Source organism: Pseudomonas sp. CNPSo 3701 (assembly GCF_028674975.1).
Taxonomy (GTDB): Bacteria; Pseudomonadota; Gammaproteobacteria; order Pseudomonadales; family Pseudomonadaceae; genus Aquipseudomonas; species Aquipseudomonas straminea.
The window spans coordinates 280,127-395,469 of the sequence record NZ_JAQZSI010000004.1; the positions used below are offsets into that span (position 1 = coordinate 280,127).

Annotated in this window: 93 protein-coding genes and 6 pseudogenes (2 of these 99 running past the window's edge); 54 read left to right on the plus strand and 45 right to left on the minus strand. The window is 62.4% G+C overall.

The features are described 5' to 3' along the window. Positions 1 to 262: the end of a hypothetical protein gene (locus PVA39_RS13665; protein ID WP_274124509.1), read on the plus strand. The gene continues 1,055 nt to the left of window position 1, outside the view; only the last 262 of its 1,317 coding nucleotides appear in the window; its start codon lies beyond the left edge, outside the window; the stop codon is at positions 260 to 262. A 103-nt stretch (positions 263 to 365) separates the two neighbouring features. Here the strand turns inward: PVA39_RS13665 and PVA39_RS13670 are convergent, their stop codons facing one another. Next, positions 366 to 1,151 carry a sulfite exporter TauE/SafE family protein gene (locus PVA39_RS13670; RefSeq protein ID WP_147177101.1) on the minus strand — a complete coding sequence of 262 codons (786 nt, stop codon included), beginning with the start codon at positions 1,149 to 1,151 and terminating at the stop codon, positions 366 to 368. Positions 1,152 to 1,284: 133 nt separating this feature from the next. Beyond that, complete coding sequence (locus PVA39_RS13675; protein WP_093503065.1) at positions 1,285 to 1,731, minus strand: acetyltransferase; 447 nt, start codon at positions 1,729 to 1,731, stop codon at positions 1,285 to 1,287. A gap of 141 nt (positions 1,732 to 1,872) precedes the next feature. On the opposite strand from PVA39_RS13675, the gene zapE reads away from it, so the two are divergent. Then, positions 1,873 to 2,994 (plus strand): cell division protein ZapE, encoded by a 1,122-nt coding sequence (gene zapE / locus PVA39_RS13680; protein ID WP_274124510.1) that lies wholly within the window; start codon positions 1,873 to 1,875, stop codon positions 2,992 to 2,994. Between the two features lie 60 nt (positions 2,995 to 3,054). Here zapE and PVA39_RS13685 read toward each other — a convergent pair whose 3' ends face one another. The 3 genes from PVA39_RS13685 to PVA39_RS13695 form a co-directional block, all read right to left on the minus strand. Next, a complete protein-coding gene (locus PVA39_RS13685; RefSeq protein WP_274124511.1) occupies positions 3,055 to 4,239 on the minus strand; it encodes a patatin-like phospholipase family protein in 1,185 nt (394 codons plus the stop codon). Positions 4,240 to 4,262: 23 nt separating this feature from the next. Beyond that, entirely contained in the window at positions 4,263 to 5,183 is a 921-nt protein-coding gene (locus PVA39_RS13690; protein WP_274124512.1) for a lipid A biosynthesis lauroyl acyltransferase, read from the minus strand. Between the two features lie 78 nt (positions 5,184 to 5,261). Continuing rightward, positions 5,262 to 5,543 (minus strand): DUF2218 domain-containing protein, encoded by a 282-nt coding sequence (locus PVA39_RS13695; RefSeq protein WP_274124513.1) that lies wholly within the window; start codon positions 5,541 to 5,543, stop codon positions 5,262 to 5,264. Between the two features lie 176 nt (positions 5,544 to 5,719). On the opposite strand from PVA39_RS13695, the gene PVA39_RS13700 reads away from it, so the two are divergent. Together PVA39_RS13700 and PVA39_RS13705 are read left to right on the plus strand one after the other, a co-directional pair. Continuing rightward, positions 5,720 to 6,901, plus strand: coding sequence for an acetyl-CoA C-acetyltransferase (locus PVA39_RS13700; RefSeq protein ID WP_274124514.1), 1,182 nt, complete (start codon positions 5,720 to 5,722; stop codon positions 6,899 to 6,901). Between the two features lie 86 nt (positions 6,902 to 6,987). Continuing rightward, the gene (locus tag PVA39_RS13705; RefSeq protein ID WP_274124515.1) at positions 6,988 to 7,281 is read left to right on the plus strand and encodes a hypothetical protein; all 294 of its coding nucleotides are present in this window, start codon (positions 6,988 to 6,990) and stop codon (positions 7,279 to 7,281) included. Between the two features lie 32 nt (positions 7,282 to 7,313). Here PVA39_RS13705 and PVA39_RS13710 read toward each other — a convergent pair whose 3' ends face one another. The 14 genes from PVA39_RS13710 to PVA39_RS13775 form a co-directional block, all read right to left on the minus strand. Next, the gene (locus PVA39_RS13710; protein WP_274124516.1) at positions 7,314 to 7,745 is read right to left on the minus strand and encodes a YkvA family protein; all 432 of its coding nucleotides are present in this window, start codon (positions 7,743 to 7,745) and stop codon (positions 7,314 to 7,316) included. A gap of 345 nt (positions 7,746 to 8,090) precedes the next feature. After that, complete coding sequence (locus PVA39_RS13715) at positions 8,091 to 8,837, minus strand: FKBP-type peptidyl-prolyl cis-trans isomerase (protein ID WP_013790822.1); 747 nt, start codon at positions 8,835 to 8,837, stop codon at positions 8,091 to 8,093. Between the two features lie 252 nt (positions 8,838 to 9,089). Further along, on the minus strand, positions 9,090 to 9,992 hold the full coding sequence (locus PVA39_RS13720; RefSeq protein ID WP_274124517.1) for a hydroxymethylglutaryl-CoA lyase: 903 nt from the start codon (positions 9,990 to 9,992) through the stop codon (positions 9,090 to 9,092). Continuing rightward, positions 9,989 to 11,887, minus strand: coding sequence for an acetyl/propionyl/methylcrotonyl-CoA carboxylase subunit alpha (locus tag PVA39_RS13725; protein WP_274124518.1), 1,899 nt, complete (start codon positions 11,885 to 11,887; stop codon positions 9,989 to 9,991). Before PVA39_RS13725 ends, PVA39_RS13720 begins: the two co-directional genes overlap by 4 nt. Beyond that, entirely contained in the window at positions 11,884 to 12,681 is a 798-nt protein-coding gene (locus PVA39_RS13730; protein ID WP_274124519.1) for a gamma-carboxygeranoyl-CoA hydratase, read from the minus strand. Before PVA39_RS13730 ends, PVA39_RS13725 begins: the two co-directional genes overlap by 4 nt. Before the next feature lie 19 nt (positions 12,682 to 12,700). Then, positions 12,701 to 14,308 carry a carboxyl transferase domain-containing protein gene (locus PVA39_RS13735; protein WP_274124520.1) on the minus strand — a complete coding sequence of 536 codons (1,608 nt, stop codon included), beginning with the start codon at positions 14,306 to 14,308 and terminating at the stop codon, positions 12,701 to 12,703. 82 nt (positions 14,309 to 14,390) lie between these two features. Next, entirely contained in the window at positions 14,391 to 15,572 is a 1,182-nt protein-coding gene (locus PVA39_RS13740; RefSeq protein WP_274124521.1) for an isovaleryl-CoA dehydrogenase, read from the minus strand. A 49-nt stretch (positions 15,573 to 15,621) separates the two neighbouring features. Continuing rightward, positions 15,622 to 16,008 carry a MerR family transcriptional regulator gene (locus tag PVA39_RS13745; RefSeq protein WP_075931936.1) on the minus strand — a complete coding sequence of 129 codons (387 nt, stop codon included), beginning with the start codon at positions 16,006 to 16,008 and terminating at the stop codon, positions 15,622 to 15,624. Between the two features lie 129 nt (positions 16,009 to 16,137). After that, positions 16,138 to 16,575 (minus strand): phosphotransferase system, HPr-related protein, encoded by a 438-nt coding sequence (locus tag PVA39_RS13750; protein WP_274124522.1) that lies wholly within the window; start codon positions 16,573 to 16,575, stop codon positions 16,138 to 16,140. A 70-nt stretch (positions 16,576 to 16,645) separates the two neighbouring features. Next, entirely contained in the window at positions 16,646 to 16,972 is a 327-nt protein-coding gene (locus PVA39_RS13755) for a thioredoxin family protein (RefSeq protein WP_274124523.1), read from the minus strand. A 69-nt stretch (positions 16,973 to 17,041) separates the two neighbouring features. After that, positions 17,042 to 17,353 carry a YgaP-like transmembrane domain gene (locus tag PVA39_RS13760; RefSeq protein ID WP_274124524.1) on the minus strand — a complete coding sequence of 104 codons (312 nt, stop codon included), beginning with the start codon at positions 17,351 to 17,353 and terminating at the stop codon, positions 17,042 to 17,044. Positions 17,354 to 17,552: 199 nt separating this feature from the next. After that, complete coding sequence (locus tag PVA39_RS13765; RefSeq protein ID WP_274124525.1) at positions 17,553 to 18,869, minus strand: dicarboxylate/amino acid:cation symporter; 1,317 nt, start codon at positions 18,867 to 18,869, stop codon at positions 17,553 to 17,555. A 60-nt stretch (positions 18,870 to 18,929) separates the two neighbouring features. Then, positions 18,930 to 20,012: a 4-oxalomesaconate tautomerase gene (locus PVA39_RS13770; protein ID WP_274124526.1), complete on the minus strand. Its 1,083-nt coding sequence runs from the start codon at positions 20,010 to 20,012 to the stop codon at positions 18,930 to 18,932. A 424-nt stretch (positions 20,013 to 20,436) separates the two neighbouring features. Continuing rightward, positions 20,437 to 21,357, minus strand: coding sequence for a LysR family transcriptional regulator (locus tag PVA39_RS13775; RefSeq protein ID WP_013790809.1), 921 nt, complete (start codon positions 21,355 to 21,357; stop codon positions 20,437 to 20,439). Positions 21,358 to 21,569: 212 nt separating this feature from the next. Here PVA39_RS13775 and PVA39_RS13780 point away from each other — a divergent pair, with 212 nt between their 5' ends. The 22 genes from PVA39_RS13780 (at position 21,570) to PVA39_RS13885 (ending at position 46,108) form a co-directional block, all read left to right on the plus strand. Then, positions 21,570 to 22,655, plus strand: coding sequence for a 4-oxalomesaconate tautomerase (locus PVA39_RS13780; protein WP_274124527.1), 1,086 nt, complete (start codon positions 21,570 to 21,572; stop codon positions 22,653 to 22,655). Between the two features lie 35 nt (positions 22,656 to 22,690). Then, positions 22,691 to 23,956, plus strand: a complete 1,266-nt coding sequence (locus PVA39_RS13785) for an OprD family porin (protein ID WP_274124528.1) — start codon at positions 22,691 to 22,693, stop codon at positions 23,954 to 23,956. Positions 23,957 to 24,000: 44 nt separating this feature from the next. Next, positions 24,001 to 24,984: a Bug family tripartite tricarboxylate transporter substrate binding protein gene (locus tag PVA39_RS13790; protein ID WP_274124529.1), complete on the plus strand. Its 984-nt coding sequence runs from the start codon at positions 24,001 to 24,003 to the stop codon at positions 24,982 to 24,984. 43 nt (positions 24,985 to 25,027) lie between these two features. Further along, the gene (locus PVA39_RS13795) at positions 25,028 to 25,483 is read left to right on the plus strand and encodes a tripartite tricarboxylate transporter TctB family protein (RefSeq protein WP_274124530.1); all 456 of its coding nucleotides are present in this window, start codon (positions 25,028 to 25,030) and stop codon (positions 25,481 to 25,483) included. A gap of 3 nt (positions 25,484 to 25,486) precedes the next feature. Further along, entirely contained in the window at positions 25,487 to 26,998 is a 1,512-nt protein-coding gene (locus PVA39_RS13800; protein WP_274124531.1) for a tripartite tricarboxylate transporter permease, read from the plus strand. Between the two features lie 52 nt (positions 26,999 to 27,050). After that, on the plus strand, positions 27,051 to 28,022 hold the full coding sequence (locus tag PVA39_RS13805) for a D-2-hydroxyacid dehydrogenase family protein (protein WP_274124532.1): 972 nt from the start codon (positions 27,051 to 27,053) through the stop codon (positions 28,020 to 28,022). An 899-nt stretch (positions 28,023 to 28,921) separates the two neighbouring features. Then, complete coding sequence (locus tag PVA39_RS13810) at positions 28,922 to 30,079, plus strand: outer membrane beta-barrel protein (RefSeq protein ID WP_093503006.1); 1,158 nt, start codon at positions 28,922 to 28,924, stop codon at positions 30,077 to 30,079. Between the two features lie 133 nt (positions 30,080 to 30,212). Next, positions 30,213 to 30,752, plus strand: a complete 540-nt coding sequence (locus tag PVA39_RS13815) for a polysaccharide biosynthesis/export family protein (protein ID WP_027909509.1) — start codon at positions 30,213 to 30,215, stop codon at positions 30,750 to 30,752. A 2-nt stretch (positions 30,753 to 30,754) separates the two neighbouring features. Next, complete coding sequence (locus tag PVA39_RS13820) at positions 30,755 to 32,986, plus strand: GumC family protein (RefSeq protein WP_093503004.1); 2,232 nt, start codon at positions 30,755 to 30,757, stop codon at positions 32,984 to 32,986. Between the two features lie 42 nt (positions 32,987 to 33,028). Beyond that, positions 33,029 to 33,754, plus strand: a complete 726-nt coding sequence (locus tag PVA39_RS13825) for a tyrosine-protein phosphatase (RefSeq protein WP_274124533.1) — start codon at positions 33,029 to 33,031, stop codon at positions 33,752 to 33,754. A gap of 71 nt (positions 33,755 to 33,825) precedes the next feature. Then, entirely contained in the window at positions 33,826 to 33,993 is a 168-nt protein-coding gene (locus tag PVA39_RS13830; RefSeq protein ID WP_155953376.1) for a hypothetical protein, read from the plus strand. Beyond that, positions 33,990 to 35,381, plus strand: coding sequence for an undecaprenyl-phosphate glucose phosphotransferase (locus tag PVA39_RS13835; protein ID WP_093503000.1), 1,392 nt, complete (start codon positions 33,990 to 33,992; stop codon positions 35,379 to 35,381). Before PVA39_RS13830 ends, PVA39_RS13835 begins: the two co-directional genes overlap by 4 nt. A 52-nt stretch (positions 35,382 to 35,433) precedes the next feature. Next, a complete protein-coding gene (locus PVA39_RS13840) occupies positions 35,434 to 36,780 on the plus strand; it encodes a UDP-glucose dehydrogenase family protein (RefSeq protein ID WP_093502998.1) in 1,347 nt (448 codons plus the stop codon). A gap of 202 nt (positions 36,781 to 36,982) precedes the next feature. Next, the gene (locus tag PVA39_RS13845) at positions 36,983 to 38,131 is read left to right on the plus strand and encodes a hypothetical protein (protein WP_274124534.1); all 1,149 of its coding nucleotides are present in this window, start codon (positions 36,983 to 36,985) and stop codon (positions 38,129 to 38,131) included. Between the two features lie 66 nt (positions 38,132 to 38,197). Next, entirely contained in the window at positions 38,198 to 39,322 is a 1,125-nt protein-coding gene (gene gmd, locus PVA39_RS13850; protein WP_274124535.1) for a GDP-mannose 4,6-dehydratase, read from the plus strand. A 2-nt stretch (positions 39,323 to 39,324) separates the two neighbouring features. Then, on the plus strand, positions 39,325 to 40,299 hold the full coding sequence (fcl, locus tag PVA39_RS13855; protein WP_274124536.1) for a GDP-L-fucose synthase: 975 nt from the start codon (positions 39,325 to 39,327) through the stop codon (positions 40,297 to 40,299). A 1-nt stretch (position 40,300) separates the two neighbouring features. After that, positions 40,301 to 40,762: a GDP-mannose mannosyl hydrolase gene (locus PVA39_RS13860; RefSeq protein WP_274124537.1), complete on the plus strand. Its 462-nt coding sequence runs from the start codon at positions 40,301 to 40,303 to the stop codon at positions 40,760 to 40,762. 69 nt (positions 40,763 to 40,831) lie between these two features. Further along, a complete protein-coding gene (locus PVA39_RS13865) occupies positions 40,832 to 42,115 on the plus strand; it encodes a hypothetical protein (protein WP_274124538.1) in 1,284 nt (427 codons plus the stop codon). Next, complete coding sequence (locus PVA39_RS13870) at positions 42,078 to 42,842, plus strand: glycosyltransferase (protein WP_093502988.1); 765 nt, start codon at positions 42,078 to 42,080, stop codon at positions 42,840 to 42,842. The genes PVA39_RS13865 and PVA39_RS13870 overlap by 38 nt, the downstream gene beginning before the upstream one ends. A 62-nt stretch (positions 42,843 to 42,904) precedes the next feature. Further along, complete coding sequence (locus tag PVA39_RS13875) at positions 42,905 to 43,657, plus strand: WecB/TagA/CpsF family glycosyltransferase (RefSeq protein WP_274124539.1); 753 nt, start codon at positions 42,905 to 42,907, stop codon at positions 43,655 to 43,657. After that, positions 43,654 to 45,084, plus strand: a complete 1,431-nt coding sequence (locus tag PVA39_RS13880; RefSeq protein WP_274124540.1) for a mannose-1-phosphate guanylyltransferase/mannose-6-phosphate isomerase — start codon at positions 43,654 to 43,656, stop codon at positions 45,082 to 45,084. The genes PVA39_RS13875 and PVA39_RS13880 overlap by 4 nt, the downstream gene beginning before the upstream one ends. A gap of 229 nt (positions 45,085 to 45,313) precedes the next feature. Further along, positions 45,314 to 46,108 (plus strand): WecB/TagA/CpsF family glycosyltransferase, encoded by a 795-nt coding sequence (locus PVA39_RS13885; RefSeq protein WP_274124541.1) that lies wholly within the window; start codon positions 45,314 to 45,316, stop codon positions 46,106 to 46,108. 977 nt (positions 46,109 to 47,085) lie between these two features. Here PVA39_RS13885 and PVA39_RS13890 read toward each other — a convergent pair. The 7 genes from PVA39_RS13890 to PVA39_RS13920 all read right to left on the minus strand — a co-directional run bounded on the left by PVA39_RS13890 (position 47,086) and on the right by PVA39_RS13920 (position 56,038). After that, entirely contained in the window at positions 47,086 to 48,276 is a 1,191-nt protein-coding gene (locus tag PVA39_RS13890; protein WP_274124542.1) for a polysaccharide pyruvyl transferase family protein, read from the minus strand. 1 nt (position 48,277) lies between these two features. Continuing rightward, positions 48,278 to 49,594, minus strand: a complete 1,317-nt coding sequence (locus PVA39_RS13895; protein ID WP_274124543.1) for a flippase — start codon at positions 49,592 to 49,594, stop codon at positions 48,278 to 48,280. Further along, positions 49,591 to 50,700 (minus strand): nitroreductase family protein, encoded by a 1,110-nt coding sequence (locus PVA39_RS13900; protein WP_051415016.1) that lies wholly within the window; start codon positions 50,698 to 50,700, stop codon positions 49,591 to 49,593. Before PVA39_RS13900 ends, PVA39_RS13895 begins: the two co-directional genes overlap by 4 nt. Before the next feature lie 452 nt (positions 50,701 to 51,152). Next, positions 51,153 to 52,640, minus strand: a complete 1,488-nt coding sequence (locus PVA39_RS13905; RefSeq protein ID WP_274124544.1) for an ATP-binding protein — start codon at positions 52,638 to 52,640, stop codon at positions 51,153 to 51,155. 294 nt (positions 52,641 to 52,934) lie between these two features. Beyond that, entirely contained in the window at positions 52,935 to 53,297 is a 363-nt protein-coding gene (locus tag PVA39_RS13910; RefSeq protein ID WP_093502974.1) for a response regulator, read from the minus strand. A 30-nt stretch (positions 53,298 to 53,327) separates the two neighbouring features. Further along, the gene (locus tag PVA39_RS13915; RefSeq protein WP_337993287.1) at positions 53,328 to 54,770 is read right to left on the minus strand and encodes an ATPase domain-containing protein; all 1,443 of its coding nucleotides are present in this window, start codon (positions 54,768 to 54,770) and stop codon (positions 53,328 to 53,330) included. A gap of 107 nt (positions 54,771 to 54,877) precedes the next feature. Next, on the minus strand, positions 54,878 to 56,038 hold the full coding sequence (locus PVA39_RS13920) for a two-component system sensor histidine kinase NtrB (protein WP_274124545.1): 1,161 nt from the start codon (positions 56,036 to 56,038) through the stop codon (positions 54,878 to 54,880). A 149-nt stretch (positions 56,039 to 56,187) separates the two neighbouring features. Between PVA39_RS13920 and PVA39_RS13925 the strand changes: the two genes are divergently transcribed. The 3 genes from PVA39_RS13925 (at position 56,188) to PVA39_RS13935 (ending at position 60,882) form a co-directional block, all read left to right on the plus strand. Next, on the plus strand, positions 56,188 to 57,828 hold the full coding sequence (locus PVA39_RS13925; protein ID WP_274124546.1) for a VRR-NUC domain-containing protein: 1,641 nt from the start codon (positions 56,188 to 56,190) through the stop codon (positions 57,826 to 57,828). Then, positions 57,825 to 60,200: an ATP-dependent DNA helicase gene (locus tag PVA39_RS13930; protein WP_274124547.1), complete on the plus strand. Its 2,376-nt coding sequence runs from the start codon at positions 57,825 to 57,827 to the stop codon at positions 60,198 to 60,200. The genes PVA39_RS13925 and PVA39_RS13930 overlap by 4 nt, the downstream gene beginning before the upstream one ends. Positions 60,201 to 60,354: 154 nt before the next feature. Then, complete coding sequence (locus tag PVA39_RS13935) at positions 60,355 to 60,882, plus strand: hypothetical protein (protein ID WP_274124548.1); 528 nt, start codon at positions 60,355 to 60,357, stop codon at positions 60,880 to 60,882. On the opposite strand, the gene PVA39_RS13940 is transcribed toward PVA39_RS13935, so the two are convergent. Continuing rightward, a complete protein-coding gene (locus PVA39_RS13940; RefSeq protein ID WP_274124549.1) occupies positions 60,883 to 62,013 on the minus strand; it encodes a M14 family metallopeptidase in 1,131 nt (376 codons plus the stop codon). A gap of 138 nt (positions 62,014 to 62,151) precedes the next feature. Between PVA39_RS13940 and PVA39_RS13945 the strand changes: the two genes are divergently transcribed. After that, entirely contained in the window at positions 62,152 to 62,547 is a 396-nt protein-coding gene (locus PVA39_RS13945; protein ID WP_274124550.1) for a hypothetical protein, read from the plus strand. An 859-nt stretch (positions 62,548 to 63,406) separates the two neighbouring features. Here the strand turns inward: PVA39_RS13945 and ahpF are convergent. Continuing rightward, positions 63,407 to 64,960, minus strand: a complete 1,554-nt coding sequence (ahpF, locus tag PVA39_RS13950; protein ID WP_274124551.1) for an alkyl hydroperoxide reductase subunit F — start codon at positions 64,958 to 64,960, stop codon at positions 63,407 to 63,409. A gap of 237 nt (positions 64,961 to 65,197) precedes the next feature. Then, entirely contained in the window at positions 65,198 to 65,761 is a 564-nt protein-coding gene (gene ahpC / locus PVA39_RS13955) for an alkyl hydroperoxide reductase subunit C (RefSeq protein ID WP_013790773.1), read from the minus strand. A 255-nt stretch (positions 65,762 to 66,016) separates the two neighbouring features. On the opposite strand from ahpC, the gene PVA39_RS13960 reads away from it, so the two are divergent. Together PVA39_RS13960 and PVA39_RS13965 are read left to right on the plus strand one after the other, a co-directional pair. Next, positions 66,017 to 66,742, plus strand: a complete 726-nt coding sequence (locus tag PVA39_RS13960; protein WP_274124552.1) for a substrate-binding periplasmic protein — start codon at positions 66,017 to 66,019, stop codon at positions 66,740 to 66,742. Positions 66,743 to 66,828: 86 nt separating this feature from the next. After that, complete coding sequence (locus PVA39_RS13965) at positions 66,829 to 68,025, plus strand: MFS transporter (protein WP_093502958.1); 1,197 nt, start codon at positions 66,829 to 66,831, stop codon at positions 68,023 to 68,025. Here PVA39_RS13965 and PVA39_RS13970 read toward each other — a convergent pair. Together PVA39_RS13970 and PVA39_RS13975 are read right to left on the minus strand one after the other, a co-directional pair. Further along, on the minus strand, positions 68,022 to 69,323 hold the full coding sequence (locus tag PVA39_RS13970; RefSeq protein WP_274124553.1) for an FAD-dependent oxidoreductase: 1,302 nt from the start codon (positions 69,321 to 69,323) through the stop codon (positions 68,022 to 68,024). The genes PVA39_RS13965 and PVA39_RS13970 overlap by 4 nt on opposite strands. 36 nt (positions 69,324 to 69,359) lie before the next feature. Beyond that, positions 69,360 to 69,788 carry a 3-isopropylmalate dehydratase gene (locus PVA39_RS13975; RefSeq protein ID WP_274124554.1) on the minus strand — a complete coding sequence of 143 codons (429 nt, stop codon included), beginning with the start codon at positions 69,786 to 69,788 and terminating at the stop codon, positions 69,360 to 69,362. A 148-nt stretch (positions 69,789 to 69,936) separates the two neighbouring features. On the opposite strand from PVA39_RS13975, the gene PVA39_RS13980 reads away from it, so the two are divergent. Next, the gene (locus PVA39_RS13980; RefSeq protein WP_274124555.1) at positions 69,937 to 70,866 is read left to right on the plus strand and encodes a DMT family transporter; all 930 of its coding nucleotides are present in this window, start codon (positions 69,937 to 69,939) and stop codon (positions 70,864 to 70,866) included. 225 nt (positions 70,867 to 71,091) lie between these two features. Here PVA39_RS13980 and PVA39_RS13985 read toward each other — a convergent pair. After that, a pseudogene (locus tag PVA39_RS13985) lies at positions 71,092 to 71,526 on the minus strand (HIT family protein); the annotation flags it as partial. A 73-nt stretch (positions 71,527 to 71,599) separates the two neighbouring features. After that, entirely contained in the window at positions 71,600 to 72,883 is a 1,284-nt protein-coding gene (locus PVA39_RS13990; RefSeq protein ID WP_274124556.1) for an MFS transporter, read from the minus strand. Between the two features lie 231 nt (positions 72,884 to 73,114). Between PVA39_RS13990 and PVA39_RS13995 the strand changes: the two genes are divergently transcribed. The 11 genes and pseudogenes from PVA39_RS13995 to PVA39_RS14035 all read left to right on the plus strand — a co-directional run bounded on the left by PVA39_RS13995 (position 73,115) and on the right by PVA39_RS14035 (position 85,437). Then, positions 73,115 to 73,912 (plus strand): undecaprenyl-diphosphate phosphatase, encoded by a 798-nt coding sequence (locus PVA39_RS13995; protein ID WP_274124557.1) that lies wholly within the window; start codon positions 73,115 to 73,117, stop codon positions 73,910 to 73,912. A 189-nt stretch (positions 73,913 to 74,101) separates the two neighbouring features. Further along, on the plus strand, positions 74,102 to 75,106 hold the full coding sequence (locus tag PVA39_RS14000) for an AraC family transcriptional regulator (protein WP_274124558.1): 1,005 nt from the start codon (positions 74,102 to 74,104) through the stop codon (positions 75,104 to 75,106). A gap of 186 nt (positions 75,107 to 75,292) precedes the next feature. Continuing rightward, positions 75,293 to 76,321 carry a histone deacetylase family protein gene (locus PVA39_RS14005; RefSeq protein ID WP_274124559.1) on the plus strand — a complete coding sequence of 343 codons (1,029 nt, stop codon included), beginning with the start codon at positions 75,293 to 75,295 and terminating at the stop codon, positions 76,319 to 76,321. Between the two features lie 44 nt (positions 76,322 to 76,365). After that, entirely contained in the window at positions 76,366 to 77,466 is a 1,101-nt protein-coding gene (locus tag PVA39_RS14010) for a polyamine ABC transporter substrate-binding protein (RefSeq protein ID WP_274124560.1), read from the plus strand. A 542-nt stretch (positions 77,467 to 78,008) separates the two neighbouring features. Next, a pseudogene (locus PVA39_RS23435) lies at positions 78,009 to 79,022 on the plus strand (cache domain-containing protein); the annotation flags it as partial. 90 nt (positions 79,023 to 79,112) lie between these two features. After that, positions 79,113 to 79,880: a methyl-accepting chemotaxis protein gene (locus tag PVA39_RS23440; protein ID WP_443200971.1), complete on the plus strand. Its 768-nt coding sequence runs from the start codon at positions 79,113 to 79,115 to the stop codon at positions 79,878 to 79,880. A 267-nt stretch (positions 79,881 to 80,147) separates the two neighbouring features. Beyond that, a pseudogene (locus PVA39_RS23445) lies at positions 80,148 to 81,155 on the plus strand (cache domain-containing protein); the annotation flags it as partial. A 90-nt stretch (positions 81,156 to 81,245) separates the two neighbouring features. Further along, on the plus strand, positions 81,246 to 82,013 hold the full coding sequence (locus PVA39_RS23450; RefSeq protein WP_371257905.1) for a methyl-accepting chemotaxis protein: 768 nt from the start codon (positions 81,246 to 81,248) through the stop codon (positions 82,011 to 82,013). A 490-nt stretch (positions 82,014 to 82,503) separates the two neighbouring features. Next, positions 82,504 to 83,643, plus strand: a complete 1,140-nt coding sequence (locus tag PVA39_RS14025; RefSeq protein ID WP_147177060.1) for a tyramine oxidase subunit B — start codon at positions 82,504 to 82,506, stop codon at positions 83,641 to 83,643. A 29-nt stretch (positions 83,644 to 83,672) separates the two neighbouring features. Beyond that, positions 83,673 to 84,095, plus strand: coding sequence for a RidA family protein (locus tag PVA39_RS14030; RefSeq protein WP_027909544.1), 423 nt, complete (start codon positions 83,673 to 83,675; stop codon positions 84,093 to 84,095). A 46-nt stretch (positions 84,096 to 84,141) separates the two neighbouring features. Further along, a complete protein-coding gene (locus tag PVA39_RS14035; protein WP_274124563.1) occupies positions 84,142 to 85,437 on the plus strand; it encodes an NAD(P)/FAD-dependent oxidoreductase in 1,296 nt (431 codons plus the stop codon). Positions 85,438 to 86,170: 733 nt separating this feature from the next. Here the strand turns inward: PVA39_RS14035 and PVA39_RS14040 are convergent. From PVA39_RS14040 to PVA39_RS14050, 3 genes are all read right to left on the minus strand, one after another. Then, positions 86,171 to 87,373: an MFS transporter gene (locus PVA39_RS14040; RefSeq protein ID WP_337993288.1), complete on the minus strand. Its 1,203-nt coding sequence runs from the start codon at positions 87,371 to 87,373 to the stop codon at positions 86,171 to 86,173. 304 nt (positions 87,374 to 87,677) lie between these two features. Beyond that, entirely contained in the window at positions 87,678 to 88,625 is a 948-nt protein-coding gene (locus tag PVA39_RS14045; protein ID WP_274124565.1) for a helix-turn-helix domain-containing protein, read from the minus strand. A gap of 630 nt (positions 88,626 to 89,255) precedes the next feature. Then, positions 89,256 to 89,633, minus strand: coding sequence for a DUF1090 domain-containing protein (locus tag PVA39_RS14050; protein ID WP_274124566.1), 378 nt, complete (start codon positions 89,631 to 89,633; stop codon positions 89,256 to 89,258). Positions 89,634 to 89,838: 205 nt separating this feature from the next. Here PVA39_RS14050 and PVA39_RS14055 point away from each other — a divergent pair, with 205 nt between their 5' ends. Continuing rightward, a complete protein-coding gene (locus PVA39_RS14055; RefSeq protein WP_274124567.1) occupies positions 89,839 to 90,945 on the plus strand; it encodes a Gfo/Idh/MocA family protein in 1,107 nt (368 codons plus the stop codon). A 69-nt stretch (positions 90,946 to 91,014) separates the two neighbouring features. Here the strand turns inward: PVA39_RS14055 and fabV are convergent, their stop codons facing one another. Further along, complete coding sequence (fabV, locus tag PVA39_RS14060) at positions 91,015 to 92,223, minus strand: enoyl-ACP reductase FabV (RefSeq protein ID WP_274124568.1); 1,209 nt, start codon at positions 92,221 to 92,223, stop codon at positions 91,015 to 91,017. 354 nt (positions 92,224 to 92,577) lie between these two features. On the opposite strand from fabV, the gene PVA39_RS14065 reads away from it, so the two are divergent. Then, entirely contained in the window at positions 92,578 to 94,023 is a 1,446-nt protein-coding gene (locus PVA39_RS14065; protein ID WP_274124569.1) for a SulP family inorganic anion transporter, read from the plus strand. A gap of 30 nt (positions 94,024 to 94,053) precedes the next feature. Here the strand turns inward: PVA39_RS14065 and PVA39_RS14070 are convergent, their stop codons facing one another. Then, entirely contained in the window at positions 94,054 to 94,950 is an 897-nt protein-coding gene (locus PVA39_RS14070; protein WP_274124570.1) for a hypothetical protein, read from the minus strand. Positions 94,951 to 95,267: 317 nt separating this feature from the next. Here PVA39_RS14070 and PVA39_RS14075 point away from each other — a divergent pair, with 317 nt between their 5' ends. Next, entirely contained in the window at positions 95,268 to 98,459 is a 3,192-nt protein-coding gene (locus PVA39_RS14075; protein ID WP_274124571.1) for a hypothetical protein, read from the plus strand. Positions 98,460 to 98,670: 211 nt separating this feature from the next. Here the strand turns inward: PVA39_RS14075 and PVA39_RS14080 are convergent, their stop codons facing one another. Next, positions 98,671 to 99,051: a winged helix-turn-helix transcriptional regulator gene (locus PVA39_RS14080; RefSeq protein WP_274124572.1), complete on the minus strand. Its 381-nt coding sequence runs from the start codon at positions 99,049 to 99,051 to the stop codon at positions 98,671 to 98,673. An 87-nt stretch (positions 99,052 to 99,138) separates the two neighbouring features. Between PVA39_RS14080 and PVA39_RS14085 the strand changes: the two genes are divergently transcribed. Together PVA39_RS14085 and PVA39_RS14090 are read left to right on the plus strand one after the other, a co-directional pair. Beyond that, positions 99,139 to 100,200 carry an SDR family oxidoreductase gene (locus tag PVA39_RS14085; protein WP_274124573.1) on the plus strand — a complete coding sequence of 354 codons (1,062 nt, stop codon included), beginning with the start codon at positions 99,139 to 99,141 and terminating at the stop codon, positions 100,198 to 100,200. A gap of 268 nt (positions 100,201 to 100,468) precedes the next feature. Further along, positions 100,469 to 101,935 (plus strand): alanine/glycine:cation symporter family protein, encoded by a 1,467-nt coding sequence (locus tag PVA39_RS14090; protein WP_274124574.1) that lies wholly within the window; start codon positions 100,469 to 100,471, stop codon positions 101,933 to 101,935. Positions 101,936 to 102,004: 69 nt separating this feature from the next. Here PVA39_RS14090 and PVA39_RS14095 read toward each other — a convergent pair whose 3' ends face one another. Both PVA39_RS14095 and PVA39_RS14100 read right to left on the minus strand, forming a co-directional pair. Then, on the minus strand, positions 102,005 to 102,640 hold the full coding sequence (locus PVA39_RS14095; RefSeq protein WP_274124575.1) for a LysE family translocator: 636 nt from the start codon (positions 102,638 to 102,640) through the stop codon (positions 102,005 to 102,007). Positions 102,641 to 102,721: 81 nt separating this feature from the next. Beyond that, on the minus strand, positions 102,722 to 104,518 hold the full coding sequence (locus tag PVA39_RS14100) for a sensor domain-containing phosphodiesterase (RefSeq protein ID WP_274124576.1): 1,797 nt from the start codon (positions 104,516 to 104,518) through the stop codon (positions 102,722 to 102,724). A 278-nt stretch (positions 104,519 to 104,796) separates the two neighbouring features. Here PVA39_RS14100 and PVA39_RS14105 point away from each other — a divergent pair, with 278 nt between their 5' ends. Next, positions 104,797 to 107,325: a PAS domain-containing protein gene (locus PVA39_RS14105; protein ID WP_274124577.1), complete on the plus strand. Its 2,529-nt coding sequence runs from the start codon at positions 104,797 to 104,799 to the stop codon at positions 107,323 to 107,325. Between the two features lie 288 nt (positions 107,326 to 107,613). Here the strand turns inward: PVA39_RS14105 and PVA39_RS14110 are convergent, their stop codons facing one another. Beyond that, positions 107,614 to 107,883, minus strand: a complete 270-nt coding sequence (locus tag PVA39_RS14110) for a DUF1652 domain-containing protein (RefSeq protein ID WP_274124578.1) — start codon at positions 107,881 to 107,883, stop codon at positions 107,614 to 107,616. A gap of 380 nt (positions 107,884 to 108,263) precedes the next feature. Between PVA39_RS14110 and PVA39_RS14115 the strand changes: the two are divergent. From PVA39_RS14115 to PVA39_RS14125, 3 genes and pseudogenes are all read left to right on the plus strand, one after another. Then, positions 108,264 to 108,428 (plus strand): annotated as a pseudogene (locus tag PVA39_RS14115) (general stress protein); the annotation flags it as partial. A 324-nt stretch (positions 108,429 to 108,752) separates the two neighbouring features. Then, a complete protein-coding gene (locus PVA39_RS14120) occupies positions 108,753 to 109,157 on the plus strand; it encodes a DoxX family protein (protein ID WP_274124579.1) in 405 nt (134 codons plus the stop codon). A 219-nt stretch (positions 109,158 to 109,376) separates the two neighbouring features. After that, positions 109,377 to 109,763: an NUDIX hydrolase gene (locus PVA39_RS14125; protein WP_093502893.1), complete on the plus strand. Its 387-nt coding sequence runs from the start codon at positions 109,377 to 109,379 to the stop codon at positions 109,761 to 109,763. Positions 109,764 to 109,781: 18 nt separating this feature from the next. Here the strand turns inward: PVA39_RS14125 and PVA39_RS14130 are convergent, their stop codons facing one another. The 3 genes and pseudogenes from PVA39_RS14130 to PVA39_RS23460 all read right to left on the minus strand — a co-directional run. After that, on the minus strand, positions 109,782 to 112,241 hold the full coding sequence (locus PVA39_RS14130; RefSeq protein WP_274124580.1) for a PAS domain-containing hybrid sensor histidine kinase/response regulator: 2,460 nt from the start codon (positions 112,239 to 112,241) through the stop codon (positions 109,782 to 109,784). A 154-nt stretch (positions 112,242 to 112,395) separates the two neighbouring features. After that, complete coding sequence (locus PVA39_RS23455) at positions 112,396 to 113,280, minus strand: methyl-accepting chemotaxis protein (RefSeq protein ID WP_443200972.1); 885 nt, start codon at positions 113,278 to 113,280, stop codon at positions 112,396 to 112,398. After that, a pseudogene (locus PVA39_RS23460) lies at positions 113,254 to 114,354 on the minus strand (HAMP domain-containing protein); the annotation flags it as partial. The pseudogene PVA39_RS23460 and the gene PVA39_RS23455, both read right to left, overlap by 27 nt. A gap of 699 nt (positions 114,355 to 115,053) precedes the next feature. Between PVA39_RS23460 and PVA39_RS23465 the strand changes: the two are divergent. Continuing rightward, a pseudogene (locus tag PVA39_RS23465) lies at positions 115,054 to 115,343 on the plus strand (MCP four helix bundle domain-containing protein) (its annotated part continues 271 nt past the right edge of the window); the annotation flags it as partial.

Sequence of the window (115,343 nt, forward strand, 5' to 3'; positions counted from 1 at the left end):
CATCGTCGGTGATGCTTACGGCTATCTACGCGCCTTCGACGACCAAGGCAACGAACGTTGGCAGCACTTCATTGGCTCGACCATCTGCGCCATGGACCTGTCGGCCGATGGCAACACCCTGGCGGTGTCGAGTTATGCGGGCTTCGTCTGCGTGATCGATCTGGACGCCGGTCGCCCGGCCTGGCAGATCGGCACCGGCGAACACCATGAACGGCAACGCTGGCTGTTCTGGAAAGGCCAAAGCAAACCGCTGCGTTGGTGAGAGCACGCGGTATCGAACGTGAACCTCGGCCAGCGACGTGGCGCTGCGTTGCGCACAAAAGCACGCGGCACAGCGCCCTTGTGCACCAGTATGCCTGAGGTGATCAAAACGCCAGCTTGTAACCGATCACCATCAGCATGATCGCCAGGAACGGGCGCAGCACGTTGTCCGACACGCGACCGGACAGGTGGCTGCCGAAGAAGATGCCCGGCAACGAGCCCAGCAGCAGGTAGCCCAGCACACCCCAGTCCAGATTGCCGAGCCCGGCATGGCCAAGACCGGCCACCAAGGTAAGCGGCACGGCATGAGCGATCTCAGTGCCCACCAGGCGGCGCGTGGCCATCAGGGGATAGAGCAGAAACAGCGCCACGGTGCCTAGAGCGCCGGCGCCGATGGAGGTGAGGGTGACCATGAAACCGAGAACCGCCCCCACCAACACGGTCAGCGCGTTGAGGCGGGCCGGGCTGAAGTGGAAGCCGTCACCGGCATGGCGGCTGGCGAAGGCGAACAGTTGCTTCTTGAACAGAATCGCGGTGGCGGTCAGCAGCAGCACGATACCCAGGGCGTTCTTGATCAACGCATTGGTGGCGTGCTGGTCGCCTGGCATCAAGGTCAGCGCCAGCAAGGTGAGCAACGACGCCGGCACACTGCCGGCCGCCAACCAGCCGGTCACCGTCCAGTCGATATTGCGGTTGCGCTGGTGAACGAACACGCCCCCCGCCTTGGTGATCGCCGCGTACAGCAGGTCGGTTCCCACGGCCGCCGCCGGATTGATGCCGAACCACAGCAGGATTGGCGTCATCAGCGAACCGCCGCCCACGCCCGTCATCCCCACGATAAAGCCTACTACCAGCCCCGCGATGACGAAGCCCAAGCCACCAAAATCCATACCTGCCCCAATTGCCGTCGTCGGCTCATTTGTCAGGCGCGCAGGATAACCACTTGAACATAAAGGACATATACCGAGTAAGCATTTGCTTATAACAGTTATATAGATTGAGCTTTCCGCTGCCCGGCGCTACTCAATCTGCGGCGCGTCGATAGGCCATATGGATCAGCGGAAACGGCCGCCCTTCTCCATCGGTATCACTACGCCCGGTGTCCTGAAAACCGTAACGGCGGTAGAAGCCATGAGCTGCCGGGTTCTGTTCGTTAACGTCTACGGTCAGCGGGCCGAGACGACACCGGGCATAGTCCAACAGCCGTGAACCCACACCCTGGCCGTGGCAATCGGGATCGACAAACAGCATTTCCACATGGCTTTCGTTGAGGCCGATAAAGCCCAGTATCCGCTGGTTTTCATTTACACAGACATGCAAGGCCACCGCATGCAGGTACAGCTCGCCCACCTGACGGTGCAGCAGGTCGATATCCACCGCACTGAGAAAGTCGTGGGTGGCCAGCACCGCACGGTGCCAGATGGCCAGCAACTCGTCGTGGTCAGCCGCCAGGGCAGGACGGATCAGCATGCTCAGCTCCAGTAAGCTCGAAAAGGCGATGCAGCCTAGCCAGTGCGGTCGTTACGGGCAAACCCAGGTTTTCATAACGTGTCCAGGCCACACGCCTGTTAGCATGGCCCGCCGCTCTTCGCCCGGCACCTGAGGACGCCCATGTCGCCACCGCCACACGCCCCCCTGCAACGCTATCGGCATGCCGTCGAGGAATTGGGCTTCGTTGCCGATGATGCTCAACTGGCCGCCGCCCAGGTGCTGCAGCGCTGCCATGACGAGCTGCACGCCGCGGCTGCCCATTCCGTTCAGGGCGTCTATCTCTGGGGCCCGGTCGGGCGTGGCAAGACCTGGCTGATGGACAGTTTCCATGGGGCGCTGCAGGTGCCCGCCCGGCGTCAGCACTTTCATCACTTCATGGGCTGGGTGCACCGCCGCCTGTTCGAGCTGACCGGCACCGCCGAGCCCCTGCAGGTGCTGGCCCGGGAACTGGCGGCGGAGATCCGCGTGCTGTGCTTCGACGAACTGTTCGTCAGCGACATCGGCGACGCCATGCTGCTGGGGCGGCTGTTTCGTTGCCTGTTCGACGAGGGCGTGGTGCTGGTCGCCACTTCCAACCAGCCGCCGGAGCAGCTGTACGCTGGAGGCCATAACCGCGAGCGCTTCCTGCCGGCCATCGACGCCCTGATGCAGCACATGCAGGTGGTGGCGGTGGACGGCAGCCAGGATCATCGCCAGCACCCCGGCCAGCGACACCAGCGCTATTGGGTTCGCCAAGCCGGCCAGCCGAGCGCCCTCCCCGCGCTATTGGCGGCACTGCGCCAGGGCGAGCCGGTCAGCCACGAGCCGCTGCAGGTCGGCCATCGTCGGATCACCGTGCACGACCACAGCGAACGGGTGCTGCACGGCAGCTTCGGCCAGCTTTGCGAGCAACCGCTGGCGACCGGGGACTTCATCCTGCTCTGTGATCGTTTCAAGGCCATCGTGCTGGGCGAGGTACCGGCCCTCAGCGCCCAGCAGCGCCCGGCGAAGATCGCGCGCGGCACCGAAGACGCCGCCGAACGGGTGGAGGCCGGCGACCGCCAACTGCCGGCGCTGTCGATTCATGACAATGCCGTGCGCCGCTTCATCGCCCTGGTGGACGAGTGCTACGACCGTCGCGTGCCGCTGTACGTGGAAGCCGCCGTGCCGCTGGATGCTCTGTATACCGAGGGCTACCTGGCCTTCGCCTTCCGCCGCACCCTGAGCCGCCTGCAGGAAATGCAGCTGGAGCGGTTTGGCTGACGGCGCGCGCAATCCAATAGGTAGCCTGGGTTGAGCACAGCGATACCCAGGGTCGACGACTCAGCTTGCAGTTGCAGGCACCAGCCCGAGAAACGCCTGGATCTGCGCCTTCTTGGCGATGGCGTCCTGATAGCCCAGCTCGATCAGTTCGCTGCAGTAACCCGGCTCGAACAGCAGGTAGCTGAGCACACCGCCGCCACCGTCGCGGGTCGCCCCAGGGCCGCGCAGGAACAGGCGCAGCGCCGCCGGCATCTCGCGGCGGTGGCGTGCGGCAATTACATCCAGCGGTTGGCTCGGCGAAATCACCAGCACTTCCACCGGGGTCAGCCCGTAGGTGCGGCTGCGCTGTTCTTCAGGCACCAGGCGGCCGAGTTGGTTGAGGCGCTCGAGCAGCTCGATATCGCTTTCCACATTATCGATGAAAGTGCTGTTGAGCATATGACCGGCAATCTGCGCCAGGCTCGGCTGCACACCGCCCGGTACCGGCGCTGGTGCGCCGCCGGCCTGATTGCCGACCGGGTTGCCACTGACGCCCACCACCAGCACCTTGGTCGCCCCCAGGTGCAAGGCAGGGCTGATCGGCGCCATCTGCCGCACGGCGCCGTCGCCAAAGTATTCGCGGTTGATCTTCACCGGTTCGAAGATCAGCGGAATCGCCGTGCTGGCTAAGAGGTGCGGCAACGCCAGACGCGTTGGCACGCCGACCCGACGATGACGGAACCAGGGATCGATGGCCGCGCGGCCTTGGTAGAAGGTCACCGCCTGGGCCGACTCGTAACCGAACGCAGTCACCGCCACGGCGCGCAGCTGGCGATGGCGAACCGCCGCGGCGATGCCGGAGAAATCCAGTTCCCGCTCGAGCAGCTTGGCGAGCGGCGAGCTGTCGAGCAGCGCCACCGGCACCTGCTTGCCGAGGCCGAGCATGCTGTGGCCGATGAAGCGGCTGGCCTGACGCAGCACGCCGGGCCAATCGCTGCGGTACACCTGATCAGTATGAAAACTGCGCCATACGCTGCTCAGGCGCTTGACCGCCTCGCGAAAATGCAGCGCCCCGCAGGCCAGGCTGACGGCGTTGATGGCCCCCGCCGAGGTGCCGACGATGACCGGAAAGGGATTATGCGACGACTCCTCGGGCAACAGCTCGGCGATCGCCGACAGCACACCGACCTGATACGCAGCCCGTGCGCCACCGCCGGAAAGGATGAGCCCAGTGGTGGCCGGGTTGCCGCTAGCGTCCTGCTTCATTGCGTCGATTCCCGTTCGGGTGGTCAGTAGAGCTTGGGCTCGCCTTCTGGACGGGTCTTGAAGCGCCGATGCGCCCACAGGTACTGCTCGGGGCACGTGACGATGGCCTGCTCGACCCACTGGTTGACACGCAGGCAATCGGCCTCTTCATTCTCACCGGGAAAATCGCTCAGCGGTGGGTGGATGGTCAAACGATAGCCGCCGCCATCGGGCAGGCGCATCTGGGTGAACGGCAACACGATAGCGCGGCCGAGGCGCGCGAACTTGGTGGTGGCCGTAACGGTCGCCGCCTGGATGCCGAACAGCGGCGCGAACAGGCTCTGCTTGCGGCCATAGTCCTGATCCGGTGCGTACCAGATCGCCCGACCGGCACGCAGCACCTTGATCATCGCCCGCACGTCCTCGCGCTCGATAGCGGTGGCGTCCAGGTTATGGCGTTCGCGGCCACGACGCTGCACGAAATCGAACACCGGGTTGCCATGTTCACGGTACATGCCGTCGATGGTGTGCACCTGGCCGAGCAAGGCGGCGCCGATTTCCAGGGTGGTGAAGTGCACGGCCATGAGAATCACGCCCTGCCCTTGCGCCTGGGCCTGCTGCAGGTGCTCGATGCCCTCGATGTGGGCCAGGCGCGCCAGCTTGTGGCGCGGCCACCACCAGCTCATGGCCATCTCGAAGAAGGCGATGCCGGTGGAGGCGAAATTCTCCTTGAGCAGACGCTCGCGCTTGTCTGCCGGCATGTGCGGGAAGCACAGTTCCAGGTTGCGCGTGGCAATACGCCGACGCGAGCCGGCCGTGTGATACATCAACCAGCCCAGGCCACGGCCCAGACGCAGCAACGCGCCGTAGGGCAGCTGCACGGTCAGCCACAGCAGGCCGAGCCCGGCCCACAGCGGCCAGAACCGCGGGTGAAGGAAGGTGCGACGAAAGACGGGACGATCCATTGACGATCCAGGATGGCGTTCAAAGCCGCCTAGTCTACCAGCACGTTCGCCGCTCTCGGGAGTGAGGCGTCAGGGCGCTCAGCGCTGCCAGTCGATCTGCAGGGTTTCGTCGGCCACCATGCGTTGCATGTGGTCGGCCACCACCGGTTCGAGGCGATCAAGCGTGTCGGTATCCGGTGCCTCGATGACCGCCACCAGGCCACCCTCGAAACGGGTCAGGGTGAGGCGAGCCGGGTCGAAGACGATCTCGCCGAGCTGCTCGTCGAAGCTCACCTGGAATTTGTGGCTCCAGTGCCGGCACAGCCGGGTCAGACAGCGCTGGCCCTGTTCGGTGGTGACCGTTGCACGGGATTCAGGCATGGGAATGCTCCTGGTGGGATTGAAGACGCCCGGAATCTAGCACGCAGCCTGGCTGCCCGGCATACGCCATTATCGATGCAATCAATCGAAAACCCCGGACTTGCACGGCAGCCGAGGCGGCGTCAGGATCGTGCCCAGCCAATAGCAACATCCGCCCACCTGGCCTGGAGAATGTCATGCAAGAAGTCGTCATCGTCGCCGCTACCCGTACCGCCATCGGCAGCTTCCAGGGAGCGTTGGCCGATGTGCCGGCCACCGAACTCGGCGCCGCGGTGATCCGCCGCCTGCTCGAGCACACCGGCCTGGACGGCGCGCAGGTCGACGAAGTGATTCTTGGCCACGTGCTGACCGCCGGCGCCGGGCAGAACACCGCCCGCCAGGCCGCGATCAAGGCCGGCCTGCCCCACGCCGTGCCGGCACTGACCCTCAACAAGGTCTGTGGCTCGGGCCTCAAGGCCCTGCACCTGGGCGCCCAGGCGATCCGCTGTGGCGACGCCGAGGTGATCATCGCCGGTGGCATGGAGAACATGAGCCTGGCGCCCTATGTGCTGCCCAAGGCGCGCACCGGGCTGCGCATGGGCCACGGGCAACTGGTCGACACCATGATCAGCGATGGCCTGTGGGACGCCTTCAACGACTACCACATGGGCATCACTGCCGAGAACCTGGTGGACAAATACGCCATCAGCCGCGAGGAGCAGGACGCCTTCGCCGCCGCGTCACAACAGAAGGCCATTGCCGCCATAGAGGCCGGGCGCTTCGCAGATGAGATCACCCCGGTCCTGATTGCGCAGCGCAAGGGCGAGCCCCTGGCCTTCGCTACCGATGAACAGCCACGCGCCGGCACCACGGCCGAAACCCTGGGCAAGCTCAAGCCCGCATTCAAGAAGGACGGCAGCGTGACCGCCGGCAACGCCTCGAGCCTCAATGACGGCGCCGCGGCGGTGCTGCTGATGAGCGCGAACAAGGCCGAGGCGCTCGGCCTGCCGGTGCTGGCAAAGATCAAGGCGTATGCAAACGCCGGCGTCGACCCGGCGATCATGGGCATCGGCCCGGTATCAGCCACCCGCCGCAGCCTGGAGAAAGCCGGCTGGACGCTGGATCAGCTGGACCTGATCGAAGCCAACGAAGCCTTCGCCGCCCAGGCCCTGTCGGTCGGCAAGGAGCTGGGCTGGGACGCCGGCAAGGTCAACGTCAACGGCGGCGCCATCGCCCTCGGCCACCCGATTGGCGCATCCGGCTGCCGAGTGCTGGTCACCCTGCTCCACGAGATGCTCAAGCGCGACGCCAAGAAGGGCCTGGCGACCCTGTGCATCGGTGGCGGCCAGGGCGTGGCGCTACTGCTCGAGCGCGACTGAAAACAGTGCGGCCCAGCTATTAGCTGGGCCTGCCCTTTCAGGCCCGGTTCGCGATACGATCAGGTCCCCACCCGATGAAGCTGCCCATGAGCGACCTCCCAACGCTGCACTACCTGTTCGCCGAATGCCGCAAACCCTGCCCCGAGCGCCCCGACGTCACGGCCATCGTGCTGTTCGCGCTGCTTAGCGAAGACGACGAAGTGGTCTACCTGGAACTGCGCTACACCGACTTCGCCAGCGGTCAGTTTGAAGGCGACCACCTGTGGCTGTCGCTCGAAGACGCGCTCGACGGCACACATGAGGATTACGGCATCAGCGAAGATGACTGGCGGCCGCTTACCGTCCGGGAAATAGCCCGTATCGACCGCAGTATCGAATGACGGCAGGCTCAGCGCCTGCCACACTACGCCGTTCAGCTCACCCGCTCGGCCACTGGCAGTTTGGCGATGGCCTCGCGGGTTTCCCGATCCTGGGCATCGCGCCAGGTGCGAAACGCGTCCAGCTCGCCGCCCCAGGTCTTCATCACCCAGGCCAGCACCGCCAGGTCGTCGACCAGGCCCAGGCCGGGAATGAAGTCGGGAATGGCATCCACGGGCAAGACGAAATAGATCAGCCCCGCCACGATGGCTACCAGCGCCTGCGGGTTGATCGCCCGGTAACTGCCGCGCCACCAGGCCACGCACAGCTCCTGCAAGAGGCTCAGGTCGCCCCTGATCGACGTCAGGCTGCGGGCGCCACCACCACTTTTGCGGGTGACCGCCAGCAACAATGCCGGCAACCGACCGCGCTTGAGAAAGCGCTGGGCGATAGGCAGATAGCGGGCGAAATTCCACGGCGCTTTCATGGTTACTCCTCGTCAGCCCGCATCGCTGCTGGGCTGTCTGTGGTTATCCACCATAGCTGTGGATAACCTTGTGAACAGTTATGGGATTAGCTTACCAAACCCCCCTGTCATGCGGCCTCGCCACAGATCGGACATTTTTTATCCAGCCGATAAAACCTTGCTAAATCAATCAGTTAAAAAAATCAAAAGATTTCGTTAAAAACCTGACCAACTGAATAAGAAGCCTTGTCGTGATGTGCATAACCCGGCATGTCAAGACTTGCATTGGCGCACATTTTGCGATTGGCAGACTGCAGAAACGACAACGCCCCGACAGGCGGGGCGTTGTTTTCAAGCAGCTGACCCTTACTTGGCCGGAGCGGCCTCAGGTGCTTGCGGAGCGGCTTGCTCCTGAGCGTTCTGGTCCTTGATGCCGAGCAGCTCGAGGTCGAACACCAGTACCGAGTTGGCCGGAATGGCCGGGCTCGGGCTCTGGGCGCCGTAGGCCAGTTCGGCCGGGATGTACAGCTTGATCTTCTCGCCTACGTGCATCAGTTGCAGGCCTTCGACCCAACCCGGGATCACGCCGCCAACCGGCAGGTCGATCGGGGTGCCACGCTCGATGGAGCTGTCGAATACGGTGCCGTCGGTGAGCTTGCCTTCATAGTGAACGGTAACCACGTCGTCAGCCTTGGGCTGCGGGCCGTCGGCCTTCTTGACGATTTCGTACTGCAGGCCCGAAGCGGTAGTGGTGACGCCGTCACGCTTGCCGTTCTCTTCGAGGAATTTCTTGCCGGCGGCAGCGGCTTCTTCGTTCATCTTGGTCATGCGCTCTTCGGCACGCTTCTGCAGAGAGGCGAAGGCCTCGATCAGCTCGTCGTCCTTCAGGCGCTGCTCTTTCTTGCCGATGGCGTCTTCGATGCCTTGAGCAACGGCTTTCGAATCCAGGTCGTCCATACCTTCCTGAGCCAGGCTCTTGCCCATGTTCAGACCGATACCGTAGGACGCTTTCTGCGCCGGAGTTTCCAGTTTTACGTCGCTGGTTTGCGAATCACAACCGGCGAGCACCAGGCCCACCAGGGCGATCGCTGCTGCCAAACGATGCTGTTTCATGCTGATTCCTTGTCCGCTGCGCCCTAGGGCTATCGAGTGAAGGCGCGAGCTTAGGGTGTGTGAGTGTATCAACGCAAGCCGCGGCGCCCGGATTTATCCGGGCAGGTCACACGCGCTGTGCGAGAAGTGGCGAGCGGCGGCACGAAAGCCAACCTGATCGTTCAGCACGCCGCGTCGATCTGCAGAAACTGCGACGTAACTGACTAGCCGGTAAGAGTTTTTCTGCAGGCAGAAGTTCAGTGGTGGCCGGCCTCATTCGAGCTGCGCGCGCGCCCGCGCCACCCTGGAAGCGGACTCACGCCCCAGCACCCGACTGATGCGTTGCCCCGCCTCGATCAGACGCGGCAGATCCACTCCGGTTTCGATGCCCAGCCCGTGCAGCAGGTAGAGCACGTCCTCGCTGGCGACGTTGCCGGTAGCGCCCTTGGCGTAGGGGCAACCACCGAGGCCGGCGACCGAGCTGTCGAATACCGCGATACCTTCGAGCAGGCTCGCGTAGATATTCGCCAGCGCCTGGCCGTAGGTATCGTGAAAATGCCCGGCCAGGCGCTCACGGGGCACGTGCCGACCGACTACCTCGAACAGATTGCGCACACCGCCTGCGGTGCCCACGCCGATGGTGTCACCCAGGGACACCTCGTAACAGCCCATGGCCTGCAGCTCGCCGGCCACCGCAGCCACCTGCTCGGCAGCCACCTCGCCCTCGTATGGGCAACCGAGCACGCAAGACACATAACCGCGCACCCGCACGCCGTGCTGGCGCGCCGTATCCATCAGCGGCTCGAAACGTTTGAGGCTTTCGGCAATGGAGCAATTGATATTGCGCTGCGAGAACGCCTCGGAGGCCGCGGCGAACACCGCCACCTCTTTCACACCGGCCGCCAGAGCCGCTTCAAGGCCCTGCAGATTGGGCGTCAGCGCCGCATAGGTAACGCCGGGCCGCTGCTCGATACCGGCAAACACCTCGGCACTGCCGGCCATCTGTGGCACCCATTTGGGCGACACGAAACTGCCGACTTCTATATAGCCCAACCCGACAGCGCTCAGGTCGTCGACCAGACGTACCTTGTCGGCCACGCTGATCGGCTGCTTCTCGTTCTGCAGGCCATCACGGGGGCCGACTTCTACCAGACGAACGTGCCTTGGCAGGCTCATGACTGCGCCTCCAGTTCGACCAACACCGATCCCTCGGCGATCAGCTCGCCCTCGGCGCAGTAAACGGCTTTGACGGTGCCAGCCTGGGGCGCGCGAATACTGTGCTCCATCTTCATGGCTTCCAGCACCACCAGCGCGGCGCCCGCCTCGACCTGCTGCCCCGGTGCGACCAGCACCCGGACGATGCTGCCGTTCATGGGCGCGGTGAGCCCGCCATGGTGCGCAGTGCTGGCCGCGGCGGCGACAAGCGGATCGAAACGACGCACCGTCAGCCACTCCACGCCCCAGCGCAGGTAAAGCCTATCGCCTTCACGCACCGCGTTTTTCGGCGCGGCGGTTGTCGGCTCGACCTGCACGCGGCGGGTGACCTCGCCACATGTCAGCGTCATCGGCGTGGTAGCTGGCGAGGCGCTGCGCCAGGCATTACGTGCTGCCCAGGGCGAGAACGGATCATCGCCTCGCTGGCGGTCGACATCGGTGGCCAGCATGGCCGCGCCCGCCTGCTGCCAGAAGGCATCCGGCAGCTCCTGCGCAGGCGGCAGCAACTGCGCCTGATGCCGCTCGATAAAGCCGGTGTCCAGCTCGGCAGCGGCGAACGCCGGATGAGCGAGAATTCGTTGCAGAAACGCCAGATTGGTCTTGAAGCCCCCCACCAGCGTCTCGGCCAACATGGCCAGCAAGCGTTGGCGCGCCTCCTCACGGTTCTCGCCCCAGGCGATCAACTTGGCCAGCATCGGGTCGTAGAACGGCGACACCTCGTCCCCCTGCTCCACGCCGCTGTCGACCCGCCGCCCCGGCCCCGCCGCGGGCTCACGGTACAGGTCGAGATGTCCGCTGGCCGGCAGGAAGCCGCCTTCCGGGTCCTCGGCATACAGGCGCACTTCGATGGCGTGCCCGAGCAGCGGTACCTGTTCCTGACGGATCGGCAGCGGCTCGCCACGGGCCACGCGGATCTGCCAGGCCACCAGGTCAAGGCCGGTGATCGCCTCGGTCACCGGGTGCTCGACCTGCAGGCGGGTATTCATCTCCATGAAGAAGAAATCACCACGGGCATCGAGCAAAAACTCCACGGTGCCGGCGCCCACGTAGCCGATGGCCTGGGCGGCCCGTACCGCTGCCTCGCCCATGGCCCGGCGCAGTTCGGGCGACAGCCCGGGCGCCGGGGCCTCTTCGACCACCTTCTGGTGGCGACGCTGGATCGAGCAATCGCGCTCGTTCAGGTACAGGCAGTTGCCATGTTGGTCGGCGAATACCTGAATCTCCACGTGACGCGGTTGCAGCACATATTTCTCCACCAGCATGCGCCCGTCACCGAACGCCGACTGCGCTTCGCGCTGCGCCGAGGCCAGGGCGTCGGCCAGGTCGGCCTCCCGTTCGACGATCTTCATGCCCTTGCCGCCGCCGCCAGCCGTAGCTTTGAGCAGCACCGGGTAGCCGATCTGCTCGGCAGCCTGGCGGAAGGTTTCCACATCCTGATCATCGCCGTGGTAGCCGGGCACCAGCGGCACGCCGGCCTCTTCCATCAGTGCCTTGGCTGCCGACTTGCTGCCCATGGCGTCAATGGCGCTGGCCGGCGGGCCGAGAAAGATCAGCCCGGCGGCTTCGAGCTTGCGGGCGAAGGTGGCGTTCTCGGACAGGAAGCCGTAGCCGGGATGGATGGCCTCGGCACCACTGGCCCGGGCAGCTTCGATGACCTTGTCCATCAGCAGGTAGCTGTCGCCGGGCTTGGCGCCGCCCAGGTCGATGGCGATGTCCGCTTCGCGCACGTGGCGGGCGCTGCGGTCGACGGCGCTGTGCACCGCCACGGTGGTAAGCCCCAACGCCTTGGCGGTGCGCATGACCCGGCAGGCGATTTCGCCACGATTGGCGATCAGCAGTGTAGTGATGGTTTTCATGACTGAGCCTGCCAGGCAGGAGTGCGTTTTTGCAGAAAGGCGCTGAGGCCCTCCTGCCCTTCTTCGCTGATGCGGATGCCGGCAATCACGCTTTCCGTGCGCTGGCGCAGGGCGTCGCTCAGCACACCGCTGCCGACGCCGTGCAGCAGGGCTTTGGTTTCGCGCATGGCCTGCGGGCTGTTGAGCAGCAGTGTGGCGATCCACTGCTCCAACTCGCCCTCCAGTTCGGCCGGCGGATAGCACTCGGCGAGCAGGCCCAGCTCTCGGGCGCGTTCACCGCTGAAGCGCTCGGCACTCAGGGCATAACGGCGCGCCGCCCGCTCGCCGATGGCCTGTACCACGTAAGGGCTGATCACCGCGGGCGCCAGGCCGATGCGCACTTCGGAGAGGCTGAACAGCGCGTCACTGACGCCGATGGCGATGTCGCAACAGGCGGTCAGGCCAACCGCACCGCCGAACGCCGCGCCCTGCACCACGGCAAGGGTCGGGCACGGCAGGTGGTAGAGCAGATTCATCAATTCGCCCAGCTCGTGAGCGTCATGCAGGTTGGCGGCGTAATCCAACTTGGCCGAGGCCTGCATCCAGGCCAGATCCGCGCCGGCAGAAAAGTGCTTGCCGCGACCGCGCAGAATCACGAAACGCAGGCCGTCATCGGCGGACAATTGGCGCAGCGCCTGGATAAGTTCCGCGATCATCTCGGCATTGAAGGCGTTGTGCTTGTCCGGGCGGTTCAGCCACAGGGTGGCGACGCCGCGCGGGTCGATGTGCAGTTCGAGGGTATTGAAGTCAGTCATTGCTCGATCCTCGGCCGGGCTACATGCGGAACACGCCGAAGCGTGTCGGCTCGATGGGCGCGTTGAGGCTGGCGGAAATCGCCAGGGCCAGTACATCGCGGGTTTGCGCCGGGTCGATCACCCCGTCGTCCCAGAGCCGCGCGCTGGAATAGAAGGCATGGGCCTGGCGTTCGTACTGTTCGACGATGGGCTGTTTGAGGCGCTGCTCGTCTTCGGCGGAAAACACCTGGCCGGCGCGCTGCGCCTGCTCGTGCTTGACCTGCACCAGCACGCCAGCGGCCTGCTGGGCGCCCATCACGCCGATCCGCGCGTTGGGCCACATCCACAGGAAGCGTGGGTCGTAGGCACGGCCGCACATGCCGTAGTTACCGGCACCGAAGCTGCCGCCGATGATCACCGTGAACTTCGGCACCCGGGCGCAGGCCACCGCGGTGACCAGTTTGGCGCCGTGCTTGGCGATGCCGCCCTCCTCGTATTTCCTGCCGACCATGAAGCCGGTGATGTTCTGCAGGAACAGCAACGGAATGCCGCGCTGGCAAGCCAGTTCGATGAAGTGCGCGCCCTTCTGCGCGGCCTCGGCGAACAGGATGCCGTTGTTGGCCAGGATGGCGATCGGGTAGCCGTGCAGATGGGCGAAGCCGCACACCAGGGTGGTGCCGAACAGCGCCTTGAATTCGTCTAACTGCGAGTCGTCGACGATCCGCGCGATCACTTCGCGCACGTCGAACGGCTGCTTGGCGTCGGCGGGAATCACCCCGTACAACTCATCAGCGGCATGACGCGGCGCTACCGGCGCTTGCACCTGCAACTGGCCGAGCTTGTGCCAGTTGAGGTTGGCCACGCAGCGCCGCGCCAGGGCCAGCGCGTGTTCGTCGTTCTCGGCGTAATGGTCGGCCACGCCGCTGGTCTTGCAATGCACATCGGCGCCGCCCAGTTCCTCGGCGCTGACCACCTCACCGGTGGCGGCCTTAACCAGCGGCGGGCCGGCGAGAAAGATGGTCGCCTGCTCGCGCACCATGATGGTTTCGTCGCTCATCGCCGGCACGTAAGCGCCGCCGGCGGTGCACGAGCCCATCACCACGGCGATCTGGGCGATACCCTGGGCGCTCATGTTGGCCTGGTTGAAGAAGATCCGCCCGAAGTGCTCGCGATCAGGGAACACCTCGTCCTGGCGCGGCAGGTTGGCGCCACCGGAATCCACCAGATAGATGCACGGCAGGCGGTTTTCCAGGGCGATGGCCTGGGCACGCAGGTGCTTCTTGACGGTCAGCGGGTAATAGCTGCCGCCCTTCACCGTGGCGTCGTTGGCGATGACCATGCACTCGACGCCCTCGACCCGGCCGATGCCGGCAATCACCCCGGCGGCGGCGACCTCTTCGTCATACACCTGATAAGCGGCCAGCGCGCCGATTTCCAGAAACGGCGAACCGGGGTCGAGCAGCCGATCGATGCGCTCGCGCGGCAGCAGCTTGCCCTTACCGGTGTGTCGCTCCTGAGCCTTTGCACCACCGCCCTCGCGGGTGTGGGCCAACAAGGCGCGTAGCTCATCGACCTGGGCGAGCATCGCCTCGCGGTTGGCGGCGTACTCAGGGGAACGCGTATTCAATTGCGTGTGCAGGGTTGCCATGGTGCGGCTCCGACTGACAGACACCTTAAAAACTACCCGCGTTTTTAAAGGTGTCCGGTAACAGGAAAACGTGGGGCTGCGATCAAGCCGTTTCGTTGAACAGCTCGCGGCCGATCAGCATGCGGCGGATCTCGCTGGTGCCGGCGCCGATCTCATAGAGCTTGGCGTCACGCCACAGGCGGCCGACCGGAAACTCGTTGATGTAGCCGTTGCCGCCGAGAATCTGGATCGCCTCGCCGGCCAGCCAGGTGGCCTTTTCAGCGGCGTAGAGAATCACCCCGGCGCAGTCCTTGCGCACCTGGCGCACGTGCTCGCTACCGAGCGCATCGAGCTGCTTGCCGACGGCGTACAGATAAGCGCGACAAGCCTGCTGAGTGGTGTACATATCGGCCAGCTTGCCCTGGATGAGCTGGAACTCGCCGATGCTCTGGCCGAACTGCTTGCGGTCGTGAACGTAGGGCACCACCACATCCATGGCGGCCTGCATCAACCCCAGCGGCCCGCCGGAGAGCACGGCGCGTTCGTAATCGAGGCCACTCATCAGCACCCGCGCGCCCTCGCCGACGCCGCCCAGCACGTTCTCGGCCGGCACCTCGACATCCTGGAACACTAGCTCGCCGGTGTGCGACCCGCGCATGCCGAGCTTGTCGAGTTTCTGGGCTACCGAAAAACCCTGGCTGCCCTTCTCCACGATGAAGGCGGTCATGCCCTTGGCGCCGGCGGCCGGATCGGTCTTGGCGTAGACCACCAGCACGTCGCAGTCCGGGCCATTGGTGATCCACATCTTGCTGCCGTTGAGCACGTAATGATCGCCCTTGCGGTCAGCGCGCAGCTTCATCGACACCACGTCGGAGCCGGCGTTGGGCTCGCTCATGGCCAGTGCGCCGATATGGTCGCCGCTGATCAGTTTGGGCAGGAAGCGGCGCTTCTGCTCGTCGCTGCCGTTGCGGTTGATCTGGTTCACGCAGAGATTGGAATGGGCCCCGTAGGAGAGACCGATGCCACCGGCAGCGCGAGAGATTTCCTCCATGGCGACCATGTGCGCGAGATACCCCATGCCGGCGCCGCCGTATTGCTCGCTGACGGTCAGGCCGAGCAGGCCCATGTCGCCGAACTTGCGCCACAGGTCCATGGGGAACTGGTCGGTGCGGTCGGCTTCGGCGGCGCGCGGGGCGATTTCCTTGGCGGCGAAACCGGCGACCGCATCGCGCAGCATGTCGATTTCCTCACCGAGGAAGAAATTCAGGCCTGGCAGGGTGTTCATCTCACGACGCTCCATTGTTGTAGTTGTTGGATGGGTCAAAGGGTGGCGATCAGGCGGTGACGGGAATCTCCTTCAACGCCGTCAGGCAGCGCTGCTCGGCGGTATCGAGCTCGCGCTGCATCTGTTGGATATCCAGCAGCTGGCGAGCCAGGTGCTCGCGCCGCTCGGCGATCTTTTCCAGAAAGTGGTCGAGCTGCTTGCGGTTGCCGCCGGCCGGATCGTAGAGGTCGATCAGTTCCTTGCACTCGGCCAGGGAGAAACCGATGCGCTTGCCACGCAGAATCAGCATCAGCGTCACTCGGTCACGGGCGCTATAGATGCGCTCCTGGCCACGCCGCTCGGGCGCGAGCATGCCCTGCTCCTCGTAAAAACGAATGGTGCGGGTGGTGACGCCCAGCTCCTGGGCAAGATCGGAAATGCTGTGGGAAACGCTCATGGTGGGAAGCCAACCGAAGATTACCTTTACGTAAACGTAAGCCTGCAAATACAGGGCTGTCAAATCAATCGGTAACCGCCTGGCTGAAATAAAAAAGGCATGGCCTTCACGGCCATGCCTTCGATTGATTCAGGGCTGCGGCTTGCCGTCCCACGGCACGCCATCGAGGGGGCGACGACGCGCCATCTCTTCTTCGTCGAGGCCTTCGCCGGCGCCGATATCGCCTTCGCTGACGATGCTCAGGTCACGATCAGCCGGTTTGTCGTCACCGCGCTCATGTGGCGAACGGGCACCGGAATCGTCGATCAGGGTTTCCGGGCTCAGGTCATCCATGCTCACGCCGTCTTCGTGGCGGCCTTCGCGGAGCGTTTCGCCGCCGCTCTGCCCCGCTTCGCGGACGCGCTCGTCAGGGTATTCGTGTTGCACCTCGTCGGCTGAGCGACGATCGCCGATGCGCCCTTCGCGATCATCCTGGCGGTCGCTGAAGTCGAGCTGCTCGATCGACCCCATGCGATCCTCCATGTCGTCGATCTCCTGGGGCGTGGGCGATTGCTTGGATGTGCTCATGATGGTCTCCGCTGTAGGTCTATCTGGTGGACTCACCCCACAGCGGGAAAATTCAGGGAAAGTGACGAGCTCACCCCTCGCCGACCAGCTGCTCCAGCGCCTCCTCGATCACGCTGACGTTGGTCGGTCTTACCAGGCGGGTGACCTCCACGCCGTCGCGCAGCAGCACAAGGGTCGGCCACAGCTTGACGCGAAACGAACGGCCTAGCGGGCGCCCGCTGCCGTCCTCGATTTTCAGGTGGCGCACTTCGGGGTAATCCGCCAGCACCTTGGCCAGCAGTGGCTGGGCGGCCTGACAATGGCCGCACCAGTCGGTGCCGAACTCGATCAGGGTCATGCCGGGCATCGCCTGCACCTCGGCGGGCGTCGGGGCGGTGGCGCTGTAGGAATTGCTCATGGAATCTCCTCGCCGATGGCAGAAACGAAACCGCCCCGTTGAGGCGGGGCGGTCAAGAGTTGCAGCGTATCAGACGCCGTCGCCGAGCTTCTTGACGACTGGTTTGACCTTGTCAGCGATCTCGCCTTCCAGACGGCTAACGGTATCGGTGATGCGGTCCACTTCGGGGCGCATCGAACGGGCGTCTTCCAGGATGCTCTTGAGCCGGCAATGGCCACTCAGGCCGCGGGCCACCAGCATGCCGCCGAACGCCGCGCGCATCAGGCCGAGCACGCCGCCGCGCTTCAGGCCGCCACGGGCCATGGCAATGCCGCTGCCGATGGAAAGCGCACGTTCCCAGCCCTGTACGTTACTGCCGCTTTGCTTATCGAATGTGGACATAGCCTTCGCTCCGGTCGGTGATTGATTCACTACCGACTGGCCGCGAGCACACGGCGTTCGGTGATACCGACAGGCGGACTGATAAGGGGCTTTGTTGCGTTGCGGCAAGCACACGTAGACGCGAGTACGACGCGACTGAAAACGACCGAGCCCTGCCGCACCCGAACGAAGTCAGATGCTGCAGGGCTCGGTGCTGCCTTTACTTCAGCGGCGAATCGACCGGCGCCGGGGCAACCCAAGAAGCTTGCGCAGTGCTTTGTGGCGGCTCCGGGCGCTCGTCGAGCACCGCGTGCAACGTTCTGCGGTCGCAAGCGCCTTCAGACAGCGAGACCACCACGGTGGCCACCGCGTTACTCGCCAGGCTGGTCAGCGCACGGGCCTCGGACATGAAACGGTCTATACCGATCAGCAGCGCCAGGCCAGCTAGCGGCAGGTCGTGCATCACCGACAAGGTCGAAGCCAGTGCCACGAAGCCGCTGCCAGTCACGCCAGCGGCACCCTTCGAGGAGAGCAGCATGACGGCCAGCATGGTGACGACCTGGGTCAGCGACAGGTCGATGTTGCAGGCCTGGGCGATGAACACCGCGGCCAGGGACAGATAGATAGCCGTGCCATCGAGGTTGAACGAGTAACCGGTTGGCAGCACCAGACCGACCACCGATTTGCGGCAACCGAGCGCCTGGAGCTTTTCCAGCATGCGCGGCAGCACCGGCTCGGTCGACGAGGTGCCTAGCACCACCAGGAACTCTTCGCGGAAATAACGCAGCAGCTTCCACAGGCTGAAGCCGTACATCCGGCACAGGCCGCCAAGCACCACGAAGACGAAGAACGCGCAGGCGATGTACAGCGTCATGATCAGCTTGGCCAGGGAGCCCAGCGAAGTGATGCCGTACTGGCCGACAGTGAAGGCGATGGCGCCAAAGGCACCGATGGGCGCGAAGCGCATCAGGTACGAGAAGATCTTGAAGACCATCTTCGAGGCGGCTTCGAGCACGTCGAGCACCGGCTTGCCCGCTTCGCCGATCGACGACAGGGCGAAGCCCGACAGCACCGCGATGAACAGCACTGGCAGCACCTCACCCTCGGCAAAAGCGCCCATGAAGGTGTTGGGGATGATGTGCATGAAAAACTCGACCACGCCGAGCTTGGCGGCCGAAGCGGTGAACTGGGACAGGCCGTCGGTGCTCAGCTTGCTGGGATCGACGTTCATGCCTACGCCCGGCTGGAACAGGTAGACCGCACAGAGGCCGATCAGCAGGCTGACCACCGTCAGGACGAGGAACAGGCCCAGGGTCTTGCCCATCAGGCGACCCAGTGTGCTCTTCTCGGTCATGCCGGCAATGCCGGTGACGATGGTGCAGAACACCACCGGCGCAATCATCATCTTCACCAGCTTGATGAAGGCATCACCCAGCGGTTTGAGCGCAGTGGCTTGCTGCGCCCAGAAGTGGCCGACAATCACGCCCAGCAGCACGGCGCAGAGGATCTGGAAATACAAGGATCTGACGAGTTTCATCAGGCATCACCCATTTATAGAAATTGTTCGGATGCGCAAATTTTCGTTCGGACCGGCTACTCAGCTGGCCAGACGTTGCCCTTCCGGGGCGTGTACCTCTCCGGAAAACAGCCGGCGGGCGGTGCGTACCACGGAGGCACGAATCGTCTGGCCGTTTTCACCCACGTACGCCAACGCGACTTCGATCGACCCACTCGGGTGCTCGATGCGTACGTGATCCAGGCGCTCTGCGTTGTCTTCAAGCCCCAACAGGTCAGCGGCCACGGTTTTCGGGCTGACGCAGGCAGTCGCCAGACCGATCGAACCGGTGATCGCCAGGGCGCGATGACAGTTATGAGGCATGAAATAGCGGACCTGAATGGTACCGCCCGCCGAAGCAGGCGCCAGCAGGACCGGCTTGGGAATGACTTTTTCACTGACGTCGCCCAGGCCCATGGCCAGGCCAGCCTGCAGGCGGATCGACTCGAGACGGGCGAGGAAAGCGCTGTCGGCGTCCAGCTCGGCGGGCGACTCCTGGCCGGTCTTGCCCAGGCTCGCGGCATCGATCAGCACCATCGGCATGGCCATGTCGATGCAGGTGGTTTGCACACCATCGAACCGGTCACGGGTATTGCCGGTGGGAAACAGCTTGCCAGTCTTGCTGCCAGCCGCATCCAGAAAGGTCAGCTCGATGGGTGCGGCACCCCCCGGTACGCCGTCGATGCGGGTATTGCCGGCGTAGGTGACCACCCCTCCCGGAGTCTGCACTTTGGAGCAAACGAAGGTGCCGGTATTCAAATTACGGATACGTACTTCAGTGCTCGGGGAACCGGCCTTGACCAAGCCCTGTTCGATGGCGAAAGGGCCAACGGCACACAACATGTTGCCGCAGTTGGGCGCGGTATCAACGCGACGCTGGGACACCATGACCTGCACGAAGAGGTAATCGACATCGGCATCCGGGTGGCTGGATGGGCTGACGATAGCGACCTTGCTGGTCTGCGGGCTACCACCACCGATGCCATCGATCTCGAGTTCATGCCCTGCACCCATGACCGACAGCAGTACTTCGTTTCGCTCGTCAATCGACTCAGGCAAGTCGCTGGCAAGGAAAACCGGACCTTTGGAGGTGCCTCCGCGCATGAGCACACAGGGGATTCGCATGACGTTCTCTCTTGTACTGATCAATCAGTCCGATTGATGCCTCGAGCAAAAGAGTCACATGTCGTGACAATTCCATCAAATGCAAAGATTTTATATTTTGATGTGTATAGCGCATCAAAAACCACATGAGAAGATTGAGTGCAGAAGCCGCTACGCTCATAAAACATTGACGAATAAACAGGAAAATCAGCAGCAATATGTCGGTATAAGCTGATAACTGCCAGCACAGCCCTGAAAAAGATCAATGATGTTTTCAGACGAAAGATCAGAGCGGAAATAAGCCAAGCCGACGGTCGGCGAGCCGGTTTCGACCACAAAATCGGCAGGATTCCGCTCAAAAAAAACGCAGCTAGATGCGGCGTTTTGTTGAACCCAAGGCCATTTCGTCGCTGGGCGCGGCCGAAATGGCTTTATCCAAGCGCATTCAGGTGGGCTTGTCGGCTCCGAGCGCGGTATAGCCAGGCCATTGCTTGAGCAGGGTTTCGACGAACTGCTCGGCAGCTGGCGACAGCGAAGAACCATGGCGACGCACCAGACCCAGGGTGCGGCTGATCACCGGATCGACCAGCGGGCGCTGTACCAGGATTGGGTGGTCCTCGACCGGCATCGCCAGACTCGGCATGGCGGCAATGCCCAGCCCCGCCTCGACCATGCCCAAGGAGGTGGACAAGTGCTGGACCTCGTAGAACCAGCTGGGGCGCCAGTCCAGATGAGCCAGACCGTGATCGAGCAGCACGCGGTTGCCGCTCAGCCGGCCAACACCGATCAGCCGGTAATCGCTTAGCTCGCGCCAGGCCACTTGCGGCTGTTCGGCCAGCGGATGATCGCGCCGGCAGGCGAGCACGAACGGCTCGTTGACCAGCGGCGTGAAGTCGATCTCGGCGTGTTGGCCGCTGAGCATGTTGATGCCGAAATCCGCCTCGCCGCGCAGCACCGCTTCCAGGCCCTCATGGGCGCTGAGGTCAAGAATGCGGATGCGGATCTTTGGGTACTGGCGGTTGAACTCGCGGATCACCGTGGGCAGAAAGTAGAACGCCGCCGTCGGGATGCACGCCAGCGTCACCTGCCCGGACTGGCGCTCGGCCAGCTCGCGAATGCCGAGAATCGAACGCTCGAAATCGTCCAGCAGACGCCGCGCCTTGGGCAGGAAATCCCGCCCCACCGCAGTGAGGCTGACCCGCCGTGTGGTGCGATCGAGCAGTTGGGTGCCAAGCCCCTCCTCGAGCTTCTGCATGCGTCGGGTGAGGGCCGGTTGCGAAAGGTGGATGGCGTTGGCCGCTTCGTGAAAATTGCCGAACTCGGCGATCTTGACGAAAGCGCGCAGGTCCTGAAGTTCGTAATTCATGCAAAAAACCTATCAATCCATATTTTTATTTTTCAACGCAGATTAGTGCATTAAACAACATTCGGAGCCTCGCGCCCAATCCGAGCGTACTACAGACGCATTAATGCAAATAATAAATTAATATAAAAAATATATGCAATTTACAAAACAAACCCCGATCACCACCATTTAAGGAAAGCAACAATAATCAGCTTTATTGCACTGGAGACATCATGCAAGCCATCCCCTGCGTGCTGATGCGCGGCGGTACCTCTCGCGGCCCGGTTTTTCTGGCCAATCACCTGCCCACCGATATTGCCGCACGAGACGAGTTGCTCCTTAACGTCATGGGCTCCGGCCACGAGCTGGAAATCGACGGTATTGGCGGCGGCAGCCCGCAGACCAGCAAGGTCGCTATCGTCAGCACCTCCAGCCATCCTGACGCCGATGTCGATTACCTGTTCGTGCAGGTCATGGTCAACCAGCGCCGCGTCGACACTGCCCCCAACTGCGGCAACATGCTGTGCGCCGTCGGTCCTTTCGCCATCGAACACGGCCTGGTCAACGCCAGCGCGCCGGTCACCCGCGTGCGCATCCGCAACCTCAACACCAACACGCTCGTCGACTCCGAAGTACAGACGCCCAAGGGCAAGGTGCGCTACGAAGGCGACACCAGCATCGATGGCGTGCCCGGCAGCGCCGCGCCGATCAAACTGACCTTCCTCGACGCCGCGGGCGCCAAGACCGGCCAGTTGCTACCCACGGGCAAGGTGCGCGACCAGTTCGACGGCATCGACGCCACCTGCATCGACATGGCCATGCCGATGGTGCTGCTGCATGCCGAAGCCCTGGGCAAGACCGGCTACGAAACCCCGGCCGAACTGGATGCCGACAGCGAACTGCTCGAGCGCCTGGAGCGCATTCGCCTGCAGGCCGGTATAGCCATGGGCCTGGGCGACGTCAGCCAGATGGTGATTCCCAAGCCGGTGCTGCTCGCGGCGCCGCGCAAGGGCGGCACCCTGTCGGTCCGCTACTTCATGCCCCACAACTGCCACCGCTCGATCGCTGCCACCGGCGCCATCGGCCTGGCCAGCGCCTGCGCCCTGCCCGGCAGCGTGGCGTTCGACATCGCGCCGATCACCGGCGCCGCGCTGGTGCGCCTGGAACACCCGGGCGGCGAGATCGAAGTGTCGCTGGCCCCTGGTGCAGACGCTCAGCCGCAGAGCATGCAGGCCTCGCTGATTCGCACCGCGCGCCGCCTGTTCGCCGGTGACGTGTATGTGCCGCAGACCGGCAGAGGCACCCCTAACAAGAATTAACGCCAACGATCGCTTCACCCAACGAGTAAATAATAATGACAAGGAAGAATCTGTTTTACGTCTCGGTAGCCCCTGCTGCCGTTCTCGCCAGCCTGCCCCTGGCCGTCAGCGATGCGCTGGCCGAAGGCTTCTTCGAAGACAGCAAGGCCAACCTGGAGCTGCGCAACTTCTACCTCAACCGCGACTTCCGTGAGGGGCGCGGGCAGAACAAACGCGAAGAATGGGCCCAGGGTTTCATCCTCAACATGGAATCGGGTTACACCAGCGGCACCGTCGGCTTCGGCCTCGACGCCCTGGCCATGCTCGGCGTCAAGCTCGACTCCTCGCCTGACCGTACCGGCACTGCGCTGCTGCCAAGCGACAGCAAAGGGCGACCTGAAGACGACTACAGCAAGCTCGGCGTGACCGCCAAGGTACGCGTCGCCGACAGCGTGCTGAAGGCCGGCACCCTGCTGCCGAAAATGCCGACGCTACAGTTCAGCAACAGCCGCCTGCTGCCCCAGACCTTCGAAGGCTGGCAGGTGCAGAGCAAGGACATCGAGCGCCTGACCGCATCCTTCGGGCAGATCTCCCGCGTGGTGCAGCGCGACGTTTCGGGCTCCGCCGACCTGATGCTGAACAACAAGAATGGCCGTTTCGGCGGCAGCCCGAGCAGCGACCACCTGCGTTTCGTCGGCCTCGATTACGCACTGACACCCAACACTCAGCTGAGCTACCACCAGGGCCAGCTCACCGACATCTACCGCCAGCACTTCCTCGGCCTGCAGCACACCCTGGCGATTGGCCCGGGCAAGCTGAAAGCCGACCTGCGCTACTTCAACAACAGCGAAAGCGGCCAGGCGCGTGCCGGTGACATCGACAACCAGGTGTACAACGCCATGTTCACCTACAGCCTGGCCGGCCATGCGCTGGGCGTTGGTTATCAGCAGATGCGCGGTGACGACGGCTTCACCTACGTCAACGGCGCCACGCCGTATCTGACCAACTTCCTGCAGCTCAACGACTTCGCCGGGCCCGACGAACGCTCCTGGCAGGTACGCTACGACTACGACTTCAGCAAGGTGGGCATCCCCGGCCTGACCTTAATGACCCGCTACGTACGCGGCAGCGGTATCGACCTGACCGACGGCAGCAACGGCAAGGAGTGGGAGCGCAACACCGACCTGGCCTACGCGTTCAGCGAAGGCGCGCTGAAGAACCTCAAGATCACGTGGCGCAATGCGGTGTACCGCAACAATTTCGCCCCACGTGGAATGGATGAAAACCGCCTGATTCTGAGCTACGTCCTGCCGATCTGGTAATCCGTCGGCTCACCTGCAAATAACTCCAATACAGGTATAACCCAATGAAACTCATCAAGAACCGCTTTCTCCTGCCCCTCGCCGGCGCCCTGCTGCTGACTGGTATGCAAGCGGCTCACGCCGACCAGCCCAATCGCCCCGAGTGCATCGCACCGAGCAAGCCGGGCGGCGGCTTCGACCTGACCTGCAAGCTGGCTCAGGCCGGCCTTAAGGACAACAAGATTCTCAAGTCGCCGATGCGCGTGACCTACATGCCGGGCGGCATCGGCGCCGTAGCCTACAACGCCGTGGTCGCCAACCGCCGCAACGAACCCGGCACGCTGGTGGCCTTCTCCGGCGCCTCGCTGCTTAATCTGGCACTGGGCAAATACGGCCGCTTCGACGAAGACGCCGTACAGTGGCTGACCACCATCGGCACCGACTACGGCACTCTGGCGGTACGCGATGACTCGCCGTATAAGAATCTCGACGACGTCGTGAACGCCCTGAAGAAAGATCCGAAAAGCATCGTCGTTGGCGGCGGTGGCAGCATCGGTGGCCAAGGCTGGATGAAGATCGCCCTGCTCGCCAAGGCTGCCGGCATCAACCCCAGCGAGCTTCGCTATGCGGCGTTCGAAGGTGGCTCCGAACATTACATGGCGCTGATGGGCAAGCACGTCGATCTGGTCACCGGCAGCGCCAGCGAGATCGCTTCGCAGAAAGGCAACAACATCCGCACTCTGGCGGTATTCAGCGAAGAACGCCTGCCAGGCGATTTGGCCGAGATTCCGACCGCCCGCGAGCAGGGTTACGAGATTCAGTGGCCGCTGATCCGTGGCTACTTCGTCGGCCCGGACGTACCCAAGGAGCAGGTGCAATGGTGGCGCGACTCGTTCGCCAAGCTCGAAGCCTCGCCTGAATTCGAGCGCTACATGGTCGACCGTGACGTGCTGCCGATGTACGTGAGCGGCGACGAGCTGCAAGCCTTGGTGAAGAAGCAGGTCGCCGAGTACCGCGAGCTGGGCCGCGAGTTCGGGCTGGTCGAATAACCCTTCCGGGAGAGCCGTTCGGCTCTCCCCTCTGGAGCACCCCATGCAAGACCGTATCTTTGCCGGCGTCAGCCTGCTGCTGTGCATCGGCCTGGCGCTGACGGCCTGGAGCTACCACGCGCCCTTCTCATACGAACCGGTGGGGCCGCGCGCCTTTCCGCTGCTGCTCATCGTGCTGATCGCCTTGGGCGCCCTGTACCTGCTGATCAAGCCATCGCACGCCAGCCAGGAGGCCAGAGAGCCGGCACTGGATCGCCACGTAATACGCAAAATCGTGCTGTGCGTCATCGCCCTGCTGATCTACGCCGTGCTGTTCGAGTTGGTCGGCTTCATCATCAGCAGCGCCCTATTCGCCATCGCCATGGCGCGCCTGTACGAGGGCACCTGGAAGGCCAGCCTGACGTCCGGCGTGCTGCTGGCCCTCGGCCTGTACGTGTTGTTCGACAAAGCCCTCGATGTCCCGCTGCCACTCGGCCTGCTTTCCGGCCTGGAGTTCTGATTCATGGAAACCTTCGCTTACTTGGGCCAGGGCTTCGGCGTTGCCCTGAGCCCCTACAACCTGATCACCGCACTGTGCGGCACCCTGATCGGCACCGTCGTCGGCCTGCTGCCGGGCCTGGGCCCTATCAATGGCGTGGCCCTGCTGATTCCTATCGCCTTCGCCCTCGGCCTGCCACCGGAAACCGCGCTGATCCTGCTCGCGGCCGTGTATCTGGGCTGTGAGTACGGCGGCCGTATTTCCTCCATCCTGCTGAACATCCCGGGCGAAGCCTCGGCCGTGATGACCACCCTGGACGGCTACCCGCTGGCGCGTCAGGGCAAGGCTGGCGTGGCTCTGTCGATCTCGGCCTGGAGCTCTTTCGTCGGAGGTCTGATGGCAACCTGCGGCGTGGTCATCTTCGCCCCGCTGCTGGCCAAATGGGCGGTGGCCTTCGGCCCGGCTGAATACTTCGTGCTGATGGTGTTCGCCATCGTCTGCCTGGCGGGCATGGCCGGCAACAAACCCATGAAGACCGCCATCGCGGCCTGCATCGGCCTGCTGCTTTCGTGCGTGGGCGTGGACTCCAACAGCGGCGTATACCGTTTCACCTTCGGCAGCCTGGGCCTGGCCGACGGCATCCAGTTTGTGGTGCTGGTACTGGGTCTGTTCTCGGTGAGCGAAATCCTCGTGCTGCTCGAGCGCACCCACCACGGCCAGAAGGCCCTTGATACCAGCGGCCGCATGCTGTTCAACGTCAAGGAAGGCCTCTCGGTTCTCGCCACCAACCTGCGCAGCGGCGCCACTGGTTTCGTCATGGGTGTTCTGCCCGGCGCTGGTGCGACCCTGGCCAGTGCCGTGTCCTACATGGCCGAGAAGCGTCTGGCCGTGAAGGACAACAAGTTCGGCAATGGCGACCTGCGCGGCCTGGCCGCCCCGGAAACCGCCAACAGCGCCGCGGCCTGCGGCTCGATGGTACCGATGCTGACCCTGGGCGTGCCCGGCTCGGGCACCACCGCGGTAATGCTCGGCGCCCTGACGCTGTACAACATCACACCGGGCCCCCTGCTGTTCCAGCACCAGCCGGATATCGTCTGGGGCCTGATCGCCTCGCTGTTTGTGGCCAACCTGATGCTGATCATCATCAACGTACCGATGATCAAGGTATTCACCAAGATCCTCGCCGTGCCGTACTGGGCGCTAGTGCCGGCCATCGCCATCATCACCTCGATTGGCGTCTACGCGGTGCACGCCACCACCTTTGATCTATTCCTCATGATTGGCATCGGCGTGTTTGGCTACATTCTGCGCAAGATGGACTTCCCGCTATCGGCGATCCTGCTGGGCTTCATCCTCGGCGGCCTGATGGAACAGAACCTGCGCCGCGCGCTGTCGATTTCCAACGGCGAACTGAGCATCCTGTGGAGCAGCCCGATCACCCTCGCGGTATGGGCGCTCGTGGCATTGATGATAGCCTTGCCCTTCTGGCGTATCTGGCGCGCTCGCCGCAAGGCGGCGGCACCGAGTGCCAGCTGATACTTCACCGAATCAGGCTCCCCCGGGAGCCTGAACCGTTTTTGGAGCCGCCATGCATATCGTCATTCCCGATGACTACCAGAACGTCATTCGCACGCTCGACTGCTACGCCACCCTGAACGGCCACCAGGTCAGCCTCTACCACGATGCCGTAGACGATATAGAAGTGCTCGCCGAGCGCTTTGCCGACGCCGACGCCCTGGTGCTGACTCGTGAGCGCACCCGTATAGATGAAGCATTACTGGCGCGCCTGCCGAAGCTCAAGCTGATCAGCCAGACCGGCAAGATTTCCAACCATCTGAATCTGGACGCCTGCACCCGCCACGGCGTGGCGGTGATGGAGGGGCGTGGCTCGCCCATTGCGCCGGCAGAACTGACCTGGGCGCTGATCATCAACGCGCGGCGCCAGCTGTTCCCGGCCATGCAGGCGATGTACGCCGGCCATTGGCAAATCAACATGGGCCAGCGCCTGGCCGGGCAAACCCTGGGCATCTGGGGTTACGGCAAAATCGGCCAGCGTCTGGCTCGTTACGCCCAGGCTTTCGAAATGCCGGTACTGGTATGGGGCAGCGAAGCCTCGCGGCAAGCCGCTGTTGCAGACGGCCACCAAGCCGCCGCGTCGCGCGAAGCCTTTTTCGCCAGCGCAGATGTGATCAGCCTGCACCTGCGCCTGGCTGCGGCCACCCGCCATCTGGTTACAGCCGCCGACTTGGCGCTGATGAAACCCAGCGCGCTACTGGTCAACACCAGCCGGGCCGAGCTGATCGCACCAGGCGCGCTGCTCGAGGCCTTGAACAAGGGCCGGCCCGGTTTCGCCGCGCTGGATGTCTTCGAGCAGGAACCTCTGAACGACCCCGACCATCCCCTGCTGCGCCACCCTGGCGTGCTGTGCACACCGCATCTGGGCTATGTGGAACGTGAGGGTTATGAGCTGTACTTCGGCGATGCTTTCGCCAACGCCCGCGCCTTCTTCGCGGGTGAAGACTGCGCACTGGCCAACCCGCAAGTCCGTACGCGACGCTGACGCTGATGACAACGCGCCAGGCGGCGCGTTGTTTCCCCCGCCGGCAGGCTATTCATACCTGGCGGCCTGCCGATGACCTCCTTATATAAACGGCAACCAACAACTTGTGCTGTCGTATTGCCACATCGCTCAGCGGCAGATATGGCAGTGGGCCAGCAACTTGATACCCTTCTTTAATATACAGGTCGGGTAATGCACCAGTGAACCCACACGCAATATTGCAATGCCAGCAAGTAACATTAATTTGATATTGCTACTCCCCGCGCTTTCGAACTACTCGGCCAGCTTAGCGTTAGCCAAAATCATTCAGCTTGAGGGCACGAGGCTGCCGGCCCTGGCGGCCAGGCTTCTGTGTCTCTAGAGCGCCCCTTCACTGATACGCCAATACCGTATACACCGGAAACTCAGCGGCAAAATTGCCATGTCTCTTGGCGTTTCCCTTTCATATATAAGCTCGACACTTCAAATCAATATCGCGCCGGCACGAACATTGCTGGAAATATATATGCAGGCCACAATTTAATCTGACTGTCATGCAATGACTTTAATGTCCGGGCGTCAGTAACAGCAGGTTTACTGAAAAACCAAGTGCCTGAAAAGGAGCAACTTTCGCGCTCAATTATTGAATTATGGCTTGCCGGTCGCACTGCGATGCAGCGCATCTGCCTCGAGTGCGCCAAGAACACGCACGAAAAAGTTCAGGTTTTTTTTGTGAAGCCAAGGGCCAGGAGTTTGGGGGCCGCCGGGGAACTTCTTACGAGAGCCGACAACCAATGACTCATGAAAAATGGCCGCAAGTCAATGCGATAGGTGACTGAGACACACTTCTCAGAGCGCCTCACCGCGATGTCGACCGGCCTTCCCCATCAGCAACAGACCCCGGGAAGGGATTTGGCACCATGAAACTCACCAAGATACTGACGGCTTCACTTGCAGGTTCGCTGTCTACAGCCAGTTGGGCAACAGACCCACAACATATCGACCTGGCTGGGTTCGAGTTCACGCCAACCCTCAACGTCGGCGAAAGCTACGACAGCAACTACCGCGGCCTGAACAAGGCCCGATCCTCCTGGGTGACCAGCATCAACCCGAAATTCCTGCTCAGCGCCGAGACCCGCAACACCGGCTACCAGCTCGAATACGAAATCGACGACCAGAACTACCATTCCGACGACAAGGCCAGCCATACCGATCAGCACCTGCGTTTTCGCAGCATCATGGAATTCAACTCGCGCAACCGCTTGCGCTGGAACCTGGGCTATCACCGCGTCGAGGAAACCACTGACGTGCGAGACCCCGACAGGGACGAAAACGACAAGTACGACCGCGGAGTGGCCGGTGCCGTCTACACCTACGGTACCCAGACCGGGCTCAACCAGATCGACTTCGGCGTCAACTACGAGTCAATCCGCTATCGCAACAGCGGCGGTCTGAACGACGACCAGGACCGCGACAGCACCACCTTGAACTCCGTCTGGTACCACCGTCTGGGTGGCAGCACCCGCTCCCTGGTAGAGGTGCGCCATACCATCAACCAATACGTGCTCAGTGAGAGCGACCGCGACAGCACCGACGACGCCCTGCTGTTCGGCGCCACCTGGGATGCCACCGCCAAGACCTCCGGCACCGTGCGCCTGGGCGCCCAGCGCAAGAATTTCGACAGCAGCAGCCGTGAGGATTACACCAGCCCCATGTGGGAAGTTGGTCTGAAGTGGGAACCGCGCACCTACTCCATCGTCAAACTCGACACGCGTCGTTCTTTCGACGAAGGCGAAGATGGTGCCAGTACCGTTCAGGACACCACCACACGCCTGGGTTGGGAGCACGAATGGTCGGCCTTCATACGCTCGGATCTGTTCTATCGCTACTCCGTACGCGACTACAAGGCAACCGACCGCAAGGACGACCGTACTGGCTACGGCCTGGAGTTGACCTACTCCCCGCTGCGCTGGGCTGATGTATCGCTGGGTTACCGCCACACCGACAACGATTCGAGCGTGCGGGAGAAATCCTACGACCGGGACATCTATCAGCTGTCGTTGAGCTTGAGCCTCTAACACCCGGGCTCCTCAACAGGGTGACGCTGGCGTCACCACCCTTATCAACCCTTTCCCGTTTGTCCTTGCAGGCGAGCGGCGGGCGCTCTTTTTCCAGCGCCTGGTATTCAAGTAACCATCAAGGAGTATGCGGATGTCAGTCCACCATCTGTTCAAAGCCTTCTCGCTGCTGCTGATGCTCGCATTCGCAGCAGGCGCACAGGCAAACCCGCAGTATCGGCTGAGCTCTGGCGACGTGATCAAGATCAGCGTCTTCGGTGAACCGGATCTGTCGTTCGAGGAAATCCGCCTCAACGACGCCGGCAACTTCTCCTACCCCTTCCTGGGGACGGTCGATGCCAAGGACAAGACCGCGGCAGACATCGAACGCATCCTCACCGAACGCCTGAAGGCCGATGGCTATCTAGTCGATCCGCGCGTCTCGGTCGCCGTTACCACCTACCGCGAGTTTTACATCAGCGGCGAAGTGAAGTCGCCGGGCGGCTATCCCTATCAACCCGGCCTGACCCTGGACCGTGCCATCGCGCTGGCCGGCGGCCTGACCGAACGGGCATCGACCAAGCGCATCACCATCTCACGCGGTAACGGCGAAAGCCGCGCCGAAGAAAAAGCCACGCTCGACACCCTCGTCAAGCCGGGTGACACCATCACCATCGATCAAGGGTTCTTCTGAATATGAACAGTCCTGCACGAACGATCCGACAGTGGCAGCCTTCGCCCTCGGAAGCAGATAGCGATTACATCGACCTGCGACGCATCTGGAATGCCGTATGGTCGCGCAAGTGGGCCATCATCCTGTTCGTCGTGGTGGTCACCCTGATCACCGCCATCGCCGTGTCCCGCATGACGCCGATCTACCGCGCAGTGGCATCGGTGATGATCGAAACCAAAGGCACCCAGCTGGTTTCCTTCCAGCAAGTGACCGACACCACCGGTGCCGTCAACGAATACCTGCAGACCCAGCTGGGCCTGGTCAAGAGCCGCGTGGTTGCCGAGAAGGTGGTGCGTGAGCTCAACCTCACCGAGCACCCGGACTTCGACCCGCGCCAGCAGCCGCAACCGTTGATCAACTTCAGCGCCATCACCAATGGCATCCAGAGCGTGCTGTCGTACACCGGCCTGGTGGACGCGCCCGAGCCGTCCGAGCCGATGACCGAAGCCGAGCTGATGGACATCGTGGTCAAGAACCTGATGGACCGCACCAACGTGTGGGTCGAGGGCAAGAGCCAGCTGGTCAACATTTCCGTCGACCTGCCTGATCGCCTGACCTCCGCCGCCATCGCCAACTCCATCGCCAGCAACTACATCGACAGCCAGCTCGATGCGCAGATGGAAATGTCGCTGCAGGCCACCACCTGGATGAACACCCGCCTCAACGAGCTGCGCACCTCGCTGCAGGAAGCCGAGAACCGTCTGCAGGCCTTCCGCGAAGCCGAAGGCCTGGTCGACGTCAACGGCGTGCAGACCATCAGCAACAACGAACTGTCGCTGACCGGTGACCGCATGATCGACGCCCGTCGCCAGCGTGCCGAGGCCGAGAGCCAGTATCGTCAGGTGCAGTCCATGGGCAGCGGCGACTGGCGCCGCCTGGCCAGTGTGCCGGCCGTACTGGGCAACCCGCTGATCCAGCAGTTCAAGTCCGAAGAAGCCCGCGCCCGCGCCAAGGTCGAGGAGCTGTCGCGTCGCTACGGTGACCGTCACCCGGCCATGCTCGCCGCCAAGTCCGACCTCAGCGCCGCGACCGCCAGCCTGCGTGCTCAGGTTGAGCAGGTAGTGGCCAGCATCGAGCGCAACTACCAGTTGGCCGTGGCCAACGAGAACTCCCTGAATGCCTCGTTCGACAAGAACAAGGAGCAGATTCAGGACATCTCGCGCAAGGAATTCAAGGTGCGTGAGCTGACCCGCGATGTGGAAAGCAACCGCTCGTTGTATGAGACCTTCATGACCCGTCTGCGCGAAACCGCAGCGACTCAGGACGTCAACTCCAGCAATGCGCGCATCATCGACAAGGCCGTTGCCCCGCTGACCCCGGCAGCGCCGAACCAGAAACTGCTGATCGTACTGGCTGCAGGTCTGGCCCTGGTATTCGCTGTGGCCTTGGCCATCGTGCGCGACATCCTGAGCAACACCTTCAAGGGCGTCGAGGACGTGGAGAACAAGCTGAACCTGCCGGTACTGGGCATCGTTCCGCTGATTTCCAACAACGCCAAGTACACCGCCGCGCACCTGTTCGAGCACGGCGAGGATCCACGCTTCTGCGAGTCGATCCGCACCATTCGCACCAGCCTGATGCTCGCCGACAGCAACCGTTCGCAAAAGGTTCTGGTGGTCACCTCCTCGTCGCCGGGCGAAGGCAAGAGCACCCTGGTGGCCAACATGGCGTTCGCCCTCAGCCAGCTGCAACGCGTACTGCTGATCGACGCCGACCTGCGCCGTCCGACCCTGGCCAAGAGCTTCGACTTCCCGGTCGGTACCCCTGGCCTGGCCAACCTGATTACCGGCAGCGCCAAGGTCGAAGAGTGCATTCACAACATGGGCACCAACCTGGACATGCTGCCAGCTGGAGCCGTGCCGCCAAACCCGCTGGAGCTGCTGGCCTCGCCGCGCTTCGCCAAGTTCCTGGACATGATCAAGGAGCGTTACGACCACATCATCATCGATTCGCCGCCTAGCCAGGCCGTGAGCGATGCCGTGCTGCTGTCCACCTTCGCCGATGCGGTGATCTACGTGGTCAAGGCCGACGGCACGCCAATCCCGATGGCTCAGCGTGGTGTTGGTCACCTGCTGCAGAGCGGTGCCTCGGTGATGGGCGTGGTGCTCAACCAGGTGGACGTGGAAAAAGCCGCTCGCTCCGGCGAATACGGCGGCTACTACGACCAGTACGGCTACAGCGAAGGCAAGGCCTGATAACGCCATGAACAACCAGCGCATGACAGCAGGAGGTGCCCGATGATCGATCTGCACAATCACCTGCTGCCGGGCATCGACGACGGACCGGCAGACCTGCCGACCGCGCTGGACATGGCCCGCATGGCGGTCGCCAACGGCATCAGCCACGTGGTGTGCACGCCGCACATCCACATCGGCCGCTACGACAACGACAGCCGCAACATCGCCGAAACCTGCAGCCGCTTCAATGCGGCGCTGGAAAAGGCCGACATCGACCTCAAGGTCGGTGCCGCGGCTGAAGTGCGTTTCTGCGGCGAGCTGATGACCCGCGTGCTGGATGGCAGCATCCCGTTCCTCGGTCAGTGGGAAGGCAGGAAAGTGCTGCTGCTGGAGTTTCCTCACGGGGAAATGCCATTCGGCGCCGAACGCCTCACTCAATGGCTGCTGGACAAAGGTGTGGTACCGCTCATCGCCCACCCGGAGCGCAACAAGGCACTGATGAACATGCCGAGCAAGCTCAAGCCGTTTATCGAGCAGGGCTGCCTGTTGCAGGTGACGGCTGCCTCTGCCGCTGGTCGTTTTGGCGAACGTGCAATGCACCTGGCTCACGAACTGCTGAGCAATCGTGTGGTCAGCATTATGGCGACTGATGCCCACAACCTGGATCACCGCCCTCCCCTATTACAAGAAGGTCTCCTGCAAGCCGCCCGGATCCTGGGCGAGAGAGAGGCCGAACGTCTGGTCATCGACACGCCTTGGCGCATCGCACACCAGCATTTCGCTTAGTTGACTGCCTGATAAACGCGTGCCTGTCGGTTCAGGCCGCAGGATTCGTATTTGTTGGAGGTTGGAAAACCATGCGTCGAGAGATCAGTTTCAGGGCGCAACCCTTTCAGCAGGCGCTGATGCGCTGCGAGACCCTGGGCACGCCCACCACCGCTGCAACCAAGGACATGTCGCCTCTCGTGCGTTTTCCGGAGGCCACTTACTTCATCGAAGATTTGCACGAGGATCGCCGCAAATGATTTCCAAACGGATCAATCCTGCCGAGAACCGCAGGGGACTCACGTTCTGGGGTCAATGGACCTGCGCCATTACTCTGGTCAGCATGCTGCTCTGCTACCTGGTCGTTCAGCGCTACGGCGACGTGCCCACCGAATATCGCCTGCTGATCGTCCTCACCGTGCTGGGCTCGGTACCGGCGTACGGCATGCTGCGCGTCTACCACAAGCGCTTCGGCTACCTGACCGGCCTGGCTCACCTATTGGCTGGCTGGCTAACCCTACTGGCGGGCCTGTTGTTCATCGCCTACTTCAGCCAGAGCCTGGATCGCTTCTCCTTCGAGATCATGCGCGAGTGGGCGCTGCTGGGCTTCCTCGCTCAAGCCATCGCCTTCATTCCGCTGCGCTACTTCGCTCGCCTGCACTCGCAGAAGCTGCGCAACGAGCGCGTCTCGCTGATCATCGGCTCGGGCGAGAAAGCTCACGAGCTGGCCGAGCGCCTGACCGCCAATAACCGCGTGCCCCTGGTCGGTCTGATCGCCTCCAGCGACGACGCCCATACCCAGGACGGCCGCTTCCCGATTCTTGGCAAGCTCAAGGAGCTGCGTGACGTCACCGAGCAGCACGGCGTGCGCCGCGTGTACATCGCCCTGACCCTGGACGAGATCTCGCACATCGAGAAGCTCTACATCGACCTGCTGGACATGAGCGTCGACGTAGTCTGGGTACCGGACTTCGGCAGCATGCCGCTGCTCAACCAGTCGATCTCGCAGATCGAGCAGCTGCCGGCCATCTACCTCAACGAAAGCCCGATCAGCTCGCACCCGGCTGCGGTATTCAGCAAAGAGCTGATGGATCGCACCCTGGCCCTCCTGGCGCTGCTGGCCCTGAGCCCGGTGTTCATCATCGCGGCCATCGCCGTGAAGCTCTCCTCGCCTGGCCCGGTGTTCTTCCTGCAGCCCCGCCATGGCTGGAACGGCGGCGTGATTCTGGTGTGGAAATTCCGCTCCATGCGCATGCACGACGATAAGGCCGTCAAGCAGGCGACCCGCGAAGACCCGCGCATCACGCCCGTTGGCCGCTTCCTGCGCCGCACTTCCATCGACGAGCTACCGCAGCTGATCAACGTGCTGCGTGGTGAGATGTCCCTGGTTGGCCCGCGCCCCCATGCCGTGGCGCACAACAACTACTACAGCGACAAGATCCTCGCCTACATGGCCCGTCATCGCCTCAAGCCCGGCATCACCGGCCTGGCCCAGGTGACCGGTCACCGCGGCGAAACCGAAACCCTGGAAAAGATGCAGCAACGCGTTGAGAAGGACCTGGATTACATCAACAACTGGTCCCTGTGGCTGGACATCAAGATCCTGGTGAAGACGCCCTTCACCCTGTTCTCGCGCGACATTTACTAACGCGCCCGCTTGGCGCAGTAACGATTAACGTTAACTCAAGGAAAGTTTATCCATGAATATCACTGTCGTTGGAACCGGCTACGTCGGCCTCGTCACCGGCGCCTGTATCGCCGAGATGGGCAACACGGTTGTCTGCGTGGATGTCGATCCGAAAAAGATCGAGAACCTCAAGAAAGGCATCCTGCCGATTTACGAGCCGGGTCTGGAAACTGTGGTGGAAGAGAACTTTGCGGCCGGTCGCCTGCTGTTCACCACCCAGCTGACCGAAGCGATGGAGCAGTCGGACATCATCTTCATCGCTGTTGGCACCCCGCCAGGCGAAGACGGCTCGGCCGACCTGCGTTATGTCTTGGAAGTCGCCCGTCAGGTCGGCAGCCTGATGACCCGCCACACCACCGTGATCAACAAGTCCACCGTACCGGTGGGCACCGCCGACCTGGTTCGTGCCGAGATCCTCGAGCAGCTCGAACTGCGCGGCAAGACCATCAGCTTCGACGTGGTCTCCAACCCGGAATTTCTCAAGGAAGGCGCCGCGGTCGACGACTTCATGCACCCGGACCGCATCATCGTCGGCACCGACAGCGAGCGCGCTCGTCAGGTGATGAGCGAGCTTTACGCCCCCTTCATTCGTAACAACCCGCGCATCAAGTTCATGGGCGTGCGCGATGCGGAAATGACCAAGTACGCCGCCAACGCCATGCTGGCCACCAAGATCTCCTTCATGAACGAGATCGCCAGCCTCTGCGACCGCCTGGACGTGGACATCGAGAACGTGCGCCTGGGCATCGGCTCGGACCAGCGCATCGGCTATCACTTCATCTACGCCGGCTGCGGCTACGGCGGCTCGTGCTTCCCTAAAGACGTCAAGGCGCTGATCAGCATCGCTCACCAGAACGACTTCGAGCCCAAGCTGCTGCAGGCCGTCGAAGCGCGTAACGATCAGCAGAAGCAGTCGCTGTTCAACAAGCTGGCCGCCCACTTCGAAGGCGACCTCAAGGGCCGCACCTTCGCCGTCTGGGGCCTGGCGTTCAAGCCGGGTACCGACGACATGCGTGAAGCCCCCAGCGTGGTGCTGATCAACAGCCTGATCAACGCCGGCGCCAAGGTCAAAGCCTTCGACCCGATCGCCCGCGAAACCGCCGCCCGCGAGTTCCCGGAGCACTGGTTCAACGAAGGTCGCCTGCAGATCGTCGACGGTCAGTACGAAGCCGCCATCGATGCCGACGCCCTGGTGTTGGTCACCGAGTGGAAGCCGTTCCGCCGCCCAGACTTCAAGGCATTGAAGAAGCTGCTCAAGCAGCCGGTGATCATCGACGGTCGTAACCAGTACGACCTCGGCCAGGTGAACCGCGAAGGCTTCGACTATTACGGCATTGGCCGTAAACAAGTGAACGGCTGAGCCAACGCTGACATGGACGTCATCACCCACACCCCCTTGGCCCGACGCAACATGCGCAGGGCCATAGCGCTGCACTCCCCCTCTGCCACTGCCCGCCGCCTGGTTTTCGATCAGGCGTGCGAAGCGGTGCGCGCTAAGGAGCGCCGCGCGATGCCAGCCGTGATTGGCTCAACCCTTTTTTGAAGAGACCGGTTTCGATCCCATGACCGAACAATTACCCACTATCGTCGTCATCGGCTACAACCGCCCCAAGAGCCTCAGCCGCCTGCTGGGCTCGCTGATCCAGGCGCAGTACCCCGAAGGCAACGTGCGCCTGGTGATCAGCCTGGACAACTCCGGCAATCCGGCGCCGCGCCAGGTCGCCGAAGCGTTCGACTGGCCCCACGGCGAAAAGCTGATCATCGCCCACCCGCAGCGCCTCGGCCTGCGCCAGCACGTGCTCAGCTGTGGCGATCTGACCGAGCAGTACGGTGACGTGATCATCCTCGAGGACGATCTGTTCGTTTCACCGTTCTTCTACGACTACACCCACAAGGCCCTGCAGGCCTATGCGGAAGATACCGGCGTGGCCGGCATCAGCCTGTACAGCGTGCAGTTCAGCCAGACCGTCGACCTGCCCTTCATGCCGATCGACGATGGCGACTCCCACGTGCACTTCATCCAGATGGCCGCTTCCTGGGGCCAGGCCTGGTCGCGCCGGCACTGGCAGGGTTTCCGTCAGTGGCTGGAAAGCAACGGCACCGATATCAGTCACATCGACGGCATCCCGGCGGATATCCGCGGCTGGCCGGAGTCCTCGTGGCTCAAGCTGTACACCGCCTACATCATCGCCAAGGATCTGTACTTCGTGTACCCGTTCCGCTCGCTGACCACCAACTTCGGCGACCCGGGCCAGCACTTCAACATCGCCTCGTCGCGTTTCCAGGTGCCGATCCAGCAGAAAGCGGTGGACTACAAGTTCGCTCGCCGCGAGGACAGCCTGTCGATCTACGACGCCTACTGCGAGCTGCTGCCTGCGTGCATCAAGCGGCGCAATCCGGTGCTCGCCGACTACGACTTCACCACCAATCTGTACGGCAGCAAGACCTGCAAAGGCCTGCAATTGACCCGTACCAACGCCCGTGGGCTGCACAATTTCGCGCTTTCCATGAAGCCCATGGAACTGAGCATCCTGCACAACATCGAAGGTGAGGGCCTAGCCCTGATCGACTCCGCCGACCTCATCAGCGACAGCAAAACGCGGCAGAAGGCGGAGTACGACATCTACCGTTTCTTTTACAAGTTTCCGTCGGTACGGATCATTTTTCTCGGCGTCATCGAACGCCTGCAAATGCTGCTCAAACGCGCCTGATCCACCGACCGCGCGCAGCGATTTTGGCTACAGCTCTCTAATCAATTGGACATCGCAGGTATTGCAATGGAACAGAAAAAAGCACTCATCACCGGTATCACAGGTCAGGACGGTTCCTACCTCGCCGAGTTCCTGCTGGAAAAGGGTTACCAGGTGCATGGCATCAAACGCCGCGCGTCGTCCTTCAACACCCAGCGAGTGGATCACATCTATCAGGATCCGCATGTCGACAACCAGAACTTCATCCTGCATTACGGCGACCTGAACGACTCGTCGAACCTGACCCGCATCATCCAGGAAGTGCAGCCTGACGAGGTCTACAACCTCGGCGCACAATCCCACGTAGCGGTCAGCTTCGAAGCCCCGGAATACACCGCTGACGTCGATGCCATGGGTACCCTGCGCATCCTCGAAGCCATCCGCCTGCTGGGTCTGGAGAAGAAAACCCGTTTCTATCAGGCCTCCACCTCCGAGCTGTACGGCCTGGTGCAGGAAATTCCGCAGAAGGAAACCACCCCCTTCTACCCGCGCTCGCCTTACGCGGTCGCCAAGATGTACGCCTACTGGATCACCGTTAACTACCGCGAAGCCTATGGCATGTACGCGTGCAACGGCATCCTGTTCAACCACGAGTCGCCGCGCCGTGGCGAAACCTTCGTGACCCGCAAGATCACCCGCGGCCTGGCCAACATCGCCCAGGGTCTGGAACCTTGCCTGTACATGGGTAACATCGATTCGCTGCGCGACTGGGGCCATGCCAAGGACTACGTGCGCATGCAGTGGATGATGCTGCAACAGGAGCAACCGGACGACTTCGTGATCGCCACCGGCGTGCAGTACTCGGTGCGTGAGTTCATCACCTGGTCGGCTGCCGAGCTGGGCGTGCACCTGCGCTTCGAAGGCACCGGCGTGGACGAGCAAGGCATCGTCGAACGTATCGAAGGCGACAAGTCACCAGCGCTGAAAGTCGGCGACGTGATCGTACGCATCGACCCACGTTACTTCCGCCCTGCCGAAGTCGACACCCTGCTGGGCGACCCGACCAAGGCCAAGACCAAACTGGGCTGGACGCCGGAAATCACCGTGCAGCAGATGTGCGCCGAAATGGTTCGCGAAGACCTCAAGGTCGCTCAGCGTCACGCGCTGCTGCGCGAGCACGGCCACGAGCTGCCGGTCTCCGTGGAGAACTGAGCATGAGCGCGCTTCTCAACCAGCGCGTCTTCGTCGCCGGCCATCGTGGGATGGTCGGTTCGGCGATCGTGCGCCACCTGCAGAGCCTGGGTTACCAGAGCATCATCACCGCGCCACGCGAAAGCGTCGACCTGGTCGATGCGGCCAGCGTGAAGGGTTTCTTCGCCGAACAGCGCATCGACCAGGTCTACCTGGCCGCGGCGAAGGTCGGCGGCATTCACGCCAACAACCAGTACCCGGCCGACTTCATCTATCAGAACCTGATGATCGAGGCCAACGTCATCAACGCGGCCCACGAAGCCGGCGTCCAAAAGCTGCTGTCGCTGGGCAGCTCGTGCATCTACCCCAAGCATGCCGAGCAGCCGATGCGTGAAGAAGCCCTGCTGACCGGCGTGCTGGAGCCGACCAACGAGCCCTACGCCATCGCCAAGATCGCCGGAATCAAGCTGTGCGAGAGCTACAACCGCCAGCATGGTCGCGACTACCGCAGCGTGATGCCGACCAACCTGTACGGCCCGCACGACAACTACCACCCGGAAAACAGCCATGTCATCCCTGCCCTGCTGCGCCGCTTCCACGAAGCGACCCTGCGTGGCGACGATGAGGTGGTGATCTGGGGCAGCGGCACGCCGATGCGCGAGTTCCTGCACGTCGACGACATGGCCGCGGCCAGCGTCCACGTGATGAACCTGAATGAGGCGACCTACCAGGCGCACACCCAGCCGATGCTCTCGCACATCAACGTCGGTACCGGCCAGGACTGCACCATTCGCGAGCTGGCCGAAACCATCGCGCGGGTCACCGAGTTCCAGGGTCGCCTGAGCTTCGACTCGAGCAAGCCCGATGGCACGCCGCGCAAGCTGATGGACGTCTCGCGCCTGGCCAAGCTCGGCTGGACGGCGAGCATCGACCTGGAAACCGGTCTGCGTGATGCCTACCGCTGGTTCGTCGACAACATCGACGCGGTACGGAGCTGACATGTTCCTGCCGGCCGATACCTTCAAGACCGTGGTCGCCAGCACCCCGCTGGTGTCCATCGATCTGCTGGTACGCAACCCGCAGGGCGAACTGCTGCTGGGCGAGCGGCTCAACCGCCCCGCCCAGGGCAGCTGGTTCGCCCCTGGCGGGCGGATCCAGAAGAATGAAACGCTGGACGCGGCCTTTGCGCGCCTGACCCGGGAAGAACTGGGCCAGGCCTTCAGCCGCGAGCAGAGCAGGTTGCTCGGCGTGTACGAGCACTTTTATGACGACAGCGTGTTCGGCGAGTCGCCGGATACCCACTACGTGGTCATTGCCTACGCAATCGAGCTGAGCGCGCAGCAGAACCTGCAGCCGCCGAGCGTGCAACACGGTCGCTACCGCTGGTGGCCGATCGACGAGATGTGCGACGAGCCGCGCATCCACAGCAACACCCGCGATTACTTGCAGGCGCTGTACTAGATACCTCGCAAGCCACGCCTACGCGGCGTCGCCTGCGGGCCAAGAAAATTTCGATATGGGAAGGCGAGCTTGTTCAAGCAACTCCTGGCATACCGCAATCTGCTGCTGATCTTGTTTGTCCTGAACTCGGCCTGTTTCTTTCTGACCGACGACAAAAAGGCTGGCATCCCCTACCTGCGCGAGCTCTGGCTGCTCGGCATCCTGGCCGCCTCCGGGGCACTGCTCCTGGTCTGGAAGCGGATTTATCAGTCCAAGACCAGCCTGTGGATTATCTTCATGGGCCTGGTCCTGCCGGTCGTCTCGGCGATCATGGCCGAGCTCAACTTCGACCAGCCGTTCATCTATGGCCTGCTCGAGGAGCGCCGCAGCTTCGCCTACCTAGTGTTCTTCCCGGCGCTGTACCTGATGATCAAGACATCGCCGACCCAGAAGCACCTGGAGACCTTCTTCCTGTACTCGGGCCTGACCTGCGCCTTCGTCGGCTACTGCTACTTCTTCAAGATCATCCCGGAAAACGCCGGCGTGTCCTTCACCATGGACGCCAAGGACGCCGGTAGCGAGCTGCTGCGCCCCGATCGCTACCGCATCGGTTCCAGCTACGTGACCATCTGCGCCTTCATGCTGATGTACAGCATGAAGGAGCGCATCTCGGTGGCCAGGGTCTGCATCCTGCTGTTCTTCGCCTCCTACCTGTGGCTGGTGCTGCAGACCCGTCAGACCATGGTCATCTGGGCCCTGGCCGGTATCTGGATCTTCCGTGACCGTATCGACTCGCTGCTCAAGCTCGGGCTGCTGGCCGCCACCATTCTGGTCGCCTCGTTTGCCATCTTCCCCGAGTTCTATTACGCGCAGTTCGACAAGTTCCAGGCGCTGCTCGACGAGGCCACCACCGGCCCCGGCGTGCGCGACAACACCACGGCGATCATCCTCGGCGCGGTCGCGGACAACATGTACATCGGCATGGGCTCGCTGTCGCTGCAGTGGAAAGGCGGCTTCGGGGCGCTCTACAACGAGCACTTCTACCTCTCGGACGTGGGCATCGTCGGCGTCTACTACCGCTACGGTTTCCTCACTCCGCTGATCGCGCTGATCTTCTACTTCGGCTATCTGCGCATCATGAAGCGCTGCCCCGAAAAAGGCCCGTTGCTCAGCGCCTTCCAGCTGATCTTCTGGTTCCAGATGCTCAACATGTTCCTGTCCAACTCGATGATGTACGGCGGCGATGTGCTGGGCATCGGCGCCGCCTGCTTCCTTTACTTCTCCCGCGCCTACGTTGCGCAAGAATCCCCGACTCGTGAGATCAGAGGCACACGCCATGACCCAATTCAGTATCGTAACCATCAACTGGAATAACCTGGAGGGTCTCAAGCAGACCTACCAGAGTGTGGCGGCCCAGACTTACCGCAACTTCCGCTGGATAGTCGTCGATGGCGCCTCCACCGATGGCGGCGCCGAGTGGCTGGCGACCATCGACGAGCCCTACGCCGAGATCACCAGCGAGCGCGACAAGGGCCTCTACGACGCCATGAACAAGGGCCTGATCAAGGGCTCGGCGACCGAGGGCTACACGCTGTTCCTCAACAGCGGCGACTTCTTCTACGACGAGAACGTGCTGCAGAAGGTCGCCGATGCCATCGAGAAAGCACCCGGCAAGCCTCGCTACGTGTACGGCGACTACTACCTGCAGAACGCAGAGGGTCGACTCACCCCGCAGAAGGCGAAGAAGATCGAGCACCTGGTGCTGGGCATGCCGTCCAGCCACCAGGCCATGTACTTCGAGAACGAGCGTCTGCGCAACGTGCGCTTTCGCGAGGATTTCAAGCTCTCGGCGGACTACTGCATGATCGTCGAATTCCTGCAGGGCCAGGATCATCAGCGCGACGTGCTGAAGATCGAGTCGCCGCTGTGCATCTTCGACACCACCGGGGTTTCCACCAGCCGCCGCTTCGACGCGCTGAAAGAGGACATGCGCATTCGTCGGGAGGTCATGAAACTATCCCCGCTGCATAGCATCTCTTTGTATGTCCTGCATTACCTGCATACGCACAGCAAATTGCTGAAGGCGGCATTGGGCAAATGAATCGCGAGCAACAGGAATCGTTGCCCGTGCGTGATACGCGCCAGTGGCGCAAAGAGGTGTTGATGAAAGCCTTTGATATCGAGTTCTACGGTGGCACCAAGGATCGCCTGATCGAGGACTTGGTTGAGCACAGCACCGAGAAATACAGCTATATCGTGACGCCCAACGTGAATCACGTGGTGCAACTGGAAACCGACCGCGACCTCAAGCGCGCCTATGCCGTGGCCCGCCACCGCATCTGCGACAGCCGCGTGCTGCTGCCGCTGCTGCGCATGCTCAAGGTGCCGGTCGAGGACGCCATTCCGGGCAGCACCCTGACCGCGGAGCTGATGAATATCGCCGAAGAGCGCGCCTGGAGCGTGACCATCATTGGCTGCGAAGACGATGACGTCGCCCGCCTGCGTGAGCGCTTCCCGAACGTCACCTTCCACCACCACAACCCGCCGATGGGCTTTATCGACAATGATGAAGCGGTTCAGGCCTGCCTGTCGTTCGTGGTCGAGCACCCGTCCAATCTGGTGGTGCTGTCGGTGGGCTGCCCCCGCCAGGAGATTCTTGCCCACAAGATCTTCGAGACCGACCAGGCGGTCGGCATCGGCCTGTGCGTGGGCGCTTCGATCAACTTCCTGTCCGGCAAGCTGCAACGCGCCCCGATGTGGATGCAACGCTGCTCGCTGGAATGGCTGCACCGTGCTTATACCGAACCACGCCGTCTGGTGGGCCGCTACGTCCGCGACGCGTTTTTGATCATGCCGATTCTGGTCCGTGAATTCCGGCTTCGGCAATCACTCTTCATGGGAGGAGCTCCACGATGATTCCTGTCATTCTTTCCGGTGGTAACGGCTCTCGTCTGTGGCCACTATCGCGCCAACTGAACCCCAAGCAGTTCCTGCCGATCGCCGATGACTCGCTGTCCATGCTGCAGGCGACCATTCGCCGCCTGGACGGCCTGAACGCCAGCCAGCCGTGCCTGATCTGCAACGAGGAGCACCGCTTCCTCGCCGCCGAACAGCTGCGCACCTTAGGCATCGAGAACGCCAGCATCCTGCTCGAACCAGTAGGTCGCAACACCGCACCGGCGGTGGCCCTGGCCGCGATCAAAGCGCTGGAAAAGGAAAGCGATCCAGTACTGCTGATTCTCGCCGCCGACCACCTGATCAAGGATGTGGACGCGTTCCACCGCGCCGTGGAAACCGCCCTGCCCTTCGCCCAGGCCGGTAAGCTGGTGACCTTCGGCATCGTGCCGACCCACGCCGAAACCGGTTACGGCTACCTGCAGAAAGGCGCCGCGGCGGGTGAAGGCGGCTTCACCGTCGCCCAGTTCGTCGAGAAGCCCGACAGCGAAACCGCCGAGCGCTACCTGGCCTCCGGCGAACACTTCTGGAACAGCGGCATGTTCATGTTCCGCGCCAGCCGCTACCTGGAAGAGCTGCAGCGCTGGCAGCCTGAGATTCTCGAAGCCTGCCGCCGCGCCACTGCGCAAAGCGAAGAAGACATGCACTTCGTGCGTATCGGCAAGGAGGCGTTCGCCGCCTGCCCGGAAGACTCCATCGACTACGCGGTGATGGAAAAGACCGAAGACGCGGTGATGGTGCCGCTGGATGCCGGCTGGAGCGACATCGGTTCCTGGTCCGCGCTGTGGGACGTCAGCGACAAAGACGCCGACGGCAACGTGCACAAGGGCGACGTGCTCAGCCACGACAGCCAGAACAACTACGTGCACGCCGACTATCGCCTGGTGACTACCGTAGGCGTCGAGGACCTGATCATCGTCGAGACCAAGGACACCGTCATGGTCGCGCACAAGGACAAGGCCCAGGAGGTCAAGCGCATCGTCGAGCAGCTCAAGCGTGAAGAGCGCTGTGAGCATCTCAACAACCGCGAGGTGTATCGCCCATGGGGCATGTACGACTCCATCGACCAGGGCGCGCGCTATCAGGTCAAGCGCATCACCGTGAAGCCTGGTGCCAAGCTGTCGGTGCAAATGCACCACCACCGTGCAGAGCACTGGATCGTGGTCAGCGGTACCGCCCAGGTCACCAACGGTGATGAAACCTACATGGTCACGGAAAACCAGTCGACCTATATCCCGATTGGCCAGATTCATGCATTGGAAAACCCGGGCATGATTCCACTGGAACTGATCGAAGTGCAGTCCGGGACCTACCTGGGCGAAGACGATATCATCCGCTTCTCCGACAACTATGGCCGCGTCAAGGAACTCAAGGTTTCCGCGGCCTGAGGTCAGGCCAGCGCTCATGTGCGCCGGCGCCCTTCACCGGGGCCCTATGGGGCCCCTTCGCCGGGTGGTTCGCCACCTCCGTAATGGCTCTGCCAGTTCACATTCAATGAGGCACGGATTGCCTTCAATTTCGCCATCAAACGGACTTCTACAACAACAAGCAAAGCGCGAAGCCCTAGTGAACAGACTCCGGATGATTTTTTTTGCTTTCCGACAACGAGGCTCGCCCGTGAAAACTTCCAAACTCCTGTACGACCCAGTTATTCACAAACTGAAGTTGCTGGAAGAACATGATGTGACGCCCTTGCTCGAAGAACTGAGCACGCCGAAGAAACCGACCATCGTCGGCTTTCTCAACCAGCACGGCTACAACCTGATCCAGCAGGACAAACGCGCTCGCCGTCATTTCCTGCAGATCAACCACCTGCTGCGCGACGGCATCGGCATCAAGCTGGCGTGCCAGTTGAACGGCCTGGCGCCCGGCGCCAACCTCAACGGTACCGACTTCATTCCGGCGTTGATCGAGCACGCCCTGCAGGACGAGCGCAGTGAGCAGTACCAGCTGTTCGCCATGGGCACCTGCGAGCCGTGGACGGAAGAAGGTGCCAATGCCCTGTTCAACGGCCGTGAGTACCATGCCATCGATGGTTTCCAACCGGTGGAGCGCTACCTAGAGTTTGTTCAGGAGCACCTGCAGCCCGGCAAGATTCCGCTGATCGTGATGGGCATGGGCATGCCGCGTCAGGAAGAGGTGGCAGTCATCCTGCAGCGCCAGCTCAACCGCCCTGCCCTGATGATCTGCGGTGGCGCGATTCTGGATTTCGCCGCCCAGCGCTTCAACCGTGCACCTGAAGTGTTTCGCAAGGTCGGCATGGAGTGGGCCTATCGCCTGCTGATGGAGCCGCGTCGGCTGTTCGCCCGCTACGTGATCGGCATCCCGCAGTTCTTCTACTACATCGTGCGCAATGGCCGCGACAGCAAGGTCGCCGTCAGCGAGCAAGGTGCCTACGACCGCAAATCCTGAGGTCGGCTGCAGAAGCCAAAACGCCCGGACGAGTGATCGTTCGGGCGTTTTTTGTGCTTCGCGGAATCTCAAGAAATCAGTCTTGGCACCGGACTGGAAAGTTTGGGTGCGCATCACTTACTGGCCTGGCACTATCCATTACCGCGTCTGCTGAACGATTGTGTTGCGCCCCCTACGGGCGTCACACCTTAACTCGCTGCGCTCACCCTTCGGGCCAGCCTGCGGCTGTTACTGCGCTTCGCTACGTCTCTTTGCTTGCCCAAGAAAGGTGTGCCAAAGAAGGGCACCCCGACATCCGGGTTTCGCTGCGCGAAACTTGATTCGCCTTGCTCACCCTATGGGCCAGCCTTTCGGCTGTTACTCCGCTTCGCTGCGTTTCCTCGCCCCGACGACGCTCCGGGGGCCGGCTTACATGGGCCATCCCTGGTCCATTAAGCCTCTCGCCGCATCCATGCGGCTCGTCCCCCTACGCGACACCTCCACTCGGCCTCCTGACGGGACCGGAGCGCGAGCTTTCAAGATTCCCACGGGCTCAAGCTCGGCGGCGTCTGTTTTTGCTTTTGAGCTGCGATCGCTCAGGCGACGCCCAAGTCCCCTTCAGGAGGCCGAATGGAATCGCCACGTAGGGGGTTGAGCGACATGGATGTAGCGAGAGCTGCGATGGGCCAGGGATGGCCCTTCGCAGCGTGCCCCTGGAGTGGTGATGGAATGAGGGAACCCCGGCGCAGCCGGGGCCGGATGGTGGGGTGCCCTTCTCTTTGGTTACTTTCTCTTGGGCAAGCAAGAGAAAGTGACTCGCCCGTAAGGGGCGAAACCCATCAGGCCAGGCGGCATGCTAATGGAGAGTGCCAAGTCATCGGCAGCGCACACTGATTTGCCAGTCCAGTATCAACCAGGCGTTCCCCTACAGAACGAGGAACCTTGGTCTGGCATGCTGGACAAGGCGACACAGCGAATTCTGCGTCGCCCCTATCCATTTAACGAGTCGCCACGGCAACCGGCTTCTCGCTGCGTACGCTACGGCCCTGCTCGATCAGCGCAAACACTTCGTTCCACATGGCCTGGGTACGAGTCTTCAGCTCCGCCGAATGCGCATTGAGGCGCGCGGACAGTGCCTGCATCTGCACTGGATCGGTAAGGTTATCGAGGGCGCGGTTCAGCTCCTCGTCGCTCAGGTTGATGTCCAGCACGCCTTCGGAAAAACCGTAGTCGGCGAACAGCATCTGGTACTTGTGGCTCCAGCCGGTGGCCAGCGACGGCACGCCCTGGGACAGCGCACTGACCAGGCCGTGGAAGCGGCTGCCCAGGGTGCCGCGGCAGGCGCCGAGGATGCCCTTGATGGCCAGCGGATCGGTCTCGCGCAGGATCGGCAGGCCACCTACGGCCTTGGACACCTGCTCGGCCAGGCGCGCATCGCCCTCGCCTTCGTGAATCAGCAGGAACGGCTTGGCACCACGCTCGACAAGCGCCTTGGCCGCACGCTCGAGGAACGGTGCGTAGCCCTTGGCGACACTGTCATCGGTCTTGTCGAGCATGCGGCAGTTGGGCACCAGGCAGATCTGGTGAATCTCCGGATCGAAGTAATCCGGCACCGGCCCGGTGATCAGGTTGGTGAAGTCCGGGGCGATCTTGATGTTGTCGCGCTCGCCGACGATCTCGGTCAGGTAGTCGTAGGAAATCTGCTCGCGGGCGAAGATCAGGTCGCAGTTGTCGACGAACGCCTTCACCGCTTCACGGCTGCGCGGATCGCGGAACGGCCCGAAGGCCTGGGGCAGCAGGATGACCTTGGAGCCCTGCTTCTTCCAGCGCTTGCTGGAGCGGGCCAGCTCTTCGGACAGGTCCGGGCCCCACTGGTCGCTGTAGGCGAAACCGGCGGCATCCAGCACCACGTTGATGTCCTTGTCGAGCACGATGCCGTACTGCTCGCGGATACCGGCCGGCACCAGCGCGGCCAGATCGCCGAACGGAATGCCCTTACGCCAAAGCCAGGCTTTCTGGTACAGCCCCAGGGAGGCGCGATTGAAGTACGGATAAGGGCTCTTGGCGCGGCCCGGCTCCATCACTACCTTGGCAGCCGGCAGGTTCTTGCGTACTTGCTGCAGGGCGGCGTGCAGCATCAGCGCAGCGCCCTTGTTGACGAAACCGGCCTTGCGAATCTCGACGTACATATCACGTTCTCCTTAATTCACGAATCAATTGGGGCACGCTCAGGAACACGTGCAGACACATACTCTTGGTCATCATGACGAACAGCGGCCGCGTCTTGCGCGACAGCAACAGGCTCACGTAGCCGGCCACGCCGTAGGAAATCAGCGTCGCCCAAGCAGAGCCGACCACGCCGTGGCTTCTGATGAGGAAATAGTTGAGGACGATGTTGCTCAGCGCACCGAGGCCCTGGGTGACCAGGGAAAAGATGAAGGCCTCTTCGATGATGATCCACTTGCTGAACAGCGCGCGCATGAACACGAAGGTGGCCGCGAAGATATGCACGGCCAGCACCGGTCCGGCATCGGCGTACTGCTGGCCATACAGCAGATTGACGATCCAGTCGGAAAGGAAGAACACCACCACAGCCAGGGCGAAAGCCATGAAGAACAGCACGTCCAGCGACACCTGCATGAAGCGGTTGTAGCCGGCGGTATCGGTCTTGTGCAGGTCGATCATCTTCGGGAAGACCGAGGCCATGAGGATGGTCGGAATCAGGTACCAGGCCTCGGACAGGCGCGAGGCTGCCGAGTACACCCCCACGGCATACTCGCCGAGCATGTACTGCAGCATGATCTGGTCGACCTTCAGGTAGATCACCGCCGACAGCGAGCCCATGAAGATCAGGAAGCTCTTCTTCAGCAGGGTCTTGCCCAGCGACCAGGAAAAGTCGAAGCGGAAATCGCGCTTGAGCATCACCGCGTAGCAGACCAGGATCGCCGAGGTGATCATCACCACCACCACGTGGGCCAGGGCGATGTACACCAGGCCCGCACCGGCGACGGCGAGGATCATCTTCAGGCCGTTGCCACCCAGCTGACCCACGAACCCGGCCACCGCTGCGTACTTGGCCTGCACCCGCGCCTGGAACCAGTCGATGAGCATCTCGAACGGGGTGAAGAACAGCGCCAGGGCGGTGAACAGCAGTACCAGGAAGTTCTGGTCGTTGCCGAACAGGTAGGTGCTCATCATGATCACGAAGGCGATCACCGAGCAGCCCACCTTGATCAGGAACACCGTGGAGAGAATCTGGTCCTCGTTGTCCGGATTGCTGCGCAGCTCCTTGACCACCAGGCCGGTGAGCCCCAGGTGCACGACGATGCTGAGCAAGCCCAGCAGCGCCAACGCATAGTTGAGGTAACCGAAATCCTCGGGGCCCAGATACCGCGCCAGCACCACGGTGGTGGCCAGGCCGATGGCCAGCATCAGAAACTTCTCGGCCAGCATCCAGCCGGAATTGAGGAGGTACTTCATGCCCTCCTGGACACGCGAGGCACTCATCGAGCAGGCGACTCCAGGCGCATGTAGCTGCGGGCTTCCTCCAGCGAGAGTTTCTGCGAGTACGGCACCAGGCCAGTGTCGGCAGCGTAGCCCAGGGAAATGAACATCACGATGCGCTCATCCGGGTCGAGCTTGAGCAGCTTGGCCGCCGCCTCTTCACGCTCGGGGATGTCCGGCCAGTTGATCGAGCACGACGACACACCCTGGGTTTCCAGCGCGAACATGAAGGACATCGCCGCCAGGGCGCCGTCGATGTAGATCACGTGACGGTCACGCACATGGGGATAGGCGCGCAAGCGACCGACCACGGCGACGATAGCCGGGAAGTTGTGATCGAAACCGGCCACGCCCATTGGCAGGCGCGAAGCCTGGGCCACGGACGCCGGATCATCGAACACCACGAAACGGTACGGCTGGCGGTTACAGGCGCTCGGCGACTGCACGGCGACTTCTACGGCCTTGTCGATCACCTCGCGCGGCACCGGGCGGTCCTGCTGATACCAGCGCACCGAACGGCGCTTCATGGCCAGCTGACGCATGGCGGTGAAGTCCACGCTCGGCGTGCTCACGTCGGCGGCGAACGGCACGCGCTCGGCATCCGGGTTGCGCAGGGTTTCCGGCGAGCCGCTGGGGCGCTCCAGGCGGGCGAACTTCTCGCGGGCACGGTTGAGCACCGGGTGATCGCCCGTTACGGCGAAGTATTCGGCGAGTACGTCATGGGCCCAGCTGACTTCGTCGCGATCCACATTGCCCTTGAGCGAGGCGATGTAGCTGTCGACGGTGTCGTTGATGTAGTCCAGGGCGAACACCTGGCGCCGCGGCTGCATGATCAGGCCCTTCTCGATGCGGTGCACGGCGCGACGCAGGAAGTAGTTCACCGGCTCGGCACCGGAGAGGTTCTGCTCATGCTGCAAGTGGCCGACCACCACCGCGTAGGCTTCACGGTCGAAGGCCGAGGAGAAGAACGAGTAATGGAAACGGCGCAACATGGCCGAGCGCGACAGCGCGCGGATCCAGCCCATGGCAAGCCGCTTCTGCAATGCCTTGAGGTTATCGATACTGTCCCGCGGCAAAACCTTCTTGAGGGATTCTTTCAACATTTTCATAGGCTGTGATTACCGTTCAATGGTTAATATCTCCCCCACAATCGCCGTAACGGTACGGCGACACTCGATTGATGGACGCTGGCAGTTCTAAGCCGAACCACAGGCACCTGCACACCAGCCACTGCTCGTCGAGGCAATGCAGGCTGCAGCATCCCTTCCCTTTGCCAATCACCCGCCTGGCATCTACCTGCTCATGTTAGGCAGTGCAAAATCGGCATCAGGTGCTGCAACGGTTCGACATCCAACCCGATGTTTCGAGGGTGTTGGAGGCGGCGCTATGGGGCGCCGCTAATCGTTGTCAGGTTTTAGGACTACGCAGCAACGCTTTGATTCCACATCCACATGCTTTGCGTGAAAAAAGATGCCGAAAGTCCGTAAGGCCGCGCTTACAGGCGGGCTTGCAGGCCCTCTCAACGCCTGAACCCCACCTTTTTTCAGCACTCCCTTAGGCGTCAGCGCTCGGATAGCAAAGCGGCTAAGGTCTCGCTCAGCTCACGTTTTGAGAACGGTTTGGCAATACTACGCAGCGCCGGCGCTGCCGCCAGTTGCCCTACATCGGCAGCTGCGGCGACCACTAGTACGGCCAAGTGCGGACGTTCGGCCAGCGCCTTCTCGGCCAATTGCACACCGCTCATGCCGGGCAAGCTGACATCGCTGATCAGCAGGTCGAAAGACTCGCGCCCGAGCAGCTCGAGGGCCGCCTGCGGATCGGCGGCATTGACCAGTTGATGACCGCACTCGGCCGCCACTTCGCCGACCAGCAGACAGACCGACGAATCACTCTCCACCAGCAGGATGCGCGATTGCCCAGCCGGCGCCTCGTTCGCAGGCTGCCGTACCTGGGCCGCATCTTCGACCACTGGCAAGTAAAGACGCACCGTGGTGCCCACCTGCGGCTCGCTGTGAATGGTTACCTGTCCGCCACTCTGCCGAGCGAAGCCGTGCACCATGGACAGACCAAGACCACTGCCCTGGCCGACCAATTTGGTGGTGAAGAAGGGATCGAAAACCCGCTCCAGGGTTTCGTTGCTCATGCCGGTGCCGGTGTCCGACAGTGCAATCAACAGATAACGACCAGGCTGCAGGTCTGGCAAAGCCGCAAGGCTCTCCTGCTGCAGCTCGACGAGCGACGTATGCAGGCCGATCTCCCCACCACCCGGCATGGCGTCCCGGGCATTGACGGCGAGGTTGAGTATCGCGCTCTCCAGCTGCCGAGCATCGGCCAGCACCCGCACGCTGCCATGCTGGTAGTCGCCCTGCAGCACGATACCATCGCTGATAGAGCGCCGGATCAGCGCCTCGAGCGAGGCCATCAGGGGGCTCACCTCAATGGGCTGTGCCTCCAGCGGCTGGCGATGGGAAAGTGTAAGCAGACGCTGGGTCAGCGCGCTGGCGCGATCGGCAGAGATGCTCGCAGCCTCGATAAAGCGCGACAGGTCATCGAAACGCCCCGCGCCGACATGGCGCTTCATGATATCCAGCGCACCGATGATGCCGGTAAGCATGTTATTGAAATCATGGGCAACACCGTCGATCACCGACTCGACGGCGTCCATGCGCTGGCTCTGTTGCAAAGCCAGTTCCTCGTCAGGTGACAGCAACTGCTGGCTACCCTCTTTCAAGGCCTGCAAAGCGCTGCACAGCCCGCGGGAGGTGAATGGCTGCTCCACTATCAGACTGACGCCCTGCATACGCTGCACTGCCTGGAGCGTGCCATCAACCGAGCCCAGCAGCACCACGGGAATTCTCGAATCCGCGAACCTGGCCAGGGCTTCGGCATGGCTGTCGAGCAGTTGCTCAGCTAGCAGCACAGCATCGACGCTCTCATCAAGGGCGTCAAACATCTCGGAAAGGTTCGCGCAAGCAAGGCAATTGGCGCCAAGCGGCGCGAGCAGCGGCAGGAGTTGCTTGGCTTGATCACTACGGATCAGGATGCGCATGGATGAATTCCTCACGCGTCGATGCAGGCGCGACAGCGCAGTGCGCAGGCAGGCACTGTGAAGCCATCTGCGTGGGCAGTCAGACGTTCGCTGCAACCATCTTGGGCGCACGACTTCAACACACCAAGCATGGCACCAACCGATGCCCGCCTTATATCCTCATCCATGATTCTCGCGCCCTGGACACTTCACTGTGCTGGGGCACATCGACCTTCACCCCAGCTTGCGCAGCGTTCGACCGCCACGCCAACGAGGCGTTCCGCTTGTGCTTAATGAGGAGGAGATAGCGGCTGATCAGCTCGGGCCGATCAGTTCCTTGACCTTGGCGATGACCAGGTTGATGTCGAACGGCTTGTCGAACACCGCGGCGAACAATTCGGGGCTGGCGCGCCCGACGCTGCCCTGGGCGCCACTCATGAGGATGATCGGCAGCTCTGCCGATCCAGGCCTGGCACGGATGGCCCGGGCAAATTCGAGACCATCCATCACCGGCATCATGAAGTCGGTGATCACCAGCTCAGGGCGCTCACGATCGAGCACCTCGAGGCCGCGCCGGCCATTGCTGGCCTTCACCACCATGTAGCCTTCGTCTTCCATGGCATAGCCGAGAATATCCGCAATCAGGTATTCGTCGTCGACTATCAGGATGGTTGTCATAGTTTATCGGCTCGGTCAGGCACACATGGCTCAGGCGTCCTGCGCAGGGACGGCATTGCCTGACAGCGCACCAGCCGCATGTCTGAAGGCCTTGCTGAGTTCAATACCATGATCACTGATGACCACTTCCAGGAGCGAGGGATCGTAACGGCTGTCCCTCATCTTAAGTATGGAAAGAAGGCGCTTTAGTTCAGCGTCTTTTTCCACGAAACGCATGAGAATGAGATTGTCGACGATGCTCGACAGCTCCGGCGCCGGGGCGTTGATCTCGGCCGCGAACAGGTCGCGCATTTCCCAGGTGGCGAACACCGTCACACCCATGGCACGCAGCTGGCTCATCAGCGCGCTGAAGAACTCGATCAGCCGAGTGCTGCCAGTGGCGACGCGGGCCATGCCGCCGAGGCTGTCGATATGCAGGCGCTTGACGCCCTTCTCACGTACCGCCTTGATGACCCGCGCGCCCAGACCGTCGAGCAACCCTTCGGTGGTCGGCTGCCACATGATGTGCAGCGCGCCTTGTGCTTCCAACGCCTCCAGGTCGATGCCAAGGGCCTTGGACTTGAGGCGCAGGCGTTGCGGGGTTTCATAGAAACCAAAATGCAGACCTGGCTCCTCGACGGTGGATTGCGCCAGGAAGTTGAGCCCCAGGGTGGTCTTTCCGACGCCCGCAGGCCCCATGATCAGGGTGACCGACGAAGCCGACAGTCCGCCACCGATCAGCCCGTCCAGGCTCGGGATGCCACTGGAAACCAGCCCCAGGGTTTCGCTGTCCGGCTGACTCGGGTGGCTGTACAGACTCTCCAGGCGCGGGTGGATCACCAACCCGTCGTCGGTGATCTCGCACTCGTGCAGGCCGGACAAGGCGCCGCTGCCACGGGTCTTGCGCAGGTGGATGCGGCGCACCGAGCGAGCACCGAATAACTCCTCCCCCATCTCGATCACGCCATCGACCATGGTGTGTTCAGGGCTGCCATCGTCCAGCCGCGAGCTGGTCAGGAACAGCACCGTGCAGCCGGCGAAGGCCGCATGGCCCTGCAGCTCGGAGATGAATTTCTTGGTGTCGATCTGGTTCTCGGCCTTGGAACGGGCGTTGAGCAGGCCGTCGACGATCAACAAGGTGGCCTTCTGGCGACTGATCTCGCGGCGCAGCAGCTTGACGACTTCATCGAGCCCTTCGTTTTCCAGGGTGTCGAATGCGCTGACAAACTGAATCTCGGCGCCAACCTTGCTGGGGTCGAAAAAGCTCATCGTGGAAAGAAACTGAAAGAGCCTTTCATGGGACTCGGCCAGCAGGGTGGCGACCAGAACCCGGCCCCCGTCGCGTACGTGGTTGAACGCGACCTGGTTGGCGAGAATCGTCTTGCCAGAGCCGGGGCGCCCCTGAACGATATAGGATGCACCGGCCACCAGACCGCCCTTCAATAGAGCGTCAAGACCCTCGATCCCACTTTGCAGGCGTTGTAGCTGTTCCAAGATCTGGCGAGCCTCAGTCGAATGTGCGCCTGTCTGGCCTGGGTACTCAAGTACGTGTCCCAAGCGCCGCAGGGCTGGCTGAAAAAATGATTGGCGATACTAACATGTCATAACGGTTCATCTGCCAGACCGCCGACGATCGCCGGCAAGTAAAGCCTGATCAGAGTGCCCCGGCCAGCGGCGCTGTCGATCTGCACCCCGCCTTTTGCCTGACGGGCAAAACCATAGACCTGACTCAGGCCTAATCCGGTTCCCTTGTCGACATCCTTGGTGGTGAAAAATGGCTCGAACAAACGCGAGCGAATCGACGGATCGATCCCGCAGCCTTGATCAGCCACGATGATTTCCACGAATTCACCATGCAGCCCGCCCACCTCGCCGGCCAACTGCCGGTTGCAAGCCTGCAGCTGCACTTCGCCCACCCCACCCATGGCATCGCGTGCATTGAGCACCAGATTGAGCAGGGCCATTTCCAGCTCGCTGGGGTCGAGCTGTACGGGATGCAGTCCCTCATCGACCTGCATGCGCAACGTCATGGTTCGGGGCAGTGCCTGGTCGATAAAGGTGGCCGCAGCATCCAGTAACTCGTCGAGATCGACCTGCCGAGTGGCCTTGGGCTCGCAGCGAGCGAAGGTCAGCAGATTGCGGGTCATCTGCGCCCCCCGCTGACCCGCCGTCTGTATGCTGTCCAGCAGACTGGCCAGGCGTTCGGGATCGTCGGTACGGCTGGCCAGCTTGGCGGCGCTGAGGATGATGGTCAGCAGATTATTGAAGTCGTGGGCCATGCCGCCGCTCAACTGTCCGAGGGCTTCGAGCTTCTGAGCCTGGAACAACTGGGCGCGCAGCGCTTCGTAACGGCCTTCGGCTTCGCGGCGGTCGGTGATGTCGCGGGTGATCTTGGCCAGGCCGATGACCTCGCCCAGCTCGTTGCGGATCGCATCGATGACCACCAGCGCCCAGAAACGCGTACCGTCCTTGCGCACTCGCCAGCCCTCGTCCTGGGCGCGGCCTTCGCGGCGCGCCAGTTCGAGCAAGTAATCGGGCTTGCCTGCCTGGCGGTCTTCATCGGTGTAGAACAATGACAGGTGCTGACCGATGGCCTCGTTGGCGTCATAGCCCTTGATGCGAGCCGCGCCAGCGTTCCATGACACCACGACACCTGCCGGGTCGAGCATGAAGATGGCGTAGTCGACGACCGCCTGCACGAGCATCTCGTAATGGCGCTCGGTCAGGGTACCCGGTGAAAAAGGCGCAAACTGGCTATTCATGGGGCCCGTTCCAGACGGCGATGAAGGTGCAGTGTAGTCCGCGACCGCTGCCGAATGACAATGCGTTGTACCACCCGCCCATCCCGTAGCGATTGCCAGATGACGGGCGGCCTGATATCTGTATAAAAAAACAGTACCCCGCCGCCCCCATGTCTTCAACCCTTGATCCTCGTTTTTATTACCTGCACAACTTTCGCAAGGCCCTGGCCTGGATCGGCGATCGCCATGCCGACCTGCTCGACGCCCGCGAACAGGCTTTTCTACAGGTCTTCGATGCCCTCGACTGGTCGGCACAGGCCCTGCTGGTACGCATGATCATGCGCAAGGGTGTGCACTTTCGCGCCAGCAAGCTCAATTACGAGGAGATCGGTTGCTGCCGTCAGGCTGCTGCGGCGCTGATCGCCACTGGCTGGGTAGTCGATGATGCCGCGCTGAGCCTCGATGAACTGCTGGCCCTGCTGCGCAAGGACGAGATCGTCGCCAGCTTCGCCGCCCAGCTCAGCGACCGGCGCGCCCGTAAGGACGACCTGGCTCTGCAGCTCGCCGAGCACTTCGAGACCAGCCAGGCATTCGCCGCCTGGTGCCCGGCACTTGATGACATGCTCTACAGCCTGACCATCGACGATTTGAGCGAGCGCCTGCGGCTGATGTTCTTTGGCAACCTGCGCCAGGAGTGGTCGGAATTCGTGCTCGCCGACCTGGGCATCTTCCGTTACGAGCGGGTCGACTTCCCGGCTGACTCGCGGGCCCTACGCTGCCGCGAGGACGTCGATGACTACCTGCACCTGCAGCGCTGCCGCGAAGTTTTCGAAGCCGGTGAAGTCAGCGATGAACTGCTTGCCTGCATCGATGCGCGTCGCTACGACAACCCCTACATCGCCGAACGCCGCGCCAAGCTGCTGTTTCGCATCGGCCAGCATCTGGAACGCTGCGCAGAATTCGATCTGGCCCTGCAGGTTTACGCCAGCAGCGGTTATGGCGCGGCGCGGCAAAGGCGTATCCGCGTGCTGGAGCGCACCCTGCAGCACCGCGAGGCCTTCGAGCTGGCCAGCCAGGCGGTGGCCGAGCCGCTCAGCGACGGCGAGCTGCAACTGGCCGAACGGGCACTGGTGCGCCTGAGCCGCCACCTTGGCCTACCGACACAGAAGCGCAGCAAGGCGCAGGCGCCGGCACGCCTGGATCTGCAACTGCCGCGTGCGCCGCTGCTGGCGGTCGAGCAGATGGTGCAGCTGCACCTGCAACGTAGCGAGGCGCCGGTGCACTACGTCGAGAACACGCTGATCTGCAGCCTGTTCGGCCTGCTCTGCTGGCCGGCGATCTTCGCTGCGATTCCCGGTGCGTTCTTTCATCCGTTTCAGCACGGCCCGGCGGATCTGCTCACCGCCGAGTTCTATGCGCGGCGCCGCATGCTGTTCGCCGAATGCCTCGCCCAGCTCGAGGACGAGCGCTACCGCGACAGCATTCGCCAAACCTACCGCGACAAGTTCGGCATCCAGTCGCCCTTCGTGCACTGGGGCGTGCTCAACGAAACGTTGCTCGAACAGGCACTGGACTGCCTACCGGCGGCGCATCTGCAGGCGTGGTTTCGCCGCCTGCTCGGCGATATCCAGGCCAACCGCTCGGGCATGCCGGATCTGATCCAGTTCTGGCCCGAAGAGAAGCGCTACCGGATGATCGAGGTGAAAGGCCCGGGTGATCGCCTGCAGGACAATCAGCGTCGCTGGCTGGCGTTCTGTGCCGAGCATGACATGCCGGTGGACGTCTGCTACGTGCAGTGGGCCGACGCGTGAGTTACCGCGTGGCAGTGCGCGCCCTGTGTGAGTTCACCGCCAAATGCGGCGACCTCGACCTGCGCTTCACACCCTCGCCTACTGCACAGGAAGGAATGGCTGGCCACGCCACGGTGGTCGCTCGGCGCAGCGAGCACTACGAGTCCGAAGTGCCATTGGCCGGCGAGTTCGCTTCGCTGCAGGTGCGCGGCCGGGCCGACGGCTTCGATCCGCTGAGCAATCTGCTCGAGGAAATAAAAACCCACCGAGGCGACATCAGCCGCATTCCCGACAACCACCGGCAACTGCACTGGGCCCAGGCACGGGTGTACGGCTGGCTGCTCTGCCAGAGCCGCGACCTCGATCAGATCGACCTCGCCGTGGTGTACTTCAACGTGCTGACCCAGAAGGAGAGCGTGTTCCGCGAAACCCGCACGGCCGCCGAGCTGCAGGCGTTCTTCGAGACACTGTGCCAGCGCTTCATCACCTGGGCCGAGCAGGAGCAGGCACACCGCCTGAGCCGTGACGCCGCGCTGAGCGAGCTGCGCTTTCCCCACGCCGAATTTCGTCTCGGCCAGCGGCAACTGGCCGAATCTGTTTACCGCGCCGCGCGCGACGGCCACTGCCTGATGGCCCAGGCCACTACCGGTATCGGCAAAACCCTGGGCACGCTGTTCCCCCAGCTCAAGGCGTTCCCGGAAAAACAGCTCGACCGTTTGTTTTTCCTGACCGCCAAGACGCCGGGCCGGCAACTGGCGCTGCATGCCCTGGATATCCTGCGCGGCGAATCATTGCCGCTGCGGGTGCTGGAGCACGTGGCGCGGGACAAGGCCTGCGAACACCCGGACAAGGCCTGTCACGGTGAGTCCTGCCCGCTGGCCCGCGGCTTCTACGACCGCTTGCCGGCAGCTCGCCAGATGGCAGTGGAGCGCGTCTGGCTGGACCAGGCCGCGGTGCGCGAGATCGCCCTGCAGCATGACGTCTGCCCCTACTATCTGAGCCAGGAGCTGACACGCTGGGCCGACGTGGTGGTGTGCGACTACAACTACTACTTCGACCTCAGCGCCCTGCTCTACAGCCTCACGCTGATCAACGAATGGCGGGTGACGCTACTGGTCGACGAAGCCCACAACCTGATCGAACGCGCCCGGCGCATGTACAGCGCCGAACTCGACCAAGCACGCTTCGAGGCCATGCGCAGCAACGCACCCAAGGGCCTGAGCGCGGTACTGACGCGCATCAGCCGGCACTGGAAGCAGCTGCACAAGGAGCAGCAAGCTGATTACCAGACCTATCCGCAGCCACCGGACCTGCTGCTCCTATCCCTGCAGAAAGCGGTCAGCGCGCTCACCGACCACCTGACCGACCAGCCCACCGGCAACGACGGCGAGTTGCTGCAGTTCTACCTCGATGCCATGGCCTTCTGCCGGCTGGCCGAAGCCTTCGGCCCCCATTCGCTGTTCGATATCAGCCGCCAGTCGGATCTGCGTGGCCGCAGCCATTCGCTGCTGTGTCTGCGCAACGTGGTGCCGGCGCCCTTCCTGGCGCCGCGCTTCGAGGACAGCCACAGCACTACATTGTTTTCCGCCACCCTGAGCCCGGCCCGCTACTACGCCGACCTGCTCGGCCTGCCCGAGGCGACGCCGTGGGTGGATGTCGAATCACCGTTCCAGGCCGCGCAACTCGAGGTACAGGCGGTGAGCAACCTGTCGACCCGCTACCAGCACCGCGAGCGCTCCCTGGCGCCCATCGTGGCGCTGATGGCGCGGCAGTTCGCCGAGCGCCCGGGCAACTACCTGGCGTTCTTCAGCAGCTACGCCTATTTGCAGCAGGTACTGGAGCTGTTCGACCGTGAGCATCCGCAGCTCACCCGCTGGGTGCAGGCGCGGCAGATGGATGAAGGCGAACGCCAGCAGTTTCTCCAGCGCTTCGAGCCCGGCGGTCAAGGTATCGGCTTCGCGGTGCTCGGCGGGGTATTCGGTGAAGGCATCGACCTGCCGGGAGACCGGCTGATCGGCGCCTTCATCGCCACCCTGGGGCTGCCGCAGATCAACCCGATCAACGAGCAGATCAAGGCGCGTATGGCCGAGATGTTCGGCAGCGGCTATGACTACACCTACCTGTATCCCGGCCTGCAAAAGGTCGTGCAGGCTGCTGGGCGGGTAATCCGCACGCCCCAGGACAGCGGCGTGGTACACCTGATGGACGACCGCTTCACCCAGCCCGAGGTGCGTGCCCTGCTGCCGGGCTGGTGGCAGGTGCAACGCAGCCGGGTGCCGCAGACGCCAATGCCGGTGCCGCCTCTCGCTCGTCAATCATCTCGACCGCAACCGACGCCGGCGCCGCGCGTGCCGGCCCTCACCCAGCGCGGACTGTTCGATCCGCCCACCTGAAAGAAGCCGGCAGCTCCTTGCCAACAGTGGCAAAAACCTGCCGACCGGTCAGCCACTTCACAAAAAATACGCAGGAATATCAGTCCGTTATCGCTATAAAACGGCCTGGCACAGCCCTTGCTGAGTTAGACGCTCAGATCAGGGAGGCCTTGTCATGAGCATCATTGGTTCGCTCAACCACTACGGCATGAGCACAGCGCTGCAGCGCACCCGTGCCGACGAACTGGATTTCAAGAAAAGCAGCGATGCGGCACTGCTCGTCGAGCCCGGTAAACCGCGGGAAAACGAACGAGTCGCGCCAGCATTCAAGAGCGATGAGTCAAACGCCCACCAGCAGGCGTACGACGAAGCATTCGCGCGGATGCTCGTGACCCTCAACAGCTCAGCGCATAACGCGAACGACAACCTGCAGGAAACCGGTGCCCTGGCGGCCAGCGATGAGCAAAAGGTCCCGCCCAAACCGAGCGCCCGGGATGACTTCATGGCCTATATGGCCATGACCCCGGCGGAGAAGATGCGCGACAAAATCCTCAAGGAAGTCGGCATCACCGAGGAAGACCTGGAGAACATGCAGCCTGAGCAGCGTGCCGCCGCAGAGCGCGAAATTGCCGAGAAGATGAAGATGCTTCAGGAGTTGCAGGCCGCGCAGGATGAACCCGGCAGCCTGCACGAGCATGCCTGATCAGCGCAGGCGGTCGACCATCTGGCCGATCACGCCGAACATGTCGGCCGCCAGCTTCATCGAGCGTTCGCCGTTCCAACCGGTCGCTGGGTTCGGCGTATCGTCATGGTCCTTGAAGGGCATCTCCAGGGTGAACGACAGGCAATCGAATTCCTGTCCGACTGCATTGCAGGCCAGGTTCAGATTGGCCTGGCCCGGTGCGCTGCGCGGGTAGCCGAAGCGGGTCTGGAACTCGGCGCCACTATCCACCAGGCGCTGGCGAAACTCGTTTTCCAGCGCTTCCAGTCGCGGCGTGAAGCCCGGGTTGCCTTCGCAACCGGCGGTGAACACGTGGGGAATTTCCTCGTCGCCGTGGATATCCAGAAACAGGTCCACGCCGATCTCACGCATCGCCTGCTGGACGAAAAACACTTCCGGGCTGCGCTCCACATTTGCCGACTGCCACGCGCGGTTCAGGTCCTGCCCCGCCGCATTGGTGCGCAGATGGCCGCGGAAGGCGCCGTCCGGATTCATGTTCGGCACCAAGTACAGATCGGCCTGCTGCAGCAAGGCGTCCAGCTCACCATCGCCGGAATCGCTAAGGCGCCTGACGACGCCCTCCATGAACCATTCCGCCATGTGCTCGCCCGGATGCTGTTGGGCGATGATCCATACCTTGCGAGTCGCGCTCGCGTGGCGGTGCACGCGCAGCAATTCGATATCGCGGCCCTCGATGCTGCGCCCGCTGGCTTGAAGCTCGATACCTGGCAGGGCCAGCGCCTGCTCGATCAGCGCGGCATGTCGTGCGCGGCTGTAGGGCTCGAAATAGGCGAACCAGATCTGCGCCTGCTCGGGCTCCAGACCGAAGCTCAGCGCGCCATTCTCGAAGCGGCTCGTTACACGGAACCAGGTCTGCTGATCGTAGGAAGCAGCGGCGTTGTAGCCCGTCCAGGCATGGCTGTAGGCCGACTGCCCGGCATTGGTGATGCTGAAGTCGTGACGCGCGCCGGGAGTCAGGCCCTCGACGTGGAAATGAAACCACTGGAAATGGTCGCTGTTGAGGTCCTTGCGCATGGCCAGCAGCACCTTGTGCGGGTCGCTGGCGTCCTGCACGAGGATGTTGCCGCTGTCGAAATCCGAACTGATCTTCATGGCTCTGCTCGTTGCTGTGTTCACGGTGGCCGCAGCATCGCAGGTTCCCGGCGCCGAGGAAATGCACAGACGACGATTGCAGCAGGCGGTGCTGCGTCGCACACTGGCGCCTTCATTTACTGAATCAGCGGAGCTACCGTGTCCCTAGCCGATGACCCAAACCGCCAGCACGTGCTGGACGCCGCCGACGCCCTGGATTGCACGGTCTATCGCCCGGACGAGGACGACCTGGACGCCGAGGAAGAGGATCTGGGCGATGCCAAGGTGCTGTTCACCGGCCCCTTCGAGCCACCCCTGGAATGGGACGCCGCCGAGCGCAAGGATTACTTCGACGGCACCGATCCGGCACTGTTCGTCACCGCGCTGATCGCCTGCGAAGCCACGCCGGGTTCCAAGGCCTTTTTCACGCCCCAGGCCGGTGACCTGCTGGCGGCCATGAACGCGGGCAAGGTCGAGATGTACTTTGTTTGCGAGCGCCTGGACGACGAAACTGGCAGCAGTTACGTGCTGATCCGTGACGAAGAGATCGACTGAATCGCGCCGCCAACAGGCATAAAGAAGGTTCTTCGTTCTATAGGGAAGCGCCTAATTGATACCGGACTGGCAAATCAGTGTGCCTTCTCGTTAGGTGCTTGGACGCCGCTGCGTTGTGCGCAGAAATTCCTTGTTTCGCCCCCTCGGGCGACTCACTTTTCTTTGAAGTGCGCAAAGAAAAGTAAGCAAAAGAAAGCGCACCCCATCATACGGCCCCAGCTGCGCCGGGGTTCGTTCGCTCCATCGTCGCTCCGAGGGTCGGCTTACAAGGGCCATCCCTGGCCCTTTAAGCCTCTCGCGGCATCCATGCCGCTCGCCCCTCTACGCAACGATTCCACTCACCCTCCTGAAGGGGACATTCGCGCGCCTGCACGACCGGGCATACTTTTTGGTATGCACGGGATAGCACCCAGGTCAGCCTATGGCTGACCCCATTTTCAAGCACATAAGGCTCCGGTGAATTGCCGCCGATTCAATGGGGCGCGCAGAGCCCGTCCAGAAGGGCGAACGCAATCGTCGTGGAAGAGGTTGAGCGGCATGGATGCCGCGAGAGCCGCGATGGGCCATGGATGGCCCTTCGCGGCGGGCCTCTGGAATGACGATGGAGTGAGCGAACCCCGGCGCAGCCGGGGCCGGATGATCGGGCGGAGGGGTTTGGTTACTTTTGCCCGCAAAAGTGACTCGCCCGACAGGGCGAAACGGGAGACGTTAGTAGGACGTCGATAAGCCGATAGGCCGCTTGAGCGCCGAAAAAATCCGTAAAATCACACAAACTTGCCAGTCCGGTATTAACCCGCACGCTCCCAAACTCAGCAAAAAAACGGGCCCGCTGGGCCCGTTTTTCATACACAGCAGTTGATCAGCTCCGGATCAGGTGATCGAACGCGCTGAGCGAAGCCTTGGCGCCCTCGCCCACGGCGATGACGATCTGCTTGTACGGCACAGTGGTCACGTCGCCGGCCGCGAAGATGCCGGGCAGCGAGGTTTCGCCACGGGCGTCGACGATGATCTCGCCACGGTCCGACAGCTCCACCGAGCCCTTGAGCCACTCGGAGTTGGGCAGCAGGCCGATCTGCACGAAGATGCCTTCCAGCTCTACCGGGATGAACGCATCGGAGTTGCGATCCTTGTAGACCAGGCCGGTGACCTTCTGGCCGTCGCCTTTCACTTCACTGGTCAGGGCGCTGGTGATCACCTTAACGTTGGGCAGGCTGTAGAGCTTCTTCTGCAGCACGGCGTCGGCGCGCAGCTTGCTGTCGTACTCGAGCAGGGTTACCTCGGCGACGATACCGGCCAGGTCGATGGCCGCTTCCACGCCAGAGTTACCGCCACCGACCACCGCCACGCGCTTGCCCTTGAACAGCGGGCCGTCGCAGTGCGGGCAGTAGGCCACTCCCTTGTTACGGTATTCCTGCTCGCCCGGCACGTTCATCTCTCTCCAGCGGGCACCGGTGGAGAGAATCACGGTCTTGGCTTTCAGGCTCGCACCGCTCTCGAACTTCACTTCATGCAGGCCGCCTTCGCTGGAAGCCGGAATCAGCGCGCTGGCGCGCTGCAGGTTCATGATGTCGACTTCGTACTGCTTGACGTGCTCTTCCAGGGCGCGGGCCAGTTTCGGACCTTCGGTTTCCTGCACCGAGATGAAGTTCTCGATGGCCATGGTGTCGAGCACCTGGCCGCCGAAACGCTCGGCGGCAACGCCGGTGCGGATGCCTTTACGGGCGGCGTAGATGGCCGCCGCAGCGCCAGCCGGGCCGCCACCGATGACCAGCACGTCGAAGGCTTCCTTGGCGTTCAGCCTCTCGGCATCACGGGCGGAGGCGCCGATGTCGATCTTGGCGAGAATCTGCTCGGCGTCCATACGGCCCTGGCCGAACAGTTCGCCGTTCAGGTAGATGCTCGGTACCGACATGATCTGGCGGGACTCGACTTCATCCTGGAACAGCGCACCGTCGATGGCAACGTGGCGGATGTTCGGGTTGAGCACGGCCATCAGGTTCAGTGCCTGGACCACGTCCGGGCAGTTCTGGCAGGACAGCGAGAAATAGGTCTCGAAGTTGAATTCGCCTTCCAGGTTCTGGATCTGCTCGATCACCTCGGCCGCCAGCTTCGACGGGTGGCCACCAACTTGCAGCAGGGCCAGCACCAGCGAAGTGAATTCATGGCCCATCGGCAAACCGGCGAAACGCAGGCTAATGTTGCCATCCGGGCGATTCAGCGCGAACGATGGCTTGCGGGCATCGTTGCCATCGGTTTTCAGGGTGATCTTGTCGGTCAAGCTGACGATATCGTCGAGCAGGCCTTTGAGTTCCTGAGACTTGTCGCTGTCATCGAGGGACGCGACGATCTCGAACGGCTGGCTGACCTTTTCCAGGTACGCCTTCAACTGGGTTTTAAGGGTTGCGTCCAACATATACGAGTCCTCAATGACGAAATTCGGGCAATAAAACGCCCGGACGGGTTACGCCCGGGCGTTCGGGCACCTTTAAAGCCTGTTGGCTTGTAGGTGGAAAATGGGATGTAGCGCGTCGCGAGCGACGGCAGTGCGAGGCGAAATCAGGCGAGGGCGCGGAGTTTACGAGCTGTAAATGAGCAGCCCGAGCCTGATTTCAACGAAGCAATGCCTAGCGCAGTAGCGCTACGCCCATTTTTAGATCTTGCCGACCAGGTCCAGGGAAGGAGCCAGAGTCTGAGCACCTTCTTTCCACTTGGCTGGGCACACTTCGCCCGGGTGAGCAGCGGTGTACTGAGCGGCTTGCAGCTTGCGCAGGGTCTCGGCCACGTCACGAGCGATCTCGTTGGAGTGGATTTCGACGGTCTTGATCTGGCCTTCTGGGTTGATCACGAAGGTGCCACGCAGCGCCAGACCTTCTTCAGCGATGTGCACGCCGAAAGCGTTGGTCAGTTGGTGAGTCGGGTCGCCGATCAGCGGGAACTTGGCTTTGCCAACGGCCGGCGAGGTTTCGTGCCATACCTTGTGGGAGAAGTGGGTGTCGGTGGTCACGATGTAGACCTCGGCACCAGCCTTCTGGAAGGCTTCGTAGTTGTTGGCGGCGTCTTCGATCTCGGTCGGGCAGTTGAAGGTGAAGGCGGCCGGCATGAAGATCAGGACGGACCACTTGCCTTTCAGGCTTTCCTCGGTGACTTCGATGAATTTGCCATTGTGAAAGGCATTGACCTTGAACGGCTGGACTTGAGTGTTAATCAAAGACATCTGTGAACTCCTTCGAGGGTTAGAAAATTTACAGGAGGGATAGTAGCCCCATGTGGACCAAAGAGCCCATTGATTGAAAGCATCAAACCAATAAGCTGAGTCAATCGAACCACATAAAAAGCCTGTTAAAACAGTAATCTGAAAATTTCATGCTCTGCAACGGGCGACGCTTGAGCAATGCGCGGGTGACCGATGAACCATTTCCAGACTATCCCTGTTTGCGACACCGTTTGCTCGCTCGTGGTTCGCCCAGCATTGCGCTATCTAGCCGCCCTTGCACTTGGTCTGACGAGCGGCTACTGCCTGGCCACTGATGCGCCGCTGCGCTTCTCGATCATCGAAAGCGGCGTGATGCCCATGGTGATGATCCGCGACGGCAAAGCCGTTGACGGCATCCTGCGTGACCTTGCCGTGCAACTCGCCAGCAAGGTCAATCGCGAGGCCGAGCTGCTGGTGCTGCCACGTTTGCGCGTGCACCGCGCGTTGCAGGATCAGCAGGTCGACGTGCGCTGCTACGTCAACCCGAACTGGCTCAACGAGACCTATCCCGGCTATGCCTGGAGCGTGTCTTTCATGACGCAGCGCGATCTGCTGGTCAGCCGCAGCAATCAGGCGGTCGACCCCACGCGTTTACCCGGCCAAACCATCGGCACAGTGCTGGGCTTCAACTACCCGACGCTCAATGCCTTGTTCGAAAGAGGCCAGCTGCAGCGCGACGATGCCCGCACCCAGGGCCTGGTTCTGCGCAAGCTGGCAGCCGGACGTTACGATTATGCGATTAGCAACGAACTGGCGCTGCTGTGGTTCAATCGTGGTCGCGACGAAGCCGAGCAGCTTCACGAAGTCCATGAGCTGACCCGAGACGAAGTGGCCTGCCTGGTACGCGATGCGCCCGACATGCCGACCCAGGCACTGCTCGACGCCATGCGCCAGATGCAGGAAAACGGCGAGTTTACCGCCATTCTGCAGCGCTATCGCTGAAAGCTGCCCAAGTCACGATGGTTTTCTCGGCCTGCCAATGTGTGAATAATGCCCCGCCTGATTCGCCGCACCCCATGAGGTAAACCATGAGTGGCTCCGCCCACGCCGCCCCGCGCCTGAGTGCCGGGGCGATCCTGCTGATCGAACTGGCCCTGGCACTTGGCGGCTTCGCCATCGGCACCAGCGAATTCTCCATCATGGGCCTGATGCCCAACGTGGCTCAGGATCTGGGCGTCAGCGAACCCCAGGTCGGCCATGTGATCAGCGCCTATGCCTTGGGCGTGGTGGTGGGCGCGCCGATCCTCGCACTGCTCGGCGCGCGCCTGCTGCGCAAGCACCTGCTGTTGCTGCTGATGAGCGTATTCGCGGTCGGCAACCTGGCCAGTGCCCTGGCGCCCGATTACCTGACGCTGATGGTGTTTCGCTTCTTCGCCGGCCTGCCCCACGGCGCCTACTTCGGCGTGGCCATGCTGGTCGCCGCCTCCATGGCGCCGCCGCACAAGCGCGCCAAGGCCGTCAGCCGCGTGCTGATGGGGCTCAGCGTGGCGATTCTGATCGGCAACCCGCTGGCCACCTGGCTGGGACAGAGCGCCAGCTGGCGCTTCGCGTTCGCGCTGGTCAGCGTAATCGCCCTGGCCACGGTGGCGATGATCGCCCTGCTGCTGCCACTGGATCGCAGTGAAGTGCGCAGCAGCCCGATCAGCGAGCTGCGCGCCTTCAACCGCGCACCGATCTGGCTGGCCCTGGGCATCGGCTCGATCGGCTTCGCCGGCATGTTCTGCGTGTTCAGCTACATGGCGCCAACATTGCTGGAAGTCACCCGGGTCAGCCCGGGCATGATCCCGGTGGCCATGGCGGTGTTCGGCGTCGGCTGCATTCTCGGCAACATGGCCGGCGGCTGGCTGTTCGACCGACTGCGCTTCAAGTCAGTGGCCTGGATCCTGCTGTGGAGCGCCTTGGTACTGTTGCTCTTGCCAGCGGCCACACAGTCGATCTGGACGGTGCTGCCGGCGATTCTGGCCCTGGGCACTATCGCCGCACTGTCGCCGGCCTTGCAGACCCACCTGATGGACGTGGCCACCGGCGCCCAGACCCTGGCGGCAGCCTCCAACCACGCCGCCTTCAATATCGCCAACGCCTTGGGCCCGTGGCTCGGCGGTCTGGCGATCAGCGCCGGTTTCGGCTGGACCTCGACGGGCTATATCGGCGCGGCGACCGCGGTCGCCGGCCTCTTGGTGTTCCTCTGGGCCTGGCAGGTTCAAAAGGCCCGCGCCAGAGCCTAGGCCGAAGTTGCCTCCAGCACCGGTTCGGGCGCAGAAGGTTTGCGCCAGGCATGCAGCGGCGCGGCACCCCTGCCTGATAACAGCCAGCCGGTGCGCGCCCCCACCAGCGTGGTTACCGCATGCTGGCGGCCCATGGGCAGATGCCGCGCCACGAATAGCGCGCTGTCACGCAGCACTGCCAGTACAGAACTGTGTGACTGGAACAGTGGCGTCAGCAGACGGCTGGCTTGGCGGTAGTAGCGCAGATGGGCACGACGCGCCGCACCATAGGCAGCAAAGCAAGCTGCCGGGTCGACAGCCCGGCCAATAGCGCAAGCGCCCAGAGCATCAGCCAACGCCACGGCATCGACCAGCGCCATGTTGGCGCCTTGCCCCAGCTGCGGGCTCATGGCATGAGCGCAGTCGCCGATGGCCAGCACGCGGCCGTCATGCCACTGGTGCATGCGCACGTCGGCGTAGCTGGCCAGCATCAGTCGCTCAGGCGAGTCGATGGCGCTTAGGAATGCGTCGGCCGGCTCACCAGCCAGCTTGCGCACCGAGTCCTTCCAGGCGTCCAGCCCGGCCAGCTGCCAAGCGCCGTGACTGGCCACCGGCAGGCTCCAGAACAGGCTGCTAAGGCGCGTGTTGCGGTCAGTGTGAGTACATCCGGTCGGCATGATGCCGAACATCTGCGAACAGCCACGGTACCACTGACGCAGATCGGTGGAGTCGGCGCCTTCAGGGGTCGGCACGATGCTCCACAATGCGCCCCAGGGATAGGCCTTGACCGACTGGCGAATCTGCATCTGCGCGCGCAGTTGCGAGCGGGTGCCGTCAGCCAGGATCAGCGCCGCGTGCTCGCCCAACACAGCTTCGTTACCCTGGCCATCATCGGTGAGCAGGCGCACGTGGGTGGGCGACTGCACGAAGCGGGAGATGGAGACACCAGTGCGAATTGTTATCCCAGCTGCGCGGGCGGCAGCGAGCAAGGCGGCCATCAGCACGCCACGGTGGATGCCGAGGCCAAAGGAGTCGGCCTGCCAGTGGGCATAGCGGGTGTCGAGAATCACCCGCTGGGCGCAGGCCGAGGTGCCGAACAGGCGGCTGACCGGAGCGCCGAGGGCGGTGCATTCGTCGAGCAAACCGATATGGCGCAGCGCCGCCAAGCCCGAGGGCTGCAGCAGAATGCCAGCACCTACTGGCTGCAGGTCGGCGACTCGCTCATAGAGGGTGACCGGCCAGCCCTGGCGGGCCAGCAAAATGGCGCTGGCCAACCCTGCAGTACCAGCGCCGACGATTGCGATGGGTAGATCTTTCACGGGCACATCCTGTGCGGTATCGAGTGAAGGACGATTTTACCTCGCCTGCTCAGGAAGAATGTCGAAACCGCCACGGTTCTGGCTGACGATGCGCAGATTGGCCACGCCGCCGGCCTCGACCTTCACCAGCACCTCGCGGTTGAGGCGCCCCTTGCCGCAAAGGGTTTCGTCCTCACTGTCGGCGGCGATACCGACGATGCGATTGCCCGCCGGCACCTGGAAGCGGCCCCGCTCGCCGACGCCGATACGCGCCGCCACCTTGCGGTCGACCAGCACGGCCACGTAGCAGCCACCGCCCATTAGCCCCAGGTCACGGGTGACCACCACCTCGCCACCGCCCTGCACCGGCTCCTGCCAGGCGCGCAGGCGTTCGGTCGGGATGTCGGTAACCTTATCGGGGTCGGCCTGGTAGGACGAGCAACCGGCCAGGACGAGCAGAGGCAGTATGACGTAGATCAGACGCATGGGTTCTCTCCGGAGAATCTGGTTGGCGAGCGAAAGGCTCTGCTCACAGACAAGCACATTGCCATAAGCGTGCAATAAATCCATTGCGCTAGCCTGCCCCCGTTCACACCACCATAATGGCGCCCCACTCTTTTCACGAGCGACCGGCATGGACACGCGCAAGAACATCGACGGGCTGGCCGGTGGCATGATGGTTGGCCTGTGCATGATCTGGGGCATGCAGCAGGTAGTGCTCAAGGGCGCAGCCGAAGATGTGGCACCAATGCTCATGCTGGCTCTGCGCTCGGGCATCGCCGCTCTTCTGGTGGCGCTGCTGATGCTGTGGCGGCGCGATGGCCTGGGCGTGCGCGCCGGCAACTGGCGGCCAGGGCTGGTGGTCGGCTCGCTGTTCGCCCTGGAGTTCATGCTGGTCGGCGAAGGACTTCGCCACACCAGCGCTTCGCACATGGTGATCTTTCTTTATACGGCGCCGATATTCGCCGCCCTGGGCCTGCATTGGCGGTTGCCGGCCGAACGCCTGCGGCCCTTGCAGTGGCTGGGTATTGGCATCGCCTTCATGGGCATCGTGGTATCGTTCGCCGGGCGCTCCGGCGGCGCGGAAACAGCGGATGCCGGCCGCCAGTTGTATGGCGACATCCTCGGCATTCTCGGCGCCATGGCCTGGGGCGCGACCACCGTGGTAGTACGCAGCTCGCGGCTGTCCAACGCGCCGGTCACCCAGACGCTGTTCTATCAGTTGCTGGGCGGCTTCGTGCTGCTGATCCTGGCCTGCGCGGTGAGCGGCCAGCTGGGGTTCAATCCGACGCCAATCGCCGTTGGCGGACTGATCTTCCAGGCTGTACTAGTGTCGTTCGCCAGCTTCCTGGCCTGGTTCTGGCTGCTGCGCAACTACCTGGCGTCACGCCTGGGCGTGCTGTCGTTCATGACGCCGATGTTCGGCATCCTGTTCGGCGTGGTGCTGCTGGGCGAGCCGCTGGAAGCCAATTTTGTCCTCGGTTCCCTGCTGGTGCTGTGCGGCATCGTGCTGGTCAGCGGGTATGAGTGGGTGAGTCAGTGGCTCAAGCGGCGGGTGCGATAGTGGGAGCAGGCGGGAACGCCTCAGTAATGCGCAGATTTTTCGCGCGCCTGGCGCGCTCCCACACAACCTGCAGCGAATAGGCATCTTGTGTCAGCAGGGCTCAGCGTAGCGATGATGGGTATAGTCGCTGCGCTCCTCGACCTATGCGGCCCGCTTCATCCTATGAAAAGCGAGCAGTCCAGCCCATAGGCGAGTGTGGCGTGTGGGCGGGCACGCCCAATCCATGCCCGAGTGAGCGGTTACTAGCCTGGCCTGCAGCTTCTCCAGCTCAGCTGGGTCGGCCTTGCCGCTGGCATGGTTCTGCAGCCCCTGCTCGGTGAAGCGCGGAATCACGTGCATATGGATATGAAACACCGTCTGGCCAGCGGGCGCGCCATTGAACTGGGCGATCTGCACGCCATCGGGCTGCAGCTCGTCAGCCAATACGCGAGCGACCTTCTGCACGGCCAGGGTCAACTTGGTCAGATTGTCGGCGTCGATTTCCAGCAAATTGCGGGCTTCGGCGCGCTTGGGGATCACCAGGGTATGGCCGAACGACTGCGGAAACAGGTCGAGAAACACCAGCACGTCGTCGTCTTCATACAGCTTGTAGCAAGGCATCTCGCCGCGAATGATCTTGGCGAAGATGTTCTGCGAATCGTAATCGCCGTAAAGGCTCATGGGCTTCTCCATCGCGTTATGAACGTGCTCGCACCATACCGCCTCGGCCGGCAGGTGCGAAGCAGTCAGCTATTCAACGACCTTTGCGCAGCAGCGTCAGGCCGATGATCACGCCCACGCCGCACAGGGAAATCAGGTAGTACGCCGGGCCCAGCGGGCTCCATTTGACCAGCAGCGATACTGCCACCGGCGTCAGGCCGCCGAATACCGCGTAGGACATGTTGTAGGAGAACGACAGGCCGCTGAAACGCACCGGAGCCGGGAAGGCGTGGACCATCACAAAGGGCACTGCGCCGATGGTGCCGACGAACAGGCCGACCAGCGCATACAGCGGGAACAGCCACTGCGGATTGGTGTACAGGCCGCTGTAGAAGAACCAGGCGCAGATCGCCAGCGCGCTGCAACCGACCACCAGTACGCGGCCAGCGCCGATACGGTCGCACAGGGCGCCGCTGATGATGCAGCCGATGCTGAGCATGACGATGGCCAGGCTGTTGGCCTTCAGCGAAGTGACCGCGTTGAAGCCATAGAAGGTCTGCAGGAAGGTCGGCGTCATCAGGATCGCCACCACGATGCCGGCCGACAGCAGCCAGGTCAGCAGTGCGGAAATCGCCACGCTGCCGCGATGGTCGCGCACCACGGTTTTCAACGGCAACTCCGCGGCCAGCGCCTTGCGCTGCTGCATCTCGGTGAACACCGGGGTTTCGTGCAGCCACTGGCGCAGGTACATGGCGAACAGGCCGAACACGCCGCCGATCAGGAACGGCACACGCCAGGCCCAGTCGAGCACTTGCTCGGCGGTGAATACACTGTTGATCAGCGTGGCCATCAGCGAGCCGAGCAGGATGCCGGTGGTCAGGCCGCAGGTCAGGGTGCCGCAGGCGTAGCCGATATGGCGCGCCGGCACGTGCTCGGAAACGAATACCCAGGCGCCGGGCACTTCACCGCCAATCGCAGCACCTTGGATGATGCGCATCAGCAGCAGCATCAGCGGCGCGAGGATGCCGATCTGCGCGTAGGTCGGCAGCAGGCCCATGATAAGGGTGGGCACCGCCATCATCAGGATGCTCAGGGTGAACATGCGCTTGCGGCCGATCAAGTCGCCGAAGTGGGCCATGATGATGCCGCCCAGCGGGCGTGCCAGGTAGCCGGCGGCGAAGATGCCGAAGGTCTGCAGCATGCGCAGCCAATCGGGCATGTCCGGCGGGAAGAAGAGCTTGCCGACGATGGTGGCGAAGAATACGTAGATGATGAAATCGTAGAACTCCAGCGCGCCGCCAAGGGCGGACAGGGACAGGGTCTTGTAATCGCTACGCGTGAGGGGCCGACCGGATGCCGGCGATGCTGCAGCTTGCATGGGGAGATTTCTCGCAGGTCCACTGAACCGCGAACCTGGCACGGCTCGCGGGGCGCTCACGATAGCAAAATCCAAGCCCAGAGAGCAGCGTTACAAGCCCCGCAATGCCGCCTCCTCAACAAATTGTGTGCGCATATTTCAGCTTAGCGAGAGGTTGCGATGGAGAAAATGGCGCCCCGCTGGGTCATACCCCGCAATCCCCATTCGTTAGCTCCCTCATTAAGGAATCTCATGGACTGGCTACACCTGATCGTCCTTTCGCTCATCCAGGGCATCACCGAATTCCTTCCGGTCTCCTCCTCCGCTCACCTGATCCTGCCCTCGCAACTGCTGGGCTGGCCGGATCAGGGCCAGGCCTTCGATGTGGCCGTGCACATCGGCACGCTGCTGGCGGTGCTGCTGGCCTTCCGTCAGCAGGTCGCGGCGATTCTCAATGGCTGGTGCGCCCACGTGCTGCATCGCCGCGCCAGCCAGGAAAGCCGTATGGGCTGGATGATTATCCTGGCGACGATTCCCGCGGGCCTGGCCGGGTTGATCTTCGAATCGATGCTGGAGGAGTACACCCGCTCGATGCTGGTGATCGGCACCACTACCATCGTCTTCGGTCTACTGCTGTGGTGGGCAGATGCCACAGGCACCCGCGACGCCGACATGAGCCGTATGACCTGGCGCCAGGCGCTGCTGATCGGTCTGGCGCAGATGATCGCGCTGATCCCCGGCACCTCGCGCTCGGGCATCACCATGACGGCAGCGCTGATGCTCGGTTTCGACCGCAAGAGCGCAGCGAGCTTTTCCTTTCTGATGTCGATCCCGCTGATTCTCGCCGCCGGCGGCCTGAAAACCGTGCACCTGATCGCCGAGGGCGACGGCGCCCACTGGGGCGACATGGTCTGGGGCATCATTCTGTCGTTCGCATCGGCCTACCTGTGCATCAAGCTGTTCCTGGCCGCCATGGATCGCATCGGCATGCTGCCGTTCGTGATCTACCGGCTTCTGCTCGGCGCCGTGCTGTTCTTCGTAGCGCTGTAAAGACGCCTGCATCGTCCGTAACCCGGTAGCAGCGCTTGCCACCTGGTTACGGGCTGACGGGCGTTACCTTCGGTCACACCGGCCAGCCTGTCTGGAAGTGAGCCTCCTGCCCAAGCGCCCCGCTACAGGCTCCCTGCCAGGCACACTTATTGCCTGATTCTCGCACCTGTAACGAGAAGGCGTGCCGTGATGCAGCATTCCCAATTGACCACTCTCCATGCTGTTGCTTTGGTCTTGGACACCCTCTGCCAGGACAACATCCACCCTGACACGTTGCTGGCCGGCAGCGGCCTCAAGCCGGGGGACCTGCAGCGCTCCGACATGCGCATCAGCATCGCCCAAGAACGCCAGGTGTTTCGCAATGCCACACAGCTGCGCCAGGACCTGGGCCTGCTGCTCGGCCGGCGCCTGCACGTGTCGTCCTACGGGTTGCTGGGCTTCAGCCTGCTGTCGGCCGCGACTCTCGGCGAGGCCCTGGAAATCGCCTTCAGCTTTCCGGCACTTCTGGGCACGCTGTTCGAACTACGCCTGCGCCGTGATGGAGATTTCGCCTGCATCGAAGCCAGCCATTACCGCGATGCACCGGAGCTGCTGACCTTCAACGCCGAACTGTGCATCGCGTCCCTGAAGCTGATCTGCGACGACTTGCTTGGCCGCCCGCTACCGCTGCACGCTGCCCATTTCACCCACCGCGCGCCGCGCTACCAGCGCCAGTACGCACGGAATTTCGCCTGCCCGGTGCACTTCAACGCCGTCGACAACGCCATCGTCTTCGAGGCCCAGTGGCTGGACCGTCGGCTGCCTCTGGCCGACCCGGTGACGCACCGAGATACCCTGGAGCGCTGCCGGCAGTTGAACCATGAATTCATCTCGCACCAGGCGCTGATAAACCGCGTGCGCCAGCTGTTGACCAGCCATCTGCCCCAATCGCCAGGGCTCGACGGCCTGGCGCGTCAGCTGCGCTGCTCCTCGCGCACCCTACGCCGGCAATTGCAGGAAGTAGGCACCAGCTACCAGAGCCTGCTCGACGAGTTGCGCTTCGAGCAGGCGCGCCGCTTATTGGGCGAAGAACGTCTGCCCATTGCCCATATCGCCGAGGCACTGGGCTACAGCGAAACGGCCAGTTTTCGCCACGCTTTTCAGCGCTGGAGCGGCACCTCGCCGAGTCGCTACCGGCGCCCTGCCCTGGCCTGAAGACACCGCGGACCTGGCACAGCCGCGCCCATCGACTGGGCAGCCGACACGCCAAGCATACGCACCGATGCGGTTCGCCCGTGCGCCATTTGCTGGCCACATCTATCCCCTTTTGGCCGTTGCGCTCATTTCCTCCCCAACCGAATGCGGCCAAGAATGCTGTCATCAACAGCGGGAGAGCCGAACATGCAGACGATCTACAGCGATGACCACCACCTGCACCATGGACGCTGCGAAATCATCGACGGGGAACTCAAACCCTGCTTTGAAATGCCTTCGCGGGCCGACCATGTACTCGCCAGGGTGCGCAAGCAGGGGCTCGGCGACGTGCTCGAGCCGAGCGACTTCGGCCGTGCGCCGATCGAACGCATTCATGACCGCGATTACCTGAGTTTTTTCGAAACCGCTTGGCAACGCTGGACTGCCATGGGCCGCGATAGCGATATCCTGCCCTTCACCTGGCCTGCGCGCACGCTGCGCAGCGTGCTGCCGGACACCCTGCTCGGGCAGCTGGGTTACTACAGTTTCGATGGCGGCGCGCCAATCACGGCCGGCACCTGGCAAGCGGCCTGGAGCGCCGCGCAGGTCGCCCTCACTGGCCAGCAGTTGATCAGCGCTGGCGCCACTAGCGCCTTCGCCCTGTGCCGCCCACCAGGTCACCACGCCGCCGCCGACCTGATGGGCGGCTACTGCTATCTGAACAATGCCGCCATCGCCACCCAGGCGTTTCTCGACCAGGGCTGCAAGCGCGTGGCGATTCTCGACGTGGACTACCACCACGGTAACGGCACCCAGTCGATCTTCTACGAACGCAGCGACGTGCTGGTGACCTCGATACATGGCGACCCGAGCTTCGAATTCCCGTTTTTTCTCGGTTACCACGACGAAGTCGGCGAAGGCGCGGGCAAGGGCTTCAACCTCAACCTGCCGCTGGCTTCGGGCAGTGGCTGGGATCGCTGGAGTGCGGCGTTGGAGCAAGCCTGCGCCCGTATCACCGAGTACGCGCCCGATGTGATCGTGGTGTCGCTGGGGGTGGATACGTTCAAGGAAGACCCGATTTCCCAGTTCAAACTCGACAGCCCCGACTACCTGCGCATGGGCGAACGCATAGCGCGCCTCGGCAAACCCACCCTGTTCGTGATGGAGGGCGGTTACGCGGTGGAGGAGATCGGCATCAATGCGGTGAACGTACTGGAAGGTTTCGAGGGTGCTTGACCCTAAAGACTGCCGACAACACGCCTACAACGGAGCACATAACGATGAAAAATCTCCACCATCTGTTCAGCGCCACGCTTTGTGGAGCGGCGCTACTGGCCAGTAGCGCCATGGTCGAAGCACGGGAGTTGCGGGTCTACAACTGGGCGGACTACATGCTGCCGCAGACTCTCAAGGATTTTCAGCACAAGACCGACATCAAGCTGACCTGGGACACCTTCGAGACCAACGAGGCGCTGGAAGCCAAGCTGCTGACCGGCAACTCGGGCTACGACCTGGTGGTGCCGTCTAACATGTTCCTCGACACCCAGATCAAGGCTGGCGTGTTCCAGAAGCTCGACAAGAGCAAGCTGCCCAACTGGAAGCACCTCGATCCAGCGCTACTCAAGCTCTTGGAAACCAACGACCCCGGTAACCAGTACGGCGTGCCCTACATGTATGGCACCGTACTGATCGGCTACAACCCGGACAAGGTCAAGGCCGCGCTCGGCGAAAACGCGCCTGTGAATAGCTGGGACCTGGTGTTCAAACCCGAGAATATGGAAAAGCTCAAACAGTGCGGCGTGACCATGCTCGATGCGCCCAACGAGATTCTGCCCATCGCCCTGCACTACCTGGGCCTGCCGCCTAACAGCACCAACCCGCAGGATTACGAGAAGGCCACCGAGCTGCTCATGAAGGTGCGCCCCTACGTGACCTATTTCCACTCGGCCAAGTACATGACCGACATCGCCAACGGCGACATCTGCGTGGCCATCGGCTATTCAGGCAGTTTCTACCAGTTCGCCAACCGCGCCAAGGAAGCCGGTAACGGCGTGAAGGTCGAATGGCGCCTACCCAAGGAAGGCGCCCCGATCTGGTTCGATACCTTCGCCATCCCGAAAAGCGCCCAGAACGTCGAGGAAGCCCACGAGTTCCTCAACAACCTGCTCGATCCCAAGGTGATCGCACCGATCAGCGATTTCCTCGGTTACCCCAACCCGAACAAGGATTCCATGCCACTGGTGGACAAGGCGATCAGCGGCAACGCCGACCTGACACCGACGCCCGAGGCGCAGAAAACGCTGTACAGCGTCGAGCCGCTGCCACAGAAGATCGAACGCATCCGCACCCGCGCCTGGGTGAAGATCAAGACTGGCAGCTAACAACTGTCTTCACTCAACGATCCCGCGCCTGCCGCGGGATCGTACTTTTCGGGCTGACCTGCTGCGCTATAGCCTGCTGGCGAAGATAGTTTTGCCCGCAACGCTCTCTTATCTATTGCAGCCGACACACGCGCAGCAAAGCAGCAGCGCTGTAGAATCCGCCGCCCCTCCCAAGCCGACAAGGACTGTCATGCTCAAGCACTACCTCATCACGCCGACAGCTTACCTGCCTGCATCGCGCCGGCGATTCCCACTGCTTCACAATCAGCCGACAGCACTTCGTTAGGCTTGCCGCGCCGGTGCTCAAGCCCGCGTACCGACACAACAACGATCAATCGCTGACGCCAAATCACTGGCATACCACATACCAATGATTTACGCTTCCCTAGCATTAAGCCATCACCACGCAATGTCCGTTTTGGCTGCCCTTACCTAAAAAAACAACAGCCTTCGCTCAAGCAGGAATCATCGTGAACATCAAACAGAAGCTTACCTGGGGCTTTGCGGCCATCGCCTGTGTGCCTGTGGTACTGGTCGCCATCGTGGTCGTCATCAACCTGCGCGAGCAGGCCCAGGACGACTTTCTCGACAGCAGCAGCCGGGAGATTCGCCAGATCGACAATGCGATGAATCAGTTCTTCGACGCCATCGCCCAGAACGTCGAATACCTGGCCAAGAGCGATCTGCTGCGAAACACCCAGAACCTGAAGAACTACACCGCAGCCGATGCCGCCCAAATGCCGCTACCGGCCAGCAACCAGGCGCTGTTGTACGGCCTGAACCAGTTCGCCACCAGCCACCCGACCACTGCCTACCTGCAGGTGGGCCACCAGGATGGCGGCTACCTGGTCTGGCCGGACGACCCCAAGCTCAACAGCTACGACCCACGCCAGCGCCCTTGGTACAAAGCGGCCATGGCCACGCCAGGCAAGATCGTGCGCACCCCGGCCTACTACTGGGCCCCCGATGATGTGGTGCTGATGGGCACCGTGCACACCGTCGACAACGCCCAGGGCCAGCCCGTAGGCGCCATCGGCCTGGACGTGTCTCTCAAGCAGCTGACCGACCTGGTCAAGCAGATCAAGCTCGGCGAAAGCGGCTACCTGATGCTGCTGGAAAGCAGCGGCAACGTGCTGGTCGACCCGCGCGATGCGGCGCACAACTTCAAGCGCCTGGACGAACTGGGTGACGGCTTTCGCGAACTGGCCGGCGTGAAGAGCGGCTTCGCGGAGGTCGAGTTGGACGGCGTGACCTACATGGCCAACGTCTGGTCATCCGAGAAGCTGGGCTGGCGTTTCATCGGCCTGATCGAGCGCGGTGAAGTGATGGCCAAGGCCACCAGCCTGACCTGGCAGATCGGCGTGATCGCCGCGGTGCTGGCGGTGCTGTTCGCCATCGTCGGCGCCAGCTTTGCCGGGCTGATCGTCAAACCGATCCGTAGCGTGGCCGGTGGTCTGGAAGGCATCGCCCAGGGTGAAGGCGACCTGACCCGCAATCTGGATGTACGCGGCAACGACGAAACCGCCCTGCTGGCGCGCTGGTTCAACCAGTTCCTCGGCGCCATTCGCACCCTGGTGCAGCGTATCGGCAGCGCTTCGGCGGATCTGCAGACCGCCTCGGATGCCACCACCAGAGTGGCCCTGGACATGAACGATGCGGCCGTGCGCCAACGCGAAGCCGTGGAGCTGGTGTCCACCGCCTTCAACGAAATGGTCGCCACCGCCAACGAAGTGGCCCGCTCTTGCAGCCAGGCCGCCAGCTCCGCGGACTCCGGTCAGCGCCAGGTGCACGGCGGCCAGCTGCAGATCGACGAAGCCACCGGCAGCGTCACCCAGCTCAGCGAGAACCTGCAAAAGTCCGCCCAGGCCATGCAGGTGCTGGAGCAGGACAGCAAGAACATCAACGCCATCCTCGACACCATCCGCTCGATCGCCGAACAGACCAACCTGCTGGCCCTCAACGCCGCCATCGAGGCCGCCCGGGCCGGTGAACAGGGCCGCGGTTTCGCGGTAGTGGCCGACGAAGTCCGCGCCCTGGCCAAACGCACCGCGGACTCCACCGGGGAAATCGACGGTCTGCTTGGCGGCCTGGCCAAGCGCACCCAGGACGTGACCAAGCAGATGCAAAGCAGCCTGAGCATGTCGCAGCAGAGCGTCGAGCGCATCCAGCAGGCCCGCGACAGCTTCGAACAGATCCGCGCCTCGGTAGACGAAATCCGCGATCAGAACAGTCAGATCGCCACCGCCGCCGAAGAGCAGCATCAGGTCGCCGAGGACATCAACCGGCACATCGCGCAGATCCATACCGACGCCCAGCTCGTCGAGGAGCTGGCCCACTCGGCGCGCAGCGACTCACAGCGCCTGGAAAGCCTATCCGGCGAACTCAATGGCCTGGTTCGCCGCTTCAGAACCTGATACGTCCTCTCTTTCATCCCCGCCTCTACGCCTGCCAATCACAAAAAAACGTGAGGGGCGGGCGCTCAAGTTTGCGTCCGTCACGCCGACTCAGTGTTCACAACGACTACAAATTCGCCAGCCATCCTTTCTGCCTGCTTCAAAGCTTAAAAAACCCAAAAAACGCTTTACGACACTGCAGGAACCATCGTGAACATCAAACAGAAACTCACCTGGGCCTTCGCGGCCATTGCCTGTGTGCCCGTCGTGCTGGTCGCCGTCGTGGTGGTGGTCAATTTGCGCAGCCAGGCGCAGGACGACTTCCTGGACAGCAGCAGCCGCGAAATCCGGCAGATCGAAAACGCCATGAACCAGTTCTTCGACGCCATCGCGCAGAACGTCGAGTACCTGGCCAAGCTTCCGGTAGTGCGCAACGCCGGCGAGCTGAAGAACTACACGGGCGCCGATGCCGCGCAGATTCCGCAGACCGATGAAGGCAAGGCATTTCTGGAAATGTTCGGCCAGTTCGCTGCCAGCCACCCGAGCACTGCCTACCTGTCGCTTGGCAAGGCAGATGGGGGTTATGCCTCCTGGCCGGACGATGCCAAGCTGAGCAGCTATGACCCGCGCGTTCGCCCTTGGTACAAGGCCGCTGTGGCCGCGCCAGGCAAAACCGTACGCACCGCCGCTTACTACTGGGCGCCTGATGATGTGGTGCTGATGGGCACGGTGCACACCGTTGATGATGCCCAGGGCAAGACCGTCGGCGTGGTTGGTCTGGACGTGTCGCTCAAGCAGCTCACCGAGTTGGTCAAGCAGATCAAGCTCGGCGAAAGCGGCTATTTGATGCTGCTGGAAAGCAACGGCAACGTGCTGGTCGACCCGCGCACTCCGGAGCACAACTTCAAGCTGATCAGCGAGCTGGGCGACGGTTACGCAGAACTGGCCAAGGTCGAGCAAGGCCTGGTGGAAGTCGAACTGGGCGGGGTGTCCTATATGGCCAACGTGTGGTCGTCGAAAACCCTCGGCTGGCGCTTTATCGGTCTGATCGAGCGCAGCGAAGTGATGGCCAAGGCCACCAGCCTGACCTGGCAGATCGGCGTGATCGCCGCGGTGCTGGCGGTGCTGTTCGCCATCGTCGGCGCCAGTTTCGCCGGACTGATCGTCAAGCCGATCCGCAGCGTGGCAGGCGGTCTGGAAGGCATCGCCCAAGGCGAAGGCGACCTGACTCGCAGCCTGGATGTGCGCGGAAACGATGAAACCGCCCTGCTGGCGCGCTGGTTCAACCAGTTCCTGGGCGCCATCCGCACGCTGGTACAACGCATTGGCAGCGCTTCGGCGGACCTGCAGACCGCCTCGGACGCCAGCACCCGCGTGGCCCGCGACATGAACGATGCCGCCGGCCGCCAGCGTGAAGCCGTGGAGCTGGTGTCCACCGCCTTCAACGAAATGGTCGCCACCGCCAATGAAGTGGCCCGTTCGTGCAGCAACGCCGCCTCGTCCGCCGACTCCGGCCAGCGCCAGGTGCACGATGGCCAGCAACAAATCGACGAAGCCACCGGCAGCGTCACCCAGCTCAGCGAAAACCTGCAGAAATCTGCCCAGGCCATGCAGGTATTGGAGCAGGACAGCCAGAACATCAACGCCATCCTCGATACCATCCGCTCGATCGCCGAGCAGACCAACCTCCTGGCCCTCAACGCAGCCATCGAAGCAGCACGAGCCGGCGAACAGGGCCGCGGCTTCGCGGTAGTCGCCGACGAAGTTCGTGCCCTGGCCAAGCGCACCGCGGACTCCACCGGCGAGATCGACGGCCTGCTTGGCGGCCTGGCGCGGCGCACCCAGGAAGTCACCAAGCAGATGCAGAGCAGCCTGAGCATGTCGCTGCAGAGCGTGGAGCGCATCCAGCATGCCCGCGACAGCTTCGAGCAGATTCGCGCCTCGGTAGACGAGATCCGCGACCAGAACAACCAGATCGCCACCGCCGCCGAGGAGCAGCACCACGTGGCCGAAGACATCAACCGGCACATCGCGCAGATCCATACCGATGCCCAGCTGGTCGAGGAATTGGCCCATTCGGCACGCACCGACTCGCAGCGCCTGGAGGCACTATCGGGCGAGCTGAATGGCCTGGTCGGGCGCTTCCGCACCTAAGGGACCATTGCCCGGAGCGCAAGCGCAATGCTTGCGCTCCGGCAGTGATTCGTAACTTATCTCAAGCAAATTTCGCTAAATGACCGCGCTCGATAGCGTTCCGCTATCGACTTTTCGGGGCCATTGAACTGCCTCCCGACAGCTTATTTTCCAGCCCGTCGCGCTATTGATGAATCCCCGTCGATAAGCACATCAAGACTTATCAAACCGGCGCTTTATTCGACGCCCCAAAAGAGTGCGCCAGCCGAAGTTATTTGCCTGCAACAGTGACCAATATGGGATAGCCGGCATCGGGGCGACTTACCTACCATCAACTTGGCCCAACTGGTTTTCTGTTTCTTATTCACCCGTGAATAAAAAACCACTAATAACCAATTGCCCTGCGCGCACTGAGCGTTATGCAACTTCACCGATGCTTTTGTTTGCATAACGCGCGGCAGCGTCATCTTTCAAGTTGTGCCAGGCCTGCACTTCCGACCCCGAGAATGCCATGACTACTAATACAAGAATCGACTTCATCTACCTCTCCGAACAAGACATGATTCGCGCTGGCGTGACCGACATGCTCGGCTGCGTCAATACCATGGAAGAGGTATTCGAGCTGTTGTACAAAGGCGACTATCGGATGGCCGGCCCGAACAACGATTCCCACGGCGCCATGGTGTGTTTCCCGGAAGACTCTCCCTTCCCGAGCATGCCGCGCCACGCTGCCGACCGCCGCATGATGGCGATGCCGGCCTACCTGGGCGGCAGCTTCCGCACTGCCGGCGTAAAGTGGTACGGCTCCAACGTCGAGAACCGCGAGAAAGGCCTGCCGCGCTCGATCCTGATGTTCACCCTCACTGACGTCGACACCGGTGCTCCGCTGGCCCACATGTCGGCCAACCTGCTGTCGGCATATCGCACCGGTGCGATTCCGGGCGTTGGCGCACGCCACCTGGCCCGCAAGGACTCGCGCGTCGTCGGCCTGCTCGGTCCAGGCGTGATGGGCAAGACCACCCTCGCCGCCTTCATCGCCGTGTGCCCGCTGATCGACACCCTCAAGCTCAAGGGTCGCAGCCAGAAGAGCCTCGACGATTTCATTGGCTGGGTGAAGGAAACCTACCCGCAGATCACCACCATCGAAGTGGTCGACAGCATCGAAGACGTGGTGCGCGGCTCCGACCTGGTGACCTATTGCACTTCCGGCCGCACCGGTGACCCGACCGAATACCCGCTGGTCAAGCGCGAGTGGGTCAAACCTGGCGCCTTCCTGGCCATGCCGGCCGGCTGCAACATCGATGAAGGCATGGAACAGCACGACGTGCGCAAGGTGCTCGACAACATTGGCCTGTACCAGGCCTGGTTCGAAGAGCTGCCCAAGCCTGCCCACAACCACGTACCGGTGATCGGCGTGCGTTTCATGGACATGCTCGAGGAAGGCAAGCTGACCCTCGACCATCTCGAAGACATCGGCAAGATCATCGCCGGCGAAGCCCCGGGCCGTCGCAGCGAAGACGAAATCATCATCATGTCGGTCGGTGGCATGCCGGTCGAGGATGTGGCCTGGGGCACCGTGGTGTACCGCAAGGCGCTCGAACTGGGTATCGGCGTGAAGCTGAACCTCTGGGAAACCCCAGCCCTGCGCTAACCCTCTCACTCCCTCAAGGACGCTACGCCATGACCACCATCAGCAAAGTCAAAACCGGTTCCAAGTACGAAGAAATGGGCAGCTACTCGCGCGTGGTCGCGGTCGGCGACTGGATCTTCGTGTCCAACACCGCCGGCCGCAACCCGGACACCAAGGAGATCTCCGAGGACCTGGCCGAGCAGACCCACCAAGTGTTCGCCAACATCGAGTCGGCACTGGCTGCCGTAGATTCCAGCCTGGCCGACGTGGTGTGTTCGCGCGTGTTCATCCAGAACCCGCAGGACGTACCGGCGGTGATGACCATCGTCGGCGAGAAATTCCGCGGCATCGACCCGGCCTCGACAGTCACCTGCCCGCCTCTGGGCTCGACCGTCTACAAGGTCGAACTGGAGCTGACCGCTTTCCGTGGTGCCTCGCGCGCCGACGTGAAGAAAATCAACCTGGCTCAGTGAGCCAGGTTTTCGGTCACGTCATCACCCTTACTGTTGAGTGCTCTTTATGTCGCCTCGAATAGAGCCCGTACAAACCTCCACCGAGTTTCCCTCGAACAGTGCCGTGGTCATCATCGGTGGGGGCATCATCGGCCTCACCGCGGCCCTGACGCTGGCCGAGCGCAACATCCCGGTAGTGGTACTGGAGAAAGGCCGCATCGCGGCCGAGCAGTCTTCACGCAACCTCGGTTGGGTACGCAAGACCAACCGCCATATGCACGATATTCCCCTGGCCCTGGCCGCCGAGCGGCTATGGCTGCAGATGCCGGAACGCGTTGGCCAGGATGTGGGCTTTCGTCAGGCCGGCATCATGTTCGTCGCCCGTAACGACGCGCAGATGGCCATGCACGAGGGCTGGCTGAAATCGGTCGCCTCGCTAAACCTGGACTCGCGGCTGGTCAGCACCGCGGAAATCGCCAAGATGGCACCCGGGGGCCAAGGCCAGTGGGCGGGTGGTATCTACACGCCTTCCGATGCGCGCGCGGAGCCAACCCTGGCCTCCAGCGCCATCGCCAAAGCGGCGATGGCCAAGGGCGCGCTGATCATCGAGAACTGCGCAGTGCGGACCCTGGTGACCAGCGGTGGGCATGTCAGCGGCGTGCTGACCGAGCGTGGCGAGATTCGCTGCGAACAGGTGCTGCTCGCCGGTGGCATGTGGTCCCGGCGCTTTCTCGGCAACCACGGCATCAACCTGCCGACCCTGCCGCTGACCTGCTCGGTGATGCGCACAAAACCCATGGACGGGCCGACCGAAATAGCCCTGGGCGCACCGGACTTCTCGTTCCGTCGCCACAAGGATGGCGGTTTCATCGTCACCCAGCGCGGCGCCCTGGATGCGCACCTGACCCTCGACCACCTGCTGATCGGCATGCGCTATCTGCCGCAGCTCAAGGCCCAGCGTGATTTCCTGCGCGTATCCTTTGGCAAGGAGTTCTTCAAGGACCTGGCCCTGGCGCGCAGCTGGAAAGGCACTTCCGTCACGCCATTCGAGAAAGCCCGCACCCTCGACCCGGCGGCCAACCCGTCACTGAACGACGAGGCGATGCGCAACCTGGTCGCCGCCTGGCCAATGTTCGCCAACGCCCAGATCGAGCAAAGCTGGGCAGGCGTCATCGACATCACACCGGACTCCAACCCGGTCATCGGCCCGGTCGCGAAGATTCCCGGCCTGACCCTGGCAACCGGCTTCTCCGGTCACGGCTTCGGCACCTCGCCGGCTGCAGGCCAACTGGCCGCCGACCTGCTGTGCAGCACCACGCCGATTGTCGATCCGAGTCCGTATCGTTTCGAGCGCCTCAGCTAAGCGCTCACCTCTGCTCCGGCTTGTGCCCTGCATGAAAATGCGGGGCATTTTTTTGTCTGGGATTTAGCTGTTTCACCAACTCGTCTTAGAACCTGTTCACGATCTTTATGCGTATGAAGCGGCAGCTACAAGGTAGAAGCGGACACTCAGCGATTGCGTAGGAGCGGCTTTAGCCACGAGCTCTTTACGCGCCACATGTGATGCGTGAACTGTGGTTCCATCGTTATCGTGTTGCTCATACGTCCGGTTCCGCTCTGACGAGCGGGTTTCTTTTGGCATCGCCCCAAAAGAAACCAAAAGGTCTAGCCCCGACATACGGCCCCAGCTTCGCTGGGGTTCCCTCGCTCCATCATCGCTCCGAGGGCACGCCGCGAAGGGCCATCCCTGGCCCATCGCGGCTCTCGCGGCATCCATGCCGCTCAACCCTCTCCACAACGATTCCGCTCGGCCTCTTGAAGGGGCGATTGGTGTCGCCTGCCAATTTTGTGGCATGAGGAGCACCAAAAAAGCAAAGCGGCCGAACGGCTGCTCCCGCCGCTTAGTTACCGAATCGACGAACCTGGGCTGAAAGATCGGCCTGCCCTTACACAGTGCGCCCTTATAGCCAGCACTCCGACTGCAAAAAGCAGAGAAGGCACGAGCGTGAGCTACGTGCCTTCTCTGTCGGAGCGTTGGCGATCAAAGCCTGCTATGGGGCGGATCACCAGGCGCGAGGATTAACACTGAGTTGCCTTCAAGGCATCGGCACCAGGCGGCTTTGCGCGGCGCCCTGCTGCAGCGCCGTAGCGCGAATGGAGAGCCCGCCATGAATCGCCAGGGTCAGCACCGCGCAGACGCCGGAGAAGATCAGTGCTGCCGAGTAGTCATAACGCTCGATCAGGCTGCCGGCAATGGCCGGCCCGAAAGCGGCGCCCAGGGAGATGCATACGGTGCCCAGCGCCACCAGCTTGCCGGAGGTATCGAACTCGGCCATCAGGCCGAAGGTGTAGGCCAGCACGAAGTTGATCGAAAGCAGGAACAGCAACGTACCGACGGTGAAGGTGGTCATCGAGGTGAACTGGCCGATGATCACCAGGCCGACCAGCACCACCGCGACGATGGCCGCCACCGGCATAACGCGACCAAGCTTGAGACCAAGCGAGGAGGCAATGAAGCCACCGATGGCGTTGATCAGAAAGCCCACCGAAAGCACGGTGCCGATCTCGTTGGAGGACAAGCCGGTCTTCTTGCCGATCAGTTCCAGGAACGGCCACACGGCCATGACGCCGGTCATGAACACCAGGCTGGCGACCAGGCTCATCCACACGATGAACTGGTGCTTGCCAGCATCGGCATGGATGCTGGCGGCGATCAGGTCTTCACGCTTCACGGCGCGACTCGGCACACCAAAAAGCGCCAGGCCCATCAACAAGGCAGATGCTGCCAGGGCGATCAGAATACCGTCGAAGCCCCACTGCGGCGCAACCGCGACCGGCAGCAGAATCAACAGCGCCGCGCCGGGAATCGATTCCATGCCCAGCTTGAAGCCGAAGGCTCGCTCCGGTCGGTCGCTACCGCCGAAGATCACCATCGCCAAGGCGTAGAGCGCACCCGTCGCGCCGCCTGCCACGGCCATGATCACCAGCAACTCGCCATACGAGGGCTTGTTGAGAATGGCCACAATGCCCAGGGTGACGATCACAGTCGCCACGGCGGCAATCGTGCGCCAGCTGAATACACCCAGCCAGGCCAGGGAGATTACGCCAACCAGTGCGAACGCGAGGTTGCTGGCCAGAGCCAGTGTGCCGAGTTGCTGTTCGCCGTAACCCAGGGTCTCGCCGATAGCGCCGAACAGCACAGGCATGACATTGAGCAGCAGCGCGCCACAGGCCGATAACAAGCCGGCGCATATATAAACACGAACATTATCGATTGGATTTTTTCTTGGGCTGTTCATGACACATTCCTGATAGGTTGGACTTCTAACACTTCATCTGTATTGCAGTTGGAGCGGCGCGCGCTTCGGTTTAACAGCGCAGCAAGGATGCTGCGGAACAACTTTTCAGCTCACTGAAACTTGCACTTGAAACTTCACCGGACATGTCGCGCCCTACGATCTGCGCGCGCAGCAGAGCTACCCGGAAAAATTTTCCAGTAACGCTTAATGGACAAGTACTGTTATCGATTAAACGGGGCGGCTAATTAATTGGCAGCCCCTGATCGCTGCGAAACTTGATTGGTGCATTCATTACCCTGCGCTCTCAACGCGCACGCGGCGTTTGCGACGGCGTTTCACCAAACAGCGTTCGGTAGGCGCCGGAGAAATGCCCCAGGTGGCTGAAGCCCAGATCGCTGGCAACGCGGGCGACGGTCAGTTGCTCCGTTTCGGTGCTGCGCAGGCGGCGACGGGCGATATTGAGGCGCAGCGCCCGCAGGTATTCCACCGGCCGCAAACCGGTCACGCTGAGGAAGCTACGTTGCAAGGTGCTGCGGCTCACGTTCAGGTGCTTGCAAAGATCAAGCACCGAGGGCGGCTCGTCCTGATTGGCCAGCGCCAGTTCCTGGCTCTGCTTGACCAGGTAGGTGCTCACCGTGGAGTTGGCGCTGCGCCCTACCGACCACTCCAAGGCACTGTCGAGCAGCACCAGCATGAACTCCAGCACCTGCTCTTCCAGCTCAGCCTCGGACAATGCCTCGCCAACCAGTGCGTTGTCGATCAAGCGCTCCAGGTGCTTGCGCATGCGGTGGATCATCGCCGGCTCCAGATCGAGCCGAGTGATTCGCGACAGCTTGCACAGATCCGCGCTGGAGAACTCCCGGGAGGCGAAGGTTTCCAGGCTGGCGATGTCCACCGCGACGCACAGCAGATCGATGCCGCCTGGTGACTGAACGAAAAACTCCTGGCCGCCGTGGAGAACGGTGACACTTTCGCCGGTCAGCGGCTTGCCCTGAAACACACTCGGTTCGCTGCTGCATACCGGCATCGCCAAACACAGTCGCCCGGCCGGCGCCGCGCCGATTTGCACGATGCGCTTGTCGAAGGTCTCACGGAAAATCTGGAACCGCTCTGCGGTGAGGTGTTTGAGCGTGGTGTGGGCGTGACCAGCACCGAGCTGGTCATAGGTTTGCTGCCAACCGATTACCGAATTGGCATGTACATCTACATCGTCGAAGCAGTTGCATTGCACCAGCATGGTGGTCGTACCCATCTTTCCAGACGCTCGACCATTTGCAGCAAACTCTGCGCCACCCGCATTACCACTGGGCAGAATGCCACCATTGTGACGAGCGGTGGAGAGCACCGCTTTTTGGCATGACGATGCAGCGTAATGATTCTGAAAGTAGGACACAGTGCCCCTCCAGGCCCGATTTCGGGCATGTACCGACTAGCCAGGCTGGCCATCGCACGTTTGGCGTGATTTAACGACGTCGCAAGATCGCCAACCGGATGATTCCGGCCGCCACCAGGGTGGCGAGGCAGGCGTTGGCCAGCAGGGGAACGAACAGTCGTCGAACACGCACCGACACGGCTTCGTCGACAGACGCAGCAGCGTGAACCACGTGATCACGGTATTGGGGAGGATGCACGACACAAGGAGAGACGATCATTCTGCTAGACCTGTTGTAAGGGCAGTCTTTGCGAGAAATAAACCGCGCGGCAGTAGCCGCAGACGGCGAATAATTATTATGGGGCCAATCAAGTGAGGTCGATGCTAGCCCCCGGCATGGGCGGCGGCTATCCCGTTTTAGTCATGTCGACGGTTGGGCTCGGCTTTTGGGCGATTATCGGCGCATCCGGTCGTTCGGGCGTGTGGGGCCGCCGGCGCAGCCCCGAAAGGTCAGTGTTCGAACTCGGCCTCTGCTTCCTTGAGGTCCTGTAGCGCTTCATCGAGCTTGGCCTGGCGCTTGGCGATCTTTTGCGGGTCGCCGCTCAGTTCGGCCTCACGCAGGTCGGCCTCGCGCTCGCGTATCTCGTCGCGAGCCTTGTTGACCTTGGCCTCCAGCTCGCGCATCAGCTCCTTGTCCGAGCAATTCTCACGCACGCCGTCCAATGCTGCACTGAGGCCCTTGGCCTTTTCCGCGTGGCCTTCGGCCCAGGCCGCCTGCAGCTGCTTCTCGATGTTTGCGGCCTTCGCATCGCACAAGGGGTTGGCCGATTGCTCGGCCAGGGCCGGCAAGGCGGCGACCAACAACAGGCTTGGGATCAGGGCTTTCATCAACGCGCTCCATTAACGGCAGACAGCTGCGCCGGATGGCGTGCCGCGCATACAGACCACGGATTGCCGCGATGATTTCACGGCCTCCGCAAACAGCGCGCAAACGCCGACCGGGAGGCACTTTGCAGGAACTTCGTCTAGCCTCACCTGCCGATCTAATAAGAAGTCGAACAATGCAGTTCGGCGATGCAGAGGAGTCGATGAAATGCCCGATGTTCAAGGCAAGGTTCGTTACGCAGTGGTCGGTGGTGGCTGGATTTCCCAGGGGGCTTTCATGCCCGGCGTGGGCCAGACCGACAACTCGGTGATCACCGCACTGGTCACCGGCGATCCGATCAAGGCCGACAAGCTGGCCAAGCTCTATAACATCAAGAGCTACCGCTACGAAGAATTCTCCGCCCTGCTCGCCTCCGGCGAGATCGACGCCATCTACCTGGCCACACCGAACTTCCGCCACCGCGAATTCGCCGAGCCGGCGCTGGATGCCGGCATCCATGTGCTGCTGGAAAAACCCATGGACACCAGCCAGGAAGACTGCCTGGCCATCACCGCGGCAGCCGAGCGCTCGGGCGCCAAGCTGATGATCGCCTATCGCCTGCACTTCGAGCCCGGCACCGTGGAGATGATTCACCGCGTTCGCGCCGGCGATATCGGCGACCCACGGCTGTTCAGCGCGACCTTCACGCAGACCGTCGACCCGGCCAACCACCGCATGCAGAGCGGCTACTGGGCCGGCCCGGTGACCGACATGGGCCCGTATCCGATCAACGCCGTGCGCAACCTGTTCGATGACGAGCCGCTGGAAGTGCGCGCCGTGGCCGTGCAGACCCCTGGCCGGGAAATCAATACGCCGGATACCGTGGCAGTGACGATGCGTTTTGCCGAAGAGCGCATGGCCACATTCACCGTCAGTTACAGCCTGCCCTACACCGAGCGATTCCAGATACTGGGTACCAAAGGCGAGTTCGAGGCCTCCCCCTGTTTCGGCTTCGGCGAAGACTCGGCGATCAGCTACCGCGCCACCATCGGCGGCAAGACCACCGAGCACGAGCATCCGGTGGTCGACCAGTTCGCCGGGGAAACCCAGTACTTCTCCGACTGCATCCTGCAGAACCGCGAGCCGGAGCCTGACGGCGACGAAGGCTGGCGCGACGTGCGTGTACTGGAGGCGATCGAGCGTGCTCTGCAAACCGGCCAGCCGCAGCGCCTCGACCCGCTGCCCAAGCGCCCGGGCATCAGTGTCGAGCAGGCGCGTCGCCTTCCGCTGGCCGAGGTGCCGGAATACGTCAACACCACCGAGCCGGTGAGCTGAAACGCAGCAAGCAGGTAATAAAAAGGGACGCCGAGGCGTCCCTTTTTACATGCCGTCGAAACGACTCGATTACAGCTGCACCACATCGAACTGCACGTCGGTGGCCACATCGGCGTCATAGTCCACGTCGCTGCGCTCGAAGCCGAACAGGTTGAGGAACTGCTTCTTGTAACCGGCATAGTCGGTCATTTCGAACAGGTTCTCGGTGGTCACCTGTGGCCACATGGCTTTGCAGGCGTCCTGTACGTCGTCGCGCAATTCCCAGTCGTCCAGGCGCAGGCGGGCTTTCTCGTCGACTGCAGCCGGGGCACCGTCGGCGCGGTACAGGCGGTCACGGAACATGCGGTCGAGCTGGTCCTGGGTGCCTTCATGAACGCCCTTTTCCTGCATGATCTTGAACACCATCGACAGGTACAGCGGCATCACCGGGATGGCCGAGCTGGCCTGGGTGACCACCGACTTGAGCACCGCAACGTTGGCGCCGCCTTTGACTTCAGCGGCCAGTTTCTTGTCCAGGCGCAGGGCGGTTTCGTCCAGATCCTGCTTGGCCTTGCCCAGCGCACCGTGCCAGTAGATCGGCCAGGTGATTTCCGTACCGATGTAGCTGAACGCCACGGTACGCGCGCCTTCGGCCAGCACGTCGGCGCCAGTCAGGGCATCGATCCACAGCTGCCAGTCCTGGCCGCCCATGACGGTCACGGTGTCGGCAATTTCCTGCTCGGTGGCCGGCTCGATGGACGCTTCGATGATCACGTCCTTGTTGGTGTCGATGGCGGTCGACTTATACGGCTGGCCGATGGGCTTGAGCGCCGAACGCACCACTTCACCGCTCTGCGGCAGCTTGCGCACCGGCGAAGCCAGCGAATAGACGATCAGGTCGACCTTGCCGCCCATCTCGTTCTTGATCAGTTCGATGACCTTGGCGCGGGCTTCATCGGAGAAGGCGTCGCCGTTGATCGACTTGCTGTACAGGCCCTGGGCCTTGGCGAACTTGTCGAATGCTGCCGAGTTGTACCAGCCAGCGGTGCCGGCCTTGGTTTCGGTGCCCGGCTTCTCGAAGAACACGCCCAGGGTATCGGCGCCAAAGCCGAAGGCGGCAGTGATGCGCGCCGCCAGGCCGTAGCCGCTGGAAGCACCGATTACCAGCACCTTTTTCGGACCGTCATTACGCACGCCCAGTTTGCGTGTCGCCTCGATCTGCTCGGCCACGTTGCGCTCGCAACCCAGCGGGTGGGTGGTGGTACAGATGAAGCCACGAACTTTAGGGTGAATAATCAACGTGTTTACCTCGTCATCGTTTTTTGGGCAGGCGAGAGTTTACTGCCGATTTCTCGCCCGAGAAAAAGGGTAATTAGACCTATTGGTCGCTCCAAAAGCCAGCCAGGCCACATTTTGCCGGCCAGCTGTGTTGTCGCAGGCGTGCCATCCTCAGTCCGAGCTCAGACCACAGAGCACTCGCCTAGCGTGGATAGCCTGTGGCGAAACCCAACAAGCCAATGCCGGTCAGATCCCTGGCACTGGCCTTCGCGATGGCGATTCCTTACCATCGCACGCCTTCCAATTCCAAGGCCTTACAGGCCCTATCACGCCCCGCATCTGCCGGGTGTCCGTCTTGTTCGATTCAGGTAACCCATGAAAATCGCCCGTCTGCGCGCCGACATCCTGGCCGGTCTCACGTCTTCGTTCGCGCTGGTGCCCGAATGCATCGCCTTCGCCCTAGTAGCTCAGGTCAACCCGCTGATGGGCCTGTACGGCGCCTTCTTCATCTGCCTGATCACTGCGCTGTTCGGAGGCCGCCCCGGCATGATCTCCGGTGCGGCGGGCTCCATGGCCGTGGTCATCGTCGCCCTGGTGGTGCAGCACGGCGTCGAGTACCTGCTGGCCACCGTACTGCTCGGCGGCCTGATCATGACGGCCTTTGGTTTGCTGCGCCTGGGTAAGCTGGTACGCATGGTGCCGCACCCGGTGATGCTCGGTTTCGTCAACGGCCTGGCCATTGTCATCGCAACGGCGCAGCTGGAACACTTCCAGCACGACGGCCGCTGGATCGAGGGCAACGCCCTTTACCTGATGATTGGCCTGGTGGCGCTGACCATGTCCATCGTCTATATCCTGCCGCGCCTGACCAAGGCGATTCCGCCGGCCTTGGCGGCGATCCTCAGCGTCGGCCTGCTAACCTACTTTCTGCAGCTACCCACGCACACCCTGGGCGACATGGCCAAGATCGCCGGCGGCCTGCCGATACCAGCGCTGCCGCAGATTCCTTGGACACTGGAAACCCTGAAGATCATCCTGCCCTACGCTGTGCTGATGGCCATGGTGGGCCTGCTGGAAACCCTGCTAACCCTCAACCTCACCGACGAGATTACCGAAAGCCGCGGCCACCCGGACCGCGAATGCGTGGCCCTGGGCGCGGCCAACATCGCCTCGGGCATGTGCGGCGGCATGGGCGGCTGCGCGATGATCGGCCAGACCATGATCAACCTGAGCTCCGGCGGTCGCGGCCGGCTGTCCGGCATCGTTGCCGGGGTGATGATCCTGCTCTATATCCTGTTCCTGTCACCGCTGATCGAGCTGATCCCGCTCGCCGCCTTGGTCGGCGTAATGTTCGTGGTCGCCCAGCAGACCTTCGCCTGGGCCTCGCTGCGGGTGCTTGGCAAGGTGCCGATGAACGACGTGCTGGTGATCGTCGCAGTGACCATCATCACCGTGCTAACCGACCTGGCTACGGCGGTGCTGTGCGGCATCGTCATCGCCGCACTGAATTTCGCCTGGCAGCACGCCCGCGAACTGTATGCCGAAACTCGTCTCGAAGCCGATGGCAGCAAGCTCTACCTGCCCCGCGGCACGCTGTTCTTCGCCTCGACCACGCAGTTTCTCAACCAGTTCGACACCGCCAACGACCCCGAGCACGTCACCGTGGACTGCCGCCACCTGAGCTTCGTCGACTACTCGGCCATCGCTGCCCTGATGACCCTGCGCGAGCGCTACACCAAGGCCGGCAAGCACCTGCGCGTGGTGCACCTGTCCGAGCGTTGCAAGCAGCTGCTCAAGCGCTCGGGCATGCATCCGGCCTGAGGCCCAGGGGGGCTGCGTTGCGGCGCAGGCTCAGGCCACGCGCACGGTCAGGCTGTTGGAGCCGGTGCCCAGGGTGCTGATGTCATCCTTGGGCACTACGTAACCTTCTCCTTCGCCCACGGCGTCGCGGTAGTAGTCGATCACCGGGTCATCGAAGACCTCCGAGGTGGTGGTCTTCTTCAGGCCGTAGACATTGCCCTGCTCATCCCGCGCCTTGATGGCATCCGGCGCGTCGCTGACGATATCGTCCAGGGTGCCGGACTTGGCACCACCGTCACTTGGCTCGATGGTCATGCGCGCGTTGTTGCCCTCGATATAACTGACGTCATAGAAGGTCTGATTGCCGTCAACCCCGCCGTTGAAGGCCACTTCGCCCAGCGTCACATGGGCACCGTCGCCGGCCGTGCTGCGGAAGTTGCCGGACCAGCCCGTGGGGAAACCCTGCGCCAGCGTTTCGCCGGGCTGCAGGGTGATGGACGGGATACCGGCCTGCCCCGCATTGGCGGTGAATTCGATGGTCAGCGGCGTATCGCCTTCGTTGACGAAGGTCAGGCTGTTGCCCTCGGGCATCGCGGCTTCGTGGGCGACGTTGTCGGTGAGCGTGACGGGCGGCGAGTGTTGGTCAACCACGGGGTCATGGTCGACCAGCGCCTGCTGCTGCGGCGGCAATTGCCCCAGGTTGGCGGGCGCCGGCGGCGGCGGTGCCTCGCCCGGCATGACCCCCGGCATCATCAACTGCAGCACATCCAGCTCGTTCTGGTAATGCTGCGCCAGGGCCTCGTTGCCGGCGGCCTTTGCCTGATCGCGGGCCTGTTCGCGGCGGGTCCACTCGCCCTGCCAGGCGCCAGTCAGCGCGGCATCGAATTCAGGGCCCGGATCACCCTGCCCCGGCACCGTGTTCAATTGCCCGACATTCTCGACGCTCATGCTGGCTCCTCCGCTCAAGCCCTGTTGTGCAAGAAACACTAGCGACAAGCCGAGCCGGTGCGCTGTGAAAAACTGTTAAACACGACGAGCTTCATCCGCCCGCCAGTCGCGCTGCTGGCCGCAGCCACGCTGGCTATCGCTGCAGCGCTTCCTCGTTCACGCATTTTCCCCGGCCGCGATTGCAATCAATCTGTCATCCGCGCCTCGCACAGTCCCGGTTGCCGCGGCGCAACCGCGGCCATCGTGCTTGTAGCGGCTCCATGCTGGAGTCGTGGTTGTCAGGCAACCCTCATACCTCTGGTCGAATGGAGCCCACCATGAGCAGCATCCCGCGTCTGTCGAAAACGCCGCCGTCCTCCTCCGAAAAAACCTTCGATGCCAACCTGGCCCTTGCCCAGACCAAGCCGCGCCAGGACTACAAACCTGCTGCGCCGGACGCCAAGGCGCCGGCCCTCGGCGACTACAAGCACATCGGCCCGGCCAATGAGGTGGCCAACGACACCATCCGCTACGAGACCCACAGCGGCGACAAGATCATCGTGCTGCGCTCCACCTCCCCGGCACTGTTCGAGCAGGTGAAAAAGGATTTCGAGACCCTCAAGGCGCTCAACCAGGCCACCGCCGAGGGTGACCGCCGCGCCGGCAAGGACGACAAGGCGTCGGACAGCGTGCGCGACTACCAGACCATCGAAAGCCTCTCCCCGGAGGTGATCCGCTACCGCAACAGGGACGGTGAAGGCGTGGTGCTCGCCAGGGCCGACAACCCGGACCTGTTCGACAAGCTCAGCGGCCTCAAGGAGTCCCTCGATGGCATCGCGGCCAGCGAGGAGGACGGCTACCGCCGCGCCAGCGACAACGAGACCTGGCCGCCCTACAGTGGCCTGGGCGTTGGCAAGGTCGATGAAATGGGCCCCGGGGTGATCCGCTATCACAACGGCGACGACAAGGTGGTGCTGCACAAGGACGACAACCCGGGCCTGTTCGACTACCTGAGCAAGATGGAAAAACTCATCAGCAACCCGGACTCCCGCGGCGCCATGGACCGCGCCCAGGCAGATGGCCACGGCCTGCTCGAGCGCGACGGCGAGGCCCCGCCCTACCCCGACTACAAGGCCATCCGCTGGGAAGGCAACCTGGGCGACAACGGCCTCATCACCTACGAAACCTGGGAAGGTGACAAGGTGGCGGTCGCCGAGGCGGTCAGCCCGGAACTGTTTGCCCAACTCAAGAAGAACGCCGAAATCATGCTCAAGGCCAACGAGCAGGAGAAGGAAGGCTACGCCATGCTGCACCCGGACGATTACCTGACCAGCGAGGAGATCGCCGGCGCTACCATCGGCCCTGAAGGCGAAGTGGGCGATGGTTACGTGCGCGCCGAAATCTTCGATGGCGACAAGAGCCGCAAGATCATCGTCTCCCGCGAACTGAGCCCACAGATGTACGAGCGCCTGGTCGCCGAAGACCAGGGCCGACGCAACAACCTCGAGATGGTCGATGACGCGCGCGGCGACAGCAAGCTGCCGAGCACCGGCGAGCTGGATATCGGCAATATGGAGACCCGGGAAAAAGACCCCAAGGACAACAAGCGCACCCTCACGGTCAGCGAACTGACCTGGCAGAAGGTCATCGACGGCTGGAAAAAGGGCATCGAAGACGGCGCGATCAAGGATGACGACGACCGCGCCAAGATGTTCCGCGCCCTGCGCGCCCAGGGCGCCCTCGACGGCGGGCTCGACATGGTCACCCTCGACATCAGCAAGGGCCAGGGCACCGCAGGCACCAAAGGCGATGACTTCGAAACCATCATCGACGGTCGCAAGGTCGACGAGCAGCTGACCACGCTGTTTTCCAGCGAAGCCGTGCAAAAGGATTTCCTCGAAGCCCAGAAAAGCGCCCTCGACGCCCTGCCCAACAAGGACGAGGTCACCAAGAAACTCGAAGACATGGCCTTCAGCGAGGACTACGTCAAGCACATCCGCGACCTGCAGGCCGACGAGAAAAACGACCTGGCCGCCGCCGACATCCGCGAAACCTATGCGCAACTGGCCATCGCCAACCCGGAGAAGGCCGCCGAGTTCGCCCAGAAGCTGCAGCTCGACGCCACCATCGTCGACCTCGACAAGCTCATGGCCAATCCCGAGTTGATCAACGACGGCAACCTGGCCCTGGCCACCCAGGACGTGGTCAAGACCGTACTCACTGCCCTGAAAAAAACCGGTGTCGACTTGCCACGGCGTACCGCCGAAAGCCTCGACAAGTTCATCAACGAATTCCTCGGCGACAAGCAGACCGCCAAGGATTTCGGCAAGGCATTGCAGGAGCTGGGCGACCGTTTCATTAAGAACGGCGAAATCACCCAGGGCGATATCGACGACCTGATGAAAAAGGACGTTTACCAGGCGCTCAACGAGAAGACCGGCGGCGGCATGCTCTCGGCCATCAGCGTACTCAACAGCAACGGCGCCCTGGGCTCTGCCGGCGGCCTGATATCCCTGGCCTCTGGCATCTACCAGATGGCCGGCGGCAAGCTCGGCGGTACCCCCGAAGAGCGGCTGGCCATCGCCAAGGACATGGTGGCGTTCTTCGGCGCCAGCCAGCACTTCGTCAACCTGGGCACCAACATCATCGACAAGATCAATGGCAGCCACGTCAATGCCATGCTCGGGCTGGACAAATCGCTACCGGAAATCTTCGGCAAGGACCTGCCGGAGAACCGCCCGTTCACCTCCGAGATCGGTGCACGCTTCCAGACCAACCTCGACGAACTGCTCGCCAGCGTGCCCCTGGCTGACGACGCGAAAATGGCGGACAAGCTCAACCTCTCCAAGGACGATTACAAGGCCGTCATCAAGGGCATGAAGGAAGGCTTCAGCGGCACGCCGGTACTGGCCGACGCCAACGCCTTCAGCCGCGGCGCCGGTGCCTTCCTGCGCGTACTCGACGCCGGTGCCAATACTTTCGTCGGCGTGGCCGATACCGTGCTTGGCGGCTTGATGATCAAGAAAGGCGCGGACAGCGGCGACAAGGCAATGATCGCCCAGGGCGCCATCACGGTGGCCGCCGGGGCCTTTGGCGTAGGCGGTGGTGCAGCCTCGGCCGGCGCCCTGGCCAAGCTCAGCTTTGCCCGCGCCGCAGTCGGCCCGCTGTTCTGGATATCCGCCGCGCTGACCATCGCTACCCTGCCCTTCACCATCATCGAGGACATCAAGTACAACAACAAACTCGATGACTACCGCGACAGCCTCAAGGACCTGTTCACGGATCTGGAAGGCGACGACCTGCTCACCGACGACGGCCTGCAGCGCTTCGAATTCCTCGACGAATACATGCACAGCTACGGCCAGCGCGACGCGCCGGACGACGAAAGCATCTTCGAGTACCGCAGCGACGAGTGGGATTACTTCGTCGACAGGGGCCACACCTACTGGGACGGCCAGCACGAGGACTACAAGGGCGACGGAGATAACCTGGATACCGTCATGGATCGAGGGTCAACTGTGGCCTCGTGAAGCAAGGTCGGGATGGGATAAGCGGCAAAGCCCCAGGCGCTCCCACGTCCTTCATGGGAACGCCTGGTTAGTGGGCACTACTCGCCGGAAAGGCATATAGGGCAGACCGGACGCGCAGTCAACGCGAAGCGTGGCCAACACATTTGGCATCGTGAGATCGGCAGGATCGTCCCGAAACCCTGGCTTCTGCAGACGAGCCGGGTATTGACGCTCAGCGCCTGCGCGACGTCTGCCGCGGCTGCAGCGCATCGAGCGCCGGAGCATTGTCGCGGGCCCAGCCGTAGATCATCTCGATGGGCTCGATCAAACGCTGGCCGAGTTCGGTCAGCGAGTAGTCGACCGTGGGCGGTACGCTGTCGTGCACCTGGCGGTCGATCAAGCCGCTGGCCTCCAGCTCGCGCAAAGTCTGCACCAGCATCTTCTTTGAGATACCGGGCAGGCTACGCTGCAGCACGCCGGTACGGGCAGTGCCGCCGTGGCGGGCATGCAGGGTGTGCAGAATCATGCTCGTCCACTTGGTGGCGAACAGTTCGAGTACGCGTCGCGGCGCGCAGTCTTCGCGCCATTGTTCATCGGGAGTGCCGGGTTGCATCGGGGTGGTTACCTTTTGGTGCCGTCTTGGTTTGAGTCTCTAGCGTCGCTATGGTGCCAATACTCGTTCTTGTGGAGGAATAGATTCATGGCACATCACGCACTGGTCGTCGGCGCCAGCGGCATCGTTGGCAGCGCCACATCGCGCCTGTTGGCTGAACAGGGCTGGCAGGTCACCGGCCTGGCTCGCAAGCCGGGCACGGCCGAGAACGTCACGCCACTGGCGGCCGACCTGCTCGACCCCGCCTCGCTGGCCAGCGCCCTCGAAAGCCTGAAGCCGACCCATGTGTTCCTGACCACCTGGGCGCGGCAGGCCACCGAGGCGGAAAACATCCGCGTCAACGCGGTGATGGTCCGCAACCTGCTCGACGCCCTGCGCCCGGCGGGCAGCGTCAAGCACGTGGCTCTGGTCACCGGACTCAAACACTACCTCGGCCCATTCGAAGCCTATGGCAAAGGCGTGCTGCCGCAAACGCCATTTCGCGAAGAACAGGGCCGCCTGGACGTGGAGAACTTCTATTACGCCCAGGAAGACGAAGTGTTCGCCGCCGCCAAGCGTGACGGCTTCACCTGGAGCGTACACCGCCCGCACACCGTCACCGGCGTGGCGGTCGGCAATGCCATGAACATGGCGACCACCCTCGCCGTCTACGCCTCAATCTGCCGGGAAACCGGTCGCCCGTTCCGCTTCCCTGGCTCAGCCGTGCAGTGGAACAGCCTGACCGACATGACCGATGCCCGCCAATTGGCCAAACAACTGCACTGGGCCTCGACCACTCCGGCGGCGGCCAACCAGGCATTCAACATCGTCAACGGTGACGTATTTCGCTGGAAGTGGATGTGGCAACGCATCGCCGAGTGGTTCGGTATCGAAGCTGCGCCCTTCGATGGCGAGCCTGCACCGCTGGAAGAGCAGATGGCCGGTGACGCCGCAACCTGGCTGGAACTGGTCGCCAAGCACGACCTGGCCGAAGCCGACATCACCCGCCTGATCTCCCCGTGGCACACCGATGCCGATCTGGGTCGCCCTATCGAGGTGGTCACCGACATGTCGAAAAGCCGCAAGCTGGGGTTTGTCGATTACCAGGCCACCGACGATGCGTTCTTTGCGGTATTCGAACAGCTGCGTGCGGCCAAGCTGATTCCCTGACCAGAACGTCATTACAATAAGGGAGCTCACTCGGGCTCCCTTTCCAGACGCTTCGCGGCGCATCGACCTGTCATTCGACGCTTGTAAAAGCCACCCCAGCGCTTCGTTAACCTGAACCAACCCGCCCTTTTTCGCCCTAAGCAGAACCGCTGCAGGGAAAGGGAATCGGGCTGTCGTGGCCGGTTGGCAGCGCAATCGGGTTTGGGAATTTGGGCGCTTTGCCCTATCCTCGCGCCCCTTCGAAAAAGACGACCACAGGAAGACGCCCGTGTCTGCATTGCTTGACGCCTTCTCCGGCCTGCTCTGGACCTACCTTGCCATCCCCATGCTGCTGCTCAGCGGGGCTTACCTGACCTGGGTCTGCCGCGGCGTACAGGTGCGCATGATCCCGGAGATGTTCCGGGTGATCACCGAGCGCAATCACGGTGACCAGAAAGCCATTTCCTCTTTCAAGGCCTTCACCATTTCCGCCGCCTCGCGCGTTGGCACCGGCAATATCGCCGGCGTGGCCACGGCCATTGCCCTGGGCGGACCCGGTGCGGTGTTCTGGATGTGGGTCGTGGCCCTGCTCGGCGGCGCCACCGCCTTCGTGGAGTCGACTCTGGGCCAGTTGTACAAGTCCGACAAACACTACCGCTACCACGGCGGGCCGGCCTATTACATTCAGCGTGCCCTGGGCTGGCGCTGGCTGGCGATCACCTTCGCGGTGATGATCAGCATAACCTACGGCCTGGTGTTCAACTCGGTGCAGGCCAATTCGATCATCGACGTGATGCAGACCTCGTTCGGTGGCGAAGACGGCAACCAGAACCTGAACTGGATACTGGGCGGCGTGCTGACCCTGATGACCGGTGCGATCATCTTCGGCGGCGTGCAGATCATCTCCAAGGTCTCGGTGACCGTGGTGCCGGTGATGGCGGTGATGTATCTGTCGCTCGGCGCCCTGGTGATCGTGCTGAATATCGGCCAGGTGCCGGCGATGATCGGCGAGATCTTCGCCCATGCCTTCGGCCTGCGCGAAATCGCCAGCGGCGGCGTCGGTGCGGCGATCATGATGGGCATGCGCCGCGGCCTGTTCTCCAACGAAGCAGGCATGGGCTCGGTGCCCAACGCCAGCGCAACGGCCTCGGTGTCGCACCCGGTCAAGCAGGGCCTGGTGCAAACCCTGGGCGTGTATTTCGACACCATGGTGATCTGCACCATGACCGCGATCATCGTGCTGCTGGCCGACCCCAGCCACGCTTACGGTGACGCCACCATGGGCGCCAGCCTGACTCAATGGGCGCTGGCCGAGCAGTTAGGCAACTGGGCGCTGCACTTCCTGACCCTCGCCATTCTGCTGTTCGCCTTCACCTCGGTGATCGGCAATTACTACTACGGAGAATCCAACATCCAGTACATGTTCGGCAGCAAGCTGTTGCTCAACCTGTTCCGCTTGGCAGTGATGGCCTTCGTGATGATCGGCTCGGTGGTGCAGATGTCCGTGGTGTGGTCCATGGCGGACGTGTTCATGCCGCTGCTGGCCCTGACCAACCTGATCGCCATCGTGCCGCTGGCCGGCACCGTCGCGCGGCTGCTCAAGCATTACCGCGAGCAGCGCCAGCGCGGTGTGGAGCCGGTGTTCCACCGCGATGACATGCCAGACCTGAAGAACGTCGAGTGCTGGGACGGCAGCGACCATGTCACCTGCGCAGAGACCTATAGCGAATCAGCCAGCAAGGCGCCTGCGAACTGACGACGTACGGCGGCACCAACGAACGCCGACCAGCACAGGTCGGCGTTCTGTTTTCTGAACCGCTTACCGCTAGGTGGCCCGCACGCTAAGCAGGCGCACACCCAGGCCGATGAACAGTGCGCCAGTCAGACGCTTGATTGTCGCTACCCAGCGCTGCGCGCTGAGGCGCTTGCTGAAGCGAAAGGCGGCGAAGCAGTAAAGCGAGTGCACCACCACCACGATGGCAGCGATGGTCACGTACATGACCGTGAACTGCAGCACTAGCGAGCGCTCGGCCTGCAGAAACTGCGGCAGGAAGGCGCACAGAAAGATCATCGTCTTGGGGTTGCTAGCCGACACCAAAAACGCCTCGCCGGCAATACGCCAACCGGCTACCACAACGGCAGCGGATGGCTCTACTGAAGCTTTCCCGGCGGCTGCCTGACGGGCGAACAGCTGGCGAAGCCCGAGATAGATCAGGTAGCCGGCGCCGATGATCTTCAAGGCAAGAAAGGCCGTGGGCATGGCGATCAGCAGCGCGCCTACGCCCAATGCAACGCCGGAGGTAACCAGCAGTTGCGCCGTGAGGTTGCCGAGCAATGTGGCGCCCATGGCGTTTGGGCCGTGGCGCAAGGCATTGCGCACCACCAGCAGCACATTCGGCCCAGGCGACAGCGTGGCGGCCAGGTAAGCCAGGAAAAAGGTGAACCAGAGATACAAGGCCATGGCGGTGGCTCGTGAGGGCGAACGGGCCTGATCCTAACAGTAGCCAGATATGTCAGGTAGCACGGATTTTCAGCCGGCGGGTTACGCCAGCCCCAAGCTGCTCCCAGCCTGCTGCTCCAGCCAGGTGAGCAAATTGCCTGCCTCCAGCGGCCGCGAGATGTAGAAGCCCTGAGCCTCCTGGCAGCCCCAGTCGCGGATCACCTTGAGGGTGTCTTCGGTCTCGATGCCTTCGGCGACCACGCGCTGGCCTAATTCCCTGGCCAGGCTGATCAACGCGCGCACGATGTTCCAATCCTTTCCACCTGGCTGCAGGTCATCCATGAACGAGCGGTCGAGCTTGACGATGTTGGCTGGAATGTCGCGCAGGTAAGACCAATTGCTGTAACCGCTGCCGAAATCGTCGATGGCGATTTCCACGCCTATGGCCTTGAGCCGTTCTATCTGGGTGATCACCACCGAGAAATCGCCGATCAGCGCGCTTTCGGTGAACTCCACTTCCAAGCAGGAGCCGTCTAGCTCATTGCGCGCCAGCAGGCGGACGATCTCGTCGGTAAGGTGATCATTGTTCAGGTCTTCGGCAGACACATTGATCGCCACCTTGAGATCGACGCCCTCGCGACGCCAGGCGTTGATCTGGCTGATCGCCTGGTTGATCACCCAGAAGCTCACCGCGTGAATCAGCGGGGTTTTCTCGGCCAGCGGAATGAATTCGGCTGGGCTGACTTCGCCCAAGGTTGGGTGCGTCCAGCGCAGCAGTGCCTCGACGGAGAGGCACTCGCCGCTGTGCAGATCGACGCGCGGCTGGAACACCAGACGCAGTTGGTCATGGGCGCGTACCGCATCGGCCAGGTCGTTGAGCAAGCGGGTACTGCGCTGCTGCGCGGCGTCCATCTGCTCGTCGTAATAGGCCCAGCCCTTTCCCGCCTTGCGCGCCTCATCGGCTGCGCAAACGATCAGGCGCAACCAGTCGCTGGGGACTTGATCCGGCTCCAGGCGCAGCACACCGATGCCGATCTGTGGCAGCACCGGCAATTCCTGACAATGAATCGGCTTGCTGAACGCCTCGGCCAGGGTAGCGAACACGGCGGGGGCCTGCTCTATCTGATCGCCTGGCACCACGCAGGCGAAACGCAGCGTGCTGATCTTGTAGAGCTCCCAACTGGCCGGAAGCAGACTTCGCAGAGTGTTCTTCACCGAGAGGGTGAAATCGGTCAGGAATTGAAAACCCAAAGACTTGAGCATGTCGTTGCGCTGCGCTGGCGACACCAGCTCGATCGCCAAGGCCAGCGCAGTTTCGCCGCGCTCAAGGGCATCACTGATGTCTTCGTCCAGCTTGGCATGATTGAACAACCCGGTAGTGCCATCAACAAAGGCAGCAGTACGCATTTCGTCGAGCCGGGCGATAGCCAGGCGGGCAATCTGCTGCAGCATCGCCATATCGGCGGCGGACATCGGCGAGCGTGGCTGGGTATCGATTACACACAGGTTGCCGAGCACCAGACCGCCCTCAAGTACCAGCGGCACACCGGCGTAGTAGCGGATGCCGGGCTCACCGGTGACCAGGTTGTTGTAACGAAAGCGATCGTCCTGCAGCGCATCGCACACCTCGACGCTTTCGCCGGTGGCCACGCTGTAAGCGCAGAAGGAATCAGCGCGCGGGGTTTCCGGGCGGTCGACGCCGAAGCGTGCACGGAACCACTGGCGATTGCGCTCGACAATGGTGATCAGGCAGATGGGCGTGTTGAAGTACAGGGCGGCGATCTTCACCACTTCGTCGAGAAACGCATCAGTGTTGCTCTCGACGAAACACGGGTGCGCGTCTATCAGCCGCTGGCGGCTCAGCTCGTTCAACGGCAGGGGGGGATATGGCGCCCGCATCTTTGCTCTCTCGGTTGTTGCACGCAAAAGACGGGTGCCGGAGTCCTTTTCGTAGACCGTTCACCCGATGATAACCAAATGACATCACGCCTAATACGGAGTTGCCTAAATAATTGCGACCGTCCAGCTGTTGAGAAATCGACGCATCGCCGAAGAGGCCCTTGGGCAGCGCACAGATCATCAGAAACTGCGAAAATATGGCTGAACGCGGTGCGGCTTAGGTGTCTCTTACCTAGCAGACAAGATCGTCCTGCCACGACTGCGCCCGCCTTGATGATATGGATTCATTGACCAAGCCCGCACCCGCCCCCTGCTCCACCGAGCGCCTGGGTTTTCTCGCCAACGGCGGGGAAATTGGCCAACTGCTGCATACACTCGATGCGGGCAACTCACCGCTGGGCGCCCCCCGCGATTGGTCACCGATACTCAAAGCGCTGATGAGCACCGTGCTGCCGGTCAAGGCGCAGATCGTGATTTTCTGGGGCCCGCAGTACATCGCCCTGTACAACGACGCCTACGCGCCGAGTATCGGCAACAAGCACCCGCGCGCGCTCGGCCGCCCGGCCGTGGAAAACTGGGCCGAGCTGTGGGACGACCTCGAGCCGCTGCTGCGCGGCGTGCGCGAAACCGGCGAAACCTTCGCCGCCAAGGACCGCCCCTTTTACATCGAACGCCATGGCCGCGGCGAAGCGGTGTATTTCGATGTGTCCTACTCGGCAGTGCCCGAGGCCGACGGCTTGGTGGGCGGCGTGCTGTGCGTGGTCAATGAAACCACACAGCGCGTGCAGTTCGAGCGGCGCCAAGCGTTTCTGCTCGAGCTGGGCCAGGCGCTGCCTTCGATCAGCGAACCGGATCAGGTCGAAGCCCTGGTGCTGCGCCGGCTGGCCGAGGAGCTGAGTGCCGAAAAGGTATTCTTCGCCGAGAACCTGCAGGCCGAGGCCGCACTGAGCATCCGCCAGAGCACTGCGCACACCTGCGCCGGGCATCCACTGCAGCCCTACGACGCCGGGCAAAACGAGGTGCTACTCAGCGGCCGTACGCTGGTACAACCGGCGACGGACGACGCTCCGACAGCCCTGCACATTCCCGTGGTGCGTAACGGCGTGTTGGATGCGGTGCTGGTGCTCGAGCAACAGGGTCTGTACGAATTCTCCGACTACGAGATCCACCTGGCCGAAGAGACGGCCAAGCTGGCCTGGGCGTGGATCACCCATGCCCGCGCCGAAGTGGCGCTGCGTCTGAGCTCCACCCAGCTGTCAGCGATGTTCGACCAGGCCGGCGCCGGCATCGCCGTGTGCGATGCCGGCATGACCCTGATCCGGGTCAACGATCATTACTGCGAGATCGTTGGCCGCAGCCGCGAACAGCTGCTCGGCCAGAGCCTCTACGAGCTGGCCGAAGCCGGCGAATGTGCCTCGGTCGCTTCGCCCTGCGAATACAGCCTGCGCCATGGTCGCCCATTCGAAAACACACGCTGCCACAGCCGCGCCGATGGCAGCGTGGTATGGGTGCAGAACCACGTAACGCCGCTGCTCGATGACCAGCAGAGGATCGCTGGCACCCTCTGCGTGTGCGTCAATATCAGCGAGCGGGTGCGCGCAGAGGCCGGGCTGCGCGAGCTTAACGAGTCCCTCGAGGACCGTGTGGCGACCATGGTGGCGCAGCGCGAAGCGGCCGTCGCGCAATTGCACGAAGCCCACAAGATGGAAATGGTTGGCCAGCTCACCGGCGGCATCGCCCACGACTTCAACAACCTGCTGACGCCCATCATGGCCTCGCTGGAGCTGATCCGCCGGCGCCTGCCGGACGAGCGCTGCACCAAGCTGGCCGATGGCGCGCTACAGGCTGCCGACCGCGCACGCATTCTTGTCGGCAGGCTGCTGACCTTCGCACGCCGACAAACCCTCAAGCCGCAGCCGGTGGCGTTGAGCACGCTGATCCGCAATATGCGCGACCTGATCCAGAGATCCCTTGGGCCGATGATCGAGCTGCGCATCGATATCCCCGAGCGCCTGCCAACGGTGTTTATCGACCCGCACCAGTTGGAGCTGGCAGTGCTCAACCTGGCGGTCAACGCCCGCGATGCCATGGGCGAAAGCGGCCGGCTCAGCATAGCCGCCGAGCTGAGCGAGGTATCGAGCGACACCATCAGCGGCCTCAGCGGCGGCCAGTACGCGCGCCTGACCCTCATTGACTGCGGCTGCGGCATGGACGATGAAACCTTGCGCCGTTGCACCGAGCCGTTCTACTCCACCAAGGGCGTTGGCAAGGGCACGGGACTGGGGCTGTCGATGGTGCAAGGCTTGCTGGTGCAGTCCGGCGGCGGCTTTGCCATCGACTCGTTACGCGGGCAAGGCACCCGGGTCAGCCTGTGGCTGCCAACCACCGATGCACCGGTGGAGAGCGACAAGCCCGAACGCGATGAGGAAGTACCGCGAGCGGCGCGGCCGACCCATATCTTGCTGGTCGACGATGAGGCGCTGGTACGCGACACAACCGCCCTTCAGCTACACGATCTGGGTTATGAGGTGACCGAAGTGGATAGCGCTGCGGCGGCGCTCAAGCTGATCGACGAGGGCCTGCGCCCTGATGCGCTGGTGACCGATCACATCATGGAGAACAAGACCGGCGCCCAGCTGGCCCAGGAACTGCGCCAGCGTTTCCCCGATCTGCCGGTGCTGATCATCACTGGCTATGCCAACCTGACACCGACTCAGATCAGCAGCTTCGAAGTGCTGGCAAAGCCTTTCCGCCGCCGCGACCTGGCCGATCGCCTTGCGCAGTTGTTGAGCGGCAGTACCCCTTAGACGGGAAGCGCTCAAGCGCCTTCAGACCTTGCTTGAACAGCAGTGGCGGCAGTCTTACCAAGCTGCCGCCGAGCTTCTCGACCAGCGGCGGCGGCGCCTCACCGGCAAGCTCTACGATATGGCCGGCCAGTGGAGCGCCTGGTGCCGCTGGTATCTGGGTAACCCTCGATCACCCACTGTTGTACTTCTTCATGGCTGATGCCCAAGGCCTCAATCGGCACCGTTCAGCGCTCGTCAGTCCAGAGCGCGTCCATGGACTCACTATTCATTCACCTAACTCCCCCGACTTCAGGCCAGACTGCGCTGGCGCTGCGGGGCCGCCATGCCTGATGACACGAATACCAGTTGCTGGCGCACGCGCAGCACCAGCTGGGAGATGCTGCGCGAGCTGGCCAGCTCGTCGCGGTGAATATCTGCCAGGCTCAGCAACAGGCGCTCATCATTCGGGTCACGCAATTCGAGCGTTACCCGGTCATCCGCGGCGATGGTGCAACGGCAGGCCAGAGGCAAAAAAGCGGCTTCGACAATCTGCCGCTGTTCGAGAATGGACATCATCATGCTTACCTCCATTGCAAAGCCCCTCGCTGACATCTTTTACAAGCGAAGCGCATTGCATCGATTTTAGTGAGTGCCTTATGGCAACTACCTAAAGGGCTGCATGAGCGATGCCAGACACTTTTTTCAGCCAAATCAATTAAAGCGTCCAATCACCTTCATGCACCTTGCACTACGGCGCACATTTACTCAGGTATTTTGCACGAACTCCACCCTGTACAGTTCCCGGCCTTGTATAACGACATAATTTACAAATGACCACCACTCGTCTCTCTCTTTTTATATAACTCGAACGAATACAATAAAACTTGCTTCGTAATCGATGAGGATGTCCTCATTTCGACAATTGAGATTGTGGAGATAACAAGATGGCACATAGCAACCCAGGTAACTTCGCCAACGACCGCGACAAAGCAGCCGAAGCGGGCCGCAAAGGCGGCAAACAAAGCGGCGGCAATTTTGCCAATGATCGCCAGAAGGCGGCGGAAGCAGGTCGCAAAGGTGGTCAGAACAGCCATGGCGGTGGTGGCAAGCGCAGTTCTTCCTGAGAAGCACAAATACTGCGAAACCTGCCGCTGCGGGTTTCGCGTTTCTTTTAAACGCTTATAAAAAGTTGCCACAACAACTTTCCCTACAAGCTATTTAATCAACGTTTAAACATAACGCCCGCCATCCCCACCGGCTTTCTAGCTGCTCCATACAGAACGATTTTCTGCCTCGATATTCTGGAAACTGCCCCTTCTGAGTCTATCCCCCATAAGGCAATAAATCATTTGCTCAATAATTCGACGCTGATCGCGCACAGGCATCCAAGACCAGAAGGCAGACTGAGCCGCATAGTCGTCTCTCTATATAATGAAGGGAGACGGACCATGAATCACGATGATCCTCAACGGCGCAGCCACGACTGGGCTCTACTGTTTATGCGCATCAGCGCCAGCCTGTTGCTGCTGGCCGTTCACGGCCTACCGAAGCTGCTTGATCTACAGGCGGAGCTGGGCCGAATCGAAGACCCGCTCGGTTTGGGTCAGGCCATCACCCTGAGCCTGGCGCTATTCGCGGAAGTAGCGTGCCCGCTGCTGATCGCGTTGGGTCTCTTTACCCGCCTGGCCTGTTTGCCGATTCTCGCTGTACTGGCGGTGTCGCTGGCGCTGGTACACCCCGAGTGGAGCCTGGCCGACGGGCAGTTCGCCTGGCTACTGACGATCATCTTCGTCACGCTGCTTATCGGCGGTGCCGGTCGTTTCGCGCTGGGCCGCAACCTTCGCTGGCAATAAGCGCCCGGCGCTTGGGAGATCCATCACAGAGCATCCGATTTCGGCACGGCAAGCGTGACCCACACCACGGGCGGATCGTCATCATTCTGTAATAAAACTGAAATACGCCTAGAATGCGCTTATCGGCCATGCACTCGTAGAAGTGCAACGCTGGAAACAGTCCGAACTTTCTGCCATTTCAGCCACCTATGCACACTGCAAATGACAGTTGGAAGTCCCATGATCAAGACCACCAAACCTCGCGCTACCGTGATCTGCCAGCAGCGGGACAAAGTGCTGCTGGTGCGCAAGGCCGATGCCAAATGGACACTGCCCGGTGGCAAGATCGAAGCTCACGAGCGGCCAGCCGAAGCAGCGCTGCGTGAACTCTGCGAGGAAACCGGGCTGGATAGCACAGCGCTGGAGTTTCTGGCCCTGCACGAATTCGACAGCCGCCCCCATCACGTCTTTCGCGCCACGGTGCCCGAGTACCTGGCCGCGCAACCGCAGAACGAAATTGCCGATTGCCGCTGGTTCTCAGCCGTCGACTTGGACAAGGCGATCAAGAAATCGGCGCGCAAGCTGCTAGAACTGTACTTCGCCAGCAGCCACGGCAAGCCTGCCTGACAGCCTTTCACAGCGCGATCAGCCGACCTGATCGCCCTCGATCATCTCGTGAATACGGCTGGCGATTGCCTGCATGGTGAAGGGCTTGGTCAGCAAGCGCATGCCCGGCTCCAGATGGCCATTGCCGATCACCGAATTCTCCGCGTAACCGGTAATGAACAGCACCTTCAGCTCCGGTCGTTCCTGTCGCGCAAGGTCCGCAAGCTGCCTGCCGTTCATGCCGGCAGGCAGGCCTACATCGGTCACCAGCAGGTCGATGCGCGCATCGGACTGCACGATCTTCAACGCGGAGGGGCCATCACCCGCTTCCAGCGTGGTGTAGCCCTGCCCTTCGAGCACCTCGATTACCAGCATGCGAATGGCCGGCTCGTCATCGACGATCAGTACCGTTTCGCGGCCGGCATTCGGCTCCTCGGCCGAGGCTTGGACCGTCTCGGTATCCGCCTCGTCGCTGCCATCATAGAGGCGAGGCAGGTACAGACACATGGTGGTGCCCTGGCCAACCTCGGAATAGATGCACACCTGGCCGCCGGACTGACGCACGAAGCCATAGACCATCGACAGCCCCAGGCCAGTGCCCTCGCCTAGTGGCTTGGTGGTGAAGAACGGCTCGAAGGCGTGTTCGATCACCTCTGGGCTCATGCCGATACCGGTATCGGTCACGCACAGCGACACGTATTGACCCGGCGGTACATTACGCCCGCGCGCGGCGTAATCATCGATCCACTTGTTAGCCGTCTCGATGGTCAACCGACCGCCGTGGGGCATGGCATCGCGAGCGTTCAGACACAGATTGAGCAAGGCGTTTTCCAGCTGCGGGGCGTCGATGAAGCTCGACCAAAGCCCTGCAGCCAGCACCACCTCGGTCGTGATATGCGGCCCCACGCTGCGACGCACCAGCTCTTCCATGCCCGTGACCAGCCGGTTGACGTTGGTCGGTTTGGGGTCCAGGGTCTGCCGGCGCGAGAAAGCCAGCAACCGATGGGTCAGCGACGCGGCACGCCGCGCCGCGCTTTGCGCAGCACTGACGTAGCGGTCCAGATCCCCTAGACGCCCCTGCCCTAGGCGCATCTGCAAGAGTTCCAGCGAACCGCTGATACTGGTCAGCAGGTTGTTGAAGTCGTGGGCGATACCGCCGGTCAACTGGCCCACCGCTTCCATCTTCTGCGATTGACGCAGGGCATCCTCTGCCACCCGCAAGCGCTCCTGTTCCTGCAGGCGCTCGGTGATGTCGTAGACGAACTGGTAGGCGCCGATCTGCTGGCCATTACTGTCGTTGAGGCGACTGAAATGCATCTCGTAATGGCGCATGCCCTGCTCCGTCGGCAGCGGCACCACCACTTCGAATTCCTCACCGGCCAGCGCCCGTTGCCAGGGGGCGATCACGATTTCCAGGTGTTCGGGGCGTTCTTTGAGCGCGTGCTTGAGATCCTCGCCGATCTGCGGGCGGGCGCCAAACACGCGCTCGTACTCGCGCATGCCCGAGCCGTTGATGGCGATCCAGCGGTAGTCGAAGCCCATGATGAAGATCAGCGCATCGGCGCCGTCCACCACCCCGGCCAGCACGCGGCGCGCCTCGTTGGCATCGCGCACTCGCGCTTCCAGTGTCTCGTTGAGCTGGCGCAGCGACTCCTCGGCCTGCTTGCGCTGGGTGATGTCCTGGAACAGCACCGCCACCTGCTTGCGGCTGGCGGGACCAACACGGAAAGCGCTGATCTCCAGGTGGCGGCCGGTTGCGATCAGCTCCTGCTCGAAACGTATCGGCTCGCCGCTATGCAACACATGGGCATAGCGCTCGACCCAGCTGTCGGCTTCCTCGCCGACCATCTCGCGCAGCTTCTGACCGACCACGTTGCGGATTCCGGCGTGCTCGGCATAAGCGGGATTGGCTTCGATGTGGATGTAGTCGCTGAGCGGCCCATGGGGGCCGTCGAAGAACTCGATGACGCAGAAGCCTTCATCCATGGTGTTGAACAGAAACTCATAACGTTCCCGCTCTTGGGCGAAGGCATGCTCGACACGGCGCTGCTCGGCAATGTCGATTTCCTGGATGAACAACCCCTCGACCCGGCCCAGCCCATCGAACTGCGGCTGGTAGCTGAAATCCACCTGATGCCCGGGCCGGCCGGGCACCTCGAAATTACGCGCCCGCACGGCGCGACCACGCCGGTAGGCCTCTTCGAGCAAGTCGATGAAACGCCGCGCCATGCGTGTGGCCAACACCTCGCGGGCCGGCTGGCCGATCACATCGTCCAGGCCCAGCAGACGCTGGTAGGCGGGGTTGAGGTATTCGAAACGCAGCTCAGGGCCATGCAGCACGGCCATCGCCGCCGGCGCCTGCTCAAAGGCCTGGCGAAAGCGCTGATCCGCCGACGCGCCGTCGCCGGCTGTCGCGGCCAGGCTGGCCCTGAGCTGGGCATTTTCTGCCTCGAGCGCTTGAAACCGATGCCGAAGGGCTTCGACGTCATCAGATATCACGATAGGACCCAGGCGGCAGAGAAAGAGACTCAGCAAGGCAGCCATTGAAGCCTGTATCGCGGCGTTTTACCACGGCCGCCGCGATTTATATTTTGGGCTGGTTGGTGGGTTCACCGGCAACCGGGAACCCGCTTCTGCTGCGCAGGGCAGCGACTCAGGCCAGCTTGAAACGGTTTACCTGAGCCTGCAGATCCGCCCCGAGGCGCGCCAGATCGACGCTGGCCGCCGAAGTTTCCTCAGTAGCTGCCGACGACTGCTCGGCCACGTCGCGGATGCTCGACACGCTGCGGTTGATCTCCTCGGCGACCGAGCTCTGCTGCTCGGCGGCAGTGGCGATCTGCTGGTTCATCTGCTGAATTTCCGAGACCGCGGCGTTGATAGCGCTCAACGCGCTATTGGCCTGCTTGGCAGCATGCACCGTGGTTTCCGCCTGGGCGCAGCTTTGGCCCATCATCGCTACTGCCTTTTCCGCGCCGTTCTGCAGGTTGCCGATCAAACCCTCGATCTGCTCGGTGGACTCATGGGTGCGCCGCGCCAGGGCACGGACTTCATCGGCAACCACGGCAAAACCGCGGCCCGACTCCCCCGCCCGCGCCGCCTCGATGGCCGCGTTGAGCGCCAGCAGGTTGGTCTGCTCGGCGATGCCCTTGATCACGTCCAGCACGGTGCCAATATTGCCGCTGTCGTGCTTGAGCGACTCGATGGCATGGGCCGAATCCTCGATGGACACGGCCAGCTTCTCGATACGCGCCACCGCCTGCTGCACGGTCTGCTGACCTTCCTGGGTCTGCTCGTCGGCGTTGCGGGCGTACTCGGCGGCCGATTCGGCGTTACGCGCCACATCCAGCACGGTGGCGGTCATCTCGTTCATGGCGGTGGCCACTTGTTCGGTTTCCATGCGCTGCTGGGACACACCAGCACTGGTCTGTTCAGTCACCGCAGACAGCTCTTCGGCTGCCGTGGCCAGTTGCGCCACGCCATTGCCCAGGCGGCCCAGCAGATCGCGCAGGCTCAGAGTCATGTCCTGCATCGCCTGCATCAGCTGGCCCAGCTCGTCGTGGCGATCCGGCACGATATCGGCGGACAAATCGCCGTTGGCCACCTGCTTGGCCACGCCGACCACACGCTGCAGCGGGCCGACGATCATGCGGGTAATCACCAGCGCGCACAGCACGCCCAACACAAAGGCGATGGCAGCGGCACCGAAGAGCATGGTCTTGGCGCGGCTGGCATCACCGTTGAGCAGCGTCAATTGCATTTCAAGCGACTTATCGGACGATGCGGCAACCTGACGGGCGCGCTCGGTCATGTCCTTTTCGGTAGCGTTGTAACCCTCGATCGCCTTGCGCATATTTCCGAACTGTTCGTTGTACTGCTGCAACTGAGCCAACCCGGCCTCCACATCCGCCTGATCAGCAGGATTGCTCAACTCACGGTTCAGGGTTCTACCCTTCTGGGCGAGCGAAGCAAAATGCTCCTGCAATGCAGTGGCATATTTGTCATCTTCGCGCAGGAGAAAATCCTTTTCCCGTCGGCGCGCCTCAAGCAACTCCATCGCCATGGAGTTAGCCTGGTTGGCCTGACTCAACACGTCGATGCTGGTCTGGTCGCCCGTCAGGCGGATCTGCTCCACGGCGGCCTTACGCAGGCGCTCTTCGAGATCCGCAAAGCGCTCGAGAGCTGCACGCGCCGCCGTTTCCATCGCAGCCTGCGCGTTCTTGTTGGCATCGGTGGCTTGCTTGAGGCTTAGCAGCTTTTCGCGATAGCCCTGCAGGTCATCCTGCACGGTGCGCATCATCGCCTTCGTTTCGGGGTAGAGCATCTTGCCTTCGCTGACCTTGGCCTGTTGCTCGGTTTCATCAGTCAGGGCAATGGCCTGCTGCATGTACTGGTCGTCATCGCGAAGCAGGAAATTCTTTTCCTGCTGGCGAGCCTGGCTGAGCTTGCCGTCGATGCTGCTGACGCCCAGCAGAATGTCGACACGCTGCAAGGTGGTGTGCAAGGCGGACTGGCCAACCCAGACAATAGCCAGAGTGATGATCAGAACCAGGCCGAAACCGCTGAGCAGCTTCTTTCTGACGCTCATGTTGAGCAGCAGATTTGTGACAGGCATAGGGTGACTCCCTGAGTATTCGATAGAGCACAGGCGCGTTAAGGGCCATGGAGTGCACAAAGAACCGATACGATTCGGCAACGGCTTTTCTGCTGCATAAACAGCACTATCGGCAGGCAGACACGAAACTGTAAATTTTGTAATTTACAATGACCAGCACAGGGGTAGTGCATGGCGCCTGAGGCCAGAACAAAGGCGTTTGAGGACATAAAATCTGGCGCCATTATACCGGCACATCATGCGCTTTTGAGTGCCGGCGCTCCGCCACAAACAGCGGGTTTTGGCTCGCCGGTCGGCGAACAACATCAAGGATCTGAAAGCCAGCAAGAACCTTTTCCGATTGGCACTTCGCTCTGCAAAAGGGCCAGCTACCAGATAGCCGGCCCTTGCGCAGCAGTAGCCAACTCATCCAGCAGTTCGCCGACGAACGAACGGACTCAGAGCACACCCCGGTGATTGGCATCTGCTCGGCAGCCCTTATTCACCTGCGTAAGAGAGCTGTTAGTGAAAGCTCTCAACGCGGGCCACGGAATGACCAGCCCACAGCACGTTCGAGCGCAGCCGGCAAATCGCTACAGACCGCTCTATATCGACCGTTCAAGTATCTTCATACCACTACCCAGCAGGTCAGAAATGTTCACACGTCGATTGTAAAGTGACTCTATACTGGCGCCACTCCAATGACATGGAACCAAACCCATGCGCCTCGACACGCTGACACTCAAGACCCGTCTGATCATCGCAGTGGCTATCCCCTGCATCGCCCTGGTACTGGTCGCGGTGACCAGCCTCAACAGCATGTCGAACATGCAGAAGGAGGCCAGCGCGCTCTACCTCAACACTTCCGCACCCATGCGCGCGATGGCCGAAGCTGCCTCACGCATCCCGCGCATGCGCGTAGGCATCGACATGATGCTGCTGCAGGAAACCGCCCTGCGTGACGAGCGTGGAGTGAAGACCCGGGTACAAGAAGCGCTCAACGAAGACAT

Excerpts from the sequence above, each read along its gene's own strand:
- PVA39_RS13670 (WP_147177101.1), bottom strand. The coding sequence starts at position 1,151 with ATGGATTTTGGTGGCTTGGGCTTCGTCATCGCGGGGCTGGTAGTAGGC.
- PVA39_RS13675 (WP_093503065.1), bottom strand. The coding sequence starts at position 1,731 with ATGCTGATCCGTCCTGCCCTGGCGGCTGACCACGACGAGTTGCTGGCC.
- zapE (WP_274124510.1), top strand. The coding sequence starts at position 1,873 with ATGTCGCCACCGCCACACGCCCCCCTGCAACGCTATCGGCATGCCGTC.
- PVA39_RS13685 (WP_274124511.1), bottom strand. The coding sequence starts at position 4,239 with ATGAAGCAGGACGCTAGCGGCAACCCGGCCACCACTGGGCTCATCCTT.
- PVA39_RS13690 (WP_274124512.1), bottom strand. The coding sequence starts at position 5,183 with ATGGATCGTCCCGTCTTTCGTCGCACCTTCCTTCACCCGCGGTTCTGG.
- PVA39_RS13695 (WP_274124513.1), bottom strand. The coding sequence starts at position 5,543 with ATGCCTGAATCCCGTGCAACGGTCACCACCGAACAGGGCCAGCGCTGT.
- PVA39_RS13700 (WP_274124514.1), top strand. The coding sequence starts at position 5,720 with ATGCAAGAAGTCGTCATCGTCGCCGCTACCCGTACCGCCATCGGCAGC.
- PVA39_RS13705 (WP_274124515.1), top strand. The coding sequence starts at position 6,988 with ATGAGCGACCTCCCAACGCTGCACTACCTGTTCGCCGAATGCCGCAAA.
- PVA39_RS13710 (WP_274124516.1), bottom strand. The coding sequence starts at position 7,745 with ATGAAAGCGCCGTGGAATTTCGCCCGCTATCTGCCTATCGCCCAGCGC.
- PVA39_RS13715 (WP_013790822.1), bottom strand. The coding sequence starts at position 8,837 with ATGAAACAGCATCGTTTGGCAGCAGCGATCGCCCTGGTGGGCCTGGTG.
- PVA39_RS13720 (WP_274124517.1), bottom strand. The coding sequence starts at position 9,992 with ATGAGCCTGCCAAGGCACGTTCGTCTGGTAGAAGTCGGCCCCCGTGAT.
- PVA39_RS13725 (WP_274124518.1), bottom strand. The coding sequence starts at position 11,887 with ATGAAAACCATCACTACACTGCTGATCGCCAATCGTGGCGAAATCGCC.
- PVA39_RS13730 (WP_274124519.1), bottom strand. The coding sequence starts at position 12,681 with ATGACTGACTTCAATACCCTCGAACTGCACATCGACCCGCGCGGCGTC.
- PVA39_RS13735 (WP_274124520.1), bottom strand. The coding sequence starts at position 14,308 with ATGGCAACCCTGCACACGCAATTGAATACGCGTTCCCCTGAGTACGCC.
- PVA39_RS13740 (WP_274124521.1), bottom strand. The coding sequence starts at position 15,572 with ATGAACACCCTGCCAGGCCTGAATTTCTTCCTCGGTGAGGAAATCGAC.
- PVA39_RS13745 (WP_075931936.1), bottom strand. The coding sequence starts at position 16,008 with ATGAGCGTTTCCCACAGCATTTCCGATCTTGCCCAGGAGCTGGGCGTC.
- PVA39_RS13750 (WP_274124522.1), bottom strand. The coding sequence starts at position 16,575 with ATGAGCACATCCAAGCAATCGCCCACGCCCCAGGAGATCGACGACATG.
- PVA39_RS13755 (WP_274124523.1), bottom strand. The coding sequence starts at position 16,972 with ATGAGCAATTCCTACAGCGCCACCGCCCCGACGCCCGCCGAGGTGCAG.
- PVA39_RS13760 (WP_274124524.1), bottom strand. The coding sequence starts at position 17,353 with ATGTCCACATTCGATAAGCAAAGCGGCAGTAACGTACAGGGCTGGGAA.
- PVA39_RS13765 (WP_274124525.1), bottom strand. The coding sequence starts at position 18,869 with ATGAAACTCGTCAGATCCTTGTATTTCCAGATCCTCTGCGCCGTGCTG.
- PVA39_RS13770 (WP_274124526.1), bottom strand. The coding sequence starts at position 20,012 with ATGCGAATCCCCTGTGTGCTCATGCGCGGAGGCACCTCCAAAGGTCCG.
- PVA39_RS13775 (WP_013790809.1), bottom strand. The coding sequence starts at position 21,357 with ATGAATTACGAACTTCAGGACCTGCGCGCTTTCGTCAAGATCGCCGAG.
- PVA39_RS13780 (WP_274124527.1), top strand. The coding sequence starts at position 21,570 with ATGCAAGCCATCCCCTGCGTGCTGATGCGCGGCGGTACCTCTCGCGGC.
- PVA39_RS13785 (WP_274124528.1), top strand. The coding sequence starts at position 22,691 with ATGACAAGGAAGAATCTGTTTTACGTCTCGGTAGCCCCTGCTGCCGTT.
- PVA39_RS13790 (WP_274124529.1), top strand. The coding sequence starts at position 24,001 with ATGAAACTCATCAAGAACCGCTTTCTCCTGCCCCTCGCCGGCGCCCTG.
- PVA39_RS13795 (WP_274124530.1), top strand. The coding sequence starts at position 25,028 with ATGCAAGACCGTATCTTTGCCGGCGTCAGCCTGCTGCTGTGCATCGGC.
- PVA39_RS13800 (WP_274124531.1), top strand. The coding sequence starts at position 25,487 with ATGGAAACCTTCGCTTACTTGGGCCAGGGCTTCGGCGTTGCCCTGAGC.
- PVA39_RS13805 (WP_274124532.1), top strand. The coding sequence starts at position 27,051 with ATGCATATCGTCATTCCCGATGACTACCAGAACGTCATTCGCACGCTC.
- PVA39_RS13810 (WP_093503006.1), top strand. The coding sequence starts at position 28,922 with ATGAAACTCACCAAGATACTGACGGCTTCACTTGCAGGTTCGCTGTCT.
- PVA39_RS13815 (WP_027909509.1), top strand. The coding sequence starts at position 30,213 with ATGTCAGTCCACCATCTGTTCAAAGCCTTCTCGCTGCTGCTGATGCTC.
- PVA39_RS13820 (WP_093503004.1), top strand. The coding sequence starts at position 30,755 with ATGAACAGTCCTGCACGAACGATCCGACAGTGGCAGCCTTCGCCCTCG.
- PVA39_RS13825 (WP_274124533.1), top strand. The coding sequence starts at position 33,029 with ATGATCGATCTGCACAATCACCTGCTGCCGGGCATCGACGACGGACCG.
- PVA39_RS13830 (WP_155953376.1), top strand. The coding sequence starts at position 33,826 with ATGCGTCGAGAGATCAGTTTCAGGGCGCAACCCTTTCAGCAGGCGCTG.
- PVA39_RS13835 (WP_093503000.1), top strand. The coding sequence starts at position 33,990 with ATGATTTCCAAACGGATCAATCCTGCCGAGAACCGCAGGGGACTCACG.
- PVA39_RS13840 (WP_093502998.1), top strand. The coding sequence starts at position 35,434 with ATGAATATCACTGTCGTTGGAACCGGCTACGTCGGCCTCGTCACCGGC.
- PVA39_RS13845 (WP_274124534.1), top strand. The coding sequence starts at position 36,983 with ATGACCGAACAATTACCCACTATCGTCGTCATCGGCTACAACCGCCCC.
- gmd (WP_274124535.1), top strand. The coding sequence starts at position 38,198 with ATGGAACAGAAAAAAGCACTCATCACCGGTATCACAGGTCAGGACGGT.
- fcl (WP_274124536.1), top strand. The coding sequence starts at position 39,325 with ATGAGCGCGCTTCTCAACCAGCGCGTCTTCGTCGCCGGCCATCGTGGG.
- PVA39_RS13860 (WP_274124537.1), top strand. The coding sequence starts at position 40,301 with ATGTTCCTGCCGGCCGATACCTTCAAGACCGTGGTCGCCAGCACCCCG.
- PVA39_RS13870 (WP_093502988.1), top strand. The coding sequence starts at position 42,078 with ATGACCCAATTCAGTATCGTAACCATCAACTGGAATAACCTGGAGGGT.
- PVA39_RS13875 (WP_274124539.1), top strand. The coding sequence starts at position 42,905 with ATGAAAGCCTTTGATATCGAGTTCTACGGTGGCACCAAGGATCGCCTG.
- PVA39_RS13880 (WP_274124540.1), top strand. The coding sequence starts at position 43,654 with ATGATTCCTGTCATTCTTTCCGGTGGTAACGGCTCTCGTCTGTGGCCA.
- PVA39_RS13890 (WP_274124542.1), bottom strand. The coding sequence starts at position 48,276 with ATGTACGTCGAGATTCGCAAGGCCGGTTTCGTCAACAAGGGCGCTGCG.
- PVA39_RS13895 (WP_274124543.1), bottom strand. The coding sequence starts at position 49,594 with ATGAGTGCCTCGCGTGTCCAGGAGGGCATGAAGTACCTCCTCAATTCC.
- PVA39_RS13900 (WP_051415016.1), bottom strand. The coding sequence starts at position 50,700 with ATGAAAATGTTGAAAGAATCCCTCAAGAAGGTTTTGCCGCGGGACAGT.
- PVA39_RS13905 (WP_274124544.1), bottom strand. The coding sequence starts at position 52,640 with ATGCGCATCCTGATCCGTAGTGATCAAGCCAAGCAACTCCTGCCGCTG.
- PVA39_RS13910 (WP_093502974.1), bottom strand. The coding sequence starts at position 53,297 with ATGACAACCATCCTGATAGTCGACGACGAATACCTGATTGCGGATATT.
- PVA39_RS13920 (WP_274124545.1), bottom strand. The coding sequence starts at position 56,038 with ATGAATAGCCAGTTTGCGCCTTTTTCACCGGGTACCCTGACCGAGCGC.
- PVA39_RS13925 (WP_274124546.1), top strand. The coding sequence starts at position 56,188 with ATGTCTTCAACCCTTGATCCTCGTTTTTATTACCTGCACAACTTTCGC.
- PVA39_RS13935 (WP_274124548.1), top strand. The coding sequence starts at position 60,355 with ATGAGCATCATTGGTTCGCTCAACCACTACGGCATGAGCACAGCGCTG.
- PVA39_RS13940 (WP_274124549.1), bottom strand. The coding sequence starts at position 62,013 with ATGAAGATCAGTTCGGATTTCGACAGCGGCAACATCCTCGTGCAGGAC.
- ahpF (WP_274124551.1), bottom strand. The coding sequence starts at position 64,960 with ATGTTGGACGCAACCCTTAAAACCCAGTTGAAGGCGTACCTGGAAAAG.
- ahpC (WP_013790773.1), bottom strand. The coding sequence starts at position 65,761 with ATGTCTTTGATTAACACTCAAGTCCAGCCGTTCAAGGTCAATGCCTTT.
- PVA39_RS13965 (WP_093502958.1), top strand. The coding sequence starts at position 66,829 with ATGAGTGGCTCCGCCCACGCCGCCCCGCGCCTGAGTGCCGGGGCGATC.
- PVA39_RS13975 (WP_274124554.1), bottom strand. The coding sequence starts at position 69,788 with ATGCGTCTGATCTACGTCATACTGCCTCTGCTCGTCCTGGCCGGTTGC.
- PVA39_RS13980 (WP_274124555.1), top strand. The coding sequence starts at position 69,937 with ATGGACACGCGCAAGAACATCGACGGGCTGGCCGGTGGCATGATGGTT.
- PVA39_RS13990 (WP_274124556.1), bottom strand. The coding sequence starts at position 72,883 with ATGCAAGCTGCAGCATCGCCGGCATCCGGTCGGCCCCTCACGCGTAGC.
- PVA39_RS13995 (WP_274124557.1), top strand. The coding sequence starts at position 73,115 with ATGGACTGGCTACACCTGATCGTCCTTTCGCTCATCCAGGGCATCACC.
- PVA39_RS14000 (WP_274124558.1), top strand. The coding sequence starts at position 74,102 with ATGCAGCATTCCCAATTGACCACTCTCCATGCTGTTGCTTTGGTCTTG.
- PVA39_RS14005 (WP_274124559.1), top strand. The coding sequence starts at position 75,293 with ATGCAGACGATCTACAGCGATGACCACCACCTGCACCATGGACGCTGC.
- PVA39_RS14010 (WP_274124560.1), top strand. The coding sequence starts at position 76,366 with ATGAAAAATCTCCACCATCTGTTCAGCGCCACGCTTTGTGGAGCGGCG.
- PVA39_RS23440 (WP_443200971.1), top strand. The coding sequence starts at position 79,113 with ATGAACGATGCGGCCGTGCGCCAACGCGAAGCCGTGGAGCTGGTGTCC.
- PVA39_RS23450 (WP_371257905.1), top strand. The coding sequence starts at position 81,246 with ATGAACGATGCCGCCGGCCGCCAGCGTGAAGCCGTGGAGCTGGTGTCC.
- PVA39_RS14025 (WP_147177060.1), top strand. The coding sequence starts at position 82,504 with ATGACTACTAATACAAGAATCGACTTCATCTACCTCTCCGAACAAGAC.
- PVA39_RS14030 (WP_027909544.1), top strand. The coding sequence starts at position 83,673 with ATGACCACCATCAGCAAAGTCAAAACCGGTTCCAAGTACGAAGAAATG.
- PVA39_RS14035 (WP_274124563.1), top strand. The coding sequence starts at position 84,142 with ATGTCGCCTCGAATAGAGCCCGTACAAACCTCCACCGAGTTTCCCTCG.
- PVA39_RS14040 (WP_337993288.1), bottom strand. The coding sequence starts at position 87,373 with ATGAACAGCCCAAGAAAAAATCCAATCGATAATGTTCGTGTTTATATA.
- PVA39_RS14045 (WP_274124565.1), bottom strand. The coding sequence starts at position 88,625 with ATGGGTACGACCACCATGCTGGTGCAATGCAACTGCTTCGACGATGTA.
- PVA39_RS14050 (WP_274124566.1), bottom strand. The coding sequence starts at position 89,633 with ATGAAAGCCCTGATCCCAAGCCTGTTGTTGGTCGCCGCCTTGCCGGCC.
- PVA39_RS14055 (WP_274124567.1), top strand. The coding sequence starts at position 89,839 with ATGCCCGATGTTCAAGGCAAGGTTCGTTACGCAGTGGTCGGTGGTGGC.
- PVA39_RS14065 (WP_274124569.1), top strand. The coding sequence starts at position 92,578 with ATGAAAATCGCCCGTCTGCGCGCCGACATCCTGGCCGGTCTCACGTCT.
- PVA39_RS14070 (WP_274124570.1), bottom strand. The coding sequence starts at position 94,950 with ATGAGCGTCGAGAATGTCGGGCAATTGAACACGGTGCCGGGGCAGGGT.
- PVA39_RS14075 (WP_274124571.1), top strand. The coding sequence starts at position 95,268 with ATGAGCAGCATCCCGCGTCTGTCGAAAACGCCGCCGTCCTCCTCCGAA.
- PVA39_RS14080 (WP_274124572.1), bottom strand. The coding sequence starts at position 99,051 with ATGCAACCCGGCACTCCCGATGAACAATGGCGCGAAGACTGCGCGCCG.
- PVA39_RS14085 (WP_274124573.1), top strand. The coding sequence starts at position 99,139 with ATGGCACATCACGCACTGGTCGTCGGCGCCAGCGGCATCGTTGGCAGC.
- PVA39_RS14095 (WP_274124575.1), bottom strand. The coding sequence starts at position 102,640 with ATGGCCTTGTATCTCTGGTTCACCTTTTTCCTGGCTTACCTGGCCGCC.
- PVA39_RS14100 (WP_274124576.1), bottom strand. The coding sequence starts at position 104,518 with ATGCGGGCGCCATATCCCCCCCTGCCGTTGAACGAGCTGAGCCGCCAG.
- PVA39_RS14105 (WP_274124577.1), top strand. The coding sequence starts at position 104,797 with ATGGATTCATTGACCAAGCCCGCACCCGCCCCCTGCTCCACCGAGCGC.
- PVA39_RS14110 (WP_274124578.1), bottom strand. The coding sequence starts at position 107,883 with ATGATGATGTCCATTCTCGAACAGCGGCAGATTGTCGAAGCCGCTTTT.
- PVA39_RS14120 (WP_274124579.1), top strand. The coding sequence starts at position 108,753 with ATGAATCACGATGATCCTCAACGGCGCAGCCACGACTGGGCTCTACTG.
- PVA39_RS14125 (WP_093502893.1), top strand. The coding sequence starts at position 109,377 with ATGATCAAGACCACCAAACCTCGCGCTACCGTGATCTGCCAGCAGCGG.
- PVA39_RS23455 (WP_443200972.1), bottom strand. The coding sequence starts at position 113,280 with ATGCAGGCGATGCAGGACATGACTCTGAGCCTGCGCGATCTGCTGGGC.